Origin of the sequence: Pseudomonas abieticivorans (genome assembly GCF_023509015.1) — a bacterium.
GTDB lineage: Bacteria > Pseudomonadota > Gammaproteobacteria > Pseudomonadales > Pseudomonadaceae > Aquipseudomonas > Aquipseudomonas abieticivorans.
The window spans coordinates 235175-350517 of sequence record NZ_CP094975.1 but is presented as its reverse complement, the minus strand read 5'-3'; the positions used below and the strand labels follow the sequence as shown (position 1 = coordinate 350517).

Sequence of the window (115343 nt, the reverse complement as noted above, 5' to 3'; positions counted from 1 at the left end):
GGCACGCTTTCCATTCGACGCTGGTTGCGTCCCGTTTGTTACCAGAACCTCCCTGAAAGCGTATTGCCGAAGGATCTGCAGTAACACCGACAAAAGAAGCCTATGCCCGCATTTGGCATTCCCTGGATGATCAGGGAATGTCGAGTGCGGGCCTTTGGAGTGAACGATGTGTGGAGGATCACTCAGCCTGCGTCCATTGATGGGCGGGTGCGCTTGGCTTTGGTCGAGGGTGCTGTAGCGGCGAGGCCCGTGAGAAGATGCTCAGCGGCCCCTTGTAGGCACGAAACCATGAGTTGCGCACTAGGTGTCAGGCCACGGTTGCGGTTCCACAATACGCCGGTCGGGCGCAGTAGCCTGGGGAGGCTTAATGGGAGTTTATGGAAAGGTTGTACAGGGTCATTGGCCAGTGACTCGGCCATGACCGCGATGAAATCCGATACTTGAAGATGTGCGCGCACAACGTGAATCGAGAGCGTCTCGATATAGTTGTTGCTCAATGGTACATCATTGGCTTCGAGTGCCCGCTCCAGCGGATCGCGCAGAATCGAGCCCGGTGGCGGCAATATCCAGGGGTAGGCGCAAACGTCCGACCATTCCAAGGTCTCCCTTCGAGCAAGCGGATGGTGACGGCCGGTCATTAGCACTACCGGCTCTTCGAGCAGTTCTTTTTCCTCGAAACTGCCGAGCGTATCCGGGGGCGGCAAACGACCTACTACCAAATCGAGACGGCCCTGCCAGAGGTCCGGCAGCAGCGACTCTGTGGTGCCTTCGATTACCGTCACATTGGTACCCGGCGATTGCTGCTTGAGGAAACTCAGCGCCTGCGGCACCAGCACCGAAGCGGAAGCAGGTAACATGCCGATGCGCACCTTGCCTTCGGCTCCCGAGCTCAGGGCCTTCAGTTCATCGCGGGCCTGGTGCAGGATCCCCAACATTGTTCGCGCATGGCGAATGAGACAGTCGCCATACGGCGTGGGCATCAAGCCCCGTGTGGTGCGTGAAAACAAAACCAGCCCGAGCCCACGCTCCAGTTCCGCCAGTGATTTGGACACGGCAGGCACGGTTACATGAGTGACCTCCGCCACTTGAGTCAGATTGCGGTATGTGTCGATCGCCACGAGCAGGCGCAAGTGCCGTGCCTTCAGGTTGATCTGCAAATACCAGTCGAGATGTTTCACATTGTGTGCCTCAGCCGTTTTTAGCGTTCTTCAAGTTGGGTATGAATGGGTCCGACAGGGGCCGCCAGTTTTTTTCAGCTAGAGGACATGACCAGCGAAGTGTTGAGCGCCGGAAACGGACTGCTCAATCTTTACGGTGTCCCAAAAGACGAATTTCGGCTACGCCTGGAAGAGTACCGAGCGGTTGAAGGTGTTGGTGGCGATGCTTGGGCTGCTTGCTCTTTTTCCTGGCGCTTTCCTTAAAGGGGACGCGCTAGAATTTTGCGCGCGTATCGCTGGCGTATCCATTGAGAAAAAAGTTAATGCGTTTGAGGGAATGGTTAAGGGTATGCGTCTGGACATCACGTCCTATGTGATTAAACCGGCTGCCACTTATGCGCAAGCAACTGCTCGATTTCACTTGCCCGCAGCGTCGGCCGCTGCTTAGCGATCCGACGAAGAGCCAGTTCTTGCGCGCAAGAGCTCACGGTCGTATCCGGTTCTCGGCCTAGTTGTTGTCAATGGGGACGGCGCCGTCATCAAGGGCAGGCAAACGCTTTTTGCAAGGCAAGCATGGCGAGCGATGCGCCATCGTAACCCCGTGAGTCGGGATGCTCCTGTAGATAGTTCACGACAATCCGAGCACTTTGAACATTTGCGATTCCGCGGGGGAAGCAGGTGTGCTGGGTTTTAGGTAGATAATCATTTAGCTGAATCAGCGTGCTGCCCACGCCGTTTACTATGCCTAGGCAATAACCGCTTTGGGCGCTGACTTCATTGTTATTCTGGACTGGGGCGATCGCTTGCTTGCAAGCAGACAGCAGCTCGTTCCCATCGCCTGCCAAGGAGTCAGCTGCCGGTGATGCCGCAAGCGCTATTGTCAGGGCGGTGGTAATGATCATTTTCATGCGTCCTGCAGGTCCATGCCATGGGTGCTTGTATTTGAATCTCAAGGATCCTTGAGAGCCAACTGAACGGATCGCTGTTTTAAGCAGGGCTAACCTGCTTATCCTCACGCACATTAAAAACCACTTTCACGCATGAACACCGAAGCCAAATGGATAGCCACATCAGCAAGGTAGCTTCGCTGCTGGCCTCTGATTTTTACATGGCCGCGGGTTTCATGGCGCAGGCTCGCGGCGTTGTCGAACCGGATGCCGACTTGAAATACCGGCGCAACGGGTATCAGGCTCTTTTCCGATGTTGTTGTCGGAATGGGCCCACCAAAGCGTGAAGCCAGCATACGGTAAGGGAGTTGGCTGACCCGGGTGGTGCTGATCGAGAAGACTGTGCCGCTGATGAAGGTCGGTTGGCCCTCTGGATAGAAGTGCACAGAGTCACCCACTGCGATTCGTTGAATCTGATCTTGGGCCACGTAGGCGTCCACCTGCCACCGCACCGGATCTATCAGAACGCCCAACGATTCTTGTGTGCTGACCCACTGCCCAGGTTGAAGGTCAGGATTTGTATCCAGCCACACGCCATCGAAGGGGGCCTGTAGGGTCAGCCGCGTTATTTCGGAACGCGCTGCGCGCGCTTCCTCAAATTGCACGATCATGCGCTGGCGTGTCGCAGTCTGTTCGGCGTAGCCGGTGGGGTCGGCAATCAACCCGGACAGTCGCGCTTCGTAACTGCGCGCATTGGCATTGCTGCTGGCGATTCGCGCGGCAATGTCGGGGTCGTCAAGCGTGACCAAGGCGTCGCCGGCCCGCACGGCACCCTTGGCCTTGATCGATTGCATACGTGCGGGGGCGGGGGCAAATACGCGTAATTGGCGCTCGGCATGGGCGACGCCGTAGGCATCGATTTCGCTGTGCCAGGGTATGGCCAGCAATACCAGTGCGTTTGCCAGCACGGCGCCCAACAGTAGGCGGCGTCGGCTGGGTACCTTGGCGCGATGTTTCCACCAATGCTTGATTTCCCGTATCACCGGCATCGCGATGAACCAGGATAGCTCCACGGCAAAGAGCACGATGCCCAGCAGCTTGAAGAAAAATAGGTAAACCGCGTAGGCGATCCCCAGGAACAAGACCAGGCGATACAGCCAAGTGATGATGGCGAACGTGATCAGCATGCCCCGCCGCTCAGGGCTGAATGACTCGGGCCACGGCTCGCGCAAACCCAGCAGTGAACGGCGGATGGCCACGCGGGCCAGGGCTGAAGCACGTTCGAGCAGGTTAGGGAAGTCCAGCAGGTCCGAGAGGATGAAATAGCCATCGAAGCGCATGAACGGGCTGGCATTGAGTGCCAGCGACAGTGCCCAGCTGGTCGTTGCCAGGTAAAGTAGGGCGTTACGCAGGGCGCCTGGCTCACTCAGTGCCCAGCCCAAGGTGGCCAATGCGGTCGTTAGCGAAATTTTCCGGATGCTACCTCATGGCAGCATTTCTTCTATGAGTGACAGTGAGCTCGGGGATGAATTTGCATCTCGCGCGAAGTCCGGTGAAATAAAGGCTGCGCTCATAGCCTGCTTTTATGCATTTTCGTTCGCAGCGCGTCCGGATATGCTAGCAAACAAGGGTATTGCATTACTTCGAGAATACGACGATCTGTTCGAGATCGGCCCGTATAAATTGGGGTTGATACCAACTGCTGCGGAATGTCCCCGCCATCGAGCAAGCGGGTGGGTGGCAATTTGATTGCGGATGGGGTATCAAAGGGGAACTGGCGTGTGGCCGGATAATTTAGGTATCTTGAATGCAGGCTCCAACTGACAATCTTTACAAATTTATGGCTATCGCGGGCCTGGTTTGTTCTTTGTTTTTCTATTTCGATTATCACAAGCGATATGATGCTCTAATCGAGACTATTAATCTCCGTAAAATGGAAGCTGTGATTATCTCTGCCAAAGTCGAGGCAATTCAGGGTAAGCAGGATCTCCTAAAAGAACGGATGGCTGAGGCGGAAAAAAATAAAGAAAAATTGGAGGCTTGGCTGGAACTTCGCAAGTCTTGGGAAAACAGTCAACCTTTAATAGATGAGGTGAGTCTGCTACAGGCTCAAAATGTGCAAAATGTTGAGTTTGTGAAGGAGTCAATTGCAGAGCTTGATTATCTGCTGTGCCTTTATAAATGGCTGGGGATTCCGTCGTTGCTGCTTAGTGTCATAGGAATGATATTGTGGTATGTAATGACTCAAAGATTTCTGGATATTAAAGAGAGGAAAGTTTAGTCGTAACTTAAATGATAAATATCAGTGAGGTCATTTAGACCGTCTGCGTTGCTCAATCGCTTGGATTTCGCGCGATTTCTCTGCGCGATTCACGCTCAAACGTCCGCGCCACGTTTTCGCTAATCGTGACTTTATGGCGCTGACTTTCAATCGCCTGATAGGACATTTCGTATTACCCCTTCGCCTTCTCCAACAACCCCGCAATCCCCTCCAGCAAAACCAAATCCCCCTCATCCAGCTTCCCCCTCGCCGCAGCCCGCGCCAATTTTTCAATTACCGCCACCGCCCGAGGCGAAGCCTGCCGCAATACCGCCTCATGTGCCAACGCCCCCAACCGCTCCTCAACCGCAAGTGCCTCGGAACCTACAGATGAGGGATGCACCAACACCCCCGGCAGCAACCCAATCTTCTGCTCCAACGACAACGCCGCCTTTTCTCCAAGCGAACGATGCCCATTGAGAATCTGCGACAGGTACGAAGCATCCAAATCATGCTGGTCGGCGAATTCTTTTTGGCTGAGGGGGCCAATCACGCGCCGCAGCGCGTCTACTCGAAGGGTTTTGATATCCATGGTTCGATAGTGTCTGCGCGTTAGCAAACAGTAAATTACAAAAGCTATTGATCATTGGTTTAGCATTTTGTAATCTGTGGTTTTCAGGCCGTTGCGCGATGCAACGGCCGCTTGTTCAAGGATCAGAGCTGCCATGCCGAGTACTCATGCCCACGATTTCGCTTACACCTCCCACAACCTCGCGATGCTTCGCGTGCGCGAAGGCATTCCTATGAGCGATGCGCTTGTTCAAGCTCTCGACTATTTGAAAAGCGCCAATGCTTCGAATGAGGAACTCAACGAAAGCATCCCGATTCACAACCGCGTGCTCAGCCGGGCAACCTCGTTGAGCGTGATCTTGTAACCCAGGCTCGCCACCACTTCACCGATATCGCCGACCAAGCGGCCATCCAGCGTGAAAGGCTTGCCGGGATAGGCAGCCTTTAGCTTTGAAACGGCTTCAAACAGCTGCTCCAACGCCCGATTGATCTGACCCTGAATATCCTCTCTCATCACCCGCCCCCGGCAGCCGCGAAAACTAATAAATCCCCATGGCCCCCTCAATACTTCGCACCATCGAAACCAACCGCGGCCCAATATCATTCATCAACTGCCCCTCGCTCAACATAAACGCCGGCACCCCGCAGTTAAACACCAAAATCTCACCATCGGCCATGGCCCGCATCGGCACCGCCACCGCATGAATCTCACGCCTTAAATCGCCATAAGACACACAAAACCCGCGCTCCTGAAACTCCTGGATGCTCTCCTCGATGCGACCCTGGAAAGTGTTCCAGTCCTCAGGCGTCCGCACTTTGATTTCGTTAAGCAGCGCCGTGCGGTCTTCGCGTGAAGACGCGGCAATCAGTGCGCGCCCCATGGCCGTCCTCACGATGGGGTAGCTCAGGCCCACGTCTGGCGGATGGCTCATGGGGGCGGCGCTGCGGCTGCTTTCCAGGTACACCACGCTCAGGCGGTCGCGCATGCCGATGGATACGGAGCCGCGGATGTGGTCGGCCAACTCCTTCATGAACGGTCGGGCGATTTGCCGGATGTTGAGGCTGGCGAGCAGCGGGTAGCCCAGCGAGAGCACGGCCGAGCCCAACTGGTATTTGTTGTTGAGCCGGTTGATGCGCAGGTAGCCCAGGCGCACCAGGGTGTAGGTGAAACGGGAAATCGTGGCCTTGGGCATGCCGGTGCGGGCCACAAGCTCGGCGTTGCCCAGTTGGGTGGTGCGTGCGGTAAAGCAGTGCAGGATTTCCAGGCCGCGGGCCAGGGTCGCGGCAAATTGCCGGTCATCGGCGAATTCATCCGACAGGTAATGCTTGGTGGGTGAGTGCCAATCCGCGGGCGCAGCCCCCTGCCAGGACGCCCCTGGCGCCCCGCGTTCGTGCTTTTTATCGTTATCCATGCTCGCCTCGACGATTCGACAATCTATAAAGATAGTCCCACCAGTGTTCCGACTATTCAAACTGTGTTCCGCAGAGCCGAACGATACTTGAGTGGCCGATGTATCCGGCGCCAACTGTTGAGCAACAACTATAAAAAAGCGGTAGGAGGCAAAATGGTTCGCGATCAGCAGTCGTTCGAGGTGTTTTTGCGTGAGGTTCGCCAGTTCGTTCGCGAGCAGGCGATGCCCAGAGAGGCACAGATCGAACGGTCCGACGAGGTGCCCGCCGATCTGGTGCAGGCCCTGCGTGAGAAAGGTTACTTCGGCTGGAGCATCCCCCCCGCTTACGGCGGCGCCGGGCTTACCACCGAAGAGCTGGTGCTGGCGGCTTTCGAGCTGTCGCAATGTTCGGTGGCGGTGCGGGCCCGCGTTGGCACCAATACCGGCATCGGCTCCGAAGGCATCGTGGTGGACGGGACCGAGGCGCAAAAGCAGCGTTACCTGCCACGCATGGCCAGTGGCGAATGGACCGCGTGCCTGGCGGTCACTGAGCCTGAGGCCGGCTCCGAAGCCACCCATGTGCAAACCACCGCCAGGCGCGAAGGTGATACCTACGTCCTCGATGGTGTGAAGTGCTACATCACCAATGGCCCGATTGCCGATGTGTTCACCGTCACCGCCCGCACCGCACCGGGCAGCCAGGGCGCCAAGGGCGTGTCGGCGTTTATCGTCGAGCGCGGCATGCCGGGGCTGTCCACGGGCGAGCCTTACCGCAAGATGGGCCAGGCCGGTTCACCCGTGGGCGAGGTTTACTTCAAGGGCTGCCGGGTGCCGGCGGCCAACCTGATCGGCGGTGTCGAAGGCAACGGCTTCAAGACCGTGATGAAAACCCTGAACAAACAGCGTATCCACCTGGCGGCCCTGTCCACCGGGCCAGCCATGCGTATGTTGGAGATGGCCATCGAGCACACCACCCAACGTGTGCAGTTCGGCCAGCCGGTGGCGAACTTCCAGTTGGTGCAGGCCATGATCGCCGATTGCGAGACCGAGATATTCGCTGCCCGCTCCATGGTGCTCGAAACCGCCCGCAAGCGTGACCGTGGCGAGGACGTGGTGCTCGAGGCGTCGATGTGCAAGTACTTCGCCACCGAGATGTGTGGGCGCGTGGCCGACCGCTGCGTGCAGATGTTCGGCGGGGCGGGGTACGTGGCCGACTATGCGGCCATCGAGCGCTGGTACCGCGATGTCCGGCTGTTTCGCCTTTACGAGGGCACCAGCCAGATCCATCAGCTGAACATTGCCAAGCAGGTCCTCGCCGCCCATCGCTAAGGCGAGCGCCGGCTCATCTCCTCTGTTGCAGGAAGTCGTCATGTCCACGTTCGATTTGTTCTTCAAGCCGCGTTCCATTGCCGTGATCGGCGCCTCGCAGGATCTGGCGTCCATCAGCGGGCAACCCATCGCCCACCTCAAGGCCAAGGCGTTCGGCGGTCACATTCTGCCGGTCAACCCGCGCTACGACGAGGTGGCCGGGCACACCTGCTACCCCGACGTGGCATCGCTGCCGATGGCCCCCGACGTGGCGGTGATTGCGGTCGGTGCCAAGCGCGTGCCGGCGGCGCTCACCGAGTTGGGCAAGAAAGGCTGCCGATTCGCCGTCATCCTGTCTTCAGGCTTTGCCGAGGCGGGGGAGGAGGGCGCCGAGGCGCAACGTCAAATCACCGCCATCGCCCGTTCATTTGGCATGCAGGTGATCGGTCCGAACTGCCAGGGTTACATGAACATCAGTGAGGGTATCCATGTTGGTTTCGGCGCGCCGTATGGCCTGGCTTACCCCAAGGGGCATTTGAGCCTGACCTCGCAAAGCGGTGCGTTCGGCAACTCGATTGTGATGCTGGCAAGCCAGGAAGGCATCGGCTTTCGCCACTACGTTTCCACTGGCAACGAGTCGGTGACCACCTCGCTGGACTTCATGGACGCCATGATCGACGACCCCGAAACCCGGGTGATCGCAGGTTACGTAGAAGGCTTCCAGGACGCGCACCGCTTGCTGTCGATTGGCCGACGGGCGCTGGGTGCCGGCAAGCCGATGCTGATCTGGAAGGTCGGCACCTCGGAAGCGGGCGCCAAGGCTGCCGCGTCGCACACCGCCAACCTGGGTGGGGCCATGGCGCTGTACCGCGCCGCGTTCCGGCAAAGCGGGATTATCGAAGTGCATGATGTGGGCGACCTGGCCGACTGCGCCAAGGCGCTGCTGCCCGGGCGTTTGCCCAAGGGTAACCGGCTGGCCGTCGTCACGATCTCGGGCGGTGCCGGTATTGCCATGGCCGATGGCGCCGCAGCCGGTGGCCTGGCGCTGCCTGAACTGGCCGCCAGTACGGTGCACGCGCTCAAGCAGGTACTGCCTTCGTTCGCGGCCGTCGCCAACCCGCTGGACGTGACGGCGAGCCTGCTTACCGATGCGAGCCTGCTTCGGGTCACCCTGGAAAACCTGGCCGATGATCCGAACGTCGACATGATCGGGCTCGCCTTGGCGGCGGCCAGCGGTACGTTGGCCACTGAGCTTGCCACTGAAATCGTGCGTATTTGCGAGACGCGCGGCATCCCCGTGCTGGTCGCCTGGAACGCCGACCCGGCCTCGGTGCAGGCGGCGTACGACATTCTCGATGCCGCAGGCATCCCGCGCTATCAGTCCCCGGTGCGTTGTGCCCGTGGCGCCAGCGCCCTGTGGGCTTTTGCCGAAGCGCGCAGCCGGGTGGCGCAGGTGTTGAGCGAGCAGCCGCTGGTGCTGGCGCGTCCTGACATGCGTCGGATGATGCACGGCCGCAGCACCGACCTGACCGAGTTCGAGGCCAAGAAGCTCTTGCAGGCCTACGGTATTGGCGTGACCCAAGAGGCATTGGCGACCGACGTCCAGGCGGCCACGCGCATCGCCTCGGCCATGCAGATGCCGGTGGTCATGAAAATCCAATCGGCAGGCATTGCGCATAAAACCGAGGCCGGCGGCGTTCGCGTCGGCGTGCACGGCATTGCGGCCGTGCAGGCCGCGTTCGATGACATTATCCGCAACGCCCGGGCCTATGCCCCGGATGCGGTGCTTGACGGCGTACTGGTGCAGGAGATGATCAGCGGCGCAACCGAATTGATCCTGGGCATCAACAATGATCCGTTGTTCGGCCCGAGCGTGATGGTGGGTTTTGGCGGCATTTTCGCCGAGGTGATCAAGGACGTCAGTTTCGCCCTGGCACCGATCACCCGTTGCGAAGCAGAATCGATGGTGCGGGGGTTGCGTTTGTTTCCGATACTGGACGGCGCTCGCGGGCGGCCCAAGGCCGATGTGAACGCCGTGATCGATGCCCTGATGCGCGCGTCGGCCATGGCGATCGACCTGCGCGAGGGGGTGCAGGAATTCGATATCAACCCGTTGTTCGTGTTGCAGGCCGGAGAGGGGGTGAGGGCAGGGGATGCGCTCGCGAAGCCGTTTGCCCCGGCCTTGAACAGCAACGGTCAATTGCTTTGACCGCGCCTTTGCAGCCCCTGACACTTGCAGCCAACGAGGCTCTCATGAACATGACTCAACAGCATCGCGCTTTTGTAGACCAGTATTCCACCGACGAGGTAGAGCGTACGTACCGCAAGCTGGCGTTACGGCTCATGCCGTTTCTTATCCTCTGCTACATCGTTTCCTATCTTGACCGTGCCAATATCAGTTTCGCCAAGCTGCAGTTCATGAACGACCTGGGTTTTTCCGAGGCCGCCTATGGCTTGGGTGCGGGGCTGTTCTTCATCGGTTACGTGCTGTTCGAGGTGCCGAGCAACCTGTGGATGCAACGTATCGGCGCGCGCCGCACCTTGTTGCGCATCATGATCCTGTGGGGCTTGATCTCCAGCGCCATGATGTTCGTGAACTCGCCCGTGCAGTTCTATGTGATGCGGTTTTTCCTGGGGGCCGCTGAGGCGGGTTTTTTTCCAGGGGTCATCTTGTATCTGACCTATTGGTTCCCGGCCGCGCGCCGGGGCCGCGTGACCGGCTTCTTCATGATGGGCGCCGCCACCGCCGGCATCATCGGCGGCCCGGTGTCGACCTGGATCATGGTGCACCTGGCCGGCCTGCACGGCTTGCACGGTTGGCAATGGCTGTTTTTGCTCGAAGGCCTGCCAGCGGTGGTGTTGGGTGTGGCGGCGTACTTTTACCTGTGCGACCAACCCGCCGATGCAACCTGGCTAAGCGACCGCGAAAAGGCGATCGTGCTGGGTGACCTGGCGGCCGAGGAAAAGGGCGAGCCCAGGGGCAAAGGCCACGGCCTGCGCGAAGCCCTGCGCAACCCCAAGCTCTACGTCGGGATGGTCGGTTACTTCTGCGTGCTGGTGTCGTTCAACGCCATCGGGTTTTGGGCGCCGACCATCATCAGGGAAGTCGGCGTGACGGACCTGGTGGAGGTCGGTTTGCTGTCCAGCCTGGTGTTTCTGGCCGGGGCCGCCGGTACCTATCTCGTGGGCTACAGCTCTGACCTGAAGATGGAGCGGCGCTGGCACCTGGTCGCGTGCGGCGCAGTGGTCGCGCTGTGTTTTGCCCTGTTGCCACTGATCGCCCACAGCATCGTGTTCGCCATCCTGCTGCTATCGATTGCGGCGGCGGCCTCCTACGGCGGTTTCGTGGTGTTCTGGACGATACCGCCGACGTTTTTGACCGTGACCACCAAAGCCAGCGGGATCGCCTTGATCACCAGCCTTGGCGGCATCGGGGCCTTCGTGAGTCCGACGCTGGTGGGCTGGATGAAGTCCAGTACCGGCAGCATTTATGCAGGCTTGGCGATTTTGGGGGCCCTGACCTTGGTGGGCGCCATCGTCATGTTGATTGCGATTCCGGCACGCAAGGTACCGGCTGGGGCGTGAGCCTTATTGAATGGGGAGCAAATGATGCGTGAGCCCTTGTGGCGTCAAGAAGGCGAGGAGCCGGATTACCGGTTCTCGCTGGCCAATGAACGTACCTTCCTGGCCTGGATTCGCACGGCCCTGGGCCTGTTGGCCGGCGGTGTGGTGCTCGACCAGTTTTCCACGAAACTGGGCCCGCACAGCGTGGTGATGGGCCTTGCCGTCGCCTTTGGGGTACTGGCAGCAGTGCTGTGCACACTGGCCCATCGGCGCTGGCGTGCCAACGAGATCGCCATGCGCCACGCCCGCAGGTTACCCGCCACGGTGGCGATCCCGCTGATCGCGACCACCACGATGGCAATCGCGGTGGCGATTGTGGTGCTGGTGCTGGTGAAGGCCGCGTGATCTTTCATGACGTTGAAACGCAGCGGCCTCGCGACCCTGGGTTGCAGGCCGAACGTACGGCATTGTCGTGGAACCGGACCGGCTTGGCGGTGTTCGCCAATGCCCTGTTGGCGCTGCGCTCGGGCTGGGTGAACAAGGAAGTCCCGATTACCCTGTTGGCGTTCGCGTTACTGGTGGCGTCGGCAGCTGCCTTTCTCTATGGCGCGTGGCGTCGGCGGCAATTGCTGGGTGGCCAGGGGGCGAGTGCGCCACCTGCAATGGCCATTGCAACGGCGACCGTGGTCGCACTCACTACCTGCGTCATCGGCGTGGCTTCTATTGTGCTGAGGTAAGACGCAGGCGTGGGTGGCCCTTTTAAGCCTATGGGCGCCCTGAAGTTGCCAGCCTTGGTCGGTCGGCCAACATGGGATGGGTGGGATGTTGCCCCAATCGCGCAAACCTGACGTGACTTTGGCGGGGAGCTGACGCCATGTACGGAAACGCCCTACATCTTTTTAGACGGCCAGTCTCAATACTTGTCTCCCGTAAAGCCCGGCCGCCCCTTAACAACTAAAAAGCGTTCACATTAGGGATATCGGCCTTCCATCGTTCATCGCTGAACCCAAGGTCGAACATTTAATGACGTCACCTTTTTCATCGCCCGCAATGGTGCCTCTCAAGATCATCGCCACCGGCGTGGCGCTGCCGCCCCATCGCGTTGATTCGGCTGACCTTGATCGGTTGTTGAACAAGCCAGCGGGTTATGTCGAGAAGCGTTCGGGCATTGTCTATCGCTATCATGCCTCGGACGATGCCAGCCAAGCAGAGCTGGCGGCCGCGGCTCTGCACGATGCCCTTGACCGTCGGGGTATCGACGCCGCATCAATCGACTTATTGATCTCGGCTTCGGCGATTTCGGTACAGGCCTTGCCGTGCACGGCAGTGCACATCCTGAAGGTCTCTCAGTTGGCACCCGGTACACCCGGTTTCGATATCAACAGCAGCTGTGTGAGCTTTATCTCGGCGCTACAGGTGGCCGCAGGGTTATTGAATGCTGGTACCTACCAACGCATCGCGATCGTGGCGGCGGACCTGGCCTCACGCGGAATCGACTGGGACGATGAAGAGTCCTCACTGATTTTCGGCGACGGTGCTGCATGCGCCATCGTTGAACGGGGCGATGGTACCAGTGGGATACTCGCCAGCCTGGTTGAAACCCACCCCCAAGACAGCGAACTCTGTGAGATCAGGGCAGGCGGCACACGACGCAATCCGCGTGCGGGCATGACCGATCGCGACTTCCTGTTCCATATGCGTGGCAAGCAGTTGTTCAGGAACGCCTCGGCGCTGATCGAGGACTACCTGGCGCGTCTGTTGGCAGCGAGCGCGTTGACCCTGGAGCAAATTGCCACGGTGGTGCCGCATCAGGCCAGCCATCTGTCGCTGGAGCATATGCGTCGGCGCCTGAATGTCTCATCCAGCGTATTGGTGGATATCTACCGATACCACGGTAACCAGGTGGCCGCATCGATCCCCACGGCATTGCACGCGGCGGTCGCCAACGGTCGGTTTAAACCCGCTGAGCCTGTGATGCTCATCGGCACGGCGGCTGGTTTATCGTTGGCCGGCATGGTCCTGCTGCCATGAAAGTGCTGCTGACCGGTGCCACCAGCGGGCTTGGTCGAAATGCAGCGCAGTGGCTACTCGACGCTGGTCATCAGGTGCACGCCACCGGTCGCGATACCCAAGTGGGTAACGCCCTGCGTGAATTAGGCGCCGACTTCACGGCGTTGGATTTAACCGCGGCAAGCCTTGAGCAATGCCAGCGTTTGATGGGCGGGTGCGATGCGGTCTGGCACTGCGCCGCGAAGTCTTCACCGTGGGGCCACCGGGAAGATTTCCGTCAGGCCAACGTGGTTGCTACGCAAACGCTGGCTGAGTCTGCGGGGCGTGCCGGTGTGCGGCGTTTCGTTCATATCTCCACGCCTTCGATCTATTTCGATTTCCAGCATAATCATCAAATTGTCGAGAGTTACCGCGCCCCACGGTTTGCCAACCATTACGCCAGCAGCAAGTATGCGGCGGAGCAATGCATCCAGGCACTGGTGCCGCGCTATCCGAACACCACCTACGTCATTCTTCGGCCCCGTGGCCTGTTTGGCCCACATGATCGGGTGATCCTGCCCAGGGTGTTGAGCCGGCTTAAGCACGATCGCGGCGTGTTACGCCTTCCCGGCGGCGGCAAAGCGCTGTTGGACCTGACCTTTGTGCTCAACGTGGTGCATGCCATGGACTTGGCGAGCCGCACCAACCCTTTGCCTTCCGGCGCGGCGTACAACATCACCAACCACCAACCGATGCGCTTGGCCGCCATGCTGCATCTTTTGCTGCATGGGCAGTTGGGCCTGCGCTACCAGGTGCAGGGGCTTCCCTACCCACTTTTGCACGCACTGGCCGGTGGGTTGGAGCTACTGAGCCGCGCTACGGGCAAAGAGCCGCAATTGACGCGTTACAGCATCGCCGCCTTGAATTTCGACATGACGCTCAGCCAAGTACGCGCTACCGAGGAATTAGGGTATTCGCCAGGCTACACGATGGAGCAGGGGATCGAGCAGACAGGGGCCTGGTTCAGGAAACAGGGGGCGGCGTTTGGCTAAATTCACCCAGTTCGAGGTGGGCTACTGCACCCATATTGCCTGCCTGGCGCAACGCGGCGCCGGCCTGCGCGTGTGTAAGTTTCCGGCACGGGCATACCTGCTGGAGGTGGGCAGTCGTTGCTGGCTATGGGATACCGGCTACTCGACGCATTTCCAGGAGCAGACGAAGTCTGGGCTATTTCGCGTGTACCGCCATGTCACTCCGGTGTACTTCGACCCCCGCGAGTCATTGGTTGAGCAATTGCGTGCTGCAGGTTTGGCGAGCAATGACATCGAGGGGGTGATCCTTTCGCATTTTCATGCCGACCATATTGCCGGGCTACGCGATTTCAATCAGTCCAATTTCATTTGCTCGGGCCAAGGTTGGCAACAAACCCGAGCGCTGCGTGGGTTTGCGGCATTGAAGCAGGCGTTCATTCCCGGCTTGATCCCGGAGAGTTTTGAAGCGCGCCTGCAGTTTATCGAGCGCTTTGCGCGGGTGGGCTTGCCTGAACAGTTGGCGCCATTCGATCACGGCTTCGAACTGCCGGGCAGTGGGGGGCAGATATTCCTGGTGCCTTTGCCAGGTCATGCGGTGGGCCATATCGGCGCGTTCATTCTTACCGAAGCCGGCTGGACGCTATTGGCCAGTGACGCCGGCTGGTCTACCCACAGCTATCAAACCTTGCGCGGCCCCTCGGTATTGGCCCATTGGCTGATGGATGATCCCCGCGCCTATCACGACACGCTGCGCCGGCTTAACCAGTTGTGGGCGGCTGGTCTTGTCGACATCCGCCTATGTCATGAGGGCGATCTATGATCCCGCTGAAAACCCTATGGCACTACGTTAATACTCGGCGCCTGACCTTCACCGATCGGACGGTGCTGCAAGCCTACCAGGCAAAACAGCTGAAGCGCTTCGCTCGGCGGGTCCTTGCGCTAAGCCCCTATTTTCGCCCTTGCAGTGTGCTGCCAGTGTCCGAGTGGCCGCTGATGGACAAGGCGCTGATGATGGCGCATTTCGACCGGATGAACACCGCCCGGCTTCAACGCGACTCGTTGCTGGCGTGTGCCCAACGCAGTGAAACCGAACGCGACTTCAGTCCCACGGTCGGCGCCTACAGTGTTGGGTTGTCCTCTGGCACGTCGGGGCAGCGCGGTGTTTTTGTGGTCAGCAAGCGGGAGCAACGGGTCTGGGCCGGTGGCATGCTGGCAAAAATGCTGCCCGACGGTATTTTTGCTGGGGAGCGTGTCGCGCTGTTTTTGCGTGCGGACAACAACCTTTACCACAGTGTTAACAACCGCTGGCTGAGCCTTGAGTTCTACGATCTGTTTGCGCCTTTTTCGGCGCAGCTGCCACGTTTGGAACAACAGGCGCCGACTATCATCGTCGCGCCGGCGCAAGTGCTGAGAGCGCTTGCTCTGGCGGTCATCGACCGGCACGTTGTGCTCGACGTCAAAAAAGTGATCTCGGTGGCCGAAGTCCTGGACGCGCATGATCGGCGTTTACTGGAACAGGTGTTCCCTGACATCGGCGAGGTGTATCAAGCCACTGAAGGTTTTTTGGCCGCCACCTGCTCGCACGGCACCCTGCATTTGAACGAAGAGTTTCTGTACATCGAGCCCCAGTGGATCGATGAGCATCGCTTTACCCCGTTGATCACCGACTTCACCCGTAGTACACAGCCCATCGTACGCTACCGGCTCGACGATGTGCTGGTGAGGAGGGCCGAGCCGTGCCCCTGCGGGCAAGCGACCATGGCCCTTGACCGAATAGAAGGTCGATGCGATGACCAACTGGTATTGCTTGATCGCAAGGGCGAGAAGCAGGTGATATTTGCCGACCTGTGTACGCGGGCCATTGCCAATGCGCTGCCGCTGACCAGTGATTATCGTTTGATCCAACAGGCTGAACATCGTTTGCAACTTGTGGCCGACTGTTCACGACAGGCGTTGGCACAGTGTCACGCGCAGTTGGTGGCCGTGTTCGAACATCAGGGTATTGCCACCGAGCTACTGGAGTGGGAACTGACGGTACAGTCAGTGATGCCAGCGTTCGATCAAAAAAGACGGCGCGTCATTCGGCAGGTGAACTCATGATCAAGGCAGCCCTGCCAAGGTTGTGGCACATGCTCTTGGGTTGGGGGTTCGTGGGGGTTATTTATACCCTGACTGACCGACTCCAAAGCGCGGGCAGGGTCATCTCGCCTTCGCTGATTGATCGCCTGATTGCGTTCAACCCACATGCCATTTGGTTGTACCTGTCGTTCTTCATCATGATTCCATTGGCCTACCTGCTGGCCCCGACTGAACGGGTCAAAGGCCTGGCCAGGGCCATGCAGTTCTCGGCGCTGGGGGCAGGGGTCGTCTATGTGGCGTGGCCGACGACCATGGTCTATCCGCTGGATCACGGCACCAGCCTCAGTTCATCGGTGTTGAGCGCGTTGGCCCAATTCGACTCAAAGCAGAATTGCCTACCTTCCTTGCACATGGCGCTCACGGTACTCGCCGTATGGGCCGTTGGTGACGCAAAGCACAAAGTCAGGACGTTGTTCTTCACGCTCTGGGCGGTCGCGATTGCCTTTTCGATCTTGCAGCTACGCCGTCACCTGCTGATTGACCTTGTCTGCGGTGCATTGTTGGCGCTGGCGGCCCTATGGTTTGCCCCGCGCATTGGATTGGTCCGCTGGCGTGCAGCCAGAAGAGAGGTGAGATGAGCGATTTGGCGTTCCCTATCCTGTTCATGCTGCTGGTGGTGATCGGCGAGATGCTGGTCGTACAGTGGCGCCAGCACAGCACGGTCAACTGGCATGACGTGATGTTCAACCTCAACTCCGGCCATCTCATGCTGTGGTTGTTCCGTGGGCTGGAAATCACTTGCTACGGTTACGTCGCCGCTCACTTGAGCCTTTCGTTGTTCGAGTCGTGGCCGCCGTTGCTGACATGGGTGTTTGCGCTGTTTGCCTGGGACTTTACCTTTTATTGGCAGCACCGGGCACATCACTACTGGGGTGTGTTTTGGGCAGTGCATGTGGTGCATCATCAAGGCGAGCATTTCAACCTGTCATTGGGGGTGCGCAACTCCTGGTATTCCTCACTGACGTCGATTCCATTTTTCATGGTACTGGCATTGTTGGGCGTACCATTGTCAGTGTTTGTGACGGTGTCCATCCTGCACTACACGATCCAACTGTTTAACCACAGCGCACTGACACCCACGTTGGGTTTCCTTGAGTCGATTTTCGTTACGCCGGCCCACCACCGGGCCCATCACGTTAAAGACATGGCCTACTCGAACAAGAATTTTGGCGGCAGTTTTATCTTCTGGGACAAGCTGTTTGGCACCTTTTGCCCCTGCCTGCCACCAGCGCCTTTCGACTACGGAGTGGGGGGTGCCAAATCGTCGGCCAACCCGTTTTGGGCGAGTAACGTGCCATTGCTGCGCTACTTGCGCCTGCCCGTAACGGTGTCCGATAAGGGCCGCTGGTTGCGCTGTTCCAACCTGACTGTTTTCAGTGGCGCGATGTTGGTGTTCGCAGGGGTGATCGCCTATGTCTATGAGTATGGCTATGGTTATACCGATGTTCATTGGCCACAACTTGCGTTGTTCTGCTTGTTGGCACTGGGCCCCCTGGCGCTGGCAGGCATGGTTCAAGGGCATGCTTTGAGCGTGATGGGGTGGTGGGTGATTTCGCTGGGGCTGCCATTGCTGTTTCTCGGGTTGCTGGGCTGGTCGCAGTGGTATTGGCAACTCGTGTTGGTCGCCCTTGGCGTGCACGGTGCGGCGGTGCTGTGGTGTTGGGCCGTGCAGCGATTCAGAGGCCGCGCCTGCGGTGGAGCAAACCATGACTGAATCACTCACACCCTTGGTCTATCCGGCCGATGGCGAGCAGGCTTTTCATCAAGCACTCCAGCGCGCGGCCCGGGCCTATCTTGCTGACGGTCATCGTTATGCCGATGGCTCGTTGCTCGCAAGGGCGCTGGTGTTGCTGGTGTCATGTGCCGGGTTTTATACCTTGAGCCTGATGCAGCAAAGCCCATGGGCATTTGCCGGCTGTTACTTCCTGTTTGTGATGATGGGCATGTTGCTCAACGTGGTCGTCAATCATGATGCCTCCCACAACGTCTTTTTGCGTGCACCCTGGGCCAACCGCCTGGTAGGTCGCTTGGTCACGCTGCCGTTGGGTGTAGACCCGGATTACTGGCGGGTGCGACATGTCGACTTCCACCACGTCTACGCCAACGTCGAACATTACGATCTGGACACCGAGGAGAACGGGATTTTCCGCCAGACACCTTTCCAGCGTTGGCGCGCGCACATGCGCTATCAGCCTCTTTACTGGCCGTTGATCGCTGCGTTGTCGCTGCCCTATGTCGCCTGGATATTCGACTGGTCGGACCGGTTGGACAAAACGCCTCTCAAGGCAAAAGCCGTGTTGCCGGGGCGAAGGGGCTGGGCGGTGTTTGTCGCCAGCAAGGTCACCCATTTGCTATTGGTGCTGGGCGTACCGTTTATCGTTTGCCAGCTCAATGGTATCGGTGCGTCGACAGTGTTTTTGGCGTATGCGGTCAGTCAAATGTGTGCGTCGTTGTGGGTGGTGTACTTGCTGCTCGGTACGCATTGGGTGCAAGCGGAGTTTTATCGCGTGCCTGAAACAGCGGTGATGCCCCATGGCTGGTATCGACATAATTTCTCTACGGCGTGCGATTGGTTGACCACGCCTCGCTGGCTGCGACATTTTACCGGAGGGCTGAATTATCATTTGACCCACCATCTTTTCCCCGGCTGGAGTCACCGTCATTACCCCGCGCTGGCTGCCATTATCGGGCCGTTGGCGGCACAACATGGCATGGATTACCGCTGCATTGGCTATCGCGAATTGCTCAGGCAGCAGCAACGATTCCTGCAACAGATGGGCCAGGAGCCCGGCATCGACAGAGGCAGCCAATAATGCAGCCTTTGGTGTTCCAACGCGATGATGCTGAACTGCGCAAAGCGCTAATGCAGGCGGCCAGCGACTACTTGGTGGTGAACAATGACCATCGCTTCGCTGATACCTGGATGATCGCCAAGGCGCTGGCGCTCCTACTCGTATGTGCAGGGTTTTACGGCCTGAGCCTGGCTCAGCCCACGCTCTGGGGTTATGTTGGTTCTTACTTCGGCTTCATTTTCTCCGCCATGTTTATTACGGTCAACGTGGTCCATGATGCCTCCCATAACGCTTTTTTCAAACGGCGCTGGGCCAATCGCTGGCTCAATTGTATGGTCAGCATACCGCTGGGTCTTGATCCTGATTGTTGGCGCGTGCGCCATGTTATTTTTCATCACGGGCACAATAACGTCGAGGGCTATGACCTTGATATCGAGCCCAATGGTGTTCTACGCCAGACCCCATTCCAGCGCTGGAAGCCCTTCATGCGCGTACAGCGCTATTACTGGCCAGTGGTTGCGGCCATGACGTTCCCTTATTACATCTGGTGGTTCGACTGGTTGGACCGGGCGGGGTACACGCCGGTTACTCGGCGAATGTCGCAACATGGCGTGCGCGGCTGGAGTGTGTTTGTGTCTGGCAAAGGCACGCACCTGGCATTGGCGCTGTTGATCCCGCTCTGGGTGTTGCCACCGACCATTAGCGCGTTCGACATCGTATGGGTTTACCTGGGTAGTCAAATGCTCTCGTCGTTGTTGTTTGTGATGCTGATCATCGGGACTCATTGGGCAAAAGCGACGTTTTATCAGGTGCCGAAAAGTTGCGTGTTACCCCATGGCCGTTATCGCCACGTGTTTGCTACTACCCTTGACTGGCAGACCACGCCGCGCTGGCTGGGGTATTGGCTCGGCGGGGCCAATCTGCACCTGACACACCATTTATTCCCACACTGGAGCCACCGGCATTATCCGGCCTTAAGCCAGATCATCAGCGAAGTCGCTCCACGTTTCGGCATTGAGAACCCGTGTATAGGCACCCTTGAAATGCTGAGGCTCCAACAGCGGTTCCTCGGTGCGATGGGCACGAACAATGGGGCGGATGTTGAAGGGTGAAAGCCCTTCAGCTTTCACCCCACGCTATTAATACAAACCACTTTTGGCTGCGTCATGTCCTCGCCACCTCCCCAGGTTCCAGGATTGCTCGATGTGCGACCACTACCGGGCAATCACTGGGAGTGCGAGAGTGATCATTCAGCCAGTTGGCTGATTCGCTCTTGCACCGCGTCATCGAAAATCATGTACAGCGCTTCTATATCCGCCGGCCGCAGACGCTTGGCGGTCTCCAGCCCAAGGATAAAGGCAATCTCCATCGCCCCCTCGCGCTCCAGGTCCTCTTTGGTACTGGCAGCGTTCAACGCCCGCACCAGATCGTCGATCTGCCCTTGGAGAGGTTTTGGGAGCCTGAGTGCTTCGATTCGCTGCTGGGGCATTGCTTGATCCTGAATGACGGACTGGGTAACGGTGAACCGGACGTCATGGAGAACTGAACGCACGAGGGGCACATCTTCTCACGGATGGAATGCGAACTGGGTAGCGACTTTTTTAGTGCGTATCCAGAATGTTACAATTTTCACTTTAACAGTGAGGGATCACAATGAAACGCACGGCAGCGCGCCTTTTGCTGGCCAGCATTGGCTTGATCGTTTCAACCAGCACCTGGGCCTGGACCCAAAGCAGCGACGGCGTTATCCATTTCTCCAATGGCGAAACCAGCGGCTGCACTGATCTGGCCACCGACGCCGCGTCCATCATGCTGAGCCGGCAACGCGGCGAACCCCCCGTGTTCGTCGACGATGAGTACCAGGCCCCCAGCGATGTGAAGAAACAGTGGCGCGTCGACCTTGAAGCCCAGGCCAAGGCCTACCCGATCGAAGACACCGAGGCCAAGCGGTACGCTGCGGCCGAGACATTCCTGAAGAAGATCAGGGGGCAATGCCTGAAAGCGTATATCGAGGCGGTTCCTCCCAGCGACGCTTCATAAACATCGGCCAGGAAACACGATCAAGGAGGAGTTATGGATAAGGCATTTCGGCAACCGCTGTTCGTCGTCGGTATCCCGCTGACGATTTGCGGCTTCACTTTCGGGCTCAACGGCCTGCTCACCGAGGGCACTTTCGCCTACATGGCGCCTGGGCTGCTGATACCCGGCATCGTGTTCATGGTGACGGGATGGTTGCAGGGGCGCAAATAAGCGTACAGGGGCCCAGCCAGGCTGAGCCCCCGTTGCACCTCAATACTTCCAGGTGACCGAAGCCGTCAGGTTGCGCGGTGCGCCATAGCTGGCCGTGGTTGCACTGTTGTACAGCGACAACAGGTACTTGCGATCGGTCACGTTGTTCAAGTTAAGCGACGTGCTCCAGTTGCTATCAATGTCATAGCTGGCCATCAGGTCCACCAGCGCATAGGCGTTCTGGCGGATGGCGCTGTTGCTGTCGTTTTCCACCGCACTCTGCCAGCTCACCCGTGTGCCGATTTTGGCTTGGGGCATGCCCGGCAGGCGGTAAGTGGCCATGCCGCGAATGCTGTGGGTGGGGACATATTGACGGGCTTTGTTGCCGTCCGCATCATCGATGCGCACGTAGGTATAGCCACCCAGCAGGTCCAGGCCCGGCAATGCTTCGCCGGAGGCTTGCAACTCCACGCCATGGCTCTTGAAGTCTTGCGGGTCGTAGACTTCCTGGGTGCCGTCGTAGCCGGCATCCACGGCCACGTTGCGCTGCTCGGTCTTGAACACGGCCGCCGTCAGGTTGAGCCGGTTGTCCAGCACACTGCCCTTCACGCCGGCTTCCATGCTCTTGCCTTCCAGCGGGTCGAGCAGTTTGTGGTCGGCGCCCACGTTGTACTGCGGGCTGTAGATCTGGGTCCAACTGGCGTAAACGCTCCACTGTTTGTTCAGGTCGTAGATCAGGCCGGTGTAGGGCGTGACCTTGCCGTGGGCGCGGGTGTAGTACTCGGCGCCGTAGTTTTCGCCCGAGCCGTCGGCGCTGAGCATGCGCGCACCGGCGATCCAGTGGAGGTCATCGGCCAGGCTGAAGCGCGCACCGGCATAGACGCTTTTCTGGGTGTCGCTGAAGTTTTGCGTGAGGGCGTCGCTGGTGTATTGGAACGCGGGCTGGGCGGTGGTGCCGGCCAGCACGCCGGCAAACGATGTTTCGAATGAGCCGCTTTCATCCGGGTCGTACTCGCGGCCTTTTTGATGGGTACGGCCATAGGCCGCGCCCACGGTCAGCTCGTGCTCGCGGCCGAACAGGCTGAACGGGCCAGACAGTTTGGCCTCGCCCAGCAACTGGTGGGCCTCGCTGCTGGTGTGGTTGGCATACACCGTGGCGTCATCGCCCGTCACGCTGTAGACGTACAGCATGTCGGTGGCCTGCTTCTCCTGGATGCCGGTCGCGGTGAGCGTGGCGTTCCAGCCGTTGCCAAAGTCATGTTTGAGCTCGGCGAACACGCGCTGGGTGTGCAAATTCCAGTACGTCCACGGCTGGCCGATGTTGGCGCTGCGGCCGCTGTAATGGATGGCATTGCCGTCGCTGTCCACCAGCGGCAGGTTGCCCCAGGTACTGCCGTTGGAATCGCTGTTGTGCTGCGAGAATCCGACTGTAACGGTGTCGGCATCGGTCACGTCGAACGCCAACAGGCCTGCGGCGACGTTGCGCTCGTGGCTGTAGCGGTCCATCCACGAGTTGCCCTTGTCGTGGGAGTAGATGAAACGCCCGCGCACGTTGCCGGTGGGCGTCAACGGGCCAGACACGTCGACATCCACCCGCCGACCGTCCCACGAACTGACGCTGGTATCGATCTGGGCCTGGAACGTATCGGTGGGGCGTTTGCGCACGAAGTTGACCGTGGCCGAGGGGTTGCCCGCGCCGCTCATCAAGCCGTTGGCGCCGTGCAGGATGTCGATCTGTTCGTATTCGGACAAGTCCTGTTCGCCGACCAGCACGGTGCCCACGAATGGCATGCCCATGCCGTCGTATTCAAAAGTGTTGATGTCGAAGCCGCGCGAGGTGAACTCGGTGCGGTCGCTTTCGGTTTGCTCCACGGTCACCGAGGGGGCGGAGCGCAGGGCATCCTTGATACCGGTGATCTTGAAATCATCCAGCGCCTGGCGGGTGATGGTGGTCACCGCTTGTGGGGTTTGCTTGTCGGTCAGGCCCAGGCGGGTGGTGCTGCTGGCGGCCTGGCCTTGGTAACCCACGCTTTGACCATCGGTTTGGACGCTACTGCTGTCGATCTGGGTGGCCGGCAGCGTTAAATCATCAGCGTGGGCCAAGGGCAGGGCGCAGCAAGCGCCGGCCAGCAACAGGCTGGCAGGGAGGCGAGGGTTCAAGGTCAAGATCCTGAGACAAAAAAACGGAATTGGGATCCTGTCTTAAATGAGATTAATTTTCAAGTGCTTATAATAATGAAACTCATTGTGTCCCCCGCGTATTGCCGGTCTTGACCTCAATGCACGCGCAAGCCATCGAACACCAGTTGCATGAACTGGCGCACCCTTTCGCCATGCCCCTTGAGGTCAATCTCGTCGTCGCTGACCAAGCGCAAGAATTGCAAGGTCAGGTATTCGTTGAGCACCGAGGCGGTGTACTCGGTATTGATGTCGGCGCGCACCTTGCCTTGTCGCTGCAAGTGGCCCAGCAGGGCGCTGACTTCCTGGTTCAGGGTTTCATTGATCAGCTTGAGTCGCTCGGGCAGCGGCCCACCGTAGCTCATGGGCAGTAATTCACGCCACACCGACACCGGCAACACCTTCAGCTCATAGGTCATGACCAGGCTTTCAAGGTGGCACAGGGCATCGACCGGGTCGTCAAAACTCGGGATCAATTGGGCCATGTCGCGCAGCGCCATCTCATCGGCTTCGCGCAGCAGGTCGATGAGGATCTCCTGCTTGCTGCCAAAATAATTGAACACGGTAGGTGCCGAGACACCGGCCTGTTCGGCGATTTGTTCCACCGTAGTGGCGCCATAGCCTTGGCTTCGAAACAACTCGACCGCCGCGCCACTGATCGCGTGGCGGCGAGCTTCCTTCTGACGTTCACGTAGTCCGCTCAACGTTGCCTCATTCCCTGCTCTGTCTGATTGGTGAGTGGAGTCTATAGGGTTTTTTTCATGAATACATTTTAGTTGACTAAAAAGTTTTATTGGACACAAAATAAATCCATCGCACCGCAGGGTGTGTTGTCCAACTGTCAGGAGTAACCGATGTCTTTGCACCTCAAACAGGCGATGGCCCTGGCCTATGCCGAACGCCAGGACCGTGCGCCGGCGCCGCGCTTGATGACCGGCTTGCCGCCTGCCGCCGAACTGCGGGTGAGCGCTGCGCAAACCTTGCTGGCACCGTATAACCGCTGGAGCTTCCAGCACCTTGGCCAGTTGTTTCCGACCTTGGTGGTGGCGGCCGGCAGTGGCCCGGCCAGTACGCTTGGGGCCGGCGAGTTGGATTTGGACAGCTTTACCTTTCCCAGCCTCTCAGGCTTGAGGATCAGCCTGGCCGAACACTTGGACGCCACCTCCACCGACGGCTTTCTGGTGCTGAAAAAAGGCCAGGTGCTGATGGAGCGTTATTTCAACCACCAGCAACCCGACACGCGCCACGTGATGTTCTCGGTGACCAAGTCGGTGACCGGTGCATTGGCCGAGCAATTGATCGAGCAGGGCGCGCTGGATCCGGATGCCCTTGCGGTGCAGTACGTCCCGGAGTTCAAGGGCACAGCGTTTGCCACCGCGACGGTGCGCCAAGTCATGGACATGGCTATCAGCATCGAATATGTCGAACACTACGAAGACCCGCATTCGCCCACCTCGCACCTGCACTACACCGTGGGCCTGACCGCAATACCGCCGGGCATCGAGAAATTCCCATCGCTGTACGACTGGCTGCTGCAGTTCAAGCCCCATGGCGAGCACGGAGGTTTCTTTCGCTACGTGACGGCCTGCACCGAAGCCATGGGCTGGATCATGGAGCGCGCCAGTGGTCGCCCGTGTGCCGAATTGTTCACGCAGATGTGGCGACAACTGGGCTGCGAGCGCGATGGCTTTCTGCTGGCTGACCCCTCGGGCCATGGAGTGGTGGGCTTCGGTTTCAACGCCACATTGCGGGACATGGGGCGGTTTGGCCTGATGCTGCTTAACCACGGCCAGTTCAACGGTCAGCAGGTGCTGCCGGCCTTGGCTGTGAACCGCATCCTGCAGGGCAACGACCCGGCCGCCTACGCCACCAACAAGGAATTCTCGGAGTGGAGCCCAGGCGCGTCCTACAAGAGCCAGTGGTATGTGTTCAATGACCAGGCGATCATGGCGGTCGGCATCCATGGGCAATGGGTGTTCGTTGACTACAACGCCCAGGTGGTGATCATCAAGCAGTCGTCTTCGCCAGAGGCCGAAACGGTCTTGGACATGGACACCGTGCGCCTGCTGCAAAGCCTGGCCGCAGCCTTGGCAGACGCCTAGGGCACTGCGCACTTTTCAATAATCAAGCACCACCGCGACGGTTGAGCAATCTACCGCGCTTGGGCACCCCTGTGCCCGAAAGACTGCCCTGTTCCAATAAAAACGACACCACAGGAGCTTGTTGATATGACCAGACGAACAACGTCTGCGCCTCGTTGCGCCTTGGCTTTATCAGTGTTGGCGACTTGCCGGTTGGCATGCGCCGGGTATGGGTTCGAAAACGGCGACCTGAAGGGGGAGTTCACCCTGACAGCGTCGGCCACCGCGATCGACAGCCACAACGCCAATTTTGGCCTGGGCAAGATCGATTTTCGCGACGGCCAGTTGGGCAAGCAAAACAACAGGTGGGAAGAGTATTACCTCAAGCCGGGCCTCACCGTGAGTTACGCCCTGAGCCCTGACTTCAGCCTGGTCGGCGGCGGTTCGCTGATCGCCGCGGGCACCGGCGGCGACGGTGATGCCGGCGGCTACACCCGAGGCGGCGCGCACGACACCTCGGTGGAAGAGGCCTACGCCGGCTTCAAGGCCGGCGATTGGAACCTGACCTTGGGCAACCAGAACTATGTGGTCGGTAACGGTTTTCTGGTGATGGACGGCAACCTCGACGAGTTCGGCGACGGCGCTTACTTCAGTGCCCCACGCATGGCCTTTCGCGATGCCGGGGTGTTGGGGTGGCAACACGGGCCGGTCTCGGCCCAAGGCTTCAGCCTGCGTACCGACGATCATCTGGGGGACGTGCGCCTGTCCGGCGCCAACGCCGACATCAAGCTGGACGGCGTGACCTTGGGCGCCATGGCATTCAAGGTGGACGCATTGGGCGATAAGCAGAACGCGCTCATCCCGCGCGACGGCATGCGGGTGTACAACCTGCGGGCGCTCAACGCCACGTTGCCAGGGGTGCCGGCACTTTTATTGAACGGCGAATACGCCGTGGAGCGCGGCAACGGCCAGGGCGTGAGCTACGACGCCAGCGCCTGGTACGCCTCGGCGGACTACACCTTCCAGACCCTGCCATGGCAACCGACGTTCGGCTACCGGTACGCGACGTTCTCCGGCGACAGCAACCCGGGCGACAACACGCGCAAGGATTGGGATGCGCTGAGCAAGGGCTACACCGACTGGGGCACCTGGGTGATCGGCGACGTGGTAGGCAACTACCTGCTATATAACAGCAACGAAGAAGTGCACACCTGGCGCGGCAAGTTGCGGTTCAACGAGCAGTGGTCCGCCGGCGCCCAATACCACCAGTTCAACCTCAACTCCCACTACTACTTTGGTACCCCTGTCGGCGACAAACGCTTTGCCGACGAAACCGGCGTGTACCTGGAGTGGATGCCCACCGAACACCTCTACACCTCGCTGGCCTACAACTGGGTCAACCCCCAGGCCGGCGCTAAAGAGGCCTTGGGCAACGAGCGGTTCGACACCCTGGAATGGTTCGTCGCTTACAAATTGTAAGCCGTGCTACTACCTCTTCGACCTTACGAGCTGACCCGATGAACATCATCCACCGTGTATTCGCTGTACTGCTTGCCCTCTCGTGCCTGTGCGGGGGCGGTGCGTTCGCCGCCGAGCGCGAAGTGAACATCTACAACTGGGTCGATTACCTTCCCGCCCAAGTGATCAAGGACTTTGAAAGCAAGACTGGGATCAAGGTCAATTACGACGTGTTCGACAGCCCTCACACCCTGGAAGCGAAAATACTGACAGGCACGTCCGGTTACGACGTGGTCTTTCCCAACAGCATCCAGATTGCCAAGTTCATCGACGCCCAGGCCATCCAGAAACTGGACCGCAGCCAGTTGCCCAACTGGCAGCACCTGGACCCCGGTATCATGAAAAACCTTGAGCGCGTAGACCCTGCCAACCAGTACGCGGTGCCCTACCTATGGGGCACTACCTTGATCGGCTACAACGCCGACAAGGTCAAGGCCGCCCTTGGCGAGGGCGCCAAGCTCGACAGCTGGGACCTATTGTTCAAGGAAGAAAACATCGCCAAGCTGCAAAGCTGCGGCGTGGCCTTTCTGGACGCGCCCGAGGAATTGTTGCCGATCGTGATGCACTACCTGGGCCTCGATCCCAGCAGCCAGAACAAGGCCGACTACCAAAAGGCCGAAGCCCTGCTGCTGAAGATTCGCCCCTACATTCGCTATTTCAACTCGGCCAAGCTTGCATCCGATCTGGCCAATGGTGACGTGTGCATCGCGGTGGGCTGGTCGGCGGCCGTGTTGCAGGCGCAAATGATGGCGGCATCCACCAGCAAGGGCAATGACATCCGCATGCTGTTGCCCCGCGAAGGCACGTTGATGTGGGCCGACACCATGGCCATCCCCAAGGGCGCCCAACACCCGCAGGAGGCCCTGGCGTTCATCAACTACCTGTTGGACCCGGCGGTGATCGCCCAGGTGTCGAACGTGATCGGCTACCCCAATCCGAACAAGGACGCACAAGCGGCCATCACCCCGGAGCTTTTGAAAAACACCGCGCTGTTCATCCCTGAAGAGCAACGCGCCAACCTGTTCAGCCTGGCGCCGGTGCCGATGGACATCGAACGGCTGATGACCCGCATTTGGACGAGGATCAAGTCTGGTATCTGATCCGCTACAGGGCGCGGGGAGACCCGCGCGCCTCGTGCCCGCTCACGGGCTGATGGCGGTTTCATGCAGGACCTGCCGTTGAACCCCTGCCGGGCCCACCTCAATGATCACCACCCTGCAACCGGTGTACCTCCTTGTAGCGCAACGCCCTACCGTTCAATTAAGGTCCACCGCTCGTCTATTCCCCGGCACTCCCCCAACACCGACCGTTCTCAATACCAGGCGTGGACCTCCCACGCCCTTGAACGGAGATTCATCATGAAGAATCCCAGCGCCCAACACGCCGGCGGCCAGGACGACGAACTGGGTTTCGACCCCGATTCGCCAGACGTCACCGACCCCATGACCGACCCACCGCACCCGCCGCCCATCGACAACCCGGCCAAAAAGCCTGAGCAAGAAGACCAATAGCCGCCCCCGAGACCCAGCCCCCGTGCTGGGTTTTTCATTAACCGGAATGCGATATCCTCCCGCCTCTACATCAAAGGCCCGCTACGGAGCAGCGCCCGCCCATGAGCATCAACCTGCAAATCCGCGATCTGGTTTACTTCATCAAAGTGGCCGAGCTTGGCCACCTGGGGCGAGCCTCCGAAGCGTTGCACATCTCCCAGTCCGCCCTGTCCAAATGCATCGACCGGCTGGAAAGCGCCTACGATGCCGAGCTGTTCGAGCGCATTGGCCGCGGCATCCGCCTCACCGATGCCGGCCAGTTGCTGCGCGACCGCTCGCTGCAGATCGAGCGCATGCTCGATGAAACTCACCGGCAAACCTCGTCCCTGGGCAAGGGCTTGGCCGGGACGATACGGGTGGGGGCGGCGGCCACCACGGCGGAGTACCTGATGCCCAAGGCGTGTCGCCTGTTGCAGGAGCAGGCGCCTGCCGTGGTGCTGGATTTGCAGATCGGCATGAACGATGTGCTGCATGATTCATTGCGCAAAGGGTTGCTCGATATCGTGGTGGGGCCTTTGGGCACGCGCGATGATGACCTGGTGGAACAAGCCATTGCCGACGATGAAGTGGTGGTGGCGGCCATCGCCAATCACCCGTTGGCGGGTCAGGCATTCTCCATCCAGGCATTGTGCGATTACCGCTGGATTCTGTCGTCGCCCTCGGTGGCCACGCGGCAGTGGCTGGAGGGTGTGTTCAAACGCCATGGCTTGCCACCGTTGCAGGTGGCGATCGTCACCAGTTCGATTGCGGCGGTGCCCAACCTGATCGCGGAAACGGGCTTGCTGAGCTTTGTGTCCCGCCAGTATTTACAGGCCGGGCACCATGCCCATGGGTTGGTGGAACTGCACAACCCGGCCACCACCTTGCGCCGTAGCCTGGGCGTGGTCAGGCGAACGGACGGCTACCTGTCACCTGCGACCCGACGCTTCATCGAAGTGCTGCAACAGGTGAATCATTCCTGAGGGGAAAGATTCGTTGAAAATACGCTAATAGATTCGAACATTTGTCCGCGTGATACTTCCGGCATGCCCCACTCAAAAGGGGCCTAAAAACAAAAAGCCGGAGTCGTACCTCATGCCTCATACCCTCTTGGTCACCGCGCCCACACTGGCCCGGGCCGGCCTCGATCTGCTCGCCGCCCAGGACTGCCGGGTGTTGTTCATTGCGGCCGGGCAGGGCGCTGCCGATATCGAACGGCTGATGGCCCGCGAGCCCATCGACGCAGTGATCTCCCGTACTCTGGACCTCAGTGCGGCGGCGATCGCCGCTTGCCCCACGCTGAAGGTGATTTCCAAACATGGCGTGGGCGTCAGTAATATCGCCGTGCCCGCGGCCACCGAGCGCGGCATTCCGGTGTACGTGACGCCGGGGGCCAACGCCCAATCGGTCACCGAGATGACCCTGGCGCTGATGTTCGCCGCAGCGCGCAAGGTCAATTGGATGGACAGCGAACTGCGCGCCGGGCGTTGGTCCCGCGCGCAGGATGGCTTGCAGTTGAGCGGCCGCACCCTGGGCCTGGTCGGTTACGGCCAAGTGGCACGGCGTGTCGCGCAGGCTTGCCAGGCCATCGGCATGCCAGTGGTGGTGTACGACCCGCTGTTGCCAGCCGGCGCCGATCTGCAGGGTGCCGAACGTGCCCAGACGCTGGCGCACCTGCTGCCGCGCAGCCAGGTGCTCAGCCTGCACGTGCCCCTGACCCCTGAAACCCGTGGCTTTATCGGTGCCGAGCAACTGGCGTTGTTGCCGCAGGATGCACTGCTGATCAACACCGCCCGTGGCGAAGTGATCGACGAACCGGCGCTGATTCAAGCGCTGCGTGATCGCCAGCTATTTGCCGCGGGCCTGGACACCATGGCCGTGGAGCCGCTGCCCGCCGATAGCCCGCTGCTCACCCTGCACAACGTGGTGTTGACCCCTCACGTCGGCGGTTCCACCCCGGCAGCATTGGCCGCCATGGCACTGGGCGCGGTGCAGAACGTGCTCGGCTATTTGAACGGTACCCCGGTGGCGCCCAGCGCCTGTGTAAACCCTTGTGTCTTCAACCGATAGAACAGGATTGCCTCATGACCACTCCCCAGCAATGGCCCGCCGGCTACCGCATCAACCCACGGGTCGACAGCCTGCCAGCCGACTTGGTCCAGGCCTTTCGCGACATCCCGGTAGCCGTGGCGGGTGACTGCATGGGCCGCAGCATCGGTGCCCGAGGCCTGCGCATTTACCACGGTGACTTGGCCCTCAAACTGTGCGGCCCGGCGTTTACCCTGCGCGTGCGCCCTGGCGACAATCTGATGGTGCACAAGGCGCTGATGATGGTGCAGCCCGGCGACGTGCTGGTGATCGACGGCGGCGGCGACGTCAGCCAGGCGGTGATCGGTGGCCTGGTGCGCACCACGGCGCTGCGAGTCAAGTTGGGCGGCATCGTCATCGACGGTGCGGTGCGCGATTTGGAAGAGCTGGCCGAAGGCATCATCCCGGTGTTCGCCGCCGGGCACACCCATCGCGGGCCGAGCAAGGACGGCCCGGGTGAGATCAACGTGCCAATCGCCTGCGCCGGCCTGTGCGTGCTGCCGGGCGACCTGGTGCTGGGCGATGCCGACGGGGTCATCGCCATCCCGGCGCAAGACGCTGGCGCCTTGCTGCCCAAGACCCTGGCGCACCTGCAGCGCGAGGCGGGCATCCGTGAAACCAACCAGGCCGGCACCGCCGACCCCGAGCGTTTTGATTCGCTGCTGCGCGCCAAGGGGCTGCCGGTCTGATTCGCAACACCTGAACAACTATAAGAAACAGGAACCCGCCATGCTCATGTTGCTCAGCTTCATCATGTTGGCCTGCTTTATCTATTTTCTGATGAGCAAGAAGCTCTCGGCGCTGACCGCACTGATCTTGATCCCCACCCTATTTGCCTTGATCGGCGGCTTCTACGCGGACCTGCCCAGGTACGTGATCGACGGGCTGAAGATGGTCGCACCCAACGGGGTGCTGATGATCTTCGCCATGCTGTACTTCCTGACCATGACCGAGGCCGGGATGTTCGACCCGCTGGTGTCACGCATCGTCGGCGCGGTGAAGGGCGACCCGGTGCGGATCTTCATCGGCACCGTGGCGTTGGCGTTCATCGTCGCGCTGGATGGCGATGGGGCGACCATCTACATGATCGTGCTGTCGGCCTTCTTGCCGATTTACAAACGCTTGGGCCTGTCGTTGCCGATGGTGTGCTGCCTGCTGCTGCAGGTGGCGGGCCTGGGCAACATGGTGCCGTGGGGCGGGCCGACGGCGCGAGCGGCCACCGCCATGCACGTGGACGTGGGCCAGATGTTCGTGCCCATGCTGCCGGCACTGCTCGGTTGCGTGGCCTGGACGTTTGTGCTCGCCTACCTGTTCGGCCGCCGCGAGCGGGCGCGCTTGGGTGGGGCGATCGATTTGAACGGTGACTTCGCCGAACGCAGCCAGCATCGCGGGCAGGGGGGGTGGCGTTTTTATTTCAACTGGTTGCTGACTGTCGCGCTGCTGGTGGGCCTGTGCCTGGAAGTGCTGCCGCTCAGCTACCTGTTCATGGTGGCGGCGTGCATCGCGCTGGTGGTGAACTTCCCCAGCCTCAAGGCGCAGCATGACCAACTGGCATTGCATGCGCCGCCGATACTGGCGGTGTCCAGCCTGATCTTCGCTGCGGGCGTTTTTACCGGCGTGCTTAACGGCGCGGGCATGGCCAACGCCGTGGCCAGTGGCCTGGTGCAGGTGGTGCCAGACAGCCTGGGCCCTTACATGGCGTTGATCACCGCTTTGCTGAGCATCCCGGTGACGTGGCTGGTCTCCAATGACGTGTTCTATTTCGGCATTTTGCCGATCCTTGCGCAAACCGCCCAGCACCATGGCATCAGCGCCATCGAAATGGCCCGCGCCTCCCTGGTGGGGCAGCCGGTGCACATCTTGAGCCCGTTGGTGGCCTCGACCTACCTGGTGGTCAGCATGCTCGACCTGGACTACGCCGAGAGCCAGCGCTTCACCCTCAAATGGTCGTTTATCAGCAGCTTGATCCTGTTGGCCATCGCGTTGCTGACGGGGATCGTACCGGTTTTCGCCCACTGACTTTTAAACTTGCGAGACCCTTGTATGCACGCTTTTTTCGAGGCCATCGCCTGGTCCACGTTACCGCAAATCGTATTGCTGGACCTGTTGCTGGGTGGCGACAACGCCATCGTCATCGCGTTGGCATCGCGCAACCTGCCGGCGCACCTGCGGCGCAAAGCGGTACTGCTGGGCGTGGCCGGCGCGGTCGTGCTGCGCATTCTGATGTTGGTGTGCGCGGTGAAGCTGCTCGGCCTACCGGGCCTGAAAATCGTCGGCGCGCTGCTGTTGCTGTGGATCGGCATCAAGCTGTTGGCGGCCAGTGATGACGACGCCGAAATCGATGGCGGCGCGACCTTTTTGTCTGCGGTGCGCACCCTCATCGTCGCTGATGCGGTGATGTCGCTGGACAATGTGGTGGCCGTGGCCAGCGCGGCAGGAGGTGACCTTTTCATCGTGTCGTTGGGCGTGCTGATCAGCATCGTGATCATTGTCTGGGGCAGCCGTTTGGTCCTGGCCGTGATGGAGCGTTTTCCCTGGGTCATCGTGCTGGGGGCCGGGCTGTTGGGCTGGGTGGCGGGCGGCATGGCCGTGACCGATCGCCTGGTGGCGGGGTGGTTGCCGGTGGCCGGGCAAGTACTGCATTACCTGGCGGCTGGCAGCGGGGCGCTGGCAGTGGTGGGCGTTGGTTGGCTGATCAGGCGCTCGAACCGGGTGCATTTTTCTCAATAACAATAACGAGCGGGGAACTTCAATGACGCAATTACCGTACAGCCGCAGGGCAGTGCTGGGTGGCCTGGCCACCACGGGTATGATGATGTTCGGTGTCGGCCGCGTGTTGGCCGCCGCTGAGCCAGCGTTACCGACCAAGCCCCTGTTTGCGGCCCCACCGGGCGCCTGCGATTGCCATCATCATATCTACGACAATCGCTTCCCCTTCGTGCCAGGCGCCAGGCTGACCCCGGCACATGCGACGGTGGCCGACTACCGTGTGTTGCAACGCCGTTTGGGCACCACCCGCAACGTGATCGTCACGCCGTCGGCCTATGGCACCGACAATGCTTGCCTGCTCGACGCCTTGGCGCAAATGGGGCACTCGGCCCGAGGTATCGCAGTCATTGACCCGAGCATCAGCGACGCTGCGTTGGCAGACATGCATGCGCGTGGGGTGCGGGGGATTCGCGTGCTGTTCGGCCGAACCAACCCGGTGCGCCCGCAAGACATCGAACTGCTTGCACAGCGCATCCACCCACTGGGCTGGCACATGCAGTTCTACATGCCTGCCGCGCAGTTGGTGGAGTTGTCCGATCGCTTGCTCACGCTGCCCACGCCCGTGGTGTTCGACCACATGGGCCATGTGCCGCAACCGGCGGGCGTGACTTCGGATGCGTACAAGGTGGTGCGCCGCGCGCTGGACAGCGGGCGGGGCTGGGTCAAACTGTCCGGTGCCTACATGGATACCCGGGTGGGGCCGCCCGGCTATGGCGATACCTCGCAGGTTGCTCGCAGTTACCTTGCCGCGGCACCGGAGCGCGTGGTCTGGGGCTCGAACTGGCCGCACCCGGCGGCGCAGGCGGGGGAGACGCCAGTGCCGGATGACCTGAGCCTGTTCAATTTGTTGGGGCAGTGGGCGCCGTCTGAACAACAGCGCAGTGCGATTTTGGTGGACAATCCCGCGGTGTTGTTTGGGTTCCAAACGCTATGAGGGCAAGCACTCTTCGTTGACGGTTGGCGTGGACACGTTCAGCGCACCAGCCAAGCCCGCAGCGCTGAAGCCGAGCTCGCGAAATGAGCTAGCCAAATGTGCCTAGCCCTTCGTCAGAACCCTTTATCAACGGGCCATGGCCGCGCTGCGTTCCGAGGCGTTGACAGCCGCCTGGCCAATACCCGCCGCATGCCGCGCCACCCGCCAGCCAAACACAATCGCCGGCCCCAGCGTGGTCCCCGGGCCTGGGTAGGTGCCGCGAAAGATCGAGGTCAGGTCATTGCCGCAGGCATACAGCCCTTCGATCACCTGGCCCTGGGTGTCCAGCACCTGGCCATCGGCGTTGCCGCTCAAGCCCGCACTGCAGGCCAGGTCAGCCGGTTGCACGGTGACCGCGTAATAGGGGCCCTGGCCCAGTGGCCGTACGCAAGGGTTGGGCGTTTGTTGCGGGTCGCCATTGTAGCGGTTCATGGGGCTGGCGCCACGGCCGAACGCGGGGTCTTCACCGCGGGCGGCCGCGGTGTTGTAGCTGTTCACGGTGGTTTCCAGGCCTTGGGCGTCTACCTTCAATTTGCCGGCAAGCTCGGCCAGGGTGCGGCCTTTGACCAGGTAGCCGGCCTTGACGAAGCGGGCGATGTTGGCTCCGCTGCGCAACGGCATCACCAGGCCCAGCCCGTAGCGCCGCAGGAACGCTTCGTCGCAAATCAGGTGGGCGGTGGCGCTGTTGTCGGCCAGCATGCCCATGACAAAGTCGTGGTAGGAATCGGACTCGTTGACGAAACGCAGGCCCCGGCCGTTGACCGCGATCAGCCCTGGCTTGGCGCGGTCCAGCAAGATGTGCGGCCACACGGCCTGGTAGCCGTTTTTGTCGGTGCGGATCGAGCAAGGCATCCACAGGCCGGGGCTGTCGTGGCCGTTGTCCAGTTGCGCGTTGGCTTTGAGCGCCTGGTCGATGCCATCGCCGGTATGGGTCAGGGGCGACAGTGAAAGCGGCTGGGCGGCGGCCGGGAACAGTTGCTTGCGCAGGGTAGGGTGGCGGGTTACGCCACCGGTGGCCAATACCACGCCACGGCGTGCGCGAATGCGCTGCGGTTGGCCGTTATGCAGCACCACGGCGCCCACTACCTGGCCGTTTTCCAGGATCAGCTCGTGCAAGGGTGTTTCAAAACGGATGGCCACGTTTTGTTGGCGCAGGCTGTAGAACAGCCGGGCGACCAAGGCGTTGCCCATCACCAGGTTCGTGCCCCGGGCATGGCTGAGGCGGTCGCGGCAATAGCGCCCGACCACGCTCAAGGTGCGGGTCAGGTTTTTCACTGAGGCGAACGGTGAGAGCAACGCATCGAGGTCTGCTCGGGGCACCATCATGCCGCCCAAGCCCATGAACTCCGGACGCGGTGGCCGCACCCGGGCAAAGTCCTTGCCGAGTAGCCGGCCATCGAAGGCGATCGGTGCCAGGGCCCTGCCACCGAACGCGGCGCCCGGGCCGCTGACGTAGTCGGGGTGGGCGACGGCGGCGATAAATTTCACTTCACTGATGCGCTCCAGCTCGTCGATCGCCTGTGGCCCGCAGGCCAGGAACGCCTCGCGCAGGGCCTGGCCACCGCGCTCGCCGACCACCGCCTTGAGAAAGGTGGCGGCATCCTCCACCTTGTCGGCGACCCCAGCGCGCTGGCTCTGGGTGGTGCCGGGTACCCAGGTGGTGCCGCCCGAGGTGGCACTGATGCCGCCCACTGCTGCGGTTTTCTCGCACAGCAACACGTCCAGCCCGTGGTGGCTGGCCATCAGCGCGGTGGTCATGCCAGCGGTGCCGGCGCCGAACACCAGCAGGTCGACTTCCTGATCCCAATGCGGCAGGTGGGGTTTCATGGCGTATATCTACCTCTTTTGGAATTTATGCTTTTATTGGAATCATATTCCAAAAATCCAAGAGGTTTGACAACTGCTTTTTGCCCAAACGGTGATTTATTTGGAATTGGGTTCCATAAAACGGAATTTTATCGAGCCGGCAGGTGCCATTGCTGGCGATAATGCTCGTACTGCGCTTCTGGCATTTGCACCAACAGCGGAGCCTGTTGCGGATCAAGCCAGGTCAGCAAACCGGAGAGGCTGGCGGGGTCCATGGCCGTGCAGCCCAGTGTCGGGGAGGTGGGATTGCGCCAGATGTGGAAAAAGATGCACGAACCTGCCGTCGCAGTCGCAGGGGTGTTGTGCTGAATGAAAATACCCTTGCGGTAGAGGTCATCGTTACGGCGCATCTGCTCGGCGCTGCTCCAATCCTTTTGCACCGTGGTGGTGTCGACCAGCGTGTTGTAGTGGGAGGAGGTGCTGTCATCCACGCATTCCACGGTTGGGCTTGCGGCAAGGTAAGGCATTTTTGTCTCGGCCCGGCTGTCATAACCAAACGCGGTGCCCAATTTGAACACCCCGGCCGGTGCCTTGCCATCGCCTTCCCGTTTGACCGGGTCGGCGCCGGGCTCAACGGGGACCAAGCCCTGGCCCCAGGCCATTCCGTTCTTGCCGATCACCACCGCGAAGGGCGCCTGGTACTTTTTGAAGCTGCCACCCTGGCGTTCATAGCGCTGGGCGGTGCCTTGGGTATCGGTCCAGTTTTTCGTGGTGACCACGATCAATTGGTCACTGGTATCCGGGACCTGCGCGAGCGCGGCCAATGGAAAAAACAGCATCAACAGCGGCCAGCCTTTCATGGCGCAACCTTCCTTGATCAGTGTCTGTGCGCAGAAACTAGCACCGCACTGGGTAGGGCTCAATGGCTAATAAATGTAGCGATGTTGCGAAGGAAAGGCTTCCCATCAGGGCGCCGTAATGGGGAAGTCCATGACCTTGGCTGGAGCGCCCACGCCCTTGAAAGTGAAGTGCCACCACTCGCCCGAATACCCGGCAAAACCCTCCTTGGCCATGGCGCTGGCCAACCGTTGGCGGTTCTGCCGGGCGGTGGCGCTGATCATGGGCGCCTGGGTATGGGCGCGTTCGTCGAAACAGTCAAATCCGGTGCCCATGTCCAGGGCACCGTCATGCCAACGTTGGCCGTAGGGCGCGGCACAATCGACTTGCGCGCTCGCTGGGGTCCAGGTTTGGGCCGGCAGCGCGTCGGGGCCCACCAGGGTCAGGTCCAACGTGGCACCCCTGGAGTGATTGGACACGCGGGCCACGTAGCCCAACCGCCAGAAGTCCTGCTTGTGCACCCTGGGGTAGAACTCGGCCTTGCGCGGGTCGCCTGGCTGCGAGGCGAAACGCCCCATGTCGGCGACCGCCCGGGCAGGGCGATAGCAATCGAAGACCTTCAAGCCCAGGCCTTGCGAACGCAACGCAGCCTGCACCCGGCCCAGCGCCTGGGCCGCGTCCAGCGACAGCACACACTGGGCAGCGGCGTAACCGTCGAGCGGGTGCCCGGTGAAGTTGTGGGCGCTGGCGTAGCGGATGTCTTGCTCGATGCTGGGGGCCACGGTGCTCAAGTACACCATGGTGTCGGGCTTGGGTTCGGCGTAGGTGGTGCTTGACGCGATCAGGCCCGCGAACAGCCAGGTCAGCGTCGCGAGGGGGTGTCGAGCGTGCATCCAGTGTCTCCAGAAGGGCCGGTAGAGTAAGTCCTGTGCAAAGGAGGGGTGTTTGGCATGGTGCTGCACGGCGGGCCTCGACCTACTGGATTCAACGCAAAATGAGAGCACGACAATGCCGTCTATTCCCGCCGCTGCCAAGCCCCGATTCGCCACCCTGCGCGCCTTGCTGTGTGGCACGGCCGGTCGCCGCGAGCTGCGTGACTGGGTGAACACCGACCCTGTAGGAGCGGATTCATCCGCGAAAAGGCCAGCGCATTGAATCAGGCATACCGCGACGCGGTCTTCGCGGATGAACCGGGGCGGGCCGCTCCAACAGAAGCGGCCCGCCCCGGGATGGCGTCCAACAATTCCTGCGTGTACCGGTGCCCAGGCGTATTCAACACCTGGCTCGCCGCCCCGCGCTCCACCACCTGCCCTTGGCGCAACACCAGCACTTGATGGGCCAGGCTTTCCACCACCGCCAGGTCGTGGGACACCAGCACGTAGGCCACCCCCAACTCGGCCTGCAAGGTGCGCAACAGGTCGAGGATCTGCGCCTGCACCGACACGTCCAGGGCCGACACCGGCTCATCCAGCAGCAGCAAATCCGGCTTCAACGCCAACGCGCGGGCGATGGCCACCCGTTGGCGCTGGCCGCCGGACAATTCCCGTGGCAGGCAGTCCAGGTAGCGGGCCGGCAACTGCACCTGATCCATCAACTGGCGGGCCGCCTGTTTCAGCGCCTGGCCCTTCGACAAGCCGAACGACACCAGCGGTTCAACCACACTGTCGAAAATAGTGAAGCGCGGGTTCAACGAGGCGAAGGGATTCTGCTGCACCAGTTGCACCCGCTGGCGCAGTGGGCGGAACTGTTGCCAGCTCAGGCCAGTGAGGTCTTGGCCGTCCAGGCGCACGCGACCCTGGCTGGGTTGCTCCAGGCCCAAGGCGATGCGCAGGCTGGTGCTTTTGCCCGAACCTGATTCGCCGACAATGGCCAGCGTCTGCCCCGCGAACACCTCGAAACTCAAATCCTGCAGGGCGTGAAAGTGCTCGGCCTGGCCTTTGCGGGCCGGCAACCGGTACTGCTTGGCCACATGTTCCAGGCTCAACAACGCTGTTGCGCCATTTGCCTTGAACGGCACCGGCCGCTGGCCATTGCCAAACGCCGGTGCTGCCGCGAGCAGTTCGCGGGTGTAGGCATGGCTGGGCGCCGACAGCACCTGGCGCGCCGGCCCTTGTTCCACCAGCTCACCGTTTCTCATCACCAGCACCCGGTCGGCACGGTCCAGTGCCACGCCCAGGTCGTGGGTGATGATCAGCAAGGAGATACCCCGGGCCTTCACCAACTGTTCCAGGTGATCGAGGATCTTGCGCTGCACGGTCACGTCCAGGGCGCTGGTGGGTTCGTCGGCAATGATCAGCTGCGGCTTGCCCGCCAGGGCGATGGCGATCAGCACCCGTTGGCGCATGCCGCCAGACAGCTCATGGGGGTATTGCCGGGCGCGCAGTTCGGGGTCGTCCAGGCCGACCTGTTCAAGCAGTTCGAGTACGTCGGCATCAAGCGAAGGGTAGCGCTTGCCGTGGGCCAGCATCAGGCTTTCGCCGATCTGCCGGCCGATGCTCAAGGTCGGGTTCAGGCTGACCATGGGGTCTTGCGGCACCAGGCCGATCACCCGCCCACGCAACGCGCGCTTGGCCCGCTCACGGGTGTGGCTGATGTCCACGCCTGCCACGCGCAGGCTGCCGCCGGTGATGCGTGCGCTGCTCGGCAACAGGCCCAGCAGCGCGCTGGCCATGGTGGTCTTGCCCGAGCCGGACTCACCGACAATCGCCAGGGTTTCACCCTCGGCGATGCTGAAGGACAGCGAGCGCACGGCGTTGGTCACCCGGCCAGCGTTGTGGTAACTGACGCTCAGGTCTTGCACTTGGATCAAGGCGCTCATCGCTGGGTTTCCTCAAAGGTACGGGCAATGTGGTTGAGGCTGAACACCACCAACACCACAAACAGCCCCGGCAACAACGAGACCCAGGGCGCGGTGATCAAAAAGTGCCGGCCGTTGGCAATCAGCGTGCCCCATTCGGCGGCGGGCGGTTCGGCGCCAAAGCCCAAAAAGCTCAAGCCGGCGGTGGCCAGGATCGCCGCGCCAAAATCCAGGGTGGCCAACACCGCGACCGGGCCCCAGGCATTGGGCAGCACGTGGCGCAGCAAGGTGCGCAGCCAACTGGCACCGCCCAGGCGCGCCGCTTCCACGTAGGGCAGGGTTTTGACCCGCAGCACCTCGGCGCGGGTGGTGCGGGCGAACCCCGGGATGATCCCCACGCCCACTGCCACGGCCACTGGCAAGGTGCCAAAACCGATGGCGGTGACGATCGCCAATGCCAGCAGCAGGCCGGGCAGGGCCAGCAACACGTCGACCAGGCGCATGATCACCGAGTCCACGCGCCCGCCGATAAAGCCTGCGACGATGCCCAGGCCCAGGCCTGCCACCAGCGCGATGCCGACGGCCAGCAGCGCGGCCAGAATCGACAGCCGCGCGCCGTAGATCATGCGCGTGTACAAGTCGCGGCCCAGCTCGTCGGTGCCGAACCAGTGGCTGGCATTCGGCGCCAGCAGCTTGGCCGCAGGCACCGTGGCGTACGGGTCAATGCTGCTCAACAGCCAGGGCAATACGGCAGCCAACAGCGTGAACAGCACCAGGGCTGCGGCCAGCACGAAACCGGGGCGGCGCAGCAAGGGTACGGCCAGGTCCAGGAAGCGCTGCCAGCGGCGGCGTGGTTGCCACCTCAATGGGTCATGAATATAGGTGGTCATGCTCAGCTCACCTTGGGCGCGTGGGTGATACGCGGGTCGAGGATGGGGTACAGCAGGTCCACCAGCAGGTTGACCAACACGAAGGCGGCGGCCGACACCGTGACCACCGCCAGCACCACCGGAATGTCCTGGCGCAGCACGGCTTCTTGCACCAGTCGGCCGACGCCGTTGCGGGCGAAAATGGTTTCCACCAGCACAGCGCCCGATACGGTATTGCCCACCTGCAGGCCGATCAGCGTCAGCAGCGGCAGGGCGGCGTTGCGAAAGCCGTGGCGCGCCTGCACCTGGGCGCGGGTCAGGCCCTTGGCGAAGGCGGTGACGATGTAGGGCTCGCGCCACACGTCCAGAAAGCCGCGCTGCAGCACCTGGGCGTACACCGCGGCGCTGGGGATCGCCAGGGTCACGGCTGGCAGCACCAGGCTGGCGAAACCCTGGCTGCCGGTGGCCGGGAACCAACCCAGGGTAAAGGCAAATACCTGGATCAGCAGCAGGCCCATCCAGAACACCGGCACCGAAAAGCCCAGCGCCGGCAAGCGTGCCAGGGCGGTTTTCAAGGGCTGCCAGCGCACGTAGGCGGCCAGGTACGCCAGGCCGATGCCGCCCAGCAACGACAGCACGATGGCCGAGCCTGCCAACGCCAAGGTCTGCGGCAAGCGTTCGGCCAACACCGAGGTCACCGGCCGGTTGAGCGTGAGCGACTGCCCCAGGTCACCGTGCAGCACGCCCCACAACAGTTGGAAGTAACGCTGCACCAGGCCCTGGTCCAACCCGTAGAAGGCCCGCGCCTTGGCCAGTTGTTCGGGGCTCAGCGCGTCGATCTCCATGCCTGAGGCGCTGAGCATGATCGACAGCGGATCGCCCGGCAGCAGGTACAGGATGAAATAAGTGATGGTGTAGGCGCCCCACAGCACCAGCACGGCCTGGCCGATACGGCCGAGCAGGTAGCGGTTCATGGCTTGATCTCGATGTCATTGAGGAAGGCAAAGCCCTCCGCGCTCCAGTGGAAGTTGCTCACCCGTGGCGAGGTGGCGGCCTGCCACACGCGTTCGTACACCGGGATGGCCGAGCCCTGATCGATCAACAGGTCTTGCAACTCGCCGTAGGCTTGGGCGCGGCTGTCCGGGGCGGTGGCGGTCAGGCCGGCGTCGAACAGCGCCTGGGCCTTGCCCAGCGTGGCCGGTGGGTAGATGTTGGTGGCCAGGGTCGAGCTGTTGGCGCTGCGCGGGTCGAGGATGGTTTGCAGCACGATCGGGTCGGCGCGGGTCATGTAGGCGTAGGTCAGGTCATAGTTGCCCGAGGCGTTGGCCGCGGCCCATTCGGCGGTGGTCTGCACCCGCAGCTTGAGTTCGATGCCAACCTTGCGCAGTTGGTCCTGGATCAGCACGTCGCCGGCGGTTTCCTTACCGGCCAGGTTGTACACCAGGCTCAGGCGCTTGCCGTCCTTGTAGCGGTACTGGTCTTGCCCGGTCAGCCAGCCGGCCTGGTCCAGCAGCTTGGCCGCGCCTTGCGGGTCGTAGTCGAGCTTGTGGCCTTGGCTGCGAAAGTACGGCGTGGTCACGTCGTACACCCCGTCCACCACCGGGAAGGCCGGGTTGTAGAGGGTGGCGGCGTAGGTCTTGCGGTCGATGGCTTTCAGCACCGCCAGGCGCACGTCGCCGTCGCCCAGGATGCGGTTGCCACGGGTGTTGGGGTACAGGTTCCAGGCCGGGCCCGGCAGCGAGCGGCTCTGGATGGTCGCCTTCTTGCTTTGCAGCAGCGTCAGGTCGACGTCGGAGAACGGGTTGCGCGGCCACAGGATGTCCACCTGGCCCTGCAGGAACTGGCCGTTGCGCACGCTTTCTTCGGGCACGTAGCTGACCTCGATGGCCGACAGGTGGGACTCGCCCTTGTTCTGCACGTTGGCCGAGGGCCAGGCATAGCCGGCACGTTTGACCAACCGCAGGCCGGCTTCGGGGGTGTAGTGCTCCAGCACGAACGGCCCGCTGCCGATGATCGCCCCCAGCGAGCGCTCCTTGGCAGTGTGGCGATAGGACTCGGGCGCCAGGATGCCCAGGTTGGTGGTGGAGGTGGCTTGCAAGAAGCCTGCGTTGGGCCGCGCCAGCACCAGCTTGATGGTCTGCGGGTCGATGATTTCGGCGTGCTCGTAACCGGCCAGGTAGGTCGCGCCAAAGGTGCTCGGCAATTCGCTGGCGAAGGCCTTGTCACTGTCGAAAGCGGTTTTCACGGCCTGCGCGTCGAAGGCCTCGCCGTTGCTGAAGGTCACACCCTTGCGCAAGTGAAAGGTGTACTCGCGGGCATCGTCGCTAATGTCCCAGCGCTCGGCCAGCCAGGGGATGATCTTGCCGGTTTGCGGGTCTTGGTCGGTGAGCGACTCGACCACGTTGCGCAGCACCACCCGGTGCTCCAGCCAGTAGACCTGGAAAGGGTCCAGGCTGACCAGTTGGGTGTTGTCGCCGAAGAAGGCGATTTTCAGGGTGCTGGCCGCCGCTGCGTCCGGCGTTGACGGTGAGCAGCCTGGCAGGGCCAGGCCCAGTGCCAGGAGGATGGCCGCGCTGGCCAGGGTTCGTTGCAGCTTCAAGGGCGCTACCTCGGTCAAGGGGGGGGTAAGCGCGCCACCGTGCGGCGGCGCGGCCGGGTGGGTCAGAAGTCGTAGGCGAGCTTGGTGTACCAGTAGCCGCCACCGGGGTAGAACGGCGGGTTGCCATAGGCCGCCAGGCCCAGGCTGCTGTACACGGCGTGCTTGTCGGGGCGCACGTCGAAGATGTTGGTACCGCCGATGCTGGCGGTCAGGTGGTCGAAGAAGGTGTAGGCAATGTCCAGGTCGGTGATCCATTTTGCGCCGAAGCTGCGGTCCCCGCTGGGGTTTACCGCCAAGGTCTTGACCGAGCCGTAGCGGGTGGTCTGCAGGTTCACCGCCAGGTCGTCGAGTTTCCAGTTGGCACCCACGATCCACTTGGTCTTGGGCGAGGCTTCGGTCAGGTCGCCTTCGCGGTCGCGGCCCACCAGGGTGACCCCGGAGCCTGCCAGCGAGGCCGGCGTGTCGCGCATGTCCTCGATGGTGGTTTTGTTGTAGTTGAACCCCAGGCTCCAGCGCACATCGCCCAAGGCATCGAGCGGCGTGGTGTGGTCGGCCACGATGTCCAGGCCCCGGGTGCGGGTGTCGAAGGCGTTGGTGTAGTAGTTGACCCAGGTACCGCTGGCCACGCCCTGGGACTGCAAAATGCCGTTGATCACGCCGTTGCCCTGGTCGTAGATGTTGCTGGTGAGGGCGATGCGGTCGTCGATGTCGATCAGGTAGGCGTCTGCCGTCACGCTGGTGCGCGGCGCTGGTTGCCAGGTCAGGCCCAGCCCCAGGTTGCGGGATTTCTCGGGCTTGAGGTCATCGCCACCCAAGGCCTTGGCCAGGCTGCTGCTTGAGGGCGTGAGGCGGGTCACGGCCGGTACCACGTTGCCGTTCACATCCGTGGCCACGCGGTTGTCGGCCACGGTGTAGCCGATCTGGGTCAGGGACGGCGCACGGAAACCGGTGCCCACGGTGCCGCGCACCGCGACGGTGTCGGTCAGTTCATAGCGCGAGTTCACTTTAAGGCCAAAGGTGTTGCCCGAATCGTCATCGTAATGTTCGATGCGCCCGGCCACGTCGACGAACCAGCGCTCGGTGAGGTCAAAGCCCAGGTCCAGGTAACCGGCGTAGTTGTTGCGGATCAGGCTGACTTCGTCTTCCGGGCGGATGGTCACGGCGGCCTGGGCGCCGGAGGCGGCGGGGTAGGTGCCGGTGATGTAGGCGTCGGGCTCGCCGGCAAAGGTGCGAAAGCGCTCCCAGCGATGCTCCAGGCCCGCTGACACTTGCACTGGCGAGGTCAGGTTGAACAGGCTGTCGTAGTGGCGGGTGAAGTCCAGGTTGTTGACCCACTGCTCGAAGCGAAAGGTAGCCAAATTGCTGAAGCTGGTGGGCGAAGCGGTGCCCAGGGACGGGTTCAGGTTCAGGTCGCTGGAGTGGTGCACGTTGTTGCGCCCGTAGGTGGTGCTCAGGTCCCAGTTCCAGTTGGCCAGTTCGCCTTTGCCGCCAAACAGGAACTGGTAGTCGGTGTCCTTGATGTTGTTGAGCGGGAAGTAGCCGTCCGGGAAAATCTCTGGCACCGACGCGGTGCCGTTGGGCAGGCGGTAGTAGTTGGCGGCCTCGGCGTCACGCTCGCCGTAGGTGCTGAAGGAGTACAGGGTGACGTCATCCAGCGGCAGTTCGGCGTTGTAGGCCAGGTTGAAGGCCTTGAGGTCCGGGTCGCCGTTCTTGATCGCCACATGGTCCCAGGCGGCTTGCTTGGCCGGGTCGTTGTAGGCTTTCACGGTACTGTCGGCCTTGTCGTTCCACGACGCCTCGCCGCGTTTGCGCGCATCGGCCGCCAGGTGGAAAAAGCCGCTTTCGCCGAGTTTGAAGCCCTCGTCGCCGGCCACTTTCAGGGTTTCGCCCTGGCCGGAATACAACTTGCCGTAGCTGGTTTCCAGGTGGCCACCGCTGTCGGTGGCCTTGAGGATGATGTTGATCACCCCCGCCACGGCGTCAGAGCCGTACTGGGCGGCGGCGCTGTCCTTGAGAATTTCGATGTGGTCCACGGCGCTCACCGGGATCAGGTCGATGTCCACGGCATTGGCGCCGCTGTTGTCGATCGAGCCACGTTGACCGACCGCGCCGTTGTGCCGGCGCTTGCCGTTGACCAGCACCAAGGTATAGGTCGGGCCCAGGCTGCGGTTGCTTAAGGGGCGGGTGACGGAGTTGTAGCCGGCGATGTTGGTGCCGAAGTTGAACGAGGGCAGCAGCTTGGAAATCGCCTCGGACAGCTCCGCGCGGCCAGTCTTGAGCAGTTGGTCACTGTTGATGATATCGATGGGCGCCGGGCTGTCGGCCACGGTGCGCTGCTGGCCGCGCACGCCGGTGGAAATCACCGTCACGGCATTGAGTTTGGTGTCTTCGGCCGCCGCGTCGGCGAACGGCGCGACGGCGCTCAGCAGCAGCGAGGCGGTCAGGGCTGACAGCGGGAATTGCTTGGCAGGGCCGTTTGAGTATGCGTCTGGCATGGGGGGCAGCGTCCATTAAAACTGGCACTGGCCCTTGGTGTGGGTACAGCTTCAATAGCCTGAAGGTGGTGTGTTCGGCGAGCAACGATGTCGTCTGTGGTGGATAGTATTTGCATAACAAACTGTGTGGAAATTCTTTTTTGGTATATGTATATTATTCTTTATTTGCATTTATGTATTATTGATTATGTATTTAATTAATGTTTTTGAGCTGCGAGCTGTAACGATTCTGCGGCGCGCCCTGGCCTAAGTGGCCGCGCCGGGGGTGCCCCCCCGGCGCTAACGGCGCTGCGCAAGCCGCTAGCCAAACCGCAGGCGCGTTTCCTGCGCCACCTGAGTGTAGGGCTTGAGCACGCTGAGCAGGATGGCGCTGGCCAGCAGGTAGCCACTGGCACAAATCACCAGCGCCCAGCGCAGCGCGTTGGCACCGGCCAGTTGGCCCAGGTGATCGCTGAGCACGCCGACCGCCAGCGGGCCGAAACCGGCACCCAGCGCCATGATGCCGAAGTTGTACACCGCGATCAGCGTGGCGCGCCGCGCCGGGGCGATCAGTTGGGCGATGGCGGTGTAGCTGGGGGCCATCCACCACATGCCAAACACCGACATGCCGAACATGAAAGCGGCGGCGCGGGGGATATGCAACGCGCCCAGCAGCCAGGGCGAGCCAGCCGGGTACAGGGCGAAACCGGCGGCCATCGGGAAGGCCAACAGGGCGCCGATAATCGGTACCCCCAGTTGCCAGCGTGAATCGCGTCGCCCCAGGTGCGCGGTCAGCCAGCCGCTGGACAGCGAGCCGATGATGGCGCCGGGGCCTGCCACCAAGCCCATGAGCGTGCCGGCGTCCTTGAGGGTGAGCCCGTGGGTACGCACCAAAAAGGCCGTGCTCCAGATGCTGAAGGCATACCCGGAAAAGGCCAGCAGCGCGCCGGCGCAGGCGATGCGCACAAAAGGGCTGCACTGCCACGCGCCGCGCAGCACAGGCCACAGCGATTCGTGAGGGGTGGAGCCGGCCGTGGGCGACTCCCACGTACCCCGGCGTGGCTCCCAACCGCTCAAGCGCAACAGCACGGCGGTCACCAGCCCCGGTACGGCCACCCACACGAAGGCCTGCCGCCAGCCATAGTCATAAGCGATCCAGGCGCCCGCGCTCAGGCCCAGCAATGCACCAATGGGCGCGCCCAGCATGAACACGCTGATGGCCTTGGCGCGCTGATGAGGCGGGTACAGATCGGCGATCATCGACATCGAGGCGGCGCCGCTGCCCGATTCGCCAATGGCCACCCCCAGGCGTGCCAGCGCCAGGCCCCAATAGCTGGTGGCGCAGCCGCACAGCAGGGTCATGGCGCTCCAGCCGGCACAGCACAGCCCGATCAGGTTGCGGCGGTTGGCTCGGTCGGCGAAGCGGCCGATCGGGATGGCAAACAGGCAATACACCAAGGAAAACCCAAGCCCGGTGAGCAGGCCGATCTGCGTGTCGGTGACATGGAACTCAGCCTTGATGGGCTCGATGACGATGCCCATGATCTGACGGTCGATCAGGCTGACGGCCGAGACCATGAACAACAGAAACAACGTGTAGTGGCGGCGCCAGCCGCGAGCCTGCGTGCTCATGCGTGGACGCTCCCCTGGTGTGCCGGGTGGGTGTCGTGCCGGGGCAGGCCCCAAGGGTAGTGGTGCTCCAGTTGCCCGGCCAGTTGAAACAGCCGGCCTTCCTGGCAGGCCGCCGCGGTGAACATCATGCCGATCGGCAGGCCGTCGCGGCTGGCGCCCGATGGCACGGACATCGCCGGCTGGCCACTGACGTTGGCCAACACGGTGAAGCCGATGCTGCCGACGATGTGCCGAACGTAGTCCTCGTAGCGGTTCTGCAGGCTGAGCAAGCCTAGGGGCGGGGTCAGGTGAGCCGTTACCGGTGACAGGATCAGGTCGATGTCGTCGAAAACCGCCTCCATCTTCAGCCCCACCAGCTCGAAGGTGCGGCGGGCGCGGTATAACTGCTCGGCGGTCGCGCTGCTGGCCTGGTTTAGCACATGGCGCGTCACTGGCTCCAGGGCGTGCGCATCCATCGGCCTGCCCAACGCGGCCTCGCGGTCGCGCACTGCCGTCAGTAAGGTCACGCCGCTGGTGGCACCGTGGGCACCGTACAGCTGTTGGGCATCGACGGGCAGCGTCAAGGGGCGCACCTGATGACCTAGCGCTTGCAGCCGCTCGACGGTCTGTTGCAGTACCGCCTGTATGTCTGGGTGCAACGGCGTGCCGGTCAAGTCGTCGCTGACCACGCCGATGCGCAAGGCGTGGGGTGCGCGCCGTACCTCCTCGCCGAAGGGCCGCGCTGGTTGTGCCAGCCAGTAGGGGCTGCCACGTTCATGGCCATGGCTGACATCCAGCAGCAGCGCCGAGTCGCGTACGCTGCGCGACACCACATGCCCGCAGCTGGCGCCAAACCAGCCTTCGAAGCTGGCCGGGCCCTGTGGGTTGCGGTAGCGGGTGGGCTTCATGCCGAACACACCGCAATAGGACGCGGGAATACGAATCGAGCCGCCGCCGTCGGTGGCATGGGCCACCGGCACGATGCCCGCTGCAACGGCCGCCGCCGCACCACCCGATGAGCCGCCGGCGCTGTAGCCCGGTCGCCATGGGTTGCCCGTGGCCCCCCACAGGGCGGACTCGGTGGTGGTGGTCATGCCGAACTCGGGGCTGGCGGTCTTGCCGAACACCAGCATGCCGGCTTCCAGGTAGCGCTCGACCACGGTGCTATTGGCTTGCGCTGGCGGGGTATCGGCCAGCAAGCACGAGCCGTTGGTGGTCACGGTGCCTGCCAGGTAGGTGTTCAGGTCCTTGAGCAGCATCGGCACGCCGGCCAGCGCGCCCTGGCGCTCGGTACCGGCGGCCTGGCGGGCGCGCAACTGGTCGAACGCCAGCTGATCGTGGCGCATCACCACGGCGTTGACCTGCGGGTTGAGCTGCTCACAGCGCTCGATGGCGGCGTGCAGCAACGCCTGTGCTTGCAGCGTGCCGTTGCGCACACCTTCGGCCATGGCGGTGGCGTCCAGCGCCAGATAATCGGCCTGGGACAAAAACGCAGTTGCATCAAGGGTCATGGGCAAATCCTCGGGTACAGAGGCCCGCTCCGGCAAACCTCAGGGTTTGCAAGCCGGGGTATCTTGAGTGAAAGAGGCGTGACTGGCGAGCGCTATCAGAACAGCAAGTTGAGCGACTCCTGCAGCAACAGCGCATCGCCGTGCACCGGCGTAAACACCGGGTTACGGGTATAGGTCAAGCCGCTGATCAGGTAGACGCCGGGCAGCACCCGGGCGGCGTATGAAGCAGTGGCTGCCAGCGTGTAGCCGGCGCTGTCCATGCCATAGCCCGCGTACAGGTCACGCAACTCTTTGCTGTAGTAACTCTTGGTAACGCCCACCGCCATCATGTCTGCCGGGCGGCTGGCGAAGGGGCCGACATTGAAGGCCGTCAATTGGGCGGCCTTGTTGATGGCATTGACCGAGTCCGGCGAGTAGTCGAGCTTGCTGTCCAGGTACCAGCCGCGTGCGTCGCCCCAAGGCTTGCTGACCTGGACCGTGGCCCCCAGGTATAGGCTGTAGTTGTCGGCGGATTTTTCACCCGTCTTGAACTCGGTGTACTGGCTGGTGTTGTACAGGGTGCCCAGCCTGAGCCAAGCGGCATTTTCGCTGGCACTGGCGGCTTGCTTGTAACCCAGTTCGTTGATGAACAGCGCCTTGGCATCGGGCACGTTCAGGCGAAACCCGCTGGGGTTGTCCTTGACGTCCTGGGCGATGCCGCCAGGGCTGGCGCTGCGCGTGAGCGCAAAGCTATTGTAGAAACGCAGGGACGGGTCGCGCACGATCACGTTGACGGTCGGCGTGGGCTCGGTGGCCGACATGCCCACCTGGAAGGGCACCACGCTGCTGGGGCCCAGGGCCGCGGTCGAAGCGTTACCGCCCAGGGCGATGCCGTAGAACAGCCGCACGCCAGGGATAAAGCCATATTCGAGTTCCAACTGTTTATTGAAAAACGACTGGTTGATGGCGAACACGGTCATGGTCGTGACACGCGGGTTGGCCGGCGTATAGTTGGCCCCCACCCACTGCGCAGCCAGGGTGAACTGTGCGTCGTTGGCAAAGCCCAGGCGGGTCAGGTCGTAGGTCAGGTAGGTGCTGAGGGATGCGTTGTAGCTGGGGTTCTGCCCGTTGTACACCTGGGGTTTGGCATTGTGCCCCAGCACATCATAGGTGTAGCCGTTGTAGGAGGTGGCGGTGAAACCAAAGCCATGCTCGGCCAGGGCTTCACGCAAACCGCCCAGTTGTGGGCTGACCCGGGCGCACACCGGCACCGACTTGACGGCGATTTCGGCACGGGTCAGGTAGCGATCGTAATCCAGGCATTTGGGTTTGGCCGGCGCAACCGCCGGGCTGTCGCCGTCTGCCGCGTGGGCAGTCGCCCCGGCGATCCAGGCAAGCGCCAGCAAGCAAGCTTTCATCGAGTAAGGCATGCAACGCATCTTCAACATTTCCCCATCCTTTGGTAATCAAGTAGGACGACACCCAGCGGCGGTTACCCTTGGGTTGTGGCCTCAGTATCCGTGCATTTTCACCACCCGTGCATGGCGCCAACGGCATCTATCGATGGGGCCAGTGAACGCCCCGGTTTGCCTGGCTTGCAGTCAGCTTCTAAGGGCGCTGCACAGCAACCGGTTCAGCGTGGCGCAAGGCTTGCGCAGCCGTGGTGCGAACGGAGGGTGGCGTGCCTTTGGGCAGTGCGGTTCAGCGTTTGTGACGCTGCCAATGGGCGGTTATCACCCGGGCCAATTCCTGGATGCCGGGCACGATGGCATCCATGTCAATCGAGCCGAACCCCAGGCGCAGGGCCGGGTTGGCCTTGCCGGTTTCGGCGGCCAGGTAAAATGCATTGCCAGGATCAAACAACACGCCCTTGGCCAACCCTTCGCCGTACAGCTGCGTCAGGTCATGGCAATGGGGCAGTTGCAACCAGAGCGTGGCGCCGCCAGTGGGGGGGATAAAGCTTGCCTGGGGCAGGTATTCGCGCAGCGCGCGGGTGATCAATGCGGCGCGCTGCGCCAGTTTTTCGCGGGCCTGTTGCAGCAACCGGTCGTAGTGGCCCTGCTCGATGAACAGCGCTGCGGTCACCTGGTTGTTGCCGGGGATCTGCCGGATCATCATCCGTTGCAGTTGGCGCAGTCGTTCGATGACCGGCGCCGGGGCGACGATGTAACCGATGCACAACCCCGGTGACAACAGTTTGGACAGACTGCTGAGGTAGATGACCCGGTCATGGCGGTCCAGCGCCTTGAGCGCTGGCAATGCCTGGCCGTCGTATTGGGTTTCGGGGTCGTCATCGTCCTCGATGATCACCTGATCGTGTTGCGCGGCCAGGCTCAGTAAGGTGGCCCGGCGTTGCGCGCTCAAGGTGACCCCGGTTGGGCACTGGTAGGCAGGCGTGCAATACAGGTAGTCACACCCAGCGTAATGTGCGCTCGGCACCACGCCTTGCTCGTCCACTGGCAACGGCACGATCCTGGCACCGTTGTAGGCAAAGACGTTGCGCGGGTCCATGTAGCCGGGGTCTTCGACGGCGACGCTGACACCCTCGCGCACCAGCAGCCGGGCCAGCAGGTAGAAGCTTTGCTGGCGGCCCAGGGTCAGCAGCACTTGCTCGCCAGTGGCGGCAATGCCACGGCGCGGCAGTACCCGGCGGATGAGTTGGTCGATCAGTTGCGCGCTGGCCACCTGTTCGCCTTCCTGCCACCAACGGTCGACGGCCTTGCGCTCGTTTGCCTGACGGTTGCACTGGCGCCACTGCGAAAGGGGAAATTGGCGCGGGTCGAATTGCCCGTAAACAAACGGATAGCGCACCCGCCGCCAAACGGTGGGGCGGTCGGCCCACGCCACGCTCTGGTCCATGGCCTTGAGGCGGTGGCCCCAATCGGGCAACGCGCTGGTGGCGGGCGCGGGTTCATGGGCGACCTGGGTCGGGGTAATATCGGCGCTGACAAAAAAGCCATCGCGCAGGCGGGACTCAATATAGCCCTCGCAGCTCAACCGCTCGTAGACCAGCACGGCGGTGTTGCGGGAAACACCCGTCAGTTGCGCCAAGTCCCGGCCCGAAGGCAGGCGCGTGCCGGCGGGCAGCCGGCCGTCCAGGATTGCCGTGACGAAGGCGGTGCACAGTTGCACCTGCAGCGGCTCGTCGTCACGTCGGGTTTTGGGCAACAGTTGGCGCCACATCAAGTCGTGCTTACCGGCGCGTGTCAGGGTCTTGTTCACGGGGCCTTACATCAATGATGATGGCGATGCCCGCCACCCGCGGCTCTGTTTAAGATTTCAGACAGAGCCTAACCCAGGACTCTGTTCGGCGCTACGTGGGGGGCTGGCTTAGCGCTCACACCTTGCCTTTCCACGGCACCAGCCGGCGTTCCAGCCAACGCATGCCGAGGTCGAACAACAGGGCCATCGCGCCGATCACCAGGATGCCCATGATCACCACGTCCGTGGCCATGAACTTGGACGCGGTCAGCACCATGAAACCCAGCCCCGCCGTGGCGGCGACCATTTCGGCGGCCACCAGGGTGGTCCAGCCGAAGCCGATGGCGATGCGCATGCCGGTGAGCACCTCGGGCAGGGCCGCCGGCATGATCACGTGGCGCAGCACCTGGCCGCGGCTGGCGCCCATGGAGTAGGCCGCGTGGATCTGCTCGATGGCCACCGACTTGACCCCGGCACGGGCGCTGAGTGCCAAGGGGGCGAACATCGCCAGGTAGATCAGCAGCACCTTGGAGCCTTCGCCGATACCCATCCAGATCACCACCAGCGGCAGGTACGCCAGCGGCGGCAACGGCCGATAAAACTCTACCAACGGATCAAAGATGCCCCGGGCCACACGGTTGACGCCCATCAGGATGCCGATCGGAATGGCCGTCAGCACGGCCAACACAAACGCGCCGAATACCCGCAGAGCACTCCAGCCGATGTGGCTGAGCAGGGTGGCATCGGCAAAGCCTTCGCCGGCCACATTCACGAACTGCGCCCACACCGCCTGGGGTGAAGGCAGGAACAGCGGCTTGATCCAGTTCGCGTTGGTCGCCAGGTACCAGGCGGCCAGCATCACCCCGATCGTCACCAGGCTGAGCACCAGGCTGGAGCCATTGCCGGGCGCCCCGTACTGTTCGCCAGGGCGCGCGGGTGCGGCCCGGCGCAGTTCATTGAAGGCGCGCAAAACGGCATGGCGTTGCTTATCGTCGAACAGGCTCATGCGGCTTCCTCATCACCGTGGATAATGCTCAGCACCTGCTCGCGCAAGGCAATGAAGTCCGGGCTGGATTTCACCGCGCGGGCGTCCTGGCCCGCGAGGAAGCGCCGACCGAAGTCGAGCGCAAACTCGTGGGTGATGCGCCCCGGGCGCGGCGACATGATGATCAACCGCGTGGCCATGAACAGCGCTTCCTCGACGTCGTGGGTAATGAAAAACATCATCTTGCCCGTGCGCTCCCAGATCTGCAGGATCAGTTCCTGCAGGCGTTCGCGGGTCAATGCATCGAGGGCGCCGAGGGGCTCGTCAAGCAGCAGCATTTGCGGGTCGTTGGTCAGCGCCCGGGCGATGCCGACCCGTTGCTGCATGCCGCCGGAAAGCTGGTACACGGCATGCCCGGCGAAGTCGGCCAGGCCTGTCAGTTGCAGGAAGTGCCGCGCTCGCCCTTCGCGCTCGGCGCGGGCCACACCACGCAGTTTCAGGCCGAAGGCGACGTTGTCGAGCACGTTGAGCCAGGGCAGCAGCGCGTGTTTCTGGAACACCACCCCGCGCTCGGCGCCTGGCCCGCTGACCTGGTCGCGCAACTGCGCGGCCCGGGAAGTCTGCTGCGGGACCTGGCCCTGGAAGTCGCCCAGGGTGATCAGGCCAGTGCTGGGTTGAATGAAGCCGGCCATCAGGTTAAGCAAGGTGGTCTTACCACACCCTGATGCGCCCAGGGCGACCACGAAGTCGCCGCTGGCGATGTCCAGGTTCACCCCGGAGAGCGCCGTCACCGGTGGGCTTTTTTTCTGTCCCGGGTAGTGCACCGAAACGTCATGTATTTTCAGGCTCAGGCCCATGGCTGTCTCCTGGTTGGGGGCGGCGCTCGGCCGCCCGGGGCTTTGGGTCACTGCGCCGCCTGGACGAAGCTGGGGTTGATCGCCACGCTGTAGTCGGGCAGCACCGCCGGGATTTTCTTCTGGTCCTTGAGGAAGGCCGCCGTGGCTGCCAGGGCCTTGGCGGCGCCGCCGTCCTTGCCATCGCCCAACCAGTTGTTGCCGGCCTGTTCGGCAGCCAGCGGGAATTGGTACAAAGCCAGCACCGGCGGAACGTCGTCGGGCTTGGCGCCCGATTGGCGGGCCACGTTAATCACCTGTGGCGAGTCGGCGGTCCAGCTTTTGGGGGCCTGCACGTAGTCGGCCGTGCTGGCTTGCAAGACCTGGGTCAAGGCCTGCATGCCGGCCGCGTTGGCAGCGGCAAACTTACGGTCTACCACGATGCCGTCGAAGGTGGCCTTGCCCCACTGGGTCAATTGGCCCGACGTCAGCAGCACGTGGCCGGTTTGTTTGAGCCTACCCAGCGCCGGGTCCCAGATGAACGCGGCGTCGATGTCGCCCCGTGCCCAGGCCGCCGGGATGTCCGAGGGTTGCAGGTTGATGACCTTGACCTTGCCGCTCAGGCCGAATTGCTCCAGGGCAAACAGCGCATGAAAGTGGGTGGTGGAGACGAAGGGCACCGCCAGGGTCTTGCCGGCCAGGTCCTGGGGCGCGACGATGCCGCTGCCATCGCGCACCACCAGGGCTTCAGCGTCGTTGATGTTGTCCAGGATCCAGAACAGCTGGGCGTCCACCCCTCGGCTCACGGCGGCCGCGATCGGGCTGCTGCCGGCCACACCGATCTGCACGTCGCCTGAGGCCATGGCCATCATCACGTCACCGCCGCTGTCGAAGTTGCGCCACTTGATGTCCCAACCGGTAGCCTTCTCGAACTGCTTTTGGGCGATGGCGTTCTTCCAGGGCGCAAACATGCTTTGTACCCCGATGGTCACCGTCTGTGCCTGGGCATTGGCGGCAAGGCCCAGGGTCAGCACGGTAAAGGGCAACAGCAGGGAGCGTCGAATCCATTGCAGGGGCTTGAGCATGATGAAACTCCGATAGGGGAATGCATTGACTGCGCAACCCATCCTAGAGGCGGCCCGCCGCTTGCTTTAGATCCAGTTGCCCCGGCCTTTGGTACCAGAGGCCGGGCGGGGCCTTGCGGGGCAAGGCATGCAGCAAACCAGGCGCGCCATAAGGGGGCGCCGGCCACGGAGCAGGAACCATGTTGGAGCGTTATTTCCGACCCTTCGAAGCGGGGCGCGGCCTGCAGGAGCAACTGCGCGAAAGCTTGCTCAATGCCATCCTCGATGGGGCCCTGGCGCCCAGTGACGCCATGCCTTCGTCGCGCAAATTGTGTGAACTGCTCAAGGTGTCGCGCAACACCGTGGTGCTGGTTTACGAACAACTGGTCCAGGACGGCTACCTCACGCCGTCGGATCGCCGCGGTTATTTCATCAATGAAAAATTTTTGCGCCAGCAGCTCAACATCAGCCTGCGGCCGCGCGCGCAGACCTTGTTCGAACGGCCGGACCATGCCCCGAACTGGGAGCGGCGGTTGCAGACCGAGTCGGCGCAGATGCGTGCCATCGTCAAACCGCGCAATTGGCGGGACTATCGCTACCCCTTTATCTACGGGCAGGTGGAGGCCGACGAACAGACCGCCGCGCGCTGGCGCGATTGTGCGCGCATCGCCGCCAGCGGGGCGCACATGCGCAGCTGGGTTGACGACCAGGTCATGCTCGATGACCCACTGCTGGTGGATCAGATCATTGCGCGCGTGCTGCCCAAGCGCGGCATCAAGGCGCGTCCCGAGCAGGTGTTGGTAACCATCGGTACGCAGAACTCGCTGTACATGCTGGCCCGCCTGCTGGGCCGGCCAGGCCTGGTAATGGGCCTGGAAGACCCGGGCTACGTCGATGCACGCAACATTTTCAGCTTGAGCGGCTGCGACTTGCGCGCATTGCGAATCGACCGCCAGGGCTTGGTGGTGAGCGAGCAGTTGCAGGGCTGCGAGATGCTGTTCTGTACGCCCAGCCATCAGTCACCGACCGGGGTCACGATGCCGCTTTATCGGCGCCTGGAGCTGTTGGCCAGTGCCCGCGAACATGACTTTTTGATCATCGAGGACGACTACGAAAGCGAGCAGAACTTTCTGGGCAGTAACCACCCGGCGCTCAAGAGTTATGACGACAGTGGACGGGTGGTCTACCTGGGCAGCCTGACCAAAAGCCTGTTACCGGGGGTGCGCCTGGGGTTCATTGTCGCCGATGACGAATTGGTCCATGAACTGCGTGCATTGCGCCGCTACATGTACCGTCACCCACCGTCGAACAACCAGCGCATCCTCGCGTTGTTTTTGGCCATGGGGCACTACGATGCCCATGCTCGGCGACTGCGTGACCGGCTGGCGCGCAAGTGGCGGGTAATCAGCCGTGCACTGGCCGAGCACTTGCCGCAATGCCACGCCAGCGGCATGGCGGGAGGCTCGTCGATCTGGGTCACGGGGCCTGCGTGGCTGGACGCCTGGGCGCTGCAACGCCAGGTGGCGCGGCGGGGGGTATTGATCGAGCCGGGTGACATTCACTTTCTGGGTGAAGGCCGCCCGGTCTGCCATTTTCGCCTGGGCTTCGGCGCCATTGCCGAAGACCAGATCGAGGCGGGCATTGCTGCCCTGGGGCAGGCATGGCGTGAACTGCATCAACCCGAGTGGGTTTAAAGCGTTTCACAGGCCAAGGTGGCCTTGAGTATCTCGAACATCGCATCCACTTCGCTGCGGCTGGCCACCAGTGCCGGGGCGAATATGATTGCGTCGCCGGTGGTCTTCACATGCAGGCCGGCGTCATACAGCGCGCGTTGCACCTGGGCGCCCTTGGCCCCTGGCGTGGCGCCGGGGGTCAACTGGATGCCACTGAGCAGGCCGTAGCCGCGCAGGTCGCTGACGTGCGGCAGGCCACGCAGGCCGCTCAGTGACTCCAGAAAGTGCGGCGCCAACTGTCGACCGCGGCCGAACAAGTCTTCGTCACGGTAGATATTCAATGACGCCAATGCCGCCGCGCAGGCCACCGGGTGGCCAGAGTAGGTGTAGCCGTGAAACAGCTCTGGCCCCTGGCCTTGGCTTGCAGCCACCACGGTTTCATAGATCGACTGGTCGACCGCGACCGCGCCCATTGGTACGGCGCCGTTGGTCAAGGCTTTGGCCATGGTGATGATGTCCGGTTTGACCGCGAAGCTCTGCGCCGCGAAAGCCTCGCCGGTGCGGCCGAAACCGGTGATCACTTCGTCGAACACCAACAGGATGCCGTGCGTGTCGCAGATATCGCGCAGGCGCTTGAGGTAGCCGGCCGGAGGCACGTAGACGCCGATGGAGCCGGCGATCGGTTCGACAAAACAGGCGGCAATGCTGTCGGCGCCGTGGGTGGCGATGATGCGTTCAAGGTCGCAGGCCAGGTCTTCGCCCTGGGCCGGCTCACCCAGTTGGTAGCGCTGCTGTTCCTGCCAGGTGTGGCGCATGTGGCTGACGTGGGGCAGGCCGCCGGTGGCAAATGCCTGGCGGTTGCGCATCATCCCGGACAGCGCCACGCCGCCGAAATTGACCCCATGGTAGGCCCATTCCCGCGAGACGAAGCGGGTGCGCTGAGCCTGGCCGCGAGCACGGTGGTAGGCCAGGGCGATTTTCATGGCACTGTCCACAGACTCGGATCCTGAGTTGGTGAAAAACAGTTTATCAAGCCCCTTGGGCAGCAGTTCGCTCAAGCGTTCGGCCAGTTCGAAGGACAGCGGCGAAGCGCGCTGGAAGTGCGGGGTGAAGTCCAGCGTCAAGAGTTGCTTGCACACCGCTTCTGCGATCTCGGTGCGACCATGCCCGGCCGCGCTGCAGAACAGCCCGGAACTGCCATCGAGCAGTTCGCGGCCCTCGGCGGTCCAGTAGCGCACGCCCTCGGCACGTACGAACAATTGTGGGGCGCGCTGGAATTCGCGGTTGTCGGTAAAGGGCATCCATTGGTGGTCGAGTGTTCGTTGCCATGGGTCACTCCTGGGGTCGGGCGCAGATTCGCCGGTTGCCAGCAGCCTAGTCATGCAACCCCGGGCTGCTTAGATCCAGATCGGCTTTTCGATGGAGCCAGTTAGGCAGGCACTGGACCCATCGAAATGCCCGACTGGCTCTAAAGGCTCGACAGGGGCGCTGACTAGAGTGGCGCCATTGTCAAAGGAGCGCCGCGTGAACGCTGAATTGAGCTGGGCCTTGAGTGCGCTGTGTGTAGTAGTGGCTGCGGTGGTGCGGGGCTTGACCGGCTTCGGGTTCGCGGCCATTGCCGTGGTTGGCCTGGCCATGCTCGGCTCGCTGCGTGACGCGGTGCCGGTGGTGTTGTGCCTTGAAGTCGCCTCCAGCGTCATGTTGCTGCGCAGCGCCATCGCCGAAGCCGATTATCGACTGTTGCGCCGGGTGTTGCTGGCGGCGGCATGCGGGGTGCCGTTGGGCATCGGTGTGCTGACCGGCCTTAACAGCGATTGGCTGAGCCTGGGTGTGTACCTGCTGGTGGCGGCCCTGGCGTTGCTGGGGCTGGCGCGGGTGGCCCTGCCCATGGGCCGTGGGCCGCTGGCTGCGATCCTGGTGGGTGGCAGCAGTGGCGCGCTGATCGCCGCATTCTCCATCGGCGGGCCGTTGGTGGTGGCCTGGCTCAGCCACTGCGGGCTGCGCGCCCGCGTTCTGCGGGCCACCCTGATCATGTTCTTTTTCGCCGTCGACCTGGCGGCCCTGGCGGGGTTGGCGCTGGCCCAGGCCATCGGCCCACAAGCGCCGCGCCAGGCGTTGGCCCTGCTACTGCCGCTGTTGTTGGGGTTGGGGCTGGGGCAGCGCTTATTCCTGCGTATTGGCCCTGAACCTGCGGCACGCATCACCCAATGGCTATTGCTGGCGCTGGCAGGGTTTGGCCTGCTGGGCCGGGCATGGTCCTGACCCTGGAGCATCAACATGCAACCCACTGTATTTATCACCGGTGCCACGTCCGGTTTCGGCGAAGCCTGCGCGCGACGATTTGCCCAGGCGGGCTGGTCCATGGTCCTGACGGGGCGGCGCGAAGAGCGTCTGTTGCGCCTGGCCGACGAGCTGGGTGGGCAAGCCGAGGTTCTACCGCTCGTACTCGATGTTCGCGACCGTGTCGCCATGCAGGCCGCCATCGACTCATTGCCGGCCGCGTTCGCGACCTTGCGCGGGCTGATCAACAACGCAGGCCTGGCCTTGGGCACCGAAGCTGCGCAGCAGTGTTCGCTGGATGATTGGGACACCATGGTCGACACCAACATCAAGGGCTTGCTGTACAGCACCCGCTTGCTGTTGCCACGGCTGATCGCCCATGGCCAGGGCGCCAGTATCGTCAACCTGGGCTCCATCGCCGGTAACTGGCCCTACCCTGGCAGCCATGTCTATGGCGCGAGCAAGGCCTTCGTGCGGCAATTCTCGCTGAACCTGCGTTGCGACTTGCAAGGCACCGGCGTGCGAGTCACCAACCTGGAGCCCGGGTTGTGCGAAAGCGAATTCTCGCTGGTGCGCTTTGCGGGCGACCGGCAAAAATACGCGGCGGTGTACGCCGATGCGCAACCCTTGCAACCGGCCGATATCGCCGAGACGATCTACTGGCTGCTCAACCAGCCGGCACATATCAATGTCAACAGTCTGGAATTGATGCCGGTGACCCAGGCTTGGAACAACTTCGCGATTGCTCGCGGGTAAACGGTCGCACCGTCAACGTCCCAAGCGCACTGCCGTGTGCAACGTACGGTTGCTGGACAACTGCACACAACGAAAAAGCCCGGCAACAGGGCCGGGCTTCTCGATACTTCGCAACAAGGTGTGGGTGATCAATACCCCGATAGAATATTCACGATCACGCCCGTGGTAATGGCCACCAGCACATAGTCACCGTTCACGCGCAACCAGCGGTGTTCACGCGGTGGCGGTGGCAGGCGGCGCGCTTGCCAGTCGGTGACCCAGTAGCGGTCGTTACGATACATCGGTGGGGCATAACCGCCACGGTGCCATTCGCTGTGCGGGCGCGGCATGCCGGCTTGCGGGCCGTGGTCGCCAGGGCGGTTGTACTGGGGGTTGGGGCGGTACTGTTGCGGTGGACGTTGTTGCTGATGGCCACCGTTTTGTTGCGGTGGGCGTTGTTGCTGATGCCCTCCATTTTGCGGCGGCCGGCCCTGTTGCTGATGGCCGCCATTGTTCTGCGGGCCGCCCTGTGGCCCCCCTTGCTGGCCGGGTGGTCGATTTTGACCGCCGTCACCTGGCCCTGGTTGAGCATAGCTGGCCAGCGGTGCCAGCAGCATCAAGGATGCGCAGCATGCCGCGATGATTTTTTTCATCTGTTTCTCCATTGGGGGACCGGTGACGCAGGCCAATACGCCCTGAGCCGCGCAGTAAAGACCTGCATACTGCCATTGAGTTTCGTCGCCCCCGGTGAAATGTCCACGGTTGCGGTGATATTTCATCTGTCGTCGCGGCGAGTATGCGGCCGTGGCTGGGCATCATGTTACTCATTGGGGTGCAGGGTGCGCTGGTTGTCCTCGCCTGGGCGGTTGATGAACAGCGTGTCCAGATCGCTGGTTTTCCACCCATTGAGCGCATTCCAATTGGCCGAGAAATGGATGTAGTGGCGCTGCAGCAGCGAATGTTCCTGGGCATTGAGACGCTCGAACGGTTCGCCCAAGGCATAGGCGCGCAACTTGGCTGCAATGGGGTGTAATTCCACCGGGAGTGCCATGCGGTCGTCATCGGGGGCAAATGCAACCCCCGCTCGCGCTGCCAGCTGATGCATGATCTGCAGGTACACCCGCGAAAGCTCGCCGCGGACCTGGCGCTGCCCTGCGACGGCGGCATACACGCGTTTTTCCGGCTGGGTATCGCGGGTGCGTGCGTGTGTTTGCACATCCCAGGCGAAAACGCTCAAACCGTTACCGGGGAAGTAGGGCTGCCAGCGGTCCAGCTCGCGATCCAGGCATTCGCGTGTGCGGCGATGGGCTTCGCTGTGCTCGTTAGGGACCTGCAGGGGGCTCAGGCTATTGTCGGGTTTGCTCAGCAGCACCCGTTCCGTGGCCAAGGGCAGGTAGCCACCGCCAATGTCGGAGTGGCTGCCAGGCATCATCAGGTCTTCATCGGTGCGGGTGAGGGCGAAGTTGTGACGGTACTCGTGTTCGGCCACCAGGTGCACGACTTGGCGGGCGATGCCCGGCGCAAGGCGCAGGTTGAGCCCGGGGTTGAGGGCATTGTTGGCGCTGAAATCGCCTTGTAATGGGGCGACGATGCCGGCCACGGTGTCGAACAAACCGATGAAATTGAGGGCCAGGTCCGTGGGGTGGCGCCAGGCGAATCCTTGGGCAAACCCCGATGTACCGGGGGGTATCGCTCGGGCCAATGAACTGTCGGGCCCCTGGAGCAGATCATTGGCGCAATGCCGGGCCGCTGCCGCGCCTCGGCTGAAACCGAACAGGTCGATCTCGATCCGGCTGATCACAAGGCCCGGGTTGTGATCGTGCAAAACGCATAGCTGGGCCAGCACCCGCGCTGGCATTTGCTCGACCCGTGCCAGCACACCGGTCCCCCAGCGGCCGGTGGCTTGGCTGTAGAGAGCATCACCTTGGCCTGTGCGCGTGCCGATGCCTTCCAGATACACCTTGAGGTGAGCGTGCTCGGCGTTTGCGTCCAGCACCACCCTTGCGTCGTCCGGGTAGAGCGCGTGCAAGTGCGCGACGTTGCTGGTGTCATTGCCATAGCTGTCATCGGTCCCATCCAGGTGCGACTGGCTGGCGCGGCGCTCCTTACCCAACTCGCTGTTGCTCTGGTTGTTGCCGGTGCCATCAAAAAACAGCCCCAGGCGCACGGTAAAGCCGGCGCCCTGTGCGTTCTCTTCTGTTGCGATAGTCATAGCGTTCCCTGCCGATAGGTGTGCACGAACGAGGCAAAAGGCCCCGTCAGAGCATCGTCAGAATGCTGTCGGGTGCACATAGGACGTTTCTGAATATCAGTGGCGAAAAAGAGGCTAGTACGCGCAACCGCGCAAGCCTCAACACCATCCCGGCGTGTACCAGCCCTTAGAATGTCTGCCCCATCGAGAACTGGAAGATTTGCGTCTCGGCATCTTCCGGTTTGCGGATCGGCGCCGCGAGGCTGAAGGTCAACGGCCCCAGGGCGCTGTACCAGGTCACGCCCAGGCCCACGGAGCTGGCCATTTGGTCCAGGCTCACGGTCCCGCAGTTGGTGGTGGTGCTCAGGTAGCACTTGCTGGAGTACACGCTGCCCATGTCCCAGAACACCGAGGTGCGCACCGACTTGGTGTCTTTGATAAAGGGCATGGGGAACAGGTACTCCGCGCCGCCGGTGATCAGGATGTTGCCGCCCATGGCTTCCGACTCGCCGTCGGCATAGTAAGCCTGGCCTTCACTGGCGTAGTTGCCGGTGGCCGAGGTGTTGCGTGGGCCCAGGGTGCCGCTCTTGAAGCCGCGCACCGAGTCTTCGCCGCCTGCCGTGTAGTTTTCATAGAAGGGCAGGCCGTCGGTGTTGCCGTAGCCGTTGCCATAACCCAGCTTGGTGTGAAAGCGCAGCGAAGTGCTGTCGGTGACCGGCAGGAAGGTCTGCCCGGTGTAGTCCACCTTGTAAAAGCTCAGGTCGCTGCCGGGTACCGTCACCATCAGGTTGACGTTCTGCGAGTGCCCGCGGGTGGCCAGCACGCCGCGGTTGAGGGTGGACTCCGACCAGCCCAGGTTGGCCTTGAAGTTGGTGAACTCCTTGCCTTCGCGCTCGATGAAGTCGTAGATCTCGTCAGCGCTGTAGGTGCCCGGCGAAATGGTGTCGTGCTGCACCGTCAGGCCGAAGTTCAGGCGCGAGGTTTCATTGATCGGGTAGCCGAAGGTGGTGCCGGCGCCGTAGCTGTTGATCGAGTAGTAGGAGTAGCCGTCGTCGTAGTACTTGCTGTAGTCGGTCTTGTTGTAAAACAGGTTGTAGCCCAGGCTAACGCCGTCTGGGGTGAAGTAGGGGTTGGTGAAGGCCAGGTTGTACTTGCTCTGGTATTCGGAGCGGGTCAGGCCCAGGCTTGCGTAATTGCCGGTGCCCAGGAAGTTGCTTTGCGATATGGAGCCCCCCAGGATCAACCCGGCGCTCTGGGCAAAACCGACGCTGGCGGTGATGGAGCCTGAGGCCTGTTCCTCGACGGTGTAGTTCACGTCGACCTGGTCATCCTTGCCGGTGACGGCCGGGGTTTGGACGCTGACTTCCTTGAAGTAGCCCAGGCGCTCCAGGCGCGTCTTGGACTGGTCGATCAGGTAGGTGGAGGCCCAACCGCCTTCGAGCTGGCGCATTTCGCGGCGCAGCACCTTGTCGTCGGTCTTGGTGTTGCCACGAAAGTTGATGCGGTTGACGTAGGCGCGCTTGCCCGGGTCCACCACGAAGGTGATGTCCACGGTGTGGTCGCCGTCGTTGGGCGTGGGCACGCCGTTGACGTTGGCGAAGGTGTAGCCCTCGTTGCCCAGGCGGCGGGTGATCAGGTCGCTGGTGGTGGTCATTACCTTGCGCGAAAACACTTGGCCCTTTTGCACCAGCAGCAGCGCCTTGACCTGGTCCTCGGGCACCTTCAAATCGCCGCTGAGCTTCACGTCGCGCACCGTGTATTTGTGCCCTTCGTTGACATTGACGGTGATGAACACGCTTTTCTTGTCGGGCGAGATCGACACCTGGGTCGAGGCGATGTCCATGTTGATGTAGCCACGGTCAAGGTAGTAGGAGCGCAGCCGTTCCAGGTCGCCAGACAGTTTTTCGCGCGCGTACTTGTCATCGTTTTTGAAAAACGACAGCCAGTTGCTGGTTTTCAACTGAAACTCATCGACCAGTTCGGCTTCGCTGAACACCGAGTTGCCGACGATGTTGATGTGCTTGATGGCGGCAACGGTGCCTTCGTCGATCTTGATTTTCAGTTGCACGCGGTTGCGCGGTTGCGGCACCACCTCGCTGTCGACCGTGGCCGAGTAACGGCCCTGGGCGACGTATTGGCGTTGCAGTTCGTTGCGCACGCTTTCCAGGGTGGCGCGCTGGAAGATTTCGCCCTCGGCCAGGCCCGATTGCTTGAGCCCCTTGATCAAGTCCTCGGTGCTGATGGCCTTGTTGCCCTCGATCACGATGTCGGCCACCGAGGGGCGCTCCACCACGGTGATGATCAGCACGTTGCCGTCGCGGCCCAACTGGATGTCCTGGAAATAGCCGGTCTTGAACAGTGCGCGGGTGGACTCCACCAGCCGCTGGTCATCGGCCTCGTCGCCGACGTTCAGGGGCAGGGCGGCGAACACGCTGCCGGCAGAGACCCGCTGCAGGCCGTTGACGCGGATATCGGAGATTTTGAAGCCTTGGGCGTGCGCAAGTGTGGCATTGAGCAGCAGCGCAACCGAGCAGAGCAGGCGCGTAAAATTCATCAAGATCGTTTTCCAGGACACATCGACAAGCAGCGCGGGCGCGCCAAGGGAACTCGCCGGAAAACCGGGCGCACCCAACGGCCCGGCGAGTGGAGCGCCAGCATAAAAGCGCGGGGCGTTTGGTGCGGTTAACCCAATGTCAAGTTAGGTAAAGGTTTGCCAGCGGTGATGGCGCTTGGCTTTACACTGTGACGACTCACCGCCCAGAGCCCACCATGATTCCCGTATTGCTAGTCGACGATGACCAGGAGTTGACCACCTTGCTCGCCCAGTACCTGGAGCGCGAAGGCTTTGCCGCAACCGCGGTGCACACCGGCGAAGAGGGCGAGGTGCAGGCGTTGTCCGGGCGCTACGCGATCGTGGTGCTGGACGTGATGTTGCCGCGCCTGTCCGGTATTGAAGTGCTGCGGCGTATCCGCGTCAGCAGCCAGGTGCCGGTGGTGCTGCTGACCGCGCGCGGCGACAACATCGACAAGATCACCGGCCTTGAACTGGGCGCCGACGACTATGTGCCCAAGCCCAGCTCGCCGGGCGAGTTGGTGGCGCGCCTGCGCGCCATCTTGCGACGGGTGCAACCGTTGGAGCCGCCTGCAAGCGAGGTGGTCAGGACCGGCACGCTGGCCCTGTGGCCGGGTAAGCGCCAGGCCCAATGGGGCGGGCAGCAGCTTGAACTGACCAGCACCGAGTTCAGCCTGCTCGAAGCCTTGGCCCGCCAGGCCGGCCAGGTGGTGAGCAAGCAGGACCTGTCGCTGAACGCCCTGGGCCGGCCGCTCACTCGCTACGACCGACGCATCGACGTGCACATCAGCAGCATCCGCCAAAAGCTTGGCCCGCGCCCCGACACCAAGGCCTGGATACAGAGCGTGCGTGGCCTGGGCTACCTGTTGATCGCCGAATGATCAAGCCCAGCCGGCTGTTCCTCAAGCTATTCCTGGCCTTTTGGCTGGCCACCACGCTGACCTTCCTGGTGGGGTTGGGGTTGTTGGTGCTCGGCAGCTTCGTGCCCGCTGATCCGCACCTGGAGGCCACGTTGCACAGTGAGGAGCAGTTATTGGCCCAGTACGGATTGCAGGCGGGCCAGCAATTGCTGGCAGTGGCGCAGCCGCCCACCGGCCAGGCCATTGGCGTGTATGACAGTGCTGGCAACGTAGTGGCCGGGGTGCCGATACCTGTGCCGGCTTTTGAGAAAACAGTGTTGAGCAAAGAGGGCGACAGGCTTTCTATCCGGTCTACCCTGGACCCCGGCATTGACCGTGACCGACGACCCGGGCGCGCCGTGCCGTTGATCATCGGCACGGTGATGAGCGCGCTGTTCAGTGGTTACATGGCCTTCTACCTGGCCTGGCCGTTGGTGTACCTGCGCCGGGCCATGAGCGATGTGGCTCAGGGCCGTTTCGACACTCGGGTCAAGCCGATGATGGGCACGCGACGGGATGAAATCGTCGACCTGGCCGAAGACTGCGACCGCATGGCCAATCAGCTGCGCTTGCTGGTGGATGCCCAGCAGAACCTGCTGCACGACATCTCCCATGAACTGCGCTCGCCGTTGACGCGCATGCAGGCGGCCATCGGCCTGCTGCGCCAGGAGCCTGCGCGGGAAGAAATGCTCGGGCGCATCGAGCGCGAGTCCGAGCGCATCGACACATTGATCGAAGAGCTGCTGACCCTGGCACGTCTGCAGGGGCGTCCCGATAGCCTTGAAAGCGAACCGCTGGATATGATCGAACTGCTGGCGGTGATCGCCGAGGACGCCCAGTTCGAAGCCGACATCAAACACTGCCACGTGCAGTTGCACGCCCAAGGCGCTTTTATCAGCCGGGTCAGTGGCGAGTTGCTGTACCGGTGCTTTGAGAATGTCATCCGCAATGCCGTGCGCCATACCGCGCCGCACACCGCGGTGTGCATCACCACGCAGGTCGATACCCTGGGCTTGACGGTGCGTATCGCCGACCAGGGTCCAGGGGTTGAAGGCGGCAGGCTCACGCGTATTTTCCAGCCTTTTGAGCGCGGCCTGGACGAGCCAGGCGCAGGCTTCGGCCTGGGCCTGGCGATTGCCCAGCGTGCGGTGGAAATGCACGGCGGCAGCATTGTTGCGCTTAACCCGCCCACCGGTGGCCTGATGGTGAAAATCCACCTGCCTTTGCGGCCATGATCAGTACTTCTTTACACGAAATTACATTGGCTTGACGGCCCTGTACGCCACCCCTCGTTAAACTTTGCGGCTAAAGTTTTCGTGGAGGTGGCGATGTTTCTCGTGCATAAAAAGGGCTTTGTATCCGGCAAGAAGATGATTGACGGCCTGGTCCCGTATGACTTCTTTTGTGAAGATAATCCGGCCATCAACTTATTTGTCTTCACCGGCTCTAGCCTGCCGGGTAAAGCGGTTCAGGAACAAACACTTTGGGGTTTTACCCGGCTCGACCGATTTGAAGCCATGAGCCAGACATTGGTCGCCAATAAAAAGGACCGAGGCTGGTTTCAAACCGTCAATGTGCTGACCGGTCCTGCCCAGAACGGTACGCAGACGGTCAAGTTCCAACGCGTATTGAAAATTATAAAGCATGTGCCGCTGAACACCGCTCCAGGCACGGTGGCGGCCTACGAAATACACACCGACGAGGGTGATACTTACTTCACGCGTCGCGCCGCCACTGCCAGTAGCACGCCCACCGTCATCTACGCCGAAGGGCAATAACTGCAAGCATTATTGTGTCTGTTTTGATACCTCTACATAAAAACGCTTTTACATAGCACCCTCATAAAAAAAACCGATACCTGCTTAAAGATTAGCCGCAGGCGCCCGGCGGGCTCACGGATATACAGTCGCCGCATCCCCTGCCGCTGTTGGCGGCCGGGCCCATTACAATAATAACAAGGTGCCCCTTATGCACAATGACACTGTCGATATCAAACAGTGGATCGATGATCGCCCGATCACCCGGTACCAATGGCTGATCATGGCCTTGTGTTTCAGTATCGTGTTGTTTGATGGATTGGACGTGGCGATCATGGGCTTTATCGCCCCTTCGTTGCTTCAGGACTGGGGCTTGTCCAAAGCCGCATTCGGCCCGGTGATGAGCGCTGGCATGATTGGCCTCGCCGTGGGCGCCCTGACCGCAGGCCCTTACGCCGACCGCCTGGGGCGCAAGAAAATATTGCTGCTGGCCGTCACCGGCTTCAGCGTACTGAGCCTGGCCTGTGCTTTCGCCCGCAACCCCTACGAGCTGGCTGGCCTGCGTTTTTTGACCGGCATTGCCCTGGGCGCGGCCATGCCCAATACCACCACGTTGCTGTCTGAATACCTGCCAGAGCGTAACCGCTCGTTATTTATCACCATCATGTTCACCGGCTTCAACCTGGGCTCCGGTGCCGGTGGTTTGCTGGCGGCCTGGTTGATCCCGCATTTCGGTTGGCAATCGGTGCTGTTGGCCGGTGGGGTGCTGCCGTTACTGCTGCTGCCGTTCCTGTGGCTATTGCTGCCGGAGTCGGCGCGCTTCATGGCCGTGCGCAATGCCTCCAGCGCACAGATCGCCAAGGTATTGAACAGGCTGGGCGGGCAGTTCACGGCCGCCACCACCTTCACCGTCAGCGAGCCGCAAGTGCAGCATAAGGCGCCGGTGCGCAGGTTGTTCTCCGAACCTTACCGCCTGGGCACCCTGTCACTGTGGGCCACTTACTTCATGGGCTTGCTGGTGATTTACCTGACCATGGGCTGGATGCCGACCCTGTTGCGCGAGGGCGGTTTGTCCATCGAACGGGCGGCGACCATCACCGGGCTGTTCCAGATCGGCGGCACCGTCGGCGCCATCGTGGTGGGCTGGGCGATGGACCGGCGCAACCCTAACCGGGTCATCGCCACGGCCTACGCCTTGGGCGGCGCCTTGATCATGCTGCTGGGCGCCTTCAGCCTGGAGTCGAGCCTGCTGGCCGTTGGCGTGGTGGCGGCCGGCTTCTGCATGAGCGGTGCACAAACCGGCCTCAACGCCTTCGCGCCCGGCTACTACCCCACCGACTTTCGCGCCACCGGCGTCAGCTGGATGTTGGGCATCGGCCGTTTCGGCGCCATCTTCGGCTCGCTGGTCGGCGGCGTGGTCCTGAGCCTGGGCCTGAGCGTGAGCACCTTGTTCATCATGCTCGGCGCGCCGGCACTCATCGCAGCCGTAGCGATACTTGCCAACGGCCACGCCAGGCGCCGCGCGGCTCCCGCCATTCTGGCGCACTGACCGGCTGCCCTCCACGCCTGCGCCCTTGATGGGGCGCACGGCAACGCTTCGCCCAAAAAACGGAAAACAATAACAATGAAAAACACCTTCAGCCCACGTCTGGTCGGCTTGCTTTCCTTGACCGCGGCCTTGCCGATGGGCGCCTCGGCCGCCGGGTTTCTGGATGACGCGACGGCGACCCTGAACCTGCGCAATTTCTACTTGAACCGCAACTTCACCAACCCGTCCTACAGCCAGGGCATGGCCGAGGAGTGGACCCAGAGTTTCATCCTCGATGCCAAGTCTGGCTTCACCCAGGGCACCGTCGGCTTTGGCGTGGACGTATTGGGCCTGTACTCGGTCAAGCTCAACGGCGGCAAGGGCACCGGCGGCTCGCAATTGTTGCCGATTCACGACGACGGCAGCCCTGCCGACGATTTCGGCCGTCTGGGCGTAGCCGGCAAGATGAAGTTCAGCAAGACCGAACTCAAGGTGGGCGAGTGGATGCCGGTGCTGCCGATCCTGCGTTCGGATGACGGCCGCTCGCTGCCGCAAACCTTCCAGGGCGGGCAGGTCACGTCCAGGGAAATCGACGGCCTGACCCTGTACGGCGGCCAGTTCCGCCAGAACAGCCCGCGCAACGACGCCAGCATGCAGGACATGTTCATGCAGGGCAGCACCGCGGCCATTGCCTCTGATCGCTTCAACTTCGAGGGGGGCGAGTACACCTTCAACAACAAGCGCACCCTGGTGGGCGTGTGGAACGCCGAGCTCAAGGACATCTACCAGCAGCAATACCTGCAAGTGCTGCACAGCCAGCCTCTGGGCGATTGGACCCTGGGTGCCAACCTGGGCTACTTCTGGGGGCGCGAGGATGGCAGCGCGCTGGCCGGCGATTTGAGCAACCGCACGATGTCGGCCTTGCTTTCGGCGCGCTATGGCGGTGGTACGCTGTTTGTGGGCCTGCAAAAGCTCACCGGCGACAACGCCTGGATGCGGGTCAATGGCACCAGCGGCGGTACCTTGGCCAACGACAGCTACAACTCCAGTTTCGACAGTGCCCAGGAACACTCCTGGCAATTGCGTTACGACTACAATTTCGTGGCCCTGGGCGTGCCCGGTTTGACCCTGATGAACCGCTATATCAGCGGCAGCAATGTGCACACCGGCGCCATTACCGATGGCAAGGAGTGGGGCCGCGAATCGGAGCTGGCCTATACCCTGCAAAGCGGCACCTTCAAGGATTTGAATATCCGCTGGCGCAACTCCAGCATCCGCCGTGACTACAGCACTAACGAGTTCGACGAAAACCGCTTGATCGTCAGTTACCCGTTCTCGCTGCTCTGAGCAAAGGCATAAGGGTAGGGGGCGAGCGTGGTGATGGCGTAGAATCCATCAGGTCGCCCCCTGCCGAGACTGCGCCTTGCCCATGCAAACCCCTCTTTGGAAAACCTACCTGGCCTTTCTTGCGCCCATGGTGCTGGCCAACTTTCTGCAGTCCATGTCCGGCACCCTGAACAGTATCTACATCGGCCAGATGCTCGGCACCCAGGCCTTGGCCGCGGTGTCGGGGATGTTCCCGGTGGTGTTCTTTTTCATTGCGCTGGTGATTGGCCTGGGCGCAGGGGCCGGGGTGATGATTGGCCAGGCCTGGGGCGCGCGCGAGCTGCACGTGGTCAAGGCCATCGCCGGCTCGACGCTGTTGCTGGGCGTATTGATCGGGCTGGTGGCGGCAGTGTTCGGCACGATCTTCGCGCGCCCGGCCTTGCAGGCGCTAGGCACTCCGGTGGATGTGCTGGACGATGCCGTGGGCTACGCACGGGCGATGATGCTGATCATGCCGTTCATGCTGGTGTTCGTGTTGTTTACGCAACTGCTGCGCGGCGTCAGTGACACGGTCTCGCCGCTGCTGGCGTTGCTGGTTTCTACCTGCGCGGGTCTGCTGCTGACCCCGGCATTGATTCGCGGCTGGCTGGGTGTGCCACCCATGGGCATCGAGAGCGCCGTGGTGGCCGCGTTGGTCGGCAACCTCTTGGCCATGGCGCTGTTGACCTGGCGCTTGAACCGCCGCCAGCACGTGCTGGCACCCAACCGGGCGTTGTTTGCGGCCATGCGCCTGAACCGCGAGCTGCTGGGCAAGGTGCTGCGCATCGGCCTGCCCACCGGGCTGCAGATGGTGGTGCTGTCGCTGTCCGAGCTGGTGATCCTGTCGCTGGTCAACCACCACGGCTCCCAGGCCACGGCGGCCTATGGCGCGGTCACGCAGATCGTCAACTACGTGCAGTTCCCGGCGTTGTCGATCGCCATCACCGCCTCCATCCTCGGCGCCCAGGCCATCGGCGCCGGCCGCCTGGAGCGCATCGGGCCGATCCTGCGCACCGGCCTTGTGATCAACCTCTGGCTGACCGGTGGCCTGGTGGTGCTGTGCTACTTGCTGTCGCACTGGCTGCTGGGCCTGTTCATCACTGACCCGGCCACCCAGGCCCAGGCCGAACACCTGCTGCACATCATGCTCTGGAGCTTGCTGGTGTTCGGCTTCCAGGCCCTGATCGGCGGCATCATGCGTGCCAGCGGCACGGTGCTGGTGCCGGTGCTCATCTCGATATTCTGCGTGGTTGGCGTGGAGCTGCCGGTGGCCTGGCTGCTGAACAGCTACGTGGGGCTGGAGGGGGTGTGGATGGCGTTCCCGGTCACCTACCTGTGCATGCTGGCATTGCAAACGGCGTATTACCGCCTGGTGTGGCAGCACCAGCGCATCGAGCGGTTGGTGTAACGGGCGCCTAAAGCGGTTCGATCAATTGGCGGCCCTGGTTGCGTACCTGGCCTACCTCGCGGCCCACCCGGTACCACTCGAACACCGGCGCCGGTTCGCCCTGCCACAGCACCAGCTGTTCGGCGCGCTCGGTGGGCGTGCGTGGGTCCAGCCATTCGCGGGCCAGTTCGGGCGCCAGCACCACCGGGCGGCGGTCGTGGATGTCGACCATGCCACCGGCGCTGTCGGCGGTGATGATCACGCAGCCGTCGTCCTCGCGCACCGCCCCATGGGGGCCTGGGAATTGCCCGATGGCCGCGCACAGGCTCGGGGCGCCGTCTTTGCGACGGATCAAATAGGGTTGTTTTTTCGAGCCGCCTTCATCCACCCATTCGAACCAGTTGTCTACCGGCACGACGGCCCGCCTTGGCCAGATCGCCCTGAAGAACGCGCCGTGAGCGACCTTTTCCACCCGGGCATTGATGGGCGGTGCGCGGTCCCTGGCCCAATGCGGGCGCCAGCCCCAGCGCACGGCCAGAGCCTGCAGGGTGTCATCCTGAACATGAAACAGCGCCAGTTGGGTCGAGGGGGCGACGTTGTAGCGGGCCAGGGGCTCATCGCCCAGGGTGTTGACCCAAGCATCGGGCAAGCTCAGGGCGTCGACGAAGTCGTGGATGCCGCGGTACTGGGACAGCCTGCCACACATCGGTGAACCCTCCGCGATTTCAGCCGCTCCACGGGCCCCAGCCGCCGAATGCCAGGCCGATCGCCACGCTGCTGAGCAACAGCAGGGTCAGCCCGCTGAACACCTTGCTGACCTTCAGGATGATCCCGTGCCGGCGCTGCAGCCAAGGCCAGCGTTGGGTATAGGCGGTGGCCGATTCCAGGGCGATGGCGCCCAAGGCAATCAGCGGGATGCTGGCCAACGCACACAGCAGTACTTCGAAGTTCACGGTGACGTCCTTGTGGGTGCAGCGCCATCCGTCGGCGCTGGGGTATTCGTTTGAGTATTCTAGTGGACAGTGGTGCCCACGACAAACCGCGTGGTTTTATTTGTCGGGGTTACCGGCCGCCAACCCGGCCAGTGTCCCCACCAATGGGGCGAGGGGCCGGGTTCAGCGCTCCCAATCAGCCTTGCCCACCGCCAACCCATGCATGCCGTCATAGGCTGCGCGCGTTGGCTGTTTCCAACCCTGCAGCAAGGCCTCGTCCAGGCGATAAATCTCCACCCCCAGTGGCCGGCAAACGCTGATCGGGTCCTGCGCCTCGGGGCCCCACATCGGCAGCGACAGGTCACCCCCAGGGCAGGTGGACAGGGCGCACAGCAAGTCGATTTCGGCGAAAAACTCCAGGTAATCGCCTTGCTGGGCCGGGCAGGCTTTCATGAAGTACAGGTCGTCGTGGTTCAGGCCCGTGCACTGGAAGATGTTCAGCACATCGTGCACGTCGAACTCGGTCAAGCCGTGTGGCAGCACCGCACGGGTCAGGTTGGAGTGGCAGTGGTGGTGGAAGTCTTGGCCTGTGAGCATCTTGTTCACGTACGGGTCGCAGCGGGTGCCCAGCAGGTCGTGCAGGCGCCCGCCGTGTTCGTCGATGCCATAGGCCGCCAGGCTGTCGTCGGTGATGGTCACCAACGGGCGCAAGAACGGCAGGTTGGACCACAGCCGGTCGTAGGTGCTGACGTGGGCGCCCTGCAACTGGCGAGTGCGCGCGGCCCACAGGCGTTCGCGCGGGTCGTTGGCGTTCCACACGTTGAAGTCGCCCACTTGCGGGCCCACCGGGGTCGTCACACGGAACACATGCCCGGCGGGCACCTTCCAGGCGCGGCCGGTGCGGATCGGCACCTCGAATTGCTCAATCAGGGTGCGCTGGGCCTTTTGCTCGCGGATGCGTTCATAAAAGGGCTTGTCGACCTGCAACGCCGAGCCTTTGCTGACCTGATAGGCGGCTGGATAGTCTTTGTACATGGCACAACCCTCACGGCACGGTTCAATGTGAAGTCCACATTAACGCATTGCGTGCCAACCCGGTGGGTTGGGTTGGTCTACACTGGTAGAGGCAAGCACCCTGAATCTTTTAATGAGAGGAGGCAGCCATGAGCGCACCGGTCATCGAGAAAGTCCACGTCAATGGTTATCACTTGGTCAGTGTTCATAACAGTCAATGGAGCGTGTGCACGCCGGATGATCGGCTTGCCTCGTTTGGCACGCGTGAAGAGGCGGCGGCCTACGCGTTCGCCTTGCCCGCGCACAAGGCTGTGGGAGCGGATCCATCTGCGAAAGCTTCACCGCGCAAAGCCTGACACACCTCTTGCCCTGCGCCCCAATGGCCGGGCGCAAGGGCGCTTACTGTGCCGCGCTCACCACATGCCCAACCCCCACCACACTGATCTGCACGCGGCTACCCAGCGCCGGGGCATTGTAGGCCGCGCTGCGAACACTGATCGCCCGCCCGGCTACCTCCACTGTGAGGGTGCAGTTGTTGCCGCCAAAATCGCTGTCCATCACCAGGCCATCGCCTTGTACCGCCGGGCTGACCAACAGTTGCTCAGGCCGCAGCATGATCCGCGCCACGCCTTGGGGGGCATTGTCGTCGACCTTGACCGCGCCCAGGTCACACTGCGCCCAGCCGCGGTTGATGGTGGCCGGCAAAATCACGGCGTCTCCCAGGAACAGCGCGGTTTGCTCGTCACGCGGGCGCTGGTAAAGGTCCATCGGCCGGCCGGCCTGCACCAGCTTGCCTTGGCGCATCACCGCCAGTTGGTCGGCAAACGACAACGCTTCGGCCTGGTCGTGGGTGACCAGAATGGTGGTCACGCCGGCCTCGGCCAACAGCTTGGCGACCGTCTTGCGCATGGTGGCGCGCAGGCCTGTGTCCAGCGCCGAGAAGGGTTCATCCAGCAGCATCAACCGAGGCCTCTGGGCCAAGGCCCGGGCCAGGGCCACGCGCTGTTGCTGGCCGCCAGACAGCTCGTGTGGCCAGCGGCTGGCCATGCGCGTGTCCAGCGAAACCATGTCCATCAGCTCCAGCACCCGTGGCTGTTTTGCGCGGGTGTTGCCCGGTAGGCCAAAACCGATGTTGTCGGCGATGGTCAGGTGCGGGAACAGCGCGCCGTCCTGCGGCACGTAGCCAATCAGGCGCCGGTGGGCCGGCACTTGCCGGTGGGCGTCGACCAGGATTTCGCCGTCAAGGGAAATGCTGCCGGCATCGGGGAACTCGAAGCCTGCAATCATGCGCAGCAGGGTGGTTTTGCCAGAGCCTGAGGGGCCGACGATGGCCGTGCGGCTGCCAGCGACAACCTTCAGGTGTACGTTGTCGAGCGCGGCCAAGGTGCCGAATTTTTTATGAAGGCCATGCAGTTCAAGAGCGCTCATCGGCCCGCCGTGCGTTTGGATTGATGGTAAAGAAGGCCGGTCAGGGGCAGCGAGAGCAGCACCATGATCAGCGCGTAGGGCGCAGCGGCGGCGTAGTCGATTTCGCTGGTCATGGCCCAGAAGCCGGTGGCCAGGGTGCGGGTGCCGTTGGGGGCCAGCAGCAGGGTGGCGGTCAGCTCGTTGGTAATTGCCAAGAACACCAGTGCCGCACCGGCCGCGGCGCCGGGTGCGGCGAGGCGCAGGGTGATCAGCCACAACGCCTGGCCCGGCGAGCGGCCCAGGCTGCGGGCGATGTTTTCCAGCTCCACCGGCGCCTGGGCGATGCCGGCCCGCAGGCTGACCAGCGCCCGTGGCAAGAACATCAGCAGGTAGGCCAGCAGCACCGTCAGCGCGGTCTGGTAAATGGGCCGGGCGAACTTCACGGTCACCGTCACCAGGGCCAGGGCCACAACCACGCCGGGCAGGGAACTGGTGATGTAGTTACAGCTTTCCAGCAGCCGGTGCAGGCGCCCCGGTGCTCGGATCGACAGCCAGGCAATGGGGACGGCTGCCAGGGTGGTCAGCACCGCGCCGGCGCTGGCCAGCATCAGGGTTTGCTGCACGGCGGGCAGCAGTTCGCCCATTCGCCAGACCTCGCGCCCCCCGGCGATCAGCCAGTTGGCCAGGGTAATCAGTGGTACGCCCAAGGCCAGCGCCGTGGTGCCCAGTGGCAGCAGCAGGGCCAGGGCGGTGGTGCCCCGGCCAAGCGGGCACAGCCGCTGTTCGCGGGCGCTGCCCGAGCCTACGCGTGCGTAGCGGGCCTTTCCGCGTGCCGCCGATTCGGCGGTGAGCATGGCCAGGCAGCACAGCGCCAACACCCCGGCCAGCATGTTTGCCGCCGGGCCGTTGAAGCTGGATTGGAACTGGTCGAAAATGGCCGTGGTAAAGGTGTCGAAGCGGATCAGCGCATACAGGCCGTACTCGGCCAGCAGGTGCAGGCCCACCAGCAACGCGCCGCCGCCGATGGCCAGGCGCAGTTGCGGCAGCACCACGCGGAAAAACACCGCCCAGGGTTTCAGGCCCAGGCTCTGGGCCACGTCTTCGATGGCCGGGTCCAGGCGGCGCAAGGTCGCGGCCACCGGCAGGTACAGGAAAGGGAAATAGGCCAGCACCGAGATCAACACCCCGGCGGGCAGCCCGTGCAAGGGCGGGATCAGGCTGATCCAGGCATAGCTGTGGACGAATGCAGGCACCGCCAGTGGGGCAATGGCCAGCAATGACCAAAGCCTGCGATACGGCAGGTCACTGCGCTCGGTCAGCCAGGCCAATGCCACGCCCAGGCCCACGCACAGGGGCAGGGTCAATACCACCAGCAAGCCGGTGTTAAGCAACAGCTCGGCCACCCGGGGGCGGAACACCAACTGGGCGATGGTGGCCCAGCCGGTTTGGATGGCCACGCTGATCACAAACCCCAGGGGCAACAGGGCCAGGACCGACACCAGCAACGAACAGGCGATCACCCAGCGGCCGACCCCGCGCCCACGGGTGTGGCGGGCGCCAGGTCCTTGTAGGGTGAGTGCAATGTCGAGCGGTTCCTGTTTGGACATTGCTTACAGCAGCCCGGCCTGGGTCATCAGGTCCACGGCTTTTTTGCTGTTGAGCTTGGAGGCGTCCACCAGCGGTGCGTCGAGCTGCTCCAGTGGCACCAGCTTGGGATTGGATTGCGCGCCCTGGCCCACGGCGTACTCGAACGACTTGCCGTCCTTGAGTATGGCCTGGCCCTGTTTGCCGGTGATCCATTTGACGAACGCCTGGGCGTCCTGCTGATGTTTGCTGGAGGCCAGCACGCCGGCGCCCGAGGTGCTGACGAAGGCGCCCGGATCCTTGTGCTTGAAGTAGTACAGGGTGGTGTTTTTGCTGTTTTCGCCGGTCTTGGATTGGTCCACGTAGCTGTAGTAGTGGTAGATCACGCCGCCGTCGATCTGCCCGGCATTCACCGCCTTGAGCACTGCGCTGTTGCCGCGGTAGGCGGTGGCGTTGGCCTTCATGCCCTTGAGCCATTCAAGCGTGGCGGCTTCACCCTTGAGCTCCAGCACCGCGCTGACGATGGCCTGGAAGTCGGCCCCGGCAGGCGACGCCGCCCAGCGGCCTTTCCAGCTTGGCGAGGCCAGATCCATCAGCGACTTGGGCAGGTCGGCTTCCTTGATCTTGCTCGGGTTGTAGACGAACACCGTGGAGCGCGCGGCGATGCCGGTCCATTTGCCGTGGGCAGGGCGGTAGGCCGGCGTCACTTGTTCAAGGGTTGCAGGCGCAATCGGCGCAAACAAGCCGGCGTTGTCCACCAGCACCATGGCGGGCGAGTTCTCGGTCAGGAACACGTCGGCCGGCGAGGCCGCGCCTTCTTGCACCAACTGGTTACCCATCTCGCTGTCGTCGCCGTTGCGGATGGTCACCGGGATGCCGGTTTCCTCGGTAAAGCCTTCCACCCAGGCTTTGGTCAGGGTTTCGTGCTGGGCGTTGTACACCAGGATGCCGGGGCCATCGGCGCCGAAGGCGACGCTACAGCCAAACAATGCCGAGGCCAGCAGGGCAGCCTTGAAGAGCGAAGAAGGGCGAGGGGTCATGCGCAAGCTCCAGGGTTTTTATAGGGGTGCCAAGCGAACGGGAGGCACTGTAATAGCGCGAATGAGAAAAAATCGTCAAGCGCAGCTTTAATCAGTGTGATTCCCATTCAGCCTAGAACGGTTTGCCGCCAAATGCTGGATCCATCGGCGGTTTATCCCCGCTTGAAATCAACGCGGTGCCATCAGGCTGTCCAGTGCGCTGCGCGCCTCGTCACTGCGCAACCGCTCGATAAACAATGCCCCCTCCCGCGCGATGGCCTCCTCCAGCGCCGCCCGCTGCGGTGCCTTGAGCAATTGCTTGCTCAAGCGCACCGACGCTTGCGGCAACCGGGTGATTCGCTCTGCCAGTTGCCGGGCGGCGGCCAGGCACTGAGCACCTTCGTCAAAGGCCTCGTTCGCCAGCCCCCAAGCCACGGCCTGTTCGCCACTGAGCCCATCACCCCACAGCAACAACCGGGCGGCGCGGGCGTGGCCCACCAACTGCGGTAACAACAGGCTGGCGCCGAACTCCGGGCACAGGCCCAGGTTGACGAAGGGCATGCGCAGCTTGGCATCGCGCGTCACCAGCACCTGGTCGCAGTGCAGCAACAAGGTGGTGCCAATACCAACGGCGGCGCCGGCCACCGCCGCGATCAGTGGTTTGTCCAGGTCCAGCACCGCGCCCATGAAGCGGAATGCGGGGGCGTCCAGTGCCGAGGGCGGCACCTGCAAAAAGTCTTTGAGGTCATTGCCGGCGGTAAAGCACCGCTCGCCGCCAGTGATGATTACCACCTGAGTGTCATCATCGTTCTGGGCTGCGCGCAGCAGGTCGGTCAGGTGCTCGTACATGCCGTGGGTCAGGGCATTGAGTTTGTCGGGGCGCTCGAGGGTTAGCGTCAGCACGCCTTCGCACAAGTGGCGCTTGATCAGGTGGGTCACGGAGTTTCGCCTTTGCTGGAAGTTATTATTGGAGGCACAAGAGGCTGGAGTATAAGACAGAGGTGCAGGGTGGACGCCTACTGCGTTCTAACTACGCATCACGGCTCCAACCCAATCCCGCGCAAAATAACCACGGTGATGGTTTTTACCGCTTCGGCAAACTGCGCGTCAGACAGCGGCTGATGGCCGTTGAGCGCCGCCACCTGGTGGTCAAAGTCGGCATAGTGCTGGGTGGCTGCCCAGATCATGTACAGCAGGGCGCTGGGGCTGACCGGGCGAATGCGCTTTTCTTCGACCCACTGGCGGATCTTGGCTTCCTTGAGTTTCACGCCGGTGGCCAGGTGCTCGTCGAGCATGTCCCTGAACATCGGCGCGCCGTGCATGATCTCGTTGGTCCAGACCTTGGAACTGTAGGGGCGCTGGCGCGAGTGGTTCATCTTTTCCATGATGTAGCTGGTCAGCACCACGCGGGGGTCGTCAAACTGCTCGAAACAGGCGCCCTCCAACTCCCAGGTGCCAAGCAGGTTGATCAGCACTTCGCGGTACAAGTCTTCTTTGGTGGAAAAGTAATAGTTGAGGTTGGCACGCGGCAGTTCGGCCTGCAGGGCGATATCGGCCATGGCCGCGCCCGCGAAGCCGTTTTCAGCAAACACCTGCTCGGCAGCGAGCAGGATTTTCTCGATATTCTTTTGGCGAATCTTGATTTTTGGATTGGTCATCGCTTGCCTGATTGTGACGCGGGGGAGGGGGCAGGCCGCCGCCGGGCAATAAGCGCGGCAGACCCTGTTGCCATTCTAGCGTCAGCGAGAAGAAAAGGCCGCCTTGGGAGCTCGGCGGCGCCAGAGTGCCCCGGCCAAGCGCTGGCCGAGGCGGGCAAAGCGGTATCAGGGTTGCGCGGCGCTCAGGGCCTGGCCGTCGCGCTGGATGCGCGGGGCACCGGCCACACCGGCTGGCGTGCCGGCTTTATCCTGGGCTTGGAGGTAACCGATCAGTGCTTCCAGGTCGTTGAGGCCGGTGTCCAGGCGTTTGCTGGTCTTTGCCAATACGCTGAAATTGTCGCCGCCTTCGGCCATGAACGAGTTCACGGTGACTTGGTAGGTCTGGTTGGCCAGCACCGGTTTGCCGTCGATGGTCAGGCTTTGCGCGATGACGCGCTGCCCGGCCGGCCGCGAGGCATCCCAGCGGTAGCGCAGTGAAGAGGAGGGTTGCAAGGGGTAGAAGCCCATGCTCCCGCTTTGCCACTGCTGCTCGATCAACTCATGGATTTGGGCGCCGGTCAGGGTCAGGATGTTCAGCGTGTTGTTGAACGGTTGCACGCTGGCCACCTGGCCAAAGGTCAATTGAGCTTGCCCAGGCTCCAGGATCAGGTCCGTACGAATCCCGCCCAGGTTGGTGAACGCCACCTGCGCGCCCAGGCTGCGGGTGGCGGCCAGTTGGCCGTCGGCGACCAGGTCGCCCATGGCCGACTCGCCGGCGGGGCTCAGGTGGCGGGTCAATTCCCGTGTCGCGATGCGCGCTACCGGTTTGCCCAACAGGGCCTGGCTACGTTGTTCGACCTGGGCCTGCAAAGCGGCGATTTGCGGCATCGGCTTGTAAAGCTTGGGGTCGACGACAATGTTGCGCGCCTTGGCGCCCAGCAACTGGTGCTTGGCCGGGTCGATGGTCAGGGTCACGTAGGTCAGCAGGCGCCCGTAGGAAGCCCCTTGGGTCACCAACTTGTCGCCTACCTGGCACAGGTAGCCCTGGTGGGTGTGCGCGGTGATGACCACCTTGATTTCCGGTGCCAGGCGCTGGGCCACGTCGACGATGTCGCCCGTCAGCTGGCTGCAATCGGCCTGGTCGAAGCGTTCCGGGGTTTCCCCGCCTTGGTGAATGACCGCCACCACGGCATCGACGCCTTGCTCATGCAACGCCGGCAACTGCGCGTTGATGGCCAAGGCTTCGTCGGTGGTACTCAAGCCCTGCATGCTTTTGTTGCTGACCACCGACGCCACGTCACGCAGCACGGCGCCGACGAAGGCGACCTTGACGCCGTTGACCTGCTCGATCTGGTACGGCGCGAACAGCGGTTTGCCGGTGTGCGTGTCGATCAGGTTGGCGGCGATGTAGGGGAAGCCCGCGCCGCTGTAGGTTTTGTCGAACTGGCAGGCCTTGTCCGGGCGTGGCGAGTCGCAGCCGCCGTGGATCTGGCGTTGCAGCTCTGAGGTGCCCTGGTCCAGTTCATGGTTGCCCACCGTGCTGAACTTCATCCCCAGCAAGCCCAGGGCCTGCAAGGTCGGTTCGTCCGCCCACATCGAGGAGATGGGCGGGCTGCCGCCGATCATGTCGCCGGCACCGATCAGCACCAGGTTAGGGTCTTGCTGGCGCAGTTGGGCGACCACGCCGCTCAAGGCATCAATGCCGCCGGCTTTCATCACCACCTTGCCCTTGGGGGCGCTGGGGTCTGGATAGCTCAGGGGGGTGGCCAGCAGGTTGCCGTGGAAGTCATTGACCGCGGCAATGTTGACCTGCACCGTGGCGGGCGGCGCAACGGCGTGGCTGCAGGCACCCAGCACCAGCGCGGTGGGCGCCAGCAGGCAGGCGCGGCGCAGGGCAAACAAAAGAGATGACATGAAAACTCCTTTTCTTGATCAGGCAATGCGCGGCTGGCTGGCGGCGACAGGGGCGTCGCTCGCGTGCACGTAACGGGTACCCAGGCCTGCCCGCAACAGCAGCATTTTCAGGTGGTCGGTGATCAGTTCCAGGCGGTCTTGCAGGTGGCTGTTGAACACCAGGCCTACCAGCGCGATGGAGATACCCAAGGCTGTGGCATAGAGCGCCGTGCCGATGCCGCGTGAGACTTCGCCCGGGTCCGAGACGCCGGCTTCGGCCAAGGCCTTGAAGGTGTCGATGATGCCCATGATGGTGCCCAACAAGCCCAGCAGCGGGGCACCTGCGACCACCGCTTCCAAAATCCACAGGCTGCGTGACAGTTTGCCGCGCAGTTCGATGTAAATGGCTTGGCCCAGGTCTTCCAGTTCTTGGTGCGAACTCAACTGGCGACGGCCCTCGTACAACTGGTCGAGCAACTGCAGCGGCAGGCTGTCGCGTGCGGTGAGCTCGGCCGGCAGGTCGGCAACGCTGCGGGTGCGGGCATTGAGCGCGGGCAACAGCTTGCGCGCGCGGCGCAAGGAGTAACTGAAGAAAATACAGCGTTCAACCACTACAAAGGCGGCCAGTGCGGCGGCGCCATACATGACGTAGAAGGTCAGGTCGTGGAGCAGATTCATGTTCATCGGGGGCATCCTTTAGGGGGTGCCGGCGGCCATTGCCGCCGGCTGCGGGTCAGAATCCAACTTCGAAAGAAACCATCGCGGTGCGTTCTTCACCGACGTTGTAATAAGGCGTGCTCGCCGCCAGGCCATTCACCGCCGTGGCGTTGAACGCCACGGTATTGGCCGACGACAGGTATTCCTTGTTGAACACGTTGAGCAGCGAGAAGCGCACGGTGGCCGTTTTGATGACCTTTTTGTCCACCGGCAGGTAGATACCGGCATTGAGGTCGAACACGGTGCGGCCAGAGATCTTCTCGTCGTTGGTCAGGTCGCCGTAGAAGCTGCCCACGTACTTGCCCGCGACGTTGCCGTAGTAGCGCTTGTCGTCATAGCCGATGCTGGCGTTGAACATGGTTTTGGGTACGTTGGCCAACTGTTTGCCAGCGGTTGGCAGGCTCCACGTTCTTGGACACGATGTCGTCTTTTTGCGTGGAGTCGGTGTAGGTGTACGAGGTGTAGTAATTGAAGTTGTGGGGCAGCAGGCCACTCCACTCCAGCTCCAGGCCCTGGTTGACCACGGTGCCGACGTTGATCATCTCGTAGTCGCCATCGGTGTTGGTGGTCGACAGTTGGCGGTCTTTGAAGGCGATGTGAAACAGGGTCGCGCTCAAGGCCGTGTTCTTGTCGGTGTAGCGCCAGCCCAGTTCCTGGTTCCAGCTGAGCTCGGGGGCCAGGCTGATGGACTCGGCAGTGTCGTACAGCACGTAGTTGGACGGGGTGCGCATGTTGCGCGTGACGTTGTAGAAGGCCTGGTTACGGTCGTTGATCTGGTAGCGCACGCTCAGGTTGGGCAGGAACTGGTGGTATCTGGCGTCACGCTTTTCTGCCACGTCATACAGGCTGCCCAGGTTGTCGCCGTTGCGCTCCACGTACTGGTAGGCGGTGCCCCCGGTGACGGTCCAGTCCGGGGTCACGGTCCAGGTGTCCTGCAGCCAGAGTTTTTGCGCCGGTGTTTCGGTGTAGTAATGGCGGCCCTGGACCGTCTTGCCGTTGTTGTCCACCACCTGGTCGGCGCCGTTGTAATCGGCCCAGACACTGGCCGGCGTGCCGTCGGGGTTGATGTTGATAAACGGCTGGGTTTGGCGTTGACGGGCTTTTTCGTACCAGTAGCCGACGTCCAGGCTGTGTGCCTCGTTGATGTCCCACTTGGCCTTGGTGGTGATGCCCGAACGCCAGGTTTCGGTCCAGGACGGCTTGTAATACGTCTTGTAGGCCAGGCCCCTCAGGTCATAGTTGCCGGCCTGCGAAGAGGTGCTGGACAACCCCGATGCGGTTTGGCTACTGAAACTGCCGCCAGCCCCCCAGTAATAATACGGAGCCACGGTCAGCATCAGGTCGTCGCGCAATTGAAAACGCTGGGTAAGCGAGGCGGTAAAGTTTTCGAAGTTGTTGCGGTTCAGTTTGTAGTACTGCGATAACTGGCCACTTTTATAGATGGGCGTTTTCGAGTAATCGGCACGCGGGTCGGCATCGAACTGCGCCTTGCTCAGGTTATTGTAGTTGTAGCCTTCTTGGCGGCTGTACTTGGCAATCAAGTTGGTGGAGTTGCCGTTGCCGTCTTCGAACAGTGTGTTCCATTCCACTTTATCGGCGCGCAGCGAGCCCGAACCGCGCCACTTGTCACCTTCGGTGTGGGACGCCGACAGCCAACTTTTGAAGCCGCCCAGGTCGCCGGTGTTGATCCGCGCAAAGCTCTTGCGCAAGTTGTTGCTGCCCACGGTCTGCTTGAGGAACACGCCAAAGTCTTTTTCCGGGCGCAGGGTCACCAGGCCGATGTTGCCGCCGCTGGAGCCGATGTGCGGGCCATCGGCCTCGGAAGAACCTTGGGTAACGAAGACTTCGCCCAGGTTTTCCGGGTCGCCCAGCTGGTTGGGGAAGATCGCATAGTTACCCGAGTCGTTGAGCGGGATGCCGTCGGCAGAAACACCCACCTGGTCGGAGTTCATCCCGCGCATGGTGAAGTTGGTGCCGCTCAAACCGGTGGAGTCGGTGGTGGAAACGTTGATGCCCGGGGTGTATTTGAGTTTATCGATGGCGTTGGCGGTGCCGGACATTTCATCCATGGCTTCCTTGGTCACGGTGGAGCGCGCCTTGGCGCTGTCTTCTTCCACCATGTGCCCGCCGCCCAGGCTTTGCCCGGTGACCTTGACATTACCAATGTCCATCGTGTCATCGGCAAACGCTGCAACTGTCCAGCCGCCGACCCCCACGGTCAGTAGCGCTACAAACAAACTATTAAGTTTCAAAACGTGATCCCCTACGGTTTAAGTGTGCAGTCGTTATGTTTTTTAGTTGTCCAGGTTGTACACAAGCGTTGCGCTGAATCGGTACTTGTCCTTGCCCGAGAACGAGTGTTCGGGGAAGGGCACTACTTGCTCCAGGCGACTCAAACTGGTTTGTGCGGCGCGGTTGAGCAGCATGTTGGTCGCCTTCTTTTCAATGCCCGAATCGAGCACCTTGCCGCTGCGGTCGATCTCCAGCCACACCACCACGTTGCCTTCGGGGCGCTGCAAGGAGGCTTCCCGGCCGCGGGGGTATTGCTTGTACTTTTCAAGCTCTGCCAACAGCCGGGCGATGTAGCGGTTTTCCACATCAGGGTTGCTGGCCGGTGGGGTGGCGGGCTTGGCGGCCACCACGGGTGCGGGCGGTGCCGGGGTAGCGACCGGCGCCGGCGGTGCCGGTACAGGCGCGCTGACCGCAGGTTTTACCGGCGCCGCCTTGGCGACCACTGGCTTGGGTTTGACCGGCACCGGCTTGGGCACTTGCACCTTGGGCTTGGGCGGCGGCGGTGGGGCTTGCTCGATGGCCTCGGCCACCTCCTCCGGGGGCGGCGGCGGTGGCGGTGCGACCTCGGCCACAGGTTCTGGCGGCGGTGGCGGCGCCTCGGGTTCGATCAGGGCTACCTCGACCGTGCTGTCGTCATACTTGGGGGTAATCTTGAGGTCCGAGTGCAGGGCACTGTGGATCGCGGCGGCCAGCAGGCACACCCCTGGCAAGCAGGCCAGGGCCTTGCGGGACTTGAATAGCATCCACATGGCTCAGAGCTTCCGGGTGGCGATGGACACGGAGGCGAAGCCATTGCTCTTGAGCAAGTCCATCACCGAGACCAGCCGCGCAACTTCCACACCCTGGTCGCTGTTGAGGATGATCACCAGCTTGTCGCCGTCGTTCTGCAAGGTCTTGAGTTGTGTCACCAGGGCATCCTGGTTCAAGTCCTTGCCGTCCAGCTGCAGGTGGTCATCAAGGCCCAGGGTGATGATCGCCTTGTTCTGTGGCTTGAGTTGTTGCGCGTGGCTGGCGCCTGGCAATTGGGTCTTGATGCCCAGTGCCGGGATTACGTTCAAGCTGATCAGGACGAAAAACACCAGCAGGAACATCATCACGTCGATCATCGGAATGATCTCGATGTGCAGGCGTTTTTTCTTGGGTTCTTCCCACATTCGCATTGTTCGGCTCCCTCTTCACGGTGGTCTGTCGAAACCTGACTGCTCATTCAGGTTTTTGCTTGCGCAGAGCCTCAGCACAGAGCATGCCAAACCTGACGCTGACGCCAGGATGAAGATAGAGATGAGATATTTAAGTTTGATTTCAAAGATAAAATATTTTTCATCTGGATGCGGAGCGGATGAGTCATTGGTTTTTTTTCAGATATACGCGTGTTTTGTGCGCATTTTTGAGGCGAATCGCCCTGTTTTGGTACTTGGGTGCCGTTTTGCGGGATTTTGGCGGGGCAGTCAAAGAAGCTGTCGTAGGTGTCAGGATGGTGATTTACGTGGGCTCCAGCGCTTTTCTAATGCTCGGTGATTAAACCCGGCACAAGCTTTGCTCAGGCAACGTTTTTCCCTGGACAAGAGTGATTGCCGTGCGTTTATCTGCTTATGCCTTGGCGGGTGCCATCGCGTTTTACCTGGCCGGTTGCGCGAGCCCCGTGGCCCCAGCTTCAACCACCAACATCCGTTGGCTGACCGTGCCCACCCTGCAGGCCAGCCTCGCGGGGGCGCCGCCCATGGCGGTGGGCTTCGACATCGATGACACCGTGCTGTTTTCAAGCCCCTGCTTTTATTACGGGCAACAGAAGTATTCGCCTGGCAGCGAGGCCTACCTGCACAACGATGCCTTCTGGAAAGAGATGAACGGCGGCTGCGATCGCTACTCGATCCCCAAGCAGGCAGCCCGCCACCTGATCGCCCTGCATCAGCAGCGCGGCGACCGCATCTACTTCATTACCGGCCGGCCCCACACCGACAACGAGCAACTCACGGCGCTGTTGGCCAAGACCTTTGGCATCACCGACATGCAGCCAGTGGTGTTCAGTTCCGGGCCGCAAAAAGAGCGCTTTATTCACGATCGCCACTTGAAGATCTACTACGGCGATGCCGACAGCGACATCCTCTCGGCCAGTGCCGCAGGGGCTCGGCCGGTGCGCATCATGCGCGCCGCCAATTCGACCTATCTGCCGTTACCGGTCAATGGCGCATTGGGGGAGGAGGTGCTCCAGGATTCGACCTACTGAGGGGGGAGGGCGCGGTCGGATGACCGCGCCGGCTGATTCAGCGGATGCCGAAAATGGCGCCCAGCATGGGGTTGACGAACAGGTTGTGCGGGTCGACGTTCAGCTCTTCACGCACTGCCAAGAACGCTTCGATCTGCCCACCAAAGGCTTTTCTCATGGTCGCCGGGGCATCCGGCAGGTATTGGAAGGCCTTGGCCCAGTGGGTGCGCGCGCGGGGCAGTTCGGCCATCCAGGCGGTGAGAATGTCGGCGGCAAACTCCTCGAACAATGGGGTCTTGTGGTAGCTGAACAGCTCGACCATGCAGGTGTGGGTATTGCCCAGGCACGACGACAACAAGGCCTCGCTGTTGCGGATGAAGCGAAAGCCCAGGGTGGCGTTCAATGGGTACTGGCCACGCGCTTTCCATTCATCGACTTTGGCGGCGGTAATGGCAAAGGCCCGGCGCACGCTGTCAAATTGCTCGTCGATGTCGAACACCACCTCGATGTCCACCAGCCGGTAACGGTCCAGAAAAAAGCCGTAGTCGGCGCAATGCACGTAATGGGTGATCGAGGCCACGTAGTCGCCGGGGTCCAGCATCTGGAAGCTGGCGCGCAGTATGTCGGGCATCAATGCCGGGTTGGTTTCGAGGGCGTCCAGGGCCACGGCACTGCCCAGCTCGTACAGTTGGTCGCGAAACGGGTTGTCGGGCGGCGCGAAACCCTCGCGGGTCACCGGCCGGTCGGTCTTGTTGGCCTTTTGCAGCCACAGGCGGTCGTTGAACGGCATCCACGAGACTTCGGCGTAGTCGTTGTCCAGCACCAGGCTTTTGACCCCGGCGAGCGCCGTGTCGACGGGTTCTTTCCATTCCACCACGTGCACGTTGAACATCGGCTGGGTTTGAAGGCTAAAGCGGGTGACAATGCCCAGCAGGCCCAGCGACAGGCGCAGGGCGTTCATGATGCGGGCGCCGTCGCGCTCCAGCGAATACTCGCGCACCTCGCCGTTGGCCGTGACCAGCTCTACGCCGATGATCCAGTCCGAGACCGAGGGCGTATGGATGCCAGAGCCATGGCAGCCGGTGGAAAACACCCCGCCCATGGTCGCCTCGCCCAGGCCGATGCCGACGCTGGAGGGCACGCATACCTGCTTGTCCAGCATGAACTGCGCGAGCTGATCGACCGTGACCGCAGGCCCCAGGCTGATCACGCCAGTGGCCGTATCGAGGGTGAGTTCGGCGAAGTGCTTGAGGTTCACCAGCAGCCCGTCGGTTTGCACCAAGGGGCTCCAGCTGTGGCCGCTGCCGACCACGCGCACCTGTTGTTGGTGGCGGCGTGCGTCGGCCAATACCGCCTGCAACGCACCCAGCGTTTCGGGTGTGTGGAGGCCGGCGGGGGTGGCAGTCACGTTACCTGCCCAGTTTTGCCAGATCATGGGTGTGCCCTCAATTGAGTTCGTTGCCGCGGCGCAGTGCGTCGATCAGGTAACTGCCCACGCGCATGGCGTTGGCCATGGTGGTGGCCATGGGGTTCACGCCCAGTGATGTGGGGAAGCAACTGGTGTCGACCACGAACACGTTGGGCACTTCGTGCATACGGCAATGGCGGTCCAGCACCGAGGTGCGCGGGTCGTCGCCCATGCGGCAGGTGCCCATCTGGTGGTCACCGAACAGGGTCAGCAATTGCGGGTCGGACAGGCTGAAGTTGATGCCGATTTTTTCGTACACCGCGAAGATCTCGCGAAAGCGCGCCTTCATCAGCCGGAACACCAGTTGCTCGTGCTCCCCGTAACTGCGCGTGATGCGGGCCACCGGAAAGCCGTACTCGTCGACATAGCTTGGGTCCAAGGTCACGCGGTTGCGCGGCATGGGGTGGTCGTCGCCGGTGGTGCGCAGGTCCAGTTGGCGGGTGTAGTCGTCCATCTGCCCCAGCAGGTCCAGGCCGATGGCGCCGCCTTGCAGGGCGTTGACCGCACCGTGCAGCGGGTTCTTTTTTTCTGCGGCGGTCATGATGCCCATCTTCCACCAACTGTCGGGGGTATCGCCTGGGATGAAGTAGTTGTCGTAGCTGGTGGTGGAACCGATGTTGCCCAGTTCCGGGTGCAGCAGCCCTTGGTACTGCGCCGGCAGTTGCACGCTGGAGCTCATGTTGAACAGGTGGAACATCACATTGCGGCCAATGTTGCCGTAGCGGTTGCCCAGGCCCTCGGGCGGGCCGGACATCAGCAGCAAACGCGCCGATTGCACCGCGCCGCACGACAGCACCACGTACTTGGCGCGTACTTCGTGGCGCACCGGTTGGTCGGGGTTGCTGATGTCCAGGTAGCGCACGCCATTGGCGCGGCGCAGGCGCGGGTCGTACAGTACTTCATAGGCCTTGGCGTTGGTGCGCACGTCAGCGTGTTCGGGCAGGTCGCGCATCTCCACCAGGGTGGTGGAGAACACGCCGCTCTTGGGCGAATTGTTGCCCCAGCAGATGAAGTCTTCGCAAAAACCGCACATGTTGCACGCCGCGCGCACGCGGTCCGACCACAGGGTGTCAGGCTTCTGGTGCCAAAAGTCGCTGCCCGGCCCCTGGGGGATGGTGCCCACGGCCTTGGTCAGTTCCGCGCGGGTGTAATAGCCGCCGCTGGCTGGGTTGACCAGGGCGGTGGGGATGGGCATGCAGGTCACGCCGGCAGCCTCGGCGCCGTCGAAGAAGAACTGGCCCACCGGTTTTTGCGGATACGGTGGCGCGGGGTAGGGGAAGGTGGACTCCCAATGGCCGTAGCCGGCAACGTCCGGGTTAAGGGTTTTGAAGGCCTTGTACCAAGGGCTGCCGACCAAGGCGTGGTTCATCACCTTGCGGTCGCCATTGACCGCCAGCATGGCCTCGGTGACGTTGAAGTAGGGCTCCATTTCGTCATAGGACACGGGCCAGTCGGCCACGTCGTAACCCCACTGTTTGAGTTGGCCCAACTGGCCGGTTTTGGCGTAGTGGCTGCCCAGCCGAAAGTCGATCGGCAGGGCGCGCACCGCCCAGCCGCCCCACAGGTTGGAGCCACCGCCCAGGGTGGTGGCGCTCCAGCCGCCGATCATGTTGGAACTCAAGGGGCGGGCGACCAGTTGGTCGGTGGCGCGGAAGGTGTTGTAGTCGCCCCGTGGCTGGCGCTTGCCGTCGGGCTTTTGTTGCTGGAAGCGGTACTCGTCGTGAAGGGCCGGGTCGAAGGGCTGGTCGGCCTCCTGCTTGGGCAGCGACCAGTCGGCGCCTTGTTCCAGCACCACCACGCGGTAACCGGCCTTGGCCAGCATCCAGCTCAGGGTGCCGCCGCCACCGCCGGTGCCGACGATGACAAAGTCCACGGGGTGTTGGCTCATGAGGCGGCCCTCTGGGTGTCGGTGGCGGGGGTGCTGGCGGCGTGCAGGTCTTTCTCGATCTGCGTGACAAAGCGGGCAACGGCGTCCAGCGCCTGCTCAGGCGTGTTCTTGTTGCCGCGCCGCCGGGCCTGGCCCAGTTCGGTCAGCACGGCCGTGGCATAGCTGGGGTGGCCGGGCACCGCCGATTGGTTGCGCATGCCCAGCAGCGCGTACAGCACGTCGGCGACAAACTGGTACATGAACACGCTGGCCGGGTACTGGCTGCCCGGCCAGGCGGCCAGGGTGTCGGTGAACAACTGCTTGGCCAAGGCTTCCCAGCCGGCTTCGTCAGTGGGCCTGGACAGGGCCAGGCAGTAGGCCAGGTCACCCAGGGTATCGAGGTAAAACGGCAGCCGGGCAATTGCCAGGTTCTGGCTGTCCAGCAAGACGTTTTGCGAGGGCACGATCCCGAAGCTGGCAAACTCTTGCAAACCGCGCTCGGTACGCCAGGCGGCCACATCGTCCAAGGGTGAGGCTGCCAAGGGGGCGGCCGCCACTCGCTGCCAGCGGGCCAGCGCTTGTATGTCGTCGGAGGTTTCGCGCAGCAGGCCCTCGAAAAAGCTTTCGAAGCCGGTGTCGGCAGGGGTCAGGGCCCGGCCTGGCGTTCGCCACGGCATGGGTTGGCCTTCGAAGGTGGGGTCGGTTTGCGGGTTGTAGGCTTTTTGTGCAACCCAGCGTTGCAGGGGCACGGCGCCCTTCGCCAGGGCACACAAGTCAGCGCGCAGGCTGGGGGTGAGCAGGGCTTCGATTTTTGGCAAAAACGACATGATCGGTGACTCCAGATGTGTGAAGACGCACGGCGTCATTCAACCTGGCCACGAAAAATCCTCGCAGGGGTGCGAGAAGTGTTTATTTCAGCGGTTGTGCAAAGGCGTGCCGGCGATCAAGGCGGGCCTTGCTGGTGCAACGAGGGCTGTTTGGCGGGGCGCGGGGCGGGGTGTTCGGTCAAGTCGAAGGTCGCCACGCGTACGGGCGCCGGGGAGAGCGGAAGGTCGGATAACGGGCACCACAAAGACGACGCTAACATTTCCATGTTTTTGCTCATAAGACCGCCTCTATGCGGTTAATGCGTCTGGTCATCGGCTAAACGTGAACTGCCCATGCAGCGTAGTAGCGCTGATGGCGAAGTCAAATCATGACAAGCCTGCGCAAGACTGTCGGCACGCACCCTGATAGCGTTATGATTCGCCGTTATATAGATTTCTCTATAACGAACGTATCCGGTGAGCGAGCGCATGTTCAATAAAAGCTGTGCAGGGGTATTGAGTGGCCTGGTGTTATCCCTGGCGATGTCGGCGCAGGCCGACGACACGATTCACGTGACCTACGCAGGCTCCATGGGCGTGGTAATGGACAAGGCGCTGGGCCCGACGTTCGCCGCACGTGAGCACCTGACTTATCAGGGGCAGGGCGAGGGCGCGTACGGGTTGGCGCGCATGCTGGCCTCGAAAAAAGTCGTGGCCGATGTGTTCGTCTCCATCACCCCAGGGCCGATCGACATCCTCAAACAGGCCGGCCTGGTCGACCAGGCCGTGCCGGTCGCCAGCACCCGCATGGTGATCGCCTATAACCCCAAGAGCCCGTTCGCCCCAGCTCTGGCGGCCAGCCAGGCCAGTGATGCCAAGCAGCCCTGGTGGCAAGTGCTGCAAACGCCCGGCCTGCGGTTTGGCCGCACCGATGCGGCCACCGACCCGCAGGGCCAGAACATCATATTTGCGGTCAAGCTGGCGGAGAAGTACTACCAGCAACCCGGACTTGCCGATCGGGTATTAGGCGAGGTCCAGAACCCCCGGCAAGTGTTTGGCGAAGGCGGCCTGCTGACGCGCCTGGAGGCGGGGCAAGTCGACGCGGCATCGGGCTACGAGAGCGCGACGATATCGGCAAAGCTGCCGTATATCGTGCTGCCGGATGAGATCAACCTGAGCAACCCGGCATTTGCCATGGCCTGGTATGACACCGTCAGCCTGACCTTGCCCGGCAAGGATGGCCAGCCGCAAACCCTCAAGCCGCAGCCGCTGGTGTTCTACGCCGCCGTGCTTAAAAACGCCCCGAACGCCGCGCAAGCCAAAGCCTTTGTCGCCTACCTGCAGTCCCCAGTTGGGCAGCAGTTGTTCGAAGCCAATGGCTACGGCAAACCCAAGGGCGGGGCGCTGTGAGCCTTTGAGCCGCTCGCGTTCGTCATGGCTGAGCGTGCCAGCGGGGCTGTTGCTGATTATCCCGTTCGTTGCACTGGCCTGTTCCACCGCCTGGGGTAACTTGCACCTGGCCTATGGTGATTGGACGGCTGTGGGTGTTTCGCTAGGGCTCAGCAGCCTGTCCACGGCACTGATCGTGTGCCTGGGCACGCCGTTGGCGCTGTGGCTTGCACGCACGTCATCGCGTGCCCGCACAGGCGTCGAGGCGTTGGTGTTGGTTTCGTTGCTGACGCCGCCGCTGGCCATGGGCATCTTGCTGGTGACCGCTTATGGTCCTTACGGCACGTTGGGCACAGGGCTGGCCAGCCTGGGCGTGACGCTTACCAACAACATCCCGGCCTTCGTGTTGGCGCAGTTGTATGGCGGCATGGCGTACTACGTGCTTTGCGCGCGCTCGGCGTTTGGCGCCGTGCCGCCGTCTATCGAGGAAGCTGCCAGGGGCCTGGGCTGCTCGCCCCTGCAGGTGTTCTGGCGGGTCACGCTGGCGGTGGTACGGCGTGAGTTGGCCAGTGCGCTGGCGATCGTGTGGGTGCGGGTGATCGGTGAGTTCGGCATCGTCATGGTCTTTGCCTATTTCCCCCAGGGCATTCCCGTGAAGCTGTTCGTCAACTTGCAAAACGAGGGGGTCGACGCGGTGTATGCCCTGGTGTGGTTGCTGCTGGTGGTGACCTTGCCGTTCCCGCTGTGGTGTTTGGCGGTGGGCCAGCGGGGGGGTGTCTGGCGGGGTGAGGGGGTGCGATAAACAATCGCCATCCGACACATAGCCGCAGCCGCAAGTTGCAACGGGGCGCCTGGCGGCCCGATTTTTAGCGGCTTGTTCAGGATCACCAGCGCCCCTTTTGGGCGGCATCGCAGCCTGGCGGCTGCTGGGCCGTGGGCTTTTGCCCGATCAACGTTTCGAAGGCTTCATCCCGTTACTGATCAGGCTGGCTCGCGAAACGGGCATGCCGGCCTCCAGCGAACGCACCTGCCAGTGGCTTGACTGGACGCCCACCGGGCCGGGCCTGCTGGAGGATATCGACCAGCCCGGTTACTTTGCGGCGCTCTGATCGCCAAACACCGGCCTGAAAAACGTGCGTTCGTAGCTGAGGATGCATTTCGTGTCCTCGGCATACTTGAAGGCCTCGAGGCACTGGGCATCGTTCAAGGACTGCTGGCGGTAGCGTTCGTATTCGGCAAGGCTTGGGAAGGTGAACATCGCCAGGGCGATGTTATTGGCGCCCTCGGAAGGCAGGAAGTAGCCGTGATGCTGGCCGCCGAATTTCTCCACCAGGGGGATCCATAGCGTGGCGTAGTGTTCGAATTCCTTGAGCTTGTAGGCGTCCAGCACGTATTTTAGGTAACAGGTGACCATGTCATGGCTCTCAGTTGGGGGGCAACTTTGATCATCGTGTCGATGAGGGATTCAACGCAGTGCTCATTCGGCAGTGTTCAGGCGTATGCCCTTGCCCTCACCCCAACATGCCCAAGGCATTGTGCAGTTCCTGATGCGCGGGCGGGAAGTTCTCCACCGCCATGCGGCCAGTAAGGGCGTCACAAAGTCACCTGCATTTGCCCGTGAGAATACAGGACCGCCGTTGCTACCGGCCATCACCTGGACTGACCTTGCTAGTTTTTTCCTAGTCTTTGACGGCAGAGTACATCACTAGGACAGCCCGAAATGAAGACGCTGAAAATCGCCACCTTCAACATCAATGGCCTGCGTGCGCGGCTGCCCAATGTGTTGCAGTGGTTGGCACGCGAAGGCCCCGATATTGTCTGCCTGCAAGAACTGAAGGCGCAGCACAACGCCTTCCCGGCCAGTGAGTTTGAAGCGGCCGGATACGGCTCGCTGCACCAGGGCCAGGCGGCCTGGAACGGGGTGGCGATACTGGCCCGCGATGCCGAGCCGTTACTGATTCGCAAAGGCCTGCCCGGCGACGAACACGACACCCAGGCCCGCTACCTGGAGGCCGCGGTGCATGGCGTGGTGGTGGGCTGCCTGTATTTGCCCAATGGCAACCCGCAACCGGGGCCCAAGTTCGATTACAAGCTGGCCTGGTTCGAACGCCTGATCAGCCACGCGCAGGGCCTGCAGGCCAGCGAGCATCCGGTGGTGCTGGCCGGTGACTTCAACGTGGTGCCCACGGACCTGGACATCTACAACCCACGCTCCTGGCTTAAAGACGCCTTGCTGCAACCGCAAAGCCGCGAGTGTTACCAACGCTTGCTGGACCAAGGCTGGATCGACTCGATCCGCCACCTGTACCCCGAAGAGCGGGTGTACACCTTCTGGGATTATTTCCGCCAGCATTGGCAGAAAAATTCAGGGCTGCGCATCGATCACTTGCTGCTCAACCCGGTGCTGGCGCACAGCTTGAAGGCTGCCGGGGTGGATGCCTGGGTGCGCAACGAAGAACACGCCAGCGACCATGCGCCGACGTGGGTAGCGCTCAAACGGCCTAGAGCTGCGACTCGATAGCCGCCTTGTCGATTACCGACCACACGTGGGCGATCTTGCCGCCTTCAAATTGGTAAAACACGTTTTCGGTAAAGTGCACGTGCCGGCCATTGACCGCCAGCCCCAGGAACACACCGCTGGGGCTGCAGGCAAATTGCAGACGGCTGGCGACGGTCGCCGAGTCGGCCACCAGCAGTGCGATCGTGAAGTGCAGGTCGGGGATCTGCTTGAAGTCCCGTTCCAGCATGTCGCGATAACCGCTAACGCCGATCCGCTTACCGTTGTAATGCACGTCGTTGCTGACGAAATCACCCAGTGCCGACCAGTTCTGCTGGTTCAGGCACTGGATGTAACCTTGGTATACATTGCGCAGGTCAGGAGTGCTCACCGCAGAGGCCTCGTTATGCACGCGCCGGCAGCTTCCAGTTGGGCCGGATGAAATGGCAGGTATAGCCATTGGGCAGGCGCTCCAGGTAGTCCTGATGCTCAGGCTCGGCTTCCCAGAAGGGGCCTGCAGGGGCGACCTCGGTGGCCACCTTGCCCGGCCACAGGTCAGAGGCATCGACGTCGGCGATGGTCTCTTCGGCCACGTGCTTCTGTTCAGGGGTCAGGTAGAACAACGCCGAACGGTAGCTGGTGCCCACGTCGTTGCCCTGGCGGTTTTTAGTCGACGGGTCGTGGATCTGGAAGAAAAACTCCAGAATTTGCCGATAGCTGATGATGGCTGGGTCGAACACGATCTCGATGGCTTCGGCATGGGTACCATGGTTGCGATACGTGGCGTTGGGCACATCGCCGCCGCTGTAGCCGACCCGCGTGTGCAACACGCCGGGGTAGCGCCGTAGCAGGTCTTGCATGCCCCAGAAACAGCCGCCGGCCAGGATCGCGGTTTCGGTTTGGGTGGTCATGGTGGTGGCTCTCCGACAATGGGTACAGAAAGGATATGAGGGCGGCCATGCGCGGTTGCAAGGTCGCGGCGAAGCAGGCCAGCCGTGGTGGGCTTTTCGCGGATAAATCCGCGCCTACAGGGTGGGCATATCTACACTGCGCCCCTGACGCTGGACACCTGTCTCACACCCGGGCTGCAAGGCGGCTTTGGCAAACATCAACTGCGGGTCTTCGACCGGCCCGTCACGCATCACCTTGACGTCTTGCCGGTAGTCCATTGGCATCAGCCAGGGCGCACCCTCACCTTGGCGTGGCAGGCTGTCGAGCGCGCGCAGCACGTAGCCGGCGCCGAAGTCCAGCAATGGCCGGGTGGGCATGTCGGGGCAAGGCAGTTCGGGGCGGCAGATGGCATAGTCGTGTTGCTTCATGTGGCTCAGGATGCGGCAGAAGTGTTCGCACAACAGCCCCACCTTCAGCGTCCATGACGCGTTGGTGTAGCCCACGGCAAAGGCGAAGTTAGGCACGCCGTCGAGCATCATGCCGCGGAAGGCGACCTTGCGTGACATGTCCACCGCCTGGCCGTCCACGCTCAGTTGCACGCCGCCGAATATCTGGATGTTCAAGCCGGTGGCGGTCACGACGATGTCGGCCGCCAGTTCACGGCCGGACTTCAACCGCACGCCCTGGGGGGTAAAGGTCTGGATGTGGTCGGTCACCACCGTGGCCTTGCCCGCCGAGATGGCCTTGAACAGGTCGCCGTCCGGCACCACGCACAGGCGCTGCTCCCAGGGGTTGTAGGGTGGGTTGAAGTGCTCGTCCACCGGGTAGCCCTTGGGCAGTGCGCGCTGGTTCATGAAGCGGATCAGCTTGCGCGCAGCCTTGGGGTACGTGCGGCAAAAGCGCCAGATGCCCCGCTGCATGCCGATGTTCTTGCGCCGGGTCAGGGCATAAGCCAGTTTGGCCGGTAGCCAGCGGCGCAGGGCATTGGCGATGGGGTCGGCCGAGGGCAGGCTCACCACGTAGCTGGGCGTGCGTTGCAGCAGGGTGACCTGCGCGGCCTGCTTGGCCAGCGCGGGCACCAGGGTCATGGCGGTGGCGCCGCTGCCGATCACCAGCACCTGCTTGGCGCTGTAGTCCAGGCCCTGGGGCCAGTGCTGGGGGTGGATCACCGGTCCGCGGAACTGCTCGATGCCAGCAAGCGGCGGGCTGTAGCCCTGGTCGCAACGGTAATAGCCGGCGGCGGCGAACAGCCAGCGGCATTGCAAGCGGCTGCGTGCGCCACTGTCGCCAAGCTCGACCTCCACCGTCCAGCGGGCCTGGGCACTGCACCAGGCGGCGCTGATCACGCGGTGCCGATAACGAATATGCGCGTCGATGCCATTTTCGGCGGCAGTGCTGCGCAGGTAGTCGAGGATGGCCTGGGCACCGGCAATGGATTTGTCCTGCACCCAGGGTTTGAAGGCATAGCCGAAGGTGTGCAAGTCCGAGTCGGAGCGCACGCCAGGGTAGCGGAACACATCCCAGGTGCCGCCGCAGGCCTCGCGGCTTTCCAGGATCACGTAGCGGCTGCCGGGCTGTTCCTTCTGCAAGTAGTACGCCGCACCAATGCCAGAGAGGCCGGCGCCCACGATCAGCACATCGGTGTACTCAAGCGGCGGCTGGGGTTGGGCTGACATGGTTGCTCCTGGCTGTGCGGTAAGTCTCACAGTCTAGGCCGATTGCGCGGTCGTGCCGCGGTCGGTACGCATCATTATCGGCGTGAATGGCGCAGGCTGCGGCGGCCAATGCACGGCTGGCAAACCTACCCGTGATAAGGTGGTCCAACGGCTACCCCCGTGCAACTTTCTGCTGCCACCGAGAGGCTTATGCGACCCACCTCACCTCGCTCCATCCTGGACACGCTCCCAGGCTTTGCCATGGCCGCCGACGCGATCAGCACGTTGCCGGGCCCCGCCGACTACCGCCGCTGCCTGCTCGAACGCATCGCCGGCGCCCGGCGGCGCATCTACATCGTCGCCCTGTACTTGCAGCAGGATGAGGCCGGGCAGGAGCTTCTGGACGCACTGTATGCCGCCAAAGCCGCCCGGCCCGAGCTTGACATCGTGGTGGCGGTGGACTGGTTTCGTGCCCAGCGCGGCTTGATCGGTGGCGGCAAACAGCCCGGCAATGCCGGCTGGTATCAGGCCGAGCGCTTGAAGCACGGGCTGGAGGTGCCGGTGTATGGCGTGCCGATCCAGACCCGCGAGCTATTCGGGGTACTGCACCTCAAGGGCCACGTGATCGATGATTGCGTGATTTACAGCGGCGCCAGCATCAATAACGTCTACCTGCAGAAATTCGATCAGTACCGGCTCGACCGCTACCACGTGCTGAGCAACCCGATGCTGGCCGACGCGATGCAGGCATTGATTGACAGTGCGCTGGTGGGAGCCCAGGCCGTGCATCGCCTGGACGAGCCGGCCCCGGCTAAATCGCGCAGCCTGAGCCGCTCGATCAGAACCTTCAGGAGCCAGCTCAAGCGCGCCGCCTACGATACCCGCCAAGCCCATCTGGACACGTCGGGTTTGCGGGTGATCCCGCTGGTGGGCGTGGGCCGCAACAACCCGCTCAACCAGGCGCTGGTGGCCTTGATCGCCGCCAGCCAGCACCGCCTGACCCTGTGCACGCCGTACTTCAACCTGCCGGCGGTGCTGATCCGCGAGGTCAACCGTGCGCTCAAGCGCGGCGTGACCATCGACATCATCATGGGCGACAAGACCGCGAACGATTTCTACAGCCCGCCCGATGAGCCGTTCAGCATCATCAGCGTGCTGCCGTACGTGTACGAAGGCAACCTGCGGGCCTTTGCGCGCAAGTACCAGGACGCCATCGCCCGTGGCCAACTGAACCTGCACCTGTGGAAAGACGGCGACAATACCTTCCACCTAAAGGGCGTGTGGGTGGACCAGCGCTACACCCTGCTGACCGGCAACAACCTCAACCCCCGCGGCTTTCGCCTGGACCTGGAAAACGCTCTGCTGATCGACGACCCGCAGGCGGAGTGGGCCGGCCCTCGCGACGCGGAACTGGCGCAGTTGGCCAAGCAAACCACACGCATCGAGCATTACACGGTGCTGGACATGCCCGAAGAATACCCGGCCAAAGTGCGCACGTTCCTGCGGCGCATCAAGCGGGCGCGGGTGGGGCGCATGGTCAATGCCCTTCTGTAATGCACGGCGTAACCTGGCATGAACCGCTTTTACAGGGGATAGCGTCGCTGGCGGTTTTTTCCGCAAAAACCGCTGGCCGTACTAGGCTGTCATGACCGCCCCGGCCGCATCGCCGGGCCGCCAGAACAATAAGACGCCGAGCCACGCGGGCATCGGCCTTTGGAGTGGTTATGCCGACAACCCCACAGGACAGAGCCTCGGGCGAAATGAGCGCCTTTATCAAGGACCACTTCGGCGAGCGCGCCGTGCAGCCTAGCGCGGTGATCGCGCAATCCTGGTACCGCAGCGTCATCCGCCACCAGCTCGACCCGCGCGCCACCAACGTCAAGCAGATCCTCAGCGCCGCCGACATCCGCCGGCACCAGGCCCAGCATCAGGAGTACCTTGCTATCGCCAGCCAGGGCGTCACAGGCCTGGCCAAGCGGGTGGTACAGGCCGGGTTCGCGGTACTGCTGAGCGACGAGCACGGGGTCACGCTGGACGCACGCCTGCCCAGCCAGTCCAGCGCCTACACCCGTTCGGGCCTGGTGGTGGGGGCGCGCTGGGACGAATCCATCGCCGGCACCAATGGCATCGGCACCGGCCTTGCGGCGGCGCAAGCGATGACCATCCACCGCGAAGAGCATTTTCTGAATGCCAATTTCGGCCTCAGTTGCTCGGTGTCACCGATCTTCGATGCCCAGGGCGCGCTGCGCGGTTGCCTGAACGCCACGAGCCTGAACAGCGACGGGCCCAAGGAGGCGCAGTACCTGACGCTGCAACTGGTGATCATGTACGCGCGGCTGATCGAGAACGTGCAATTTCGGCACATGTATCGCGATGGCCTGACGCTGGCTATCAAGCCACGGGACGACATCACTGACCTGGTCAATGAACAACTGCTGGCCTTGGATGAAAGCGGTCGCATCATCGGCGCCAACCGTGCCGCTTTCGTCGCCCACGAGCATCGTTTGCTGGGCCGTCGGATCGAGGACCTGCTGGCGGCTAATGTTGATGAATTGCTGAACCTGACCCAGGGCGGCGCCCGTGGCGTGCAGTTGCGAGAGCTGCAGCAAGGCACGTTGATTGACCTGGGTTTGCGCATACCCCTGTGCCGGCTCCCCAAACCGTCGGTGCCCACCACGACCCTCGCGCAGCACCCGCGCCTGGACGAGTTGGGTGGCCAGGACCCACGCCTTCAAGAGGCCGTGCGACGGGTGCGCAAGGTGCTCGACAAGGGCATCTCGATCCTGATCACCGGCGAAACGGGGACCGGCAAGGAGGCTTTCGCACGCGCCATCCATGCCGCCAGTGCACGTCGCGCCGGGCCCTTCGTGGCGCTCAACTGCGCGGCCATCCCGGAAAGCCTGATCGAGAGCGAACTGTTCGGTTACCGCGGTGGCAGTTTCACCGGCGCCAACCGCAAAGGCCTGAAAGGCAAGCTGGAACAAGCCAATGGCGGCACGTTGTTCCTGGATGAGATCGGCGACATGCCGGCGCACCTGCAAACGCGCTTGCTGCGGGTACTGGCCGAGCGCGAGATCTCGCCGTTGGGCAGCGAGGCGCCAGTGCGCCTGGACATCGACGTGGTGTCGGCCACCCACCAGGCGCTGGCGCAGATGATCGCCGCCAAGCAGTTTCGTGAAGACCTGTATTACCGCTTGAGCGGCATGACGCTGCACGTGCCGGCCTTGCGCGAGCGCAGTGATCGAGCGGCCTTGATTGCCCGACTGCTGGCCGCCCAACCGGGTGCCCGTGGCTTGCAGGTCACGCCTGAGGCTGCGGCGCGGCTGGATCACTACCCCTGGCCCGGCAACGTGCGCCAGTTGTTGAACACGCTGCGCTACGCGGTGGCGTCGGCCGAGAACGGCTGCATCGGCCTTGACTGCCTGCCGCAGGAACTCCACGCCATGGCAGCGCCCACCTGGGCACCGCCCACGGCGCTCAAGGCACTGTCACAGCAACGGGACGACGATGAGGCGGGCCATCTCTACAGCGCCTTGCGCCAGCACCGCTGGAACATCAGCGCGGCGGCGCACAGCATGGGTATCTCGCGCTCCACGCTGTACCGGAAAATGAAGCGGCACGCCATCGTGCCGCCCAACGCGCAGGGCTAACGCCTACTCCTGCAGGTACACCACATGGGTATGGGTGTACTCGTACAACCCATGCTTGCCGTCGGCGCCGCCGATCCCGGATTTGCGCGTGCCGGCATGGAAGCCCTGCATGGCCTCGAAGTTCTCCCGGTTGACGTAGGTTTCGCCAAAGTCCAGTTCGCGGCTGGCCTTGAGCGCGGCGCTCAGGTTGCGGGTGTACAGCGATGAGGTCAGGCCGTACTCACTGTCGTTGGCCAGGGCGATGGCTTGCTCCAGGCTGTCGACGATCTGCACCGGTAGCACCGGGCCGAAGATCTCCTTGCGCATGATTTCCATCTGCGCCGTGCAGCCCGCCAGTACGGTGGGCTGGTAGTGGAAGCCCGCGCCCAGGTCCGCCACCGCGCCACCGGTGATGATCTGGGCGCCCTGGTCGCTGGCGGTGCGAACCATCTGCGCCACCTTGTCGAGCCCGGCCTGGTTGATCAGCGGGCCCATGTCCAGGTCGCCCTGGCGGGAGGGGTCGCCATAGCGGGTCGCGGCCATGGCCGTGGACAGCTGCTGGATGAACGCGTCCGCCACCTTGCGCTCCACATACACGCGCTCGGCGCAGTTGCATACCTGGCCGGTGTTGATCACCCGCGAGGCGGTGATGGCCCGTACCGCCAGCGCAAGGTCGGCATCGGCCAGCACGATGGCCGGCGCCTTGCCGCCCAACTCCAGGTTGAGCTTGGTGATGTTGGGCGCAGCGGCGGCCATGATCCGGGAACCGGTGGCCACGCTACCGGTAAAGCTGATCAGGTCTATGCCGGGGTGGCGGGTGAGCGCGTGCCCGGCGACGGCACCCGTGCCGCCGACCACGTTGAACACCCCGCTGGGCAGGTCGGTTTCTGCCACCAGGCGGGCGAACTCGAAGCAGTTGATCGGGGTTTCCTCACTGGGCTTGATCACGATGGTGTTGCCGGTGACCAAGGCGGGGGCCATCTTGCGGGCAATCAAAAAGAACGGGAAATTCCACGGCAAAATCCCCGCCACCACGCCCAAGGGCTTGCGCTGCAAAAAGATGTGCTCGCCGACCCGGTCGCTGGTGAGTATTTCACCCTCCAGGCGTCGCGCCCACTCGGCCATGTAGTCCAGGTAGTCGGCGGTGAAGTGCACTTCCACCAAGGCCAGCGCCGGCACCTTGCCTTGCTCCTGGGTGATGACGCGGGCCAGGCGTTCGGCGTGCTCGCGGACCTTGCTGGCGATACGGCGCAGGTGCCCGGCGCGTTCGATGGCCGGCGTCAGGGCCCAGGCTTTTTGCGCCTTGCGGGCCGCCTCGATGGCCTGGTCTACCTGCGCATCACTGGCTTGGGGGATGCGCGCGAGCAACTGGGCATTGGCCGGGTTGTACACCTCGATCAGCGCTTGGCTGCTGTGCCAGTCGTTGGCAATGTAATGCTGGTAAGTCTGGGTCATGGCATCAATCTCCTGAACAATCGATCAAGGTCGGGTCGCGGTTTGCATCGTGCCCAGCAGGTCGTGGGAGCGTTTGATCACGTACTGGTGGATCAGCTCGACCTGCTCGGGCGTCAGCTCTTCGGCGAACGACGGCATGCCGTCGGGCACCCGGGCGCCGTAGACGATGCCCAGGAACATCTGGTGGTTTTCCTTGCTGAGCATGCGCAGGTCCGGCAGCACGCCGCCGCTGATCGCGTTGATGCCGTGGCAGGTGTCGCAGTGGCCATTGAACAGCGCGCGGCCCTGGTCGACCTGGGCGATGGTGCCGGTGAAGGGAGGTGGGTCGACCTTGTGGTCGGCGTATTTGTACTTCAGGTCCGGCAGCTTGGCCGTGCCGCCAATCTTGTAGGTCAGCACCTGGGCGTTGGGCTTTACCCCGGCCTTGAGCGACAGGGCGCCAGCAAAGGTGGAAAACGCGCCGCCCCAGCCGGCCATGAACGTCACGTACTGCTCGCCGTTCACCTCATAAGTCACGGGGCCGGCCATCACCCCGGTGTTGGCCGGTTGCTCCCAGAGCAGTTTGCCCTTGTCAGCCGAGTAGGCCACCACGCGGCCATCGGCCGTGCCTTCGAACAGTAAATTGCCGGCGGTGCTCAGGGTGCCGCCGTTGAAGATGGTCGAGTAGGGCACCTCCCAGCGCGCCTCCTGCTTGAGCGGGTCCCAGGCGATCAGCTTGCCGGTCCAGGTGTCGGCCAGCTTGCGCAGGCCTTCGGGGTCTTCGGGCATCATCCCGGTGTTGACCTGCAACTGGTACATGCTCTTGAATTTCTTGCGCGGGTGGCCATCGACGTCCTGGTACAGCGCCGACATGATGTGGGCGGGGATGTACACAAGGCCGGTGGCCGGGTTATACGACATTGGCTGCCAGTCGTGGGCGCCCCAGAAGGCCGGCTGAACCAGCTTGGCCTTGCGCTCGGGGTCGGTCCAGTACACGGCGGCCTTCTCGTCCACCATTGGCCGGCCGGTCTGCATGTCCACGCCGGTGGCCCAGTTGATCGGCACGATGTTCTTGGCCGACAACAGCTCGCCGGTGGCGCGGTCGATCACGTAGAAAAACCCATTCTTGGGTGATTGCATCAGCACTTGGCGCGGCTTGCCGTCGATCACCAGGTCAGCCAGCATGATGTGCGCGGTGGCGGTGAAGTCCCAGGCGTCACCCGGTGTCGTCTGGTAGTGCCACACGTACTCGCCGGTGTCCGGGTTGATGGCCACGATGGAAGACAAAAACAGGTTGTCGCCCTTGCCTTCGGAGCGCAGCCTGGGGTTCCACGAGGAGGCGTTGCCCACGCCGATGTACAAGAGGTTGAGCTTGGGGTCGTAGGACATCGAGTCCCAGACCGTGCCGCCGCCACCCTGTTCGACGAACTTGTCGCCGAACCAGGTCTTGGCGGCGATCGCCATGGCCTTGTTTTCCGGCGGCAGCTTGGGATCGCCGGGCACAGTGAAGAAGCGCCAGTCCTGCTTGCCGGTCTCGGCGTCGTAGGCGGTGATATAGCCACGCACGCCATACTCGGCGCCGCCGTTGCCGATGATCACCCGGCCTTTGACGATGCGCGGCGCACCGGTGATGGTGATACTGCGGCTGGGGTCCGAACGGGTATCGACCGACCACACGCGCTGGCCGGTCTTGGCGTCGATGGCTTCCAGGCGGCCGTCCAGCACGCCGACGTATACCTTGCCGTTCCACACCGCCACGCCGCGGTTTACCGCATCGCAGCAGGCTTCGCCGGCACGGCTGCGGTCAGACTTGGGGTCGTACTTCCACAGCAGCGTGCCGTCACGCGCATCCAGCGCATAGACGATGGAGAACGGCCCGGTGGTGTACATCACCCCATCCACCACGATGGGCGTGGCTTCCACGCCCCGGTCGATGTCCAGCTTGTAGCTCCAGGCCAGGCCCAGCTTGCCGACGTTGGCGTCGTTGATCTGTTTGAGCGGGCTGAAACGCTGTTCGTCATAGGTGCGGCCGGTGCTCATCCAGTTGCCGGGCTCGCTGTCGGCGGCACTGATGCGCGCGCCGTCGACATTGGCCGGGGTCTGGGCAAAGGCACTGAAGGTTGAACCGGCGCCCAGCCCAAGGGCAATCAGTAGCGCGGTGGTGAGGGGGGCGGTTCCAGGCTGAGGGTGGTGCAACGAATGCCGCCAAAGGCCCATTGGTTTCATGGTCGGATCTCCCGTTCTTATTAGGCTCTGTACGAAATGTGTTCCAGCGAAGGCCAGGCAAGGCGAAAACAGGCGAGGGAGCGGAGTTGACTGGTTGTCAATGAGCATTCCGAGCCTGTTTTCAACGCAGCATGGCCGAGCTGGGATACATTTCGTACAGAGCTAGTGGCCGCAGCAGGTGCTGGTGGCCAACAGATAAGAGCAAGGGCTGTGCCAGGGGGCGGGGGCCAGGTATTGCGGGGGGAAGGGCGCCTTGGGGGCGCGGACACCTGTCGCGGCGTTGCGCCGAATGTCGCAAGAATGGGACAGGTGTCGCAATGGCTGGCGATGGCCCGTAGGAGCGGATTCATCCGCGAAAGGGTCGGCGCGGTATGCCTGATACACCGCCGTATGGCCTTCGCGGATGAATCCGCTCCTACAGGACGGGGGCGCCTCAGGGGCGCAGCAACACCTTGCCCTTGCGCCCAGGCTGCAAGCTGGCGGCCGCCGCTTTGGCCGAATCCGCCAGGTCGTACACCGCTTCCACCGGCAGTTTCAGCTCGCCACTGGCCGCCAGGCCCAACAACTCGCCGAACAGCCGGCGCTTGTCTTCGGGCGTCAGCGCGGCGCTGGCCTTGGTGCCCCAGAAGCCCTTGACGATAGCCTGCTTGAAGATCAGGTCACCCGAAGAAATCTGCATCGGCTCGGAGGCCATCGCACCGAACGACACCAGCACGCCGCCGTCGCCCAGCAAGGCCAATAGCTCGCCACTGGCCTGGCCGCCCACCGAGTCCACGGCCGCCAGGATCGGTGCGTCGCCGACGATGGCGCGGACTTTTTCCTGCCAGCCGCTTTGCGCGGTAGACACGGCATTCTGGATGCCCAACGCGCTCAACTCGGCCACGCCGGCATCACGGCGCACCAGGTTGACGGTGTTTACCCCACGTGCTGCGGCCAGCATCGCCAGGGTCTTGCCGACCGCGCCGTTGGCGGTGTTCTGGACGATCCAGGCGCCACGTTCCACCTCCAGGAATTCGAGCAGCATCAGCGCGCTGAGCGGCATGGCGATCAGTTGCGCGGCGGTTTCATCGGCGATGGCCGGCGGCAGAGGCACCAGCAATTTCGCCGGGGCTATGAAGTACTCAGCCCAGGTGCCGTGCACGCCGGCGACGGCAAAGCGTTGGCCCACAGGCACGCCCTCGACGCCCTCACCCAGCGCATCGACCACCCCCACTGCCTCGCTGCCACCGATGGCCGGCAGTTCGGGCTTGTAGCCGTACTGGCCGCGCACGGTCCACAAGTCATGGTTGTGAATGGGCGAGAGCACGGTCTTGATCCGCACTTGGCCTGGGCCCGGTTGCGGCACGGGGCTCTCACCCAGGGTCAGGACGTCGGCCGGTTCGCCGAAAACGCTGTGCACGGTGCTACGCATGTGAGGCTCCTTGTGAGGATGACGGGCAGTCAAGCAAATGGCCGGTAGCGGCCAAGGATTGGTGCAGCGGTGTCTTGTTGCGTGAAAGTTTGGCCAGCAGGGCGGCGCCCAGCCACATCTGGTACAGCACTTGGGCCAGGGCTTGCGGTTCTGCACCGGGTGGCAACGAGCCGTCTTCACGGCCTTCGCGCACGGCAGCGGCGATGCGCGCCACCAGGGCGGTGACACCATCGTCGAGCACGCGGCGCATGTCTTCGGACAGGTCGGCCACCTCGGCGGCCAGCTTCACCACCAGGCAGTCCTCGGCCCAGCCGCCGGTGTCGGGGTCGTCGATCCAGGCATGCCAGTAGCGCATCAGGCGCTCGCGGCCAGTGCCTGTGTGCACGGCGAACAGCGCGTTCAGGCGCAGCCGGTAATCGGCGACGTACTGCTCCAGCAGCGCGCAGCCGAAGGCTTCCTTGGACGGGAAGTAGTGGTAGAACGAGCCTTTGGGCACGCCGCAGGTCTTGAGGATTTCGAGTAGGCCGACCCCGGCAAAGCCCTTGTGCAACACCAGTTGGCGACCGGTGTCGAGAATGTGTTGGCGGGTGGCTTCAGCTTTCTTGGTCAGGTTCATGGGGGTGATTATGCATGAAACAGACCGGTCGTCTAGTTCTGGGGTCGCACAAGGGTGTGTGCTTATGCAGGGTAATCACGGGCGCTGATTCAAGAACTCGCCAATGCGCCCTTCATCGCCAAGCACCCCCTGATCAAATAGCCCGGGGGGTACTTCGGTCTTGGCGCCGGAGAAGGGCGGGTACGCGCAGCGAAACAGTTACGGTGTCAGGCCAGTGCGGCGATGACCTGGACCTCGATCCGGTAGTGCTTTTTTGCCATGGGCGCTTGCACGCAGACCCGCACGGGGGCGTCGACGTCGGCCAACCAAGCGTCCCACACCTGGTTCATGGCGGCGTAGTCTGCCATGTCAGCCAGCCAGATCTGCGCCGACAGCAATTGCCCCTTGTGGGTGGCGGCCTTGGCCAGCAAGGCGTCGATTTTGTCGAAGACGTCCTGCGCTTGCGCGCTGATGTCGCCCTCGCTCAATTGCGAGACTTGGCCTGCCAGGTAGGCCGTGTCGTGGTGGATGACGATTTCGCTGAAGCGTGCGGTAGTGCCGATTCGGTGGAGTGAAGCGCTCATGTGCAGATCCATTTCGGTTTCATAAGAAGATTCAGTTGTTGTCGCTCAAGCCCGCGCCAGCGCCTTGCAGACGCGAGGCCTCAGAGGCCGGCACATAGGTGCGCTCGGCCAGGCTTTCCAGGTAGCTCAGGTCTTGCTCGGCCACCTGGGCAAGGGGGCCTTGCAGTGCATCGGTTTCATTGAATGGCCCGGCCATCGCCGTGCAGCGCACGGGGGCGGCGCTGTACAGCAAGGTTTTTTCAGCCATGTTCAGGAACGCCTTGCCGTGGCGATCAAAGCCTGCGCTGCCGCCTGGCCAGCAAAGCTTAAGGGGCACCTGCAGGCGTTTGGCCGCGGCACTGACGAAGGGCATCAGCAACGGCGGGCAGGCGACTTCGCACAGGCTGATTTCCCCCGTTGTGGCCAGCAAGTAGGCGTGGTCGCCCAGTGTTGCGCCGGCAATCACCGGGCACATCGGCAGGGTGGCGGCCTGCCAGGCCCCTTCACCGATCACCGGTGCCAGCGCCTGCCAGGCCAGGCCATCATTGCGGCGCAGTTGTGCCGCCAGCAGGCCAGGGCCTTCCAGGCCATGGGCGCTAAGCCAGCGCGCGGCCTTGCCGGCTTCTTCGGCCAGGCCCCAGGACAGCCCGGCACCGCGCGCGGCCTTTTTGCACAGGCTTTCGATTTCATTCAACGAGAGGGTCATGGGCATGCTCCAGGTTTGCGAGGCTGGGGTAGGACCAGTCGTCAGCCGGTACCTGGCTCAACTCATGGGGGAAGGGGGCGTTTTGGTACATGTTGATGCGCACCCAGCGATCCGAACGCGGGTCGAACTGGGTGGAACCGAAGAATGAAAGCTTGCAGCGCAGCAGGTCGATCGGCAGCAGCGTCCGGGCGATCAGGTTGTCCTGGATGTCGGCATACGGGTGGCTGGCCGCCAACTGCACGCGCCTGACCGCATGGCGATGCTCGGGGTGGGCCAGGAGGAACGTCGCCACGCGGTCTTGGTCGTTGAAAAGGGCCAACGCCTGTTGCAGGTGGGCAATGTCCCGAGCCACCGCCAAGGGCTGCTCAAGGGCCTGGCCCGGTTCGGCATAGCGTTGCCCCAGGCGCGGTTCGAGTTTTTCCTGGGACACGTACCAGAACAGCGCCTGGTTGTGCTCGGCAGTGAAATCGATATCGGCCACCCAGGCATAGTGAGCGCCAAGCGCATCACGCAACGCCCCAACGCGCAGGCTGCCGTCGAGGGTGAAGGTCAGCGACTCGTCGGCCTGCATGGTGTCGCCCAGCTCATCGACCAGGTGCCCATAGGGTTCGATCAGCAGGGACACCACTTGCTCTTGCCCCTCCAGCGTCAACGTCTGCTCGGCCCAGCGATACAGTTCATCCCACGGATAGTCGCGTTGCAGAACACCCCCGTCGATGCGCTGCATCAGTTGCTTGAAGTCCTGCTGCAAGCCGTTGATGCGCAGGCCTTGCAGTTCGTGTGCGCTATGCCAGTGCAGGGCATCCGCCTGGGCGCGGTGCACGAAGTCGACAAATCGCGAGCACTCGGCTGCCGTGGGCCTTTGCACAGCACGCACGCGTAGCAAGGCGGTTTCCTTGGCCCGTACCCAGTTGTTCAGCAGCACCGGGTGGTTCAACAGGAAGGGCGCCATGCCCAGCCCCGTGGAGTTACCCATGCCAAAGCGACGTCGCAGCGCCCCTTGCAGAGTGACTGCGGTCTCTGGCGAGCGGGCCTGCGCCAGGTGCTCGACCAGGTCGACGGTGAATGCCCTGATCAAAAAAACCGTGAGCATTTCGGCCTGGAAGGGCGCGGCCAGTTCCGGGCGCAGGGCGATGCGCTCGCGGTCGGCGGCGCCGAATTTTCCACTGCCGTAGACGGCGGTGGTGCGCATCAGGTAACCGACCTCATCGACAGCGGCGCGATCGGGTTGGCGACCTTCGGCAAGTACCTGCACGACATGATCGAACAAGCGGACCGAACGGTTGGCTCGCGCCAGGCACAGCTCGCTGGAGGTAATACGGCCGGCTTCCTGTTTCGGCACATTGGCCTCCAGGCGGTCCAGGTCGGCCGCCTGCGGGATGCCGTCGAACAGCGCGAAAGTGGCGTCCCAGGCGGTGGCAATCACCCGGTCCGAGCGCAACGCGGGGTCCAGGTCGTGGGCAAAGGCCACCAGGCTGTAAGCCCTTTGCGGCCCTTGGGCCACGTACACGGCGCGGCCGACGCCCTGCGCGTTGATCGTCCACAGCGGGCGCTGGAACTGCCACTGCTCGCGCTTGAGGCGGCGCAGCAATTGGCGCATGAAGGACAGTCGCGACTGATGGAAAGCGCCCAGGCGAGCAGCCTTCATGACGGTGGCGGGTGCGCGCAGTTCCATTCAGATCACCCCTTGGTCACGGGCCATTTGCCGAGCGATGCGCACGGCATCCCAGACAGAGGGCAAGATCAGCAATGACACCGGCACTGCGGTGATCACAATGAACGACTGCAGCGCGCTGACCCCACCTTGGCCCAGGGTGATCAGGGTGGCCCCGACCAGGCCCATGCCAGCGGCCCAGAACACCCGCAACCAGGTCGGCGACTCGCCGGGCTGGGTGCTGATGGCCATGGCCACGGTGTACGACATGGACCCTGCGCTGGTGACCACCGAGAAGAAGCTCAAAAACAGAAACAGCGCCGAGATCAGGTTAGGCAAAGGCATGGCCTGGGCCACGCCCAACAGCAGGGCCTCAGGCTGGGTGCCATGGCTGATCACGCTGCCCGGCGACTGCAATTCGAGGCCGATGCCGGTGCCACCGACCAGGGTGAACCACACCATGGTGATCAGCGGCGCCGCCACCGACAGCAGGCCCACGACTTCGCGAATGCTGCGGCCGCGGGACACCCTGGCCACGTAGATCGCCATCATCGGCGCATAACCAATGAACCATCCCCAATAAAACAGCGTCCAGCCATTGAGCCACTTGCTGTCGTCGCGATACAGGGCCGTCTGGAAAAAGTGCGTCACGTGCTGGGCCAGGCCTTGCACGTAGGTTTGGCTGAGAAACAGCGTGGGCCCGAAGATGAACAGAAACGCCGCCAACCCCAGCATCAGCCACACGTGGACCTTACTGACCAGGCGCAGCCCGCCCAGCCCGATCACGCACGACAGGGTGTAGATCGTGGTCACGGCCAGAATGACCATGGCCTGGGTGGTGATGGTGTCGGGCACGCCCCACACCGAGTGCAGCACGAACGCGATCTGCAAGCCCAGGAAACCCACCGGCCCGATGGTGCCGGCCACCACCGCGATGATCGCCGAGGCGTCGGCCAGCACGGCGATGGGCCCCTTCAGCGCCCGCTCGCCGAGCAATGGGTAGAGCAGGGTGCGCGGCATCAGCGGCAGGTTTTTCTCATAGTGCAGGTACATGTACACCACCGTCAGCAGGCTGCCCAGTACCGCCCAGGCCATGAAGCCCCAGTGCAGGAAAGACTGGGAAAGCGCGGCCACGGCGGCCGAATCAGTATGCGCCAGCGCGCCGAAGTAGGGCGGCGGGGAGATGAAATGCATCAAGGGCTCGGCCGCCGCCCAGAAGGCGCCACCGCCGGCCAGCAGCGCGCACATGATCATCGAGACCCAGTTGAAAGTGCTGATCGACGGCTTGCAGGTCACGCCACCGAGCTTGACCCGGCCAATGCGGGTAAAGCCGATGTACAGGCTGGAGGCAAAGGTCAGCAGCATCAGCACTTGCCAATACAGGCCGAAGAAATGGGTGCTCCAGGCAAACGCGCTATCGATGAGCGTGGACAAGGTTTTCAGGTCAATCAGGGCGATCACCAGGAACAGCAGGAAGAAGCCCCCGCTGATCCAGAAGGTTGACCAATCGAGCGAGCCAGGGCGTGTTTGGCCAGGCGCGTACACTTCAGGCCCCGCTTGGGCTTGGGTTGGGATTTCCATTGTGCCTCCGTCGAGCGTTGTCGATCGCTGATAATTGTTATGGGCAGATTTATTGTTGTTAGTGCCGAGCGATGGCCTCTGGCGGGCCTGACTTCGGGGCGTCTGGTGGCGCTATTACAGCGCCAGCGACGTGGGGTGATCCGTTGCTTGCTCGCAAGCCTTCGCGGGCTCGAAGCTTGTCTGGAAGAAGCGCAGCCAGTTGCCGCCCATCACTGCGGCCACCTCGGCGATGCCAAAGCCTGCCGCGCGCAAGCCCGACTCGACGTTGGCAAAGTCGCGGTTGTCGCGAAACCACTGCGGCGGGTCGGGGAAGCCGGGCTGCGCTTTGGAGCCCTCGCCGTAATCGATTTCGCGGGTCCAGCGGCCCACCCGCATCCAGTCGACCACGCTGTCGGGCTGGTCCTGGCACAGGTCCGAGCCCAGCCCCAGGTGGTCGATGCCGATCAGGTCGGCGGTGCGCGCTACCATGTCGCAGAAGCTTTGCAAAGTGCAGGCGCTTTTGTCCTTGAGGTGATGGGGGTACATGGAAAAACCGAACATGCCGCCGCTCTGCCCCAAGGCCTTGAGCACCTCGTCGGACTTGTTGCGCAGCGCCGGGTGCCAGAACGAGGGGTTGGCGTGGGTGATCGCGATCGGCCGCTCGGAGTGCTCGATCGCCTCAAGGGTGGAGCGGTCGGAGGAGTGGGACATGTCCACCACCAGCCCCACCCGGTTCATCTCGCGGACCACCTGCTTGCCCATGCGCGTGAGCCCCGGGTCTTCCTTTTCGTAGCAACCGGTGGCCAGCAGCGACTGGTTGTTGTAGGTCAGTTGCATGAAGCGTGCGCCCAGGGTATGCACGATTTCCACCAGGCCAATGTCGTCCTCGATAGGCGAAGGGTTCTGGAAGCCGAAGAAGATCGCGGTGCGCCCGGTTTGCCGGGCCAGGGCAACATCGCTGGCCCATTTGCCATGGAAGATCAGGTCGCCAAAGCGTTGGAACAGCAGGTTCCAGGCTTCGATATTGGCTACCGTTTCGCGGAAGGTTTCGTGGTAGGCGATGGTGACATGCACCGCGTCCACACCGCCTGCGCGCATCTGCCGGAAGATTTTTTCCGACCAGTTGCCGTATTGCATGGCGTCGATGCGTGGGCCGCGCGCAGCCAAGGGGAACGCCGGGTTCATAGCGGGGCTCCTGCGGCGATGTAGCCAGTCTTCACGTGGGTGTAAAACTCCACTGCCGAGCGGCCTTGTTCGCGGGGGCCGTAACTGGAGTCGCCGCGGCCGCCGAAGGGCACGTGGTAGTCGGTGCCGGCGGTGGGCAGGTTGACCATCACGCAACCGACCTTGGCGTTGCGGCGAAAGTGGCTGGCGCGGGCCAGCGATCGGGTCATGATCCCGGCGGTCAGGCCAAAGCGGGTGTCGTTGACCAACGTCAGCGCCTCTTCGTAGCTACCGGCCTTGATCACGCAGGCGATGGGGGCGAACAGTTCCTCGCGGTTGATGCGCATGCCGTTGTGTGTGCCGACGAACAACGCCGGTGCCATGTAGTCGGCCTGGAGTTGCCCGTTCCATGGCGTTGCCGCCGACGAGTAATTCGCCACCCTCTTGGCGCCCCAATTGAACGTAGGCCAAGTTGGCCTGCAGTTGCTCGGTGCTGGCCACCGGGCCGATCTGCGTGCCGGCTTCCAGGGCGTGGCCCACCTTCAGTGCCTGGGTGGCGGCAGCGAGTTTTTCGACGAAGGCATCGTGGATGTGTTCGTGCACGATCAACCGCGAGGAGGCCGTGCACTTCTGGCCGGTGCCGCCGAAGGCACCGTTGAGTGCGCAGGCCACGGCCAGGTCCAGGTCGGCATCGTCCATCACCGCCAGGGCGTTCTTGGAGCCCATCTCCAGTTGCACCCGGGTCAGGTTGGCCGCCGCGCTCGCCGCAATGCCTTTGCCCACGGGAACAGAGCCGGTGAAGGAAATGGCGCGGATGCCCGGGTGCTCGATAAGCGCCTGGCCCACCTGCGAACCTGCTCCCATCACCAGGTTGAACAGCCCTTTGGGGATGTCCTGGCGGGCAATGATCTCGCTGAGGATCACCGCGCAGGCGGGGGTGAGGTTGGCTGGCTTCCAGACCACGGCATTGCCGAACGCCAACGCCGGGGCGATCTTCCAGCACGCGGTGGCCATGGGGAAGTTCCACGGCGAGATGATGGCGACCACGCCAACCGGTTCGCGGCGGATGTCGATCTCGATGCCGTCGCGCACCGAGTCAGCGGTTTCGCCCAATTGGCGCAGCGTTTCGGCCGCGTAATAGGTGAAGAACTGGCCGGCCCGGTACACCTCGCCAACCCCTTCGGCCTGGGGTTTGCCTTCCTCACGCGACAACACCTGGCCGATTTCGCCAGAGCGTTTCATCAGTTCCTGACCGATGGCCATCAACACCTTGTAGCGCTGCTCCAGGCCCGTGCAGGCCCAGCGCTTTTGCGCGCCTTGGGCGGCTTCGATGGCCCGTTCCAGTTGTGCGGCAGAGGCCTGGGCGTACAGGCCGATGACCTCGCGAGTATCGGAAGGGTTGCGGTTTTCTATCTCGCGCTCGCCGGTTACCCACTCACCGGCAATGTAGTTCGAATGGCTGTTGCTCATAACATTCTCCTGAACGGCAGGCCCGGGCAGGCACTGCTTCTACGTGTTCTGAAAGGATTATGAGCGGACGGTCATTTAAGTAAATCTAGTAAATTTTAACCTTTGTTAAGTATTATTTAAGCCTTGCCCTTGCCCGCAGGTTGTCCGTCATGACCATCAAAATCACTAATCTGCAGTTTTTCGTGGCGGTGGCCACCAGTCAGAACCTGACCCAGGCGGCGCAACGCGTGCATCGCACGCCAGCCGCCGTGTCGCTGTCGCTCAAGCAGTTGGAAGAGGAGTTGGGTGGGCCGTTGTTCGAGGGCGAGCGCAAGAACCAGCTCAGCCCGTTGGGCCGCTTCGTGTTGCAGGAAGCGCAACGTGAACTGAACCATTTCGAGAAAACCATCAGCACCATCAAAACCTACGCCAAGGCCGAGACGGGGCTGGTGCGTGTTGCCGCGGTGCCTTCGTTCGCCATCACGCTACTGCCGCCGCTGCTCAAGGCGTTCCACCAGCAGTACCCGCAGTTCCACCTGGACATCCGCGACATGGATTCGCAAAAGGTGGCCCAGGCGGTGTTGAGCGGCGAGGTGGACATCGGTATCGCCACCGTCCCGGCAAGCCTGCCCAATGTCAGCCAGGAGTTTCTGTTTGCCGATGCGTTTTGCCTGGTGTGCGCGGCCAGTCATCCCTTGTGTGCGTTAGGGCGGCCAGTGCGCTGGAGCGATCTGGAGGGGCAAACCTTCATCGACAGTGGCATGGGCGGGGCCATCAACGCGGCTGAATTCCGGCATATCCGGGACCAGTCGACACTGAGCGTGAGGAACACCACCTCGCTGCTGGCCTTGGTCGCGCAAGGGTTGGGCGTGACGCTGCTGCCCGAATTGCTCAGCCACTCGGCCAGCCAGCAATTGCGCTTTTTGCCCTTGGCAGACGAACGGATCATGCGCACGGTGAGCGTCATCACCCCGCCTCGGGACTCGCTCAACCATGCCTCTTATTTGTTTCTCAAAGCCTTGAAAGCCAGTCCGTTCCCACCGGTTTGAAGGCCTAGAAAAGAGCGTGGTGTCGGGAACCAACATTAATTATAATGAGTCTCATTTAAATTATTATCAGCCAGGGCTGCTTGACATGACTGACGCCGGCGCGCCGACCGACCACAGCCTGCAGGCCTTGTATCGCGACCATCGCAGTTGGCTGGAGCGTTGGTTGCAACGGCGCCTGGGCAATGCCTGGGACGCGGCGGACCTGAGCCAGGATACGTTCTTGCGAGTGCTGGCCAGCGCCCAGCAGCTCGACCAATTGCGCGAGCCGCGCGCCTACCTGTTGACCGTGGGCAAGCGCCTGCTCAGCAACTTCTACACCCGGCGCCAGCTGGAACAGGCCTACCTCGATGCCTTGGCGCAGTTGCCCGAAGACAGCGTGCCGTCGCCCGAGCAACGTTGGTTGTTGCTGGAAACCCTGCAGGCGCTGGACGAGTTGCTCGATGGTTTGCCGACCGCGGTGCGCCGGGCGTTTCTGTTGAGCCAGTTGGAAGGCCTGGGTTATCGGCAGATTGCCGAGCGCCTCAAGGTGTCCGAGCGCACCGTCAAACGCTACATGGCCCAGGCCTACGAGCACTGCTTGCTGGTGGCGCTGTGATGCGCGCTGCGCCGTCCAATGAGGCCCGCGAGGTGGCCCGCGCAGCCGCCCGGTGGCTAGCGCTGATGGAGTCGGGCGAGGCCTGTGAGAGCGATCATGCGCGCCTGCAGCAATGGCGCAGCAGCCACGACCGCCACGAGGCCGCCTGGCAAACAGCCCAAGGGTTGCGCCAACGCTTTAGCAGCCTGCCGACCGCCTTGGCGATGGCCACGCTGGACCGCCCGGACGTGGGCCGGCGTGGCGTGCTCAAGGGCGTGCTCGGCTGTGCCGTGCTGGTACCGGCAACTTGGTTGTTGAGCCGGCAGTTGCCGCTGGACGCTTGGCGCGCCGACCTGCACACCGCCACGGGCGAGCGCCGCCAGGTGCCATTGGCCGATGGCAGTTCACTGCAATTGAACACCGACAGCGCGGCCAACGTCGACCTGGCCATGGGGCAAGTGACCCTGGTACGCGGTGAAATGGCCCTCAAGGTACCGGGCCGCGAACCTTTGACCATTCAGGCACCGTACGGGCGCATCAATGTTAGCCAAGGCGAAGTCTGCGTGCGCCTGACCGGGCACGATTGCCAAGTGTCGGTGGTGAGTGGGGTGGTGCAGTTGCAACCGTTGATTGGCCCGGCGCTGGCGCT

At 62.7% G+C, this 115343-nt stretch carries 103 protein-coding genes and 4 pseudogenes (2 of these 107 running past the window's edge); 47 read left to right on the top strand and 60 right to left on the bottom strand.

Annotation, left to right across the window (positions count from 1 at the left end; all coding sequences use genetic code 11):
• Window positions 1-84, top strand: the 3' end of a protein-coding gene (locus L9B60_RS01545) for an aldehyde dehydrogenase (NADP(+)) (protein WP_249675474.1). 1443 nt of this gene lie to the left of the window's left edge; only the last 84 of its 1527 coding nucleotides appear in the window; the start codon falls outside the window, past its left edge; the stop codon is at window positions 82-84.
• Window positions 85-182: 98 nt separating this feature from the next.
• Here the strand turns inward: L9B60_RS01545 and L9B60_RS01540 are convergent, their stop codons facing one another.
• From L9B60_RS01540 to L9B60_RS01530, 4 genes and pseudogenes are all read right to left on the bottom strand, one after another.
• Window positions 183-1178: a LysR substrate-binding domain-containing protein gene (locus tag L9B60_RS01540; RefSeq protein ID WP_249675471.1), complete on the bottom strand. Its 996-nt coding sequence runs from the start codon at window positions 1176-1178 to the stop codon at window positions 183-185.
• Window positions 1179-1534: 356 nt separating this feature from the next.
• A pseudogene (locus L9B60_RS30595) lies at window positions 1535-1701 on the bottom strand (IS66 family transposase); the annotation flags it as partial.
• Window positions 1697-2059 (bottom strand): Rap1a/Tai family immunity protein, encoded by a 363-nt coding sequence (locus L9B60_RS01535; RefSeq protein ID WP_249675467.1) that lies wholly within the window; start codon window positions 2057-2059, stop codon window positions 1697-1699. The gene L9B60_RS01535 and the pseudogene L9B60_RS30595, both read right to left, overlap by 5 nt.
• 119 nt (window positions 2060-2178) lie before the next feature.
• A complete protein-coding gene (locus tag L9B60_RS01530) occupies window positions 2179-3495 on the bottom strand; it encodes an efflux RND transporter periplasmic adaptor subunit (protein WP_249675465.1) in 1317 nt (438 codons plus the stop codon).
• Window positions 3496-3851: 356 nt separating this feature from the next.
• Between L9B60_RS01530 and L9B60_RS01525 the strand changes: the two genes are divergently transcribed.
• Entirely contained in the window at window positions 3852-4325 is a 474-nt protein-coding gene (locus L9B60_RS01525; protein ID WP_249675463.1) for a hypothetical protein, read from the top strand.
• Window positions 4326-4497: 172 nt separating this feature from the next.
• Here L9B60_RS01525 and L9B60_RS01520 read toward each other — a convergent pair whose 3' ends face one another.
• The 3 genes from L9B60_RS01520 to L9B60_RS01510 form a co-directional block, all read right to left on the bottom strand.
• Window positions 4498-4896 (bottom strand): hypothetical protein, encoded by a 399-nt coding sequence (locus L9B60_RS01520; protein WP_249675460.1) that lies wholly within the window; start codon window positions 4894-4896, stop codon window positions 4498-4500.
• Window positions 4897-5190: 294 nt separating this feature from the next.
• On the bottom strand, window positions 5191-5388 hold the full coding sequence (locus L9B60_RS01515) for a DUF6998 domain-containing protein (protein WP_249675457.1): 198 nt from the start codon (window positions 5386-5388) through the stop codon (window positions 5191-5193).
• Between the two features lie 25 nt (window positions 5389-5413).
• On the bottom strand, window positions 5414-6286 hold the full coding sequence (locus tag L9B60_RS01510; RefSeq protein ID WP_249675456.1) for an IclR family transcriptional regulator: 873 nt from the start codon (window positions 6284-6286) through the stop codon (window positions 5414-5416).
• A 153-nt stretch (window positions 6287-6439) separates the two neighbouring features.
• Here L9B60_RS01510 and L9B60_RS01505 point away from each other — a divergent pair, with 153 nt between their 5' ends.
• The 13 genes from L9B60_RS01505 to L9B60_RS01445 all read left to right on the top strand — a co-directional run bounded on the left by L9B60_RS01505 (window position 6440) and on the right by L9B60_RS01445 (window position 20200).
• Window positions 6440-7594 carry an acyl-CoA dehydrogenase family protein gene (locus L9B60_RS01505; protein ID WP_249675454.1) on the top strand — a complete coding sequence of 385 codons (1155 nt, stop codon included), beginning with the start codon at window positions 6440-6442 and terminating at the stop codon, window positions 7592-7594.
• A gap of 40 nt (window positions 7595-7634) precedes the next feature.
• On the top strand, window positions 7635-9782 hold the full coding sequence (locus tag L9B60_RS01500; RefSeq protein ID WP_249675452.1) for an acetate--CoA ligase family protein: 2148 nt from the start codon (window positions 7635-7637) through the stop codon (window positions 9780-9782).
• A gap of 44 nt (window positions 9783-9826) precedes the next feature.
• Window positions 9827-11158 carry an MFS transporter gene (locus tag L9B60_RS01495; RefSeq protein WP_249675451.1) on the top strand — a complete coding sequence of 444 codons (1332 nt, stop codon included), beginning with the start codon at window positions 9827-9829 and terminating at the stop codon, window positions 11156-11158.
• 24 nt (window positions 11159-11182) lie between these two features.
• Complete coding sequence (locus tag L9B60_RS01490) at window positions 11183-11542, top strand: YidH family protein (RefSeq protein WP_249675449.1); 360 nt, start codon at window positions 11183-11185, stop codon at window positions 11540-11542.
• Complete coding sequence (locus L9B60_RS01485; protein WP_249675448.1) at window positions 11539-11874, top strand: DUF202 domain-containing protein; 336 nt, start codon at window positions 11539-11541, stop codon at window positions 11872-11874. Before L9B60_RS01490 ends, L9B60_RS01485 begins: the two co-directional genes overlap by 4 nt.
• A gap of 286 nt (window positions 11875-12160) precedes the next feature.
• Window positions 12161-13168, top strand: a complete 1008-nt coding sequence (locus tag L9B60_RS01480; protein WP_249675447.1) for a 3-oxoacyl-[acyl-carrier-protein] synthase III C-terminal domain-containing protein — start codon at window positions 12161-12163, stop codon at window positions 13166-13168.
• Complete coding sequence (locus L9B60_RS01475; RefSeq protein WP_249675445.1) at window positions 13165-14178, top strand: NAD-dependent epimerase/dehydratase family protein; 1014 nt, start codon at window positions 13165-13167, stop codon at window positions 14176-14178. Before L9B60_RS01480 ends, L9B60_RS01475 begins: the two co-directional genes overlap by 4 nt.
• Window positions 14171-14977, top strand: a complete 807-nt coding sequence (locus tag L9B60_RS01470) for an MBL fold metallo-hydrolase (RefSeq protein ID WP_249675443.1) — start codon at window positions 14171-14173, stop codon at window positions 14975-14977. The genes L9B60_RS01475 and L9B60_RS01470 overlap by 8 nt, the downstream gene beginning before the upstream one ends.
• A complete protein-coding gene (locus L9B60_RS01465; RefSeq protein WP_249675442.1) occupies window positions 14974-16257 on the top strand; it encodes a F390 synthetase-related protein in 1284 nt (427 codons plus the stop codon). Before L9B60_RS01470 ends, L9B60_RS01465 begins: the two co-directional genes overlap by 4 nt.
• Entirely contained in the window at window positions 16254-16874 is a 621-nt protein-coding gene (locus tag L9B60_RS01460) for a phosphatase PAP2 family protein (RefSeq protein WP_249675440.1), read from the top strand. Before L9B60_RS01465 ends, L9B60_RS01460 begins: the two co-directional genes overlap by 4 nt.
• On the top strand, window positions 16871-18010 hold the full coding sequence (locus L9B60_RS01455) for a sterol desaturase family protein (RefSeq protein ID WP_249675439.1): 1140 nt from the start codon (window positions 16871-16873) through the stop codon (window positions 18008-18010). Before L9B60_RS01460 ends, L9B60_RS01455 begins: the two co-directional genes overlap by 4 nt.
• The gene (locus L9B60_RS01450; protein WP_249675437.1) at window positions 17991-19109 is read left to right on the top strand and encodes a fatty acid desaturase family protein; all 1119 of its coding nucleotides are present in this window, start codon (window positions 17991-17993) and stop codon (window positions 19107-19109) included. The genes L9B60_RS01455 and L9B60_RS01450 overlap by 20 nt, the downstream gene beginning before the upstream one ends.
• Entirely contained in the window at window positions 19109-20200 is a 1092-nt protein-coding gene (locus L9B60_RS01445; RefSeq protein WP_249675435.1) for a fatty acid desaturase family protein, read from the top strand. The genes L9B60_RS01450 and L9B60_RS01445 overlap by 1 nt, the downstream gene beginning before the upstream one ends.
• A 134-nt stretch (window positions 20201-20334) precedes the next feature.
• Here the strand turns inward: L9B60_RS01445 and L9B60_RS01440 are convergent, their stop codons facing one another.
• A complete protein-coding gene (locus L9B60_RS01440) occupies window positions 20335-20577 on the bottom strand; it encodes a hypothetical protein (protein WP_249675432.1) in 243 nt (80 codons plus the stop codon).
• Window positions 20578-20741: 164 nt separating this feature from the next.
• On the opposite strand from L9B60_RS01440, the gene L9B60_RS01435 reads away from it, so the two are divergent.
• Together L9B60_RS01435 and L9B60_RS01430 are read left to right on the top strand one after the other, a co-directional pair.
• Entirely contained in the window at window positions 20742-21128 is a 387-nt protein-coding gene (locus tag L9B60_RS01435; RefSeq protein WP_249675429.1) for a hypothetical protein, read from the top strand.
• Window positions 21129-21161: 33 nt separating this feature from the next.
• Window positions 21162-21338: a hypothetical protein gene (locus L9B60_RS01430; protein ID WP_249675425.1), complete on the top strand. Its 177-nt coding sequence runs from the start codon at window positions 21162-21164 to the stop codon at window positions 21336-21338.
• 39 nt (window positions 21339-21377) lie between these two features.
• On the opposite strand, the gene L9B60_RS01425 is transcribed toward L9B60_RS01430, so the two are convergent.
• Both L9B60_RS01425 and L9B60_RS01420 read right to left on the bottom strand, forming a co-directional pair.
• Window positions 21378-23450 (bottom strand): TonB-dependent siderophore receptor, encoded by a 2073-nt coding sequence (locus L9B60_RS01425; protein ID WP_249679635.1) that lies wholly within the window; start codon window positions 23448-23450, stop codon window positions 21378-21380.
• Window positions 23451-23593: 143 nt separating this feature from the next.
• Complete coding sequence (locus tag L9B60_RS01420) at window positions 23594-24199, bottom strand: TetR/AcrR family transcriptional regulator (protein WP_249675422.1); 606 nt, start codon at window positions 24197-24199, stop codon at window positions 23594-23596.
• Window positions 24200-24349: 150 nt separating this feature from the next.
• On the opposite strand from L9B60_RS01420, the gene L9B60_RS01415 reads away from it, so the two are divergent.
• The 10 genes from L9B60_RS01415 (at window position 24350) to L9B60_RS01370 (ending at window position 34414) form a co-directional block, all read left to right on the top strand.
• A complete protein-coding gene (locus L9B60_RS01415) occupies window positions 24350-25597 on the top strand; it encodes a serine hydrolase domain-containing protein (protein ID WP_249675418.1) in 1248 nt (415 codons plus the stop codon).
• Window positions 25598-25723: 126 nt separating this feature from the next.
• Window positions 25724-27055, top strand: a complete 1332-nt coding sequence (locus L9B60_RS01410) for an alginate export family protein (RefSeq protein WP_249675415.1) — start codon at window positions 25724-25726, stop codon at window positions 27053-27055.
• Window positions 27056-27093: 38 nt separating this feature from the next.
• Complete coding sequence (locus L9B60_RS01405; RefSeq protein ID WP_249675413.1) at window positions 27094-28194, top strand: polyamine ABC transporter substrate-binding protein; 1101 nt, start codon at window positions 27094-27096, stop codon at window positions 28192-28194.
• Between the two features lie 258 nt (window positions 28195-28452).
• On the top strand, window positions 28453-28605 hold the full coding sequence (locus tag L9B60_RS01400; RefSeq protein ID WP_249675411.1) for a DUF6021 family protein: 153 nt from the start codon (window positions 28453-28455) through the stop codon (window positions 28603-28605).
• Between the two features lie 101 nt (window positions 28606-28706).
• Window positions 28707-29606 (top strand): LysR family transcriptional regulator, encoded by a 900-nt coding sequence (locus L9B60_RS01395; RefSeq protein ID WP_249675409.1) that lies wholly within the window; start codon window positions 28707-28709, stop codon window positions 29604-29606.
• A 112-nt stretch (window positions 29607-29718) separates the two neighbouring features.
• A complete protein-coding gene (locus L9B60_RS01390) occupies window positions 29719-30693 on the top strand; it encodes a hydroxyacid dehydrogenase (protein ID WP_249675407.1) in 975 nt (324 codons plus the stop codon).
• 14 nt (window positions 30694-30707) lie between these two features.
• A complete protein-coding gene (locus L9B60_RS01385; protein ID WP_249675405.1) occupies window positions 30708-31400 on the top strand; it encodes an RraA family protein in 693 nt (230 codons plus the stop codon).
• A 40-nt stretch (window positions 31401-31440) separates the two neighbouring features.
• On the top strand, window positions 31441-32730 hold the full coding sequence (locus L9B60_RS01380) for a CitMHS family transporter (RefSeq protein ID WP_249675402.1): 1290 nt from the start codon (window positions 31441-31443) through the stop codon (window positions 32728-32730).
• Between the two features lie 24 nt (window positions 32731-32754).
• The gene (locus tag L9B60_RS01375) at window positions 32755-33441 is read left to right on the top strand and encodes a TerC family protein (RefSeq protein ID WP_249675398.1); all 687 of its coding nucleotides are present in this window, start codon (window positions 32755-32757) and stop codon (window positions 33439-33441) included.
• Window positions 33442-33463: 22 nt separating this feature from the next.
• The gene (locus tag L9B60_RS01370) at window positions 33464-34414 is read left to right on the top strand and encodes an amidohydrolase family protein (protein ID WP_249675395.1); all 951 of its coding nucleotides are present in this window, start codon (window positions 33464-33466) and stop codon (window positions 34412-34414) included.
• A 126-nt stretch (window positions 34415-34540) separates the two neighbouring features.
• Here L9B60_RS01370 and L9B60_RS01365 read toward each other — a convergent pair whose 3' ends face one another.
• The 16 genes and pseudogenes from L9B60_RS01365 to tauA form a co-directional block, all read right to left on the bottom strand.
• Window positions 34541-36280 (bottom strand): FAD-dependent oxidoreductase, encoded by a 1740-nt coding sequence (locus tag L9B60_RS01365; RefSeq protein WP_249675393.1) that lies wholly within the window; start codon window positions 36278-36280, stop codon window positions 34541-34543.
• Between the two features lie 128 nt (window positions 36281-36408).
• Window positions 36409-37119, bottom strand: a complete 711-nt coding sequence (locus L9B60_RS01360; protein WP_249675390.1) for a L,D-transpeptidase family protein — start codon at window positions 37117-37119, stop codon at window positions 36409-36411.
• Between the two features lie 105 nt (window positions 37120-37224).
• A complete protein-coding gene (locus tag L9B60_RS01355) occupies window positions 37225-37989 on the bottom strand; it encodes a M15 family metallopeptidase (protein ID WP_249675387.1) in 765 nt (254 codons plus the stop codon).
• 263 nt (window positions 37990-38252) lie between these two features.
• Window positions 38253-39065, bottom strand: coding sequence for an ABC transporter ATP-binding protein (locus L9B60_RS30590; protein ID WP_438866116.1), 813 nt, complete (start codon window positions 39063-39065; stop codon window positions 38253-38255).
• Between the two features lie 54 nt (window positions 39066-39119).
• Window positions 39120-39914 (bottom strand): annotated as a pseudogene (locus L9B60_RS30585) (ABC transporter ATP-binding protein); the annotation flags it as partial.
• A complete protein-coding gene (locus tag L9B60_RS01345; RefSeq protein WP_249675383.1) occupies window positions 39911-40783 on the bottom strand; it encodes an ABC transporter permease in 873 nt (290 codons plus the stop codon). The pseudogene L9B60_RS30585 and the gene L9B60_RS01345, both read right to left, overlap by 4 nt.
• A gap of 2 nt (window positions 40784-40785) precedes the next feature.
• Window positions 40786-41736, bottom strand: a complete 951-nt coding sequence (locus tag L9B60_RS01340) for an ABC transporter permease (protein ID WP_249675380.1) — start codon at window positions 41734-41736, stop codon at window positions 40786-40788.
• A complete protein-coding gene (locus tag L9B60_RS01335) occupies window positions 41733-43361 on the bottom strand; it encodes an ABC transporter substrate-binding protein (protein ID WP_249675377.1) in 1629 nt (542 codons plus the stop codon). The genes L9B60_RS01340 and L9B60_RS01335 overlap by 4 nt, the downstream gene beginning before the upstream one ends.
• Before the next feature lie 62 nt (window positions 43362-43423).
• Entirely contained in the window at window positions 43424-45856 is a 2433-nt protein-coding gene (locus L9B60_RS01330) for a TonB-dependent receptor plug domain-containing protein (protein ID WP_249675374.1), read from the bottom strand.
• A gap of 300 nt (window positions 45857-46156) precedes the next feature.
• The gene (locus L9B60_RS01325) at window positions 46157-47467 is read right to left on the bottom strand and encodes a spinster family MFS transporter (RefSeq protein WP_249675370.1); all 1311 of its coding nucleotides are present in this window, start codon (window positions 47465-47467) and stop codon (window positions 46157-46159) included.
• Window positions 47464-48957 (bottom strand): amidase, encoded by a 1494-nt coding sequence (locus L9B60_RS01320; RefSeq protein WP_249675368.1) that lies wholly within the window; start codon window positions 48955-48957, stop codon window positions 47464-47466. The genes L9B60_RS01325 and L9B60_RS01320 overlap by 4 nt, the downstream gene beginning before the upstream one ends.
• Window positions 48958-49052: 95 nt before the next feature.
• Window positions 49053-50384, bottom strand: a complete 1332-nt coding sequence (locus tag L9B60_RS01315; protein ID WP_249675366.1) for a carbohydrate porin — start codon at window positions 50382-50384, stop codon at window positions 49053-49055.
• Window positions 50385-50637: 253 nt separating this feature from the next.
• Window positions 50638-52158, bottom strand: a complete 1521-nt coding sequence (gene pdxR / locus L9B60_RS01310) for a MocR-like pyridoxine biosynthesis transcription factor PdxR (protein ID WP_249675364.1) — start codon at window positions 52156-52158, stop codon at window positions 50638-50640.
• 115 nt (window positions 52159-52273) lie between these two features.
• Window positions 52274-53143 (bottom strand): ABC transporter permease subunit, encoded by an 870-nt coding sequence (locus tag L9B60_RS01305; protein WP_249675361.1) that lies wholly within the window; start codon window positions 53141-53143, stop codon window positions 52274-52276.
• Window positions 53140-53979 carry a taurine ABC transporter ATP-binding protein gene (locus L9B60_RS01300; RefSeq protein ID WP_249675359.1) on the bottom strand — a complete coding sequence of 280 codons (840 nt, stop codon included), beginning with the start codon at window positions 53977-53979 and terminating at the stop codon, window positions 53140-53142. The genes L9B60_RS01305 and L9B60_RS01300 overlap by 4 nt, the downstream gene beginning before the upstream one ends.
• A 47-nt stretch (window positions 53980-54026) precedes the next feature.
• Complete coding sequence (gene tauA, locus L9B60_RS01295; RefSeq protein ID WP_249675356.1) at window positions 54027-55040, bottom strand: taurine ABC transporter substrate-binding protein; 1014 nt, start codon at window positions 55038-55040, stop codon at window positions 54027-54029.
• A 179-nt stretch (window positions 55041-55219) separates the two neighbouring features.
• Here tauA and pdxR (L9B60_RS01290) point away from each other — a divergent pair, with 179 nt between their 5' ends.
• Complete coding sequence (pdxR, locus tag L9B60_RS01290) at window positions 55220-56713, top strand: MocR-like pyridoxine biosynthesis transcription factor PdxR (protein ID WP_249675354.1); 1494 nt, start codon at window positions 55220-55222, stop codon at window positions 56711-56713.
• Here the strand turns inward: pdxR (L9B60_RS01290) and aptA are convergent.
• On the bottom strand, window positions 56710-58074 hold the full coding sequence (aptA, locus tag L9B60_RS01285) for an omega-aminotransferase AptA (RefSeq protein WP_498371218.1): 1365 nt from the start codon (window positions 58072-58074) through the stop codon (window positions 56710-56712). The genes pdxR (L9B60_RS01290) and aptA overlap by 4 nt on opposite strands.
• Window positions 58075-58216: 142 nt before the next feature.
• On the opposite strand from aptA, the gene L9B60_RS01280 reads away from it, so the two are divergent.
• Both L9B60_RS01280 and L9B60_RS01275 read left to right on the top strand, forming a co-directional pair.
• Entirely contained in the window at window positions 58217-58954 is a 738-nt protein-coding gene (locus L9B60_RS01280) for a sulfite exporter TauE/SafE family protein (RefSeq protein WP_249675351.1), read from the top strand.
• Between the two features lie 15 nt (window positions 58955-58969).
• Window positions 58970-59728 (top strand): SDR family oxidoreductase, encoded by a 759-nt coding sequence (locus L9B60_RS01275; protein ID WP_249675348.1) that lies wholly within the window; start codon window positions 58970-58972, stop codon window positions 59726-59728.
• A 128-nt stretch (window positions 59729-59856) separates the two neighbouring features.
• Here the strand turns inward: L9B60_RS01275 and L9B60_RS01270 are convergent, their stop codons facing one another.
• From L9B60_RS01270 to bamA, 3 genes are all read right to left on the bottom strand, one after another.
• Window positions 59857-60360 carry an RcnB family protein gene (locus L9B60_RS01270; protein ID WP_249675346.1) on the bottom strand — a complete coding sequence of 168 codons (504 nt, stop codon included), beginning with the start codon at window positions 60358-60360 and terminating at the stop codon, window positions 59857-59859.
• A 167-nt stretch (window positions 60361-60527) separates the two neighbouring features.
• Entirely contained in the window at window positions 60528-61919 is a 1392-nt protein-coding gene (locus tag L9B60_RS01265) for a T6SS phospholipase effector Tle1-like catalytic domain-containing protein (RefSeq protein WP_249675343.1), read from the bottom strand.
• A 166-nt stretch (window positions 61920-62085) separates the two neighbouring features.
• Complete coding sequence (gene bamA / locus L9B60_RS01260; protein WP_249675341.1) at window positions 62086-64452, bottom strand: outer membrane protein assembly factor BamA; 2367 nt, start codon at window positions 64450-64452, stop codon at window positions 62086-62088.
• A gap of 215 nt (window positions 64453-64667) precedes the next feature.
• On the opposite strand from bamA, the gene L9B60_RS01255 reads away from it, so the two are divergent.
• The 6 genes from L9B60_RS01255 to L9B60_RS01230 all read left to right on the top strand — a co-directional run bounded on the left by L9B60_RS01255 (window position 64668) and on the right by L9B60_RS01230 (window position 71427).
• A complete protein-coding gene (locus tag L9B60_RS01255) occupies window positions 64668-65351 on the top strand; it encodes a response regulator transcription factor (RefSeq protein WP_249675338.1) in 684 nt (227 codons plus the stop codon).
• Complete coding sequence (locus L9B60_RS01250) at window positions 65348-66604, top strand: HAMP domain-containing sensor histidine kinase (protein WP_249675335.1); 1257 nt, start codon at window positions 65348-65350, stop codon at window positions 66602-66604. The genes L9B60_RS01255 and L9B60_RS01250 overlap by 4 nt, the downstream gene beginning before the upstream one ends.
• Window positions 66605-66697: 93 nt before the next feature.
• The gene (locus tag L9B60_RS01245) at window positions 66698-67147 is read left to right on the top strand and encodes a hypothetical protein (RefSeq protein ID WP_249675332.1); all 450 of its coding nucleotides are present in this window, start codon (window positions 66698-66700) and stop codon (window positions 67145-67147) included.
• 190 nt (window positions 67148-67337) lie between these two features.
• Window positions 67338-68675, top strand: coding sequence for an MFS transporter (locus L9B60_RS01240; protein ID WP_249675329.1), 1338 nt, complete (start codon window positions 67338-67340; stop codon window positions 68673-68675).
• 75 nt (window positions 68676-68750) lie between these two features.
• On the top strand, window positions 68751-70001 hold the full coding sequence (locus L9B60_RS01235) for an OprD family porin (protein ID WP_249675326.1): 1251 nt from the start codon (window positions 68751-68753) through the stop codon (window positions 69999-70001).
• Window positions 70002-70083: 82 nt separating this feature from the next.
• On the top strand, window positions 70084-71427 hold the full coding sequence (locus tag L9B60_RS01230) for an MATE family efflux transporter (RefSeq protein ID WP_249675324.1): 1344 nt from the start codon (window positions 70084-70086) through the stop codon (window positions 71425-71427).
• A 7-nt stretch (window positions 71428-71434) separates the two neighbouring features.
• Here the strand turns inward: L9B60_RS01230 and L9B60_RS01225 are convergent, their stop codons facing one another.
• From L9B60_RS01225 to L9B60_RS01215, 3 genes are all read right to left on the bottom strand, one after another.
• Entirely contained in the window at window positions 71435-72112 is a 678-nt protein-coding gene (locus L9B60_RS01225) for an SOS response-associated peptidase (RefSeq protein WP_249675321.1), read from the bottom strand.
• Window positions 72113-72131: 19 nt separating this feature from the next.
• Window positions 72132-72359 carry a hypothetical protein gene (locus L9B60_RS01220; RefSeq protein WP_249675317.1) on the bottom strand — a complete coding sequence of 76 codons (228 nt, stop codon included), beginning with the start codon at window positions 72357-72359 and terminating at the stop codon, window positions 72132-72134.
• A 162-nt stretch (window positions 72360-72521) separates the two neighbouring features.
• Complete coding sequence (locus L9B60_RS01215) at window positions 72522-73373, bottom strand: urea carboxylase-associated family protein (RefSeq protein ID WP_249675315.1); 852 nt, start codon at window positions 73371-73373, stop codon at window positions 72522-72524.
• Window positions 73374-73501: 128 nt separating this feature from the next.
• On the opposite strand from L9B60_RS01215, the gene L9B60_RS01210 reads away from it, so the two are divergent.
• A complete protein-coding gene (locus tag L9B60_RS01210) occupies window positions 73502-73708 on the top strand; it encodes a DUF2188 domain-containing protein (RefSeq protein ID WP_249675312.1) in 207 nt (68 codons plus the stop codon).
• A gap of 43 nt (window positions 73709-73751) precedes the next feature.
• Here the strand turns inward: L9B60_RS01210 and L9B60_RS01205 are convergent, their stop codons facing one another.
• The 10 genes and pseudogenes from L9B60_RS01205 to L9B60_RS01160 all read right to left on the bottom strand — a co-directional run bounded on the left by L9B60_RS01205 (window position 73752) and on the right by L9B60_RS01160 (window position 85061).
• The gene (locus L9B60_RS01205) at window positions 73752-74780 is read right to left on the bottom strand and encodes an ABC transporter ATP-binding protein (protein ID WP_249675309.1); all 1029 of its coding nucleotides are present in this window, start codon (window positions 74778-74780) and stop codon (window positions 73752-73754) included.
• On the bottom strand, window positions 74777-76366 hold the full coding sequence (locus tag L9B60_RS01200) for an ABC transporter permease (RefSeq protein WP_249675304.1): 1590 nt from the start codon (window positions 76364-76366) through the stop codon (window positions 74777-74779). Before L9B60_RS01200 ends, L9B60_RS01205 begins: the two co-directional genes overlap by 4 nt.
• A gap of 3 nt (window positions 76367-76369) precedes the next feature.
• On the bottom strand, window positions 76370-77383 hold the full coding sequence (locus tag L9B60_RS01195) for an iron ABC transporter substrate-binding protein (protein WP_249675302.1): 1014 nt from the start codon (window positions 77381-77383) through the stop codon (window positions 76370-76372).
• 168 nt (window positions 77384-77551) lie between these two features.
• On the bottom strand, window positions 77552-78301 hold the full coding sequence (locus L9B60_RS01190; RefSeq protein ID WP_249675300.1) for an enoyl-CoA hydratase-related protein: 750 nt from the start codon (window positions 78299-78301) through the stop codon (window positions 77552-77554).
• Window positions 78302-78399: 98 nt separating this feature from the next.
• A complete protein-coding gene (locus tag L9B60_RS01185; RefSeq protein WP_249675298.1) occupies window positions 78400-79020 on the bottom strand; it encodes a TetR/AcrR family transcriptional regulator in 621 nt (206 codons plus the stop codon).
• A gap of 165 nt (window positions 79021-79185) precedes the next feature.
• Window positions 79186-80913 (bottom strand): bifunctional metallophosphatase/5'-nucleotidase, encoded by a 1728-nt coding sequence (locus L9B60_RS01180; RefSeq protein WP_249675296.1) that lies wholly within the window; start codon window positions 80911-80913, stop codon window positions 79186-79188.
• A gap of 18 nt (window positions 80914-80931) precedes the next feature.
• Window positions 80932-81576, bottom strand: a complete 645-nt coding sequence (locus L9B60_RS01175) for a MotA/TolQ/ExbB proton channel family protein (RefSeq protein WP_249675295.1) — start codon at window positions 81574-81576, stop codon at window positions 80932-80934.
• Window positions 81577-81625: 49 nt separating this feature from the next.
• Window positions 81626-83861 (bottom strand): annotated as a pseudogene (locus L9B60_RS01170) (TonB-dependent receptor family protein).
• A 42-nt stretch (window positions 83862-83903) separates the two neighbouring features.
• Window positions 83904-84650 (bottom strand): energy transducer TonB family protein, encoded by a 747-nt coding sequence (locus L9B60_RS01165; RefSeq protein WP_249675293.1) that lies wholly within the window; start codon window positions 84648-84650, stop codon window positions 83904-83906.
• 3 nt (window positions 84651-84653) lie between these two features.
• The gene (locus L9B60_RS01160) at window positions 84654-85061 is read right to left on the bottom strand and encodes an ExbD/TolR family protein (RefSeq protein WP_249675289.1); all 408 of its coding nucleotides are present in this window, start codon (window positions 85059-85061) and stop codon (window positions 84654-84656) included.
• Between the two features lie 416 nt (window positions 85062-85477).
• Between L9B60_RS01160 and aphA the strand changes: the two genes are divergently transcribed.
• Window positions 85478-86128, top strand: a complete 651-nt coding sequence (gene aphA, locus L9B60_RS01155; protein WP_249675286.1) for an acid phosphatase AphA — start codon at window positions 85478-85480, stop codon at window positions 86126-86128.
• A gap of 37 nt (window positions 86129-86165) precedes the next feature.
• On the opposite strand, the gene L9B60_RS01150 is transcribed toward aphA, so the two are convergent.
• The 3 genes from L9B60_RS01150 to L9B60_RS01140 are packed head-to-tail and all read right to left on the bottom strand — an operon-like array spanning window position 86166 to window position 90269.
• Window positions 86166-87542: an FAD-binding protein gene (locus L9B60_RS01150; RefSeq protein WP_249675284.1), complete on the bottom strand. Its 1377-nt coding sequence runs from the start codon at window positions 87540-87542 to the stop codon at window positions 86166-86168.
• A 10-nt stretch (window positions 87543-87552) separates the two neighbouring features.
• The gene (locus L9B60_RS01145) at window positions 87553-89463 is read right to left on the bottom strand and encodes a GMC oxidoreductase (RefSeq protein WP_249675282.1); all 1911 of its coding nucleotides are present in this window, start codon (window positions 89461-89463) and stop codon (window positions 87553-87555) included.
• Entirely contained in the window at window positions 89460-90269 is an 810-nt protein-coding gene (locus L9B60_RS01140) for a hypothetical protein (protein ID WP_249675279.1), read from the bottom strand. The genes L9B60_RS01145 and L9B60_RS01140 overlap by 4 nt, the downstream gene beginning before the upstream one ends.
• Window positions 90270-90737: 468 nt before the next feature.
• Between L9B60_RS01140 and L9B60_RS01135 the strand changes: the two genes are divergently transcribed.
• From L9B60_RS01135 to L9B60_RS01125, 3 genes are all read left to right on the top strand, one after another.
• A complete protein-coding gene (locus L9B60_RS01135; RefSeq protein ID WP_249675277.1) occupies window positions 90738-91658 on the top strand; it encodes an extracellular solute-binding protein in 921 nt (306 codons plus the stop codon).
• Window positions 91659-91662: 4 nt separating this feature from the next.
• Window positions 91663-92439: a molybdate ABC transporter permease subunit gene (locus L9B60_RS01130; RefSeq protein WP_249675274.1), complete on the top strand. Its 777-nt coding sequence runs from the start codon at window positions 91663-91665 to the stop codon at window positions 92437-92439.
• Between the two features lie 97 nt (window positions 92440-92536).
• Window positions 92537-92746: a hypothetical protein gene (locus L9B60_RS01125; RefSeq protein ID WP_249675272.1), complete on the top strand. Its 210-nt coding sequence runs from the start codon at window positions 92537-92539 to the stop codon at window positions 92744-92746.
• On the opposite strand, the gene L9B60_RS01120 is transcribed toward L9B60_RS01125, so the two are convergent.
• A complete protein-coding gene (locus L9B60_RS01120; protein ID WP_249675271.1) occupies window positions 92728-93051 on the bottom strand; it encodes an NIPSNAP family protein in 324 nt (107 codons plus the stop codon). The genes L9B60_RS01125 and L9B60_RS01120 overlap by 19 nt on opposite strands.
• Before the next feature lie 306 nt (window positions 93052-93357).
• Here L9B60_RS01120 and xth point away from each other — a divergent pair, with 306 nt between their 5' ends.
• Complete coding sequence (xth, locus tag L9B60_RS01115; protein ID WP_249675269.1) at window positions 93358-94158, top strand: exodeoxyribonuclease III; 801 nt, start codon at window positions 93358-93360, stop codon at window positions 94156-94158.
• Here xth and L9B60_RS01110 read toward each other — a convergent pair.
• The 3 genes from L9B60_RS01110 to L9B60_RS01100 all read right to left on the bottom strand — a co-directional run bounded on the left by L9B60_RS01110 (window position 94139) and on the right by L9B60_RS01100 (window position 96701).
• A complete protein-coding gene (locus tag L9B60_RS01110; RefSeq protein ID WP_249675267.1) occupies window positions 94139-94525 on the bottom strand; it encodes an ester cyclase in 387 nt (128 codons plus the stop codon). The genes xth and L9B60_RS01110 overlap by 20 nt on opposite strands.
• Window positions 94526-94538: 13 nt before the next feature.
• Window positions 94539-95045 carry a peptide-methionine (S)-S-oxide reductase MsrA gene (gene msrA, locus L9B60_RS01105; protein WP_249675265.1) on the bottom strand — a complete coding sequence of 169 codons (507 nt, stop codon included), beginning with the start codon at window positions 95043-95045 and terminating at the stop codon, window positions 94539-94541.
• A 114-nt stretch (window positions 95046-95159) separates the two neighbouring features.
• Complete coding sequence (locus L9B60_RS01100; RefSeq protein ID WP_249675261.1) at window positions 95160-96701, bottom strand: flavin-containing monooxygenase; 1542 nt, start codon at window positions 96699-96701, stop codon at window positions 95160-95162.
• A gap of 189 nt (window positions 96702-96890) precedes the next feature.
• Here L9B60_RS01100 and pssA point away from each other — a divergent pair, with 189 nt between their 5' ends.
• Both pssA and L9B60_RS01090 read left to right on the top strand, forming a co-directional pair.
• Window positions 96891-98234 (top strand): CDP-diacylglycerol--serine O-phosphatidyltransferase, encoded by a 1344-nt coding sequence (gene pssA / locus L9B60_RS01095; protein WP_249675259.1) that lies wholly within the window; start codon window positions 96891-96893, stop codon window positions 98232-98234.
• 170 nt (window positions 98235-98404) lie between these two features.
• Window positions 98405-100330 (top strand): sigma-54-dependent Fis family transcriptional regulator, encoded by a 1926-nt coding sequence (locus tag L9B60_RS01090; RefSeq protein ID WP_249675256.1) that lies wholly within the window; start codon window positions 98405-98407, stop codon window positions 100328-100330.
• Between the two features lie 3 nt (window positions 100331-100333).
• Here L9B60_RS01090 and aldA read toward each other — a convergent pair whose 3' ends face one another.
• The 10 genes and pseudogenes from aldA to L9B60_RS01040 all read right to left on the bottom strand — a co-directional run bounded on the left by aldA (window position 100334) and on the right by L9B60_RS01040 (window position 113092).
• Window positions 100334-101764 (bottom strand): aldehyde dehydrogenase, encoded by a 1431-nt coding sequence (aldA, locus tag L9B60_RS01085; protein WP_249675253.1) that lies wholly within the window; start codon window positions 101762-101764, stop codon window positions 100334-100336.
• A gap of 24 nt (window positions 101765-101788) precedes the next feature.
• Complete coding sequence (locus L9B60_RS01080; protein ID WP_438866115.1) at window positions 101789-103960, bottom strand: PQQ-dependent dehydrogenase, methanol/ethanol family; 2172 nt, start codon at window positions 103958-103960, stop codon at window positions 101789-101791.
• 442 nt (window positions 103961-104402) lie between these two features.
• Window positions 104403-105380 (bottom strand): zinc-binding dehydrogenase, encoded by a 978-nt coding sequence (locus L9B60_RS01075; RefSeq protein ID WP_249675249.1) that lies wholly within the window; start codon window positions 105378-105380, stop codon window positions 104403-104405.
• Complete coding sequence (locus tag L9B60_RS01070; protein WP_249675247.1) at window positions 105373-105996, bottom strand: TetR/AcrR family transcriptional regulator; 624 nt, start codon at window positions 105994-105996, stop codon at window positions 105373-105375. Before L9B60_RS01070 ends, L9B60_RS01075 begins: the two co-directional genes overlap by 8 nt.
• Window positions 105997-106202: 206 nt before the next feature.
• A complete protein-coding gene (locus L9B60_RS01065) occupies window positions 106203-106559 on the bottom strand; it encodes a RidA family protein (RefSeq protein ID WP_249675245.1) in 357 nt (118 codons plus the stop codon).
• Window positions 106560-106590: 31 nt separating this feature from the next.
• Entirely contained in the window at window positions 106591-107244 is a 654-nt protein-coding gene (locus L9B60_RS01060; protein WP_249675242.1) for a DUF3726 domain-containing protein, read from the bottom strand.
• Complete coding sequence (locus L9B60_RS01055) at window positions 107225-108919, bottom strand: hypothetical protein (RefSeq protein ID WP_249675240.1); 1695 nt, start codon at window positions 108917-108919, stop codon at window positions 107225-107227. Before L9B60_RS01055 ends, L9B60_RS01060 begins: the two co-directional genes overlap by 20 nt.
• Window positions 108920-110479 (bottom strand): BCCT family transporter, encoded by a 1560-nt coding sequence (locus L9B60_RS01050; protein ID WP_249675238.1) that lies wholly within the window; start codon window positions 110477-110479, stop codon window positions 108920-108922.
• Window positions 110480-110593: 114 nt separating this feature from the next.
• Window positions 110594-111643, bottom strand: a complete 1050-nt coding sequence (locus L9B60_RS01045) for a membrane dipeptidase (RefSeq protein WP_249675236.1) — start codon at window positions 111641-111643, stop codon at window positions 110594-110596.
• Window positions 111640-113092 (bottom strand): annotated as a pseudogene (locus L9B60_RS01040) (aldehyde dehydrogenase family protein). Before L9B60_RS01040 ends, L9B60_RS01045 begins: the two are co-directional and overlap by 4 nt.
• 149 nt (window positions 113093-113241) lie before the next feature.
• Between L9B60_RS01040 and L9B60_RS01035 the strand changes: the two are divergent.
• The 3 genes from L9B60_RS01035 to L9B60_RS01025 all read left to right on the top strand — a co-directional run.
• Complete coding sequence (locus L9B60_RS01035; protein WP_249675233.1) at window positions 113242-114120, top strand: LysR family transcriptional regulator; 879 nt, start codon at window positions 113242-113244, stop codon at window positions 114118-114120.
• Window positions 114121-114205: 85 nt separating this feature from the next.
• Window positions 114206-114715, top strand: coding sequence for a sigma-70 family RNA polymerase sigma factor (locus L9B60_RS01030; protein ID WP_249675232.1), 510 nt, complete (start codon window positions 114206-114208; stop codon window positions 114713-114715).
• Window positions 114715-115343: the 5' portion of a FecR domain-containing protein gene (locus tag L9B60_RS01025; RefSeq protein ID WP_249675230.1), read on the top strand. 319 nt of this gene lie beyond the right edge of the window; 629 of the gene's 948 nt are visible here — the first part of the coding sequence; its start codon is at window positions 114715-114717; its stop codon lies off the right edge, out of view. The genes L9B60_RS01030 and L9B60_RS01025 overlap by 1 nt, the downstream gene beginning before the upstream one ends.

Bases quoted from the DNA above. Each gene is read 5' to 3' on its own strand.
- L9B60_RS01080 (WP_438866115.1), bottom strand. From the start codon at position 103,960: ATGGGCCTTTGGCGGCATTCGTTGCACCACCCTCAGCCTGGAACCGCC.
- L9B60_RS01270 (WP_249675346.1), bottom strand. From the start codon at position 60,360: ATGAAAAAAATCATCGCGGCATGCTGCGCATCCTTGATGCTGCTGGCA.
- L9B60_RS01060 (WP_249675242.1), bottom strand. From the start codon at position 107,244: ATGACCCTCTCGTTGAATGAAATCGAAAGCCTGTGCAAAAAGGCCGCG.
- L9B60_RS01455 (WP_249675439.1), top strand. From the start codon at position 16,871: ATGAGCGATTTGGCGTTCCCTATCCTGTTCATGCTGCTGGTGGTGATC.
- L9B60_RS01510 (WP_249675456.1), bottom strand. From the start codon at position 6,286: ATGGATAACGATAAAAAGCACGAACGCGGGGCGCCAGGGGCGTCCTGG.
- L9B60_RS01235 (WP_249675326.1), top strand. From the start codon at position 68,751: ATGAAAAACACCTTCAGCCCACGTCTGGTCGGCTTGCTTTCCTTGACC.
- L9B60_RS01325 (WP_249675370.1), bottom strand. From the start codon at position 47,467: ATGAGCACGCAGGCTCGCGGCTGGCGCCGCCACTACACGTTGTTTCTG.
- L9B60_RS01535 (WP_249675467.1), bottom strand. From the start codon at position 2,059: ATGATCATTACCACCGCCCTGACAATAGCGCTTGCGGCATCACCGGCA.
- L9B60_RS01360 (WP_249675390.1), bottom strand. From the start codon at position 37,119: ATGAAAGGCTGGCCGCTGTTGATGCTGTTTTTTCCATTGGCCGCGCTC.
- L9B60_RS01165 (WP_249675293.1), bottom strand. From the start codon at position 84,650: ATGTGGATGCTATTCAAGTCCCGCAAGGCCCTGGCCTGCTTGCCAGGG.
- L9B60_RS01445 (WP_249675435.1), top strand. From the start codon at position 19,109: ATGCAGCCTTTGGTGTTCCAACGCGATGATGCTGAACTGCGCAAAGCG.
- L9B60_RS01240 (WP_249675329.1), top strand. From the start codon at position 67,338: ATGCACAATGACACTGTCGATATCAAACAGTGGATCGATGATCGCCCG.
- L9B60_RS01045 (WP_249675236.1), bottom strand. From the start codon at position 111,643: ATGAACCCGGCGTTCCCCTTGGCTGCGCGCGGCCCACGCATCGACGCC.
- L9B60_RS01035 (WP_249675233.1), top strand. From the start codon at position 113,242: ATGACCATCAAAATCACTAATCTGCAGTTTTTCGTGGCGGTGGCCACC.
- msrA (WP_249675265.1), bottom strand. From the start codon at position 95,045: ATGACCACCCAAACCGAAACCGCGATCCTGGCCGGCGGCTGTTTCTGG.
- L9B60_RS01315 (WP_249675366.1), bottom strand. From the start codon at position 50,384: ATGTTGAAGATGCGTTGCATGCCTTACTCGATGAAAGCTTGCTTGCTG.
- L9B60_RS01145 (WP_249675282.1), bottom strand. From the start codon at position 89,463: ATGAGCCAACACCCCGTGGACTTTGTCATCGTCGGCACCGGCGGTGGC.
- L9B60_RS01355 (WP_249675387.1), bottom strand. From the start codon at position 37,989: ATGCACGCTCGACACCCCCTCGCGACGCTGACCTGGCTGTTCGCGGGC.
- L9B60_RS01180 (WP_249675296.1), bottom strand. From the start codon at position 80,913: ATGTCATCTCTTTTGTTTGCCCTGCGCCGCGCCTGCCTGCTGGCGCCC.
- L9B60_RS01340 (WP_249675380.1), bottom strand. From the start codon at position 41,736: ATGAACCGCTACCTGCTCGGCCGTATCGGCCAGGCCGTGCTGGTGCTG.
- L9B60_RS01375 (WP_249675398.1), top strand. From the start codon at position 32,755: ATGCACGCTTTTTTCGAGGCCATCGCCTGGTCCACGTTACCGCAAATC.
- L9B60_RS01440 (WP_249675432.1), bottom strand. From the start codon at position 20,577: ATGCCCCAGCAGCGAATCGAAGCACTCAGGCTCCCAAAACCTCTCCAA.
- L9B60_RS01370 (WP_249675395.1), top strand. From the start codon at position 33,464: ATGACGCAATTACCGTACAGCCGCAGGGCAGTGCTGGGTGGCCTGGCC.
- L9B60_RS01505 (WP_249675454.1), top strand. From the start codon at position 6,440: ATGGTTCGCGATCAGCAGTCGTTCGAGGTGTTTTTGCGTGAGGTTCGC.
- L9B60_RS01300 (WP_249675359.1), bottom strand. From the start codon at position 53,979: ATGGGCCTGAGCCTGAAAATACATGACGTTTCGGTGCACTACCCGGGA.
- pssA (WP_249675259.1), top strand. From the start codon at position 96,891: ATGCGACCCACCTCACCTCGCTCCATCCTGGACACGCTCCCAGGCTTT.
- L9B60_RS01185 (WP_249675298.1), bottom strand. From the start codon at position 79,020: ATGACCAATCCAAAAATCAAGATTCGCCAAAAGAATATCGAGAAAATC.
- L9B60_RS01405 (WP_249675413.1), top strand. From the start codon at position 27,094: ATGAACATCATCCACCGTGTATTCGCTGTACTGCTTGCCCTCTCGTGC.
- L9B60_RS01380 (WP_249675402.1), top strand. From the start codon at position 31,441: ATGCTCATGTTGCTCAGCTTCATCATGTTGGCCTGCTTTATCTATTTT.
- L9B60_RS01515 (WP_249675457.1), bottom strand. From the start codon at position 5,388: ATGAGAGAGGATATTCAGGGTCAGATCAATCGGGCGTTGGAGCAGCTG.
- L9B60_RS01415 (WP_249675418.1), top strand. From the start codon at position 24,350: ATGTCTTTGCACCTCAAACAGGCGATGGCCCTGGCCTATGCCGAACGC.
- aldA (WP_249675253.1), bottom strand. From the start codon at position 101,764: ATGACCCAGACTTACCAGCATTACATTGCCAACGACTGGCACAGCAGC.
- L9B60_RS01520 (WP_249675460.1), bottom strand. From the start codon at position 4,896: ATGGATATCAAAACCCTTCGAGTAGACGCGCTGCGGCGCGTGATTGGC.
- L9B60_RS01305 (WP_249675361.1), bottom strand. From the start codon at position 53,143: ATGAGCCTGTTCGACGATAAGCAACGCCATGCCGTTTTGCGCGCCTTC.
- pdxR (WP_249675354.1), top strand. From the start codon at position 55,220: ATGTTGGAGCGTTATTTCCGACCCTTCGAAGCGGGGCGCGGCCTGCAG.
- L9B60_RS01245 (WP_249675332.1), top strand. From the start codon at position 66,698: ATGTTTCTCGTGCATAAAAAGGGCTTTGTATCCGGCAAGAAGATGATT.
- L9B60_RS01275 (WP_249675348.1), top strand. From the start codon at position 58,970: ATGCAACCCACTGTATTTATCACCGGTGCCACGTCCGGTTTCGGCGAA.
- L9B60_RS01525 (WP_249675463.1), top strand. From the start codon at position 3,852: ATGCAGGCTCCAACTGACAATCTTTACAAATTTATGGCTATCGCGGGC.
- L9B60_RS01460 (WP_249675440.1), top strand. From the start codon at position 16,254: ATGATCAAGGCAGCCCTGCCAAGGTTGTGGCACATGCTCTTGGGTTGG.
- L9B60_RS01400 (WP_249675411.1), top strand. From the start codon at position 28,453: ATGAAGAATCCCAGCGCCCAACACGCCGGCGGCCAGGACGACGAACTG.
- L9B60_RS01065 (WP_249675245.1), bottom strand. From the start codon at position 106,559: ATGAGCGCTTCACTCCACCGAATCGGCACTACCGCACGCTTCAGCGAA.
- L9B60_RS01050 (WP_249675238.1), bottom strand. From the start codon at position 110,479: ATGGAAATCCCAACCCAAGCCCAAGCGGGGCCTGAAGTGTACGCGCCT.
- L9B60_RS01205 (WP_249675309.1), bottom strand. From the start codon at position 74,780: ATGAGCGCTCTTGAACTGCATGGCCTTCATAAAAAATTCGGCACCTTG.
- L9B60_RS01330 (WP_249675374.1), bottom strand. From the start codon at position 45,856: ATGCCAGACGCATACTCAAACGGCCCTGCCAAGCAATTCCCGCTGTCA.
- xth (WP_249675269.1), top strand. From the start codon at position 93,358: ATGAAGACGCTGAAAATCGCCACCTTCAACATCAATGGCCTGCGTGCG.
- L9B60_RS01495 (WP_249675451.1), top strand. From the start codon at position 9,827: ATGAACATGACTCAACAGCATCGCGCTTTTGTAGACCAGTATTCCACC.
- L9B60_RS01200 (WP_249675304.1), bottom strand. From the start codon at position 76,366: ATGTCCAAACAGGAACCGCTCGACATTGCACTCACCCTACAAGGACCT.
- L9B60_RS01255 (WP_249675338.1), top strand. From the start codon at position 64,668: ATGATTCCCGTATTGCTAGTCGACGATGACCAGGAGTTGACCACCTTG.
- L9B60_RS01225 (WP_249675321.1), bottom strand. From the start codon at position 72,112: ATGTGTGGCAGGCTGTCCCAGTACCGCGGCATCCACGACTTCGTCGAC.
- L9B60_RS01320 (WP_249675368.1), bottom strand. From the start codon at position 48,957: ATGACCCTTGATGCAACTGCGTTTTTGTCCCAGGCCGATTATCTGGCG.
- L9B60_RS01465 (WP_249675442.1), top strand. From the start codon at position 14,974: ATGATCCCGCTGAAAACCCTATGGCACTACGTTAATACTCGGCGCCTG.
- L9B60_RS01500 (WP_249675452.1), top strand. From the start codon at position 7,635: ATGTCCACGTTCGATTTGTTCTTCAAGCCGCGTTCCATTGCCGTGATC.
- L9B60_RS01175 (WP_249675295.1), bottom strand. From the start codon at position 81,576: ATGAACATGAATCTGCTCCACGACCTGACCTTCTACGTCATGTATGGC.
- L9B60_RS01250 (WP_249675335.1), top strand. From the start codon at position 65,348: ATGATCAAGCCCAGCCGGCTGTTCCTCAAGCTATTCCTGGCCTTTTGG.
- L9B60_RS01230 (WP_249675324.1), top strand. From the start codon at position 70,084: ATGCAAACCCCTCTTTGGAAAACCTACCTGGCCTTTCTTGCGCCCATG.
- L9B60_RS01215 (WP_249675315.1), bottom strand. From the start codon at position 73,373: ATGTACAAAGACTATCCAGCCGCCTATCAGGTCAGCAAAGGCTCGGCG.
- L9B60_RS01055 (WP_249675240.1), bottom strand. From the start codon at position 108,919: ATGGAACTGCGCGCACCCGCCACCGTCATGAAGGCTGCTCGCCTGGGC.
- L9B60_RS01030 (WP_249675232.1), top strand. From the start codon at position 114,206: ATGACTGACGCCGGCGCGCCGACCGACCACAGCCTGCAGGCCTTGTAT.
- L9B60_RS01480 (WP_249675447.1), top strand. From the start codon at position 12,161: ATGACGTCACCTTTTTCATCGCCCGCAATGGTGCCTCTCAAGATCATC.
- L9B60_RS01075 (WP_249675249.1), bottom strand. From the start codon at position 105,380: ATGCGTAGCACCGTGCACAGCGTTTTCGGCGAACCGGCCGACGTCCTG.
- aptA (WP_498371218.1), bottom strand. From the start codon at position 58,074: ATGACTAGGCTGCTGGCAACCGGCGAATCTGCGCCCGACCCCAGGAGT.
- L9B60_RS01140 (WP_249675279.1), bottom strand. From the start codon at position 90,269: ATGTCGTTTTTGCCAAAAATCGAAGCCCTGCTCACCCCCAGCCTGCGC.
- L9B60_RS01430 (WP_249675425.1), top strand. From the start codon at position 21,162: ATGGATAAGGCATTTCGGCAACCGCTGTTCGTCGTCGGTATCCCGCTG.
- L9B60_RS01100 (WP_249675261.1), bottom strand. From the start codon at position 96,701: ATGTCAGCCCAACCCCAGCCGCCGCTTGAGTACACCGATGTGCTGATC.
- L9B60_RS01265 (WP_249675343.1), bottom strand. From the start codon at position 61,919: ATGACTATCGCAACAGAAGAGAACGCACAGGGCGCCGGCTTTACCGTG.
- L9B60_RS01070 (WP_249675247.1), bottom strand. From the start codon at position 105,996: ATGAACCTGACCAAGAAAGCTGAAGCCACCCGCCAACACATTCTCGAC.
- L9B60_RS01160 (WP_249675289.1), bottom strand. From the start codon at position 85,061: ATGCGAATGTGGGAAGAACCCAAGAAAAAACGCCTGCACATCGAGATC.
- L9B60_RS01195 (WP_249675302.1), bottom strand. From the start codon at position 77,383: ATGACCCCTCGCCCTTCTTCGCTCTTCAAGGCTGCCCTGCTGGCCTCG.
- bamA (WP_249675341.1), bottom strand. From the start codon at position 64,452: ATGAATTTTACGCGCCTGCTCTGCTCGGTTGCGCTGCTGCTCAATGCC.
- L9B60_RS01410 (WP_249675415.1), top strand. From the start codon at position 25,724: ATGACCAGACGAACAACGTCTGCGCCTCGTTGCGCCTTGGCTTTATCA.
- L9B60_RS01120 (WP_249675271.1), bottom strand. From the start codon at position 93,051: ATGGTCACCTGTTACCTAAAATACGTGCTGGACGCCTACAAGCTCAAG.
- L9B60_RS01090 (WP_249675256.1), top strand. From the start codon at position 98,405: ATGCCGACAACCCCACAGGACAGAGCCTCGGGCGAAATGAGCGCCTTT.
- tauA (WP_249675356.1), bottom strand. From the start codon at position 55,040: ATGCTCAAGCCCCTGCAATGGATTCGACGCTCCCTGCTGTTGCCCTTT.
- L9B60_RS01490 (WP_249675449.1), top strand. From the start codon at position 11,183: ATGCGTGAGCCCTTGTGGCGTCAAGAAGGCGAGGAGCCGGATTACCGG.
- L9B60_RS01150 (WP_249675284.1), bottom strand. From the start codon at position 87,542: ATGATCTGGCAAAACTGGGCAGGTAACGTGACTGCCACCCCCGCCGGC.
- L9B60_RS01210 (WP_249675312.1), top strand. From the start codon at position 73,502: ATGAGCGCACCGGTCATCGAGAAAGTCCACGTCAATGGTTATCACTTG.
- L9B60_RS01390 (WP_249675407.1), top strand. From the start codon at position 29,719: ATGCCTCATACCCTCTTGGTCACCGCGCCCACACTGGCCCGGGCCGGC.
- L9B60_RS01435 (WP_249675429.1), top strand. From the start codon at position 20,742: ATGAAACGCACGGCAGCGCGCCTTTTGCTGGCCAGCATTGGCTTGATC.
- L9B60_RS01345 (WP_249675383.1), bottom strand. From the start codon at position 40,783: ATGACCACCTATATTCATGACCCATTGAGGTGGCAACCACGCCGCCGC.
- L9B60_RS01135 (WP_249675277.1), top strand. From the start codon at position 90,738: ATGTTCAATAAAAGCTGTGCAGGGGTATTGAGTGGCCTGGTGTTATCC.
- L9B60_RS01365 (WP_249675393.1), bottom strand. From the start codon at position 36,280: ATGAAACCCCACCTGCCGCATTGGGATCAGGAAGTCGACCTGCTGGTG.
- L9B60_RS01395 (WP_249675409.1), top strand. From the start codon at position 28,707: ATGAGCATCAACCTGCAAATCCGCGATCTGGTTTACTTCATCAAAGTG.
- L9B60_RS01475 (WP_249675445.1), top strand. From the start codon at position 13,165: ATGAAAGTGCTGCTGACCGGTGCCACCAGCGGGCTTGGTCGAAATGCA.
- L9B60_RS01385 (WP_249675405.1), top strand. From the start codon at position 30,708: ATGACCACTCCCCAGCAATGGCCCGCCGGCTACCGCATCAACCCACGG.